We start from the raw sequence: 112,739 nt of genomic DNA on the forward strand, positions 1-112,739 counted from the left end.
CATTGCGGTCTTTACGCCGGGGAGGGCGCGGACCTTGGTGAGCAGGTCGGGGGTCACTGCTTCGTCGACCGAGAGGAGAAGCACCGCCTCGCCACCCGCAGACCGGCGCCCGAGATGGAACGTCCCGATATTCACCCCAGCCTCGCCCAGCGCAGTCCCGAGACGACCGATGAACCCCGGCGCATCCTCGTTGACGACATACAGCATCGGCCCCGCCAGATCGGCCTCGATCTTGATCCCCAGCAGTTCCACCAACCGCGGGGCCGAATCGCCGAACAGCGTGCCGGCAACAGACCGCTCGCCATCCTCGGTCTTCACCGCGACGCGCAGCAGCGTGTGGTAATCCGCCTCACGCTCGGTACGCACTTCGCGAACCTCAAGACCACGCTCGCGCGCCAGCACCGGCGCGTTGACCATGTTGACCGTCGCGGTCTGCGTCTGGAGATAGCCCGCGAGCACCGCGCTCACGATCGGCTTCGCGTTCAGGTCGGCCGCTGCGCCTTCGGTATGCACCGAAATCCGCGACACCGCGCCCGTCGTCAACTGGCCGACCAGCGACCCCAGCTTCTCCGCCAGCGCCATATACGGCTTCAGCTTCGGCGCCTCCTCGGCAGACAGCGACGGCATGTTGAGCGCGTTGGTGACGCCGCCCGACATCAGGAAATCGGCCATCTGCTCGGCAACCTGGATCGCGACGTTGACCTGAGCCTCCGTCGTCGACGCGCCGAGATGCGGCGTGCTGACGAAGTTCGGCGTGTTGAACAAGGGCGACGCCTTGGCGGGCTCCTCGACGAACACGTCGAGCGCGGCGCCACCGACCTGTCCCGAATCGAGCGCCGCCTTCAGCGCAACCTCGTCGATCAGGCCGCCGCGGGCGCAGTTGATGATCCGCACGCCCTTCTTGGTCTTGGCGAGCGCCTCGGCCGAGAGGATGTTGCGCGTCTGGTCGGTCAGCGGCGTGTGCAGCGTGATGAAGTCGGCGCGCGCGAGCAGCTCGTCGAGCGTGACCTTCTCGACGCCGATCTCGATCGCCCGCTCGGGCGTCAGGAACGGATCGAATGCGACGACCTTCATCTTCAAACCGCGCGCACGGTCGGCGACGATCGAGCCGATGTTGCCCGCACCGATTAGCCCGAGCGTCTTCGACGTCAGCTCGACGCCCATGAAGCGGTTCTTCTCCCACTTGCCGGCCTGCGTGGAAGCGTCGGCCTCGGGCAGCTGGCGAGCGAGCGCGAACATCAGCGCGATCGCGTGCTCGGCGGTGGTGATCGAGTTGCCGAACGGTGTGTTCATCACGACCACGCCCTTGGCCGACGCAGCAGGGATATCGACGTTGTCGACGCCGATCCCGGCGCGGCCGACGACCTTCAGGTTGGTGGCGTGCTCGAGGATTTCCTTGGTAACCTTGGTCGAGCTGCGGATCGCGAGGCCGTCATACTCGCCGATGATCGCGATCAGTTCGGCGGGCGTCTTGCCAGTGATCTCGTCGACCTCGACGCCGCGCTCGCGGAAGATCTGCGCTGCACGAGGGTCCATTTTGTCGGAGATAAGGACTTTTGGCATGGGATTTCTTTCTTCTCCCTCTCCCCTCCGGGGAGAGGGTCGGGGTGAGGGGTGGTACGGGGAGGTGGCGTGCGTGGCAGCCCCTCACACCAGCCCTCTCCCCGGAGGGGAGAGGGAGCGAGAATATTAAGCGGCCTTGGTGGTCGCGTAGGCCCAGTCGAGCCAGGGGCCGAGCGCCTCGATATCGGCAGTGTCGACGGTCGCGCCGCACCAGATCCGCAAGCCCGGAGGCGCATCGCGGTAACCCGCCACGTCGTACGCCGCGCCAGCCATCTCAAGCGCAGAAGCCATCGCCTTGATCAACGCCTCGTCCGCACCCTCGACCGTGAGGCACACGCTGGTCTTCGACCGCGTCGCCGGATCGGCGGCGAGATTGCCGAGCCAGTCGCGCTCCTCGACGATCTTGTCCAACGCCGCAGCATTCGCATCCGAGCGCTTGATCAGACCGTCTTCGCCGAGCGACTTCGCCCATTCGAGGCTGAAGATCGCATCCTCGACCGCCAGCATCGAGGGCGTATTGATCGTCTCGCCCTTGAACACACCCTCGGTAAGCTTGCCCTTCGAGACGAGGCGGAACACCTTCGGCAACGGCCATGCCGGCGTGTAGCTCTCCAAACGTTCGACCGCGCGCGGCCCGAGGATCAGCACGCCGTGCGCGCCCTCGCCGCCGAGCACCTTCTGCCACGAGAAGGTGGCCACATCGATCTTGGTCCAGTCGATATCGTACGCGAACACGCCCGACGTCGCATCGGCGAACGAGAGACCCTCGCGGTCGTCCGGGATCCAGTCCGCATTCGGCACGCGCACGCCGCTGGTGGTGCCGTTCCAGGTGAACAGCACGTCGTTCGACCAATCGACGGCGTTCAGATCGGGCAGCTGACCGTAATCGGCACGCACGACGGTCGGGTCGATCTTGAGCTGCTTGACCGCATCGGTGACCCAGCCTTCGCCGAAGCTTTCCCACGCCAGCGCAGTGACGGGCTTGGCGCCGAGCATCGTCCACATCGCCATCTCGTACGCGCCGGTGTCGGAGCCGGGGACGATGCCGATGCGGTGCGTGGTCGGAAGCTTGAGCAGTTCGCGCATCAGGTCGATGCTGTACTGGAGGCGGGTCTTGCCGATCTTCGAGCGATGCGAGCGACCGAGAGAATCGGTGGCGAGCTTGTCCGCGGACCAACCCGGAGGTTTCGCGCAGGGACCGGAGCTGAAAAAGGGACGTGCCGGCTTCGTAGCGGGCAGTGCAGGCGCATTTGTAGCGGGTGCGTAGGTCGTATCAGTCATGTATCTCTCCTCACAGAGAGCACGCGCGGCGTTGGGACCGCGTGGCCCGTCGCCGGCCCTAACGGCGTTCGCGGGGGTGTCAACTGCATCGAGCGCAGTTGTTTCGTTTCGCCACCGTCACTAACCTCAGTGTTTTAGGGGTAATGCCATGCGCAAGTCTGCCAAAGTCTCTGGCACAGCGAGCGCACGATTATTACGCAATATAGCAGCAACGCTGTCGTGACCGATTCCGCCTATATCCCCACGGCCAACGGTCCCGAGCTACTGGTCGACACTGCGCGGCTCACGCGCATCGCCACGATGCTGATCTGGACGTGGCTCGCGACCAACGCAACGCTCGGCCTGTCCGCACTTTACACGATCGGCATGCTGGGCGGTTTCGGCGGCACGATCGCATCGGCGGAGTCGTTCGAAGGTCTGGAGCAGGTTCTCGCCGCGACAGGCGTGACCAATGTTGTGGCGGTCGTCGTCGCCGGCGGCGCGGTGCTGCGCTGGATCTATCGCGCCAGCCGCAACGCGCAGGCCATAGGTCCGGCGATGACGGTCACGCCAGGCTGGGCGGTCGGCTGGTTCTTCGTGCCCGTCGCCAATCTCTGGAAACCGTTGCAGGCGGTCAGCGAGACATGGCAGGTCTCCGCCGATCCGCACGCACCCGACGCCGTGCCCATTCCCGCCGTGCTGCGGATCTGGTGGGGCTGCTGGATCGCATCGTCGATCATCTCCAACATAGATTTCCGCCTGTCCATGCACGCCGAGACCGCCGAGCAGTTGATCGCGGCCTCTTGGTTCACGGTCGCCGCGGTGCCGGTCGACATCGCGTTGACGATCGCCCTGACGACGATCATGCGCCGCCTGTCGCAGATGCAGCGCGATAGGGCTGGCGACATCCGCCAAGCTCCGCCAGAGATCGCCGAGGATGCGACGGTCGTATAATCTCTGGTGTCGCACGATAGTGGCGGTCGCACTCGTCGCGCTCGCCGGATGCGGACGCGCCGATCGGCCCAGCGCTCCGCAACAGACCCGCCCGAACCTCTCCGTCCCGAGCAACCGCGAGACCGCGCAGTGTCTCGCCGACCTGCGCGAGTTGCACGTCTCGTTCCAGGTCCTCCCCGACCGCGAAACGGGGCCGGGCTGCGGGCTCAACGGCACGGTGAAGCTGGTCGATATCGGCGTACCTGTCGCCAACCTCACCGCGGTACGATGCAACGAAGCGCGGGCGTTCATCGGCTGGACGCGCAACGCGGTTGCGCCAGCCGCGTACCAGATGCTCGGCAGCGAACTGGCGCGGGTCGACAGCATGGGAAGCTACGCGTGCCGCAACGTCGTCGGCTCTACGCGGGGTCCGGTCCGCCGCTCGGGCCACGCGATCGCCAACGCGATCGATATCGGCGGATTCGTGCTGAAGGACGGGCGGCGAATCACGGTGCTCAACGACTGGAACTCGTCAGACCCGCAGGTCCGGCAATTCCTCCAGACGATCCGCGCCTCGGCCTGCAAGCGGTTCGGCACGGTGCTCAGCCCCGACTACAATGCCGCGCACCGCAACCACCTCCATCTCGAAGACGATCACGCCAATTTCTGCCGCTAGCGCACCGCTCTAGCCCTCCCCCCCCGTTTCCTCTAATCGCGCCTGAATGACCGATACACGAGTACCATCGCGCGTTTTTCCGAACGCCAGCCAGGATGCCGAGTCCGCCCGCGACTCCGTTTCCACACCTCAGACGCAGCACCCGCATTACCGGCTCGCCTTCCAGGACATGGATTTCCTGTTGCGGGAAGACCTGCGACCGGTGCGGTTCCAGCTCGAACTGCTGAAGACCGAACTCGTCCTCGACGAGGCGAAGATCGGCTCGACCTTCGTATTCTACGGCTCCGCGCGCATTCCCGAGCCGTCGAAGGCGCAGGCGCTGCTTAAGCTGGCCACGGACGAGAAGTCGAAGAAGATCGCCGAGCGGCTGGTCGAGAAGTCGAAATATTACGACGTCGCGCGCGAGTTGGCCGCCAAGGTCAGCGTGCTGCCGCGCGACGAACGCGGTTGGCGGCAGTTCGTGGTGTGCTCAGGGGGCGGTCCGTCGATCATGGAGGCCGCCAACCGCGGCGCGGACGACGTCGGCGCCGAATCGATCGGGCTCAACATCGTCCTGCCGCACGAGCAGGCGCCGAACCCGTACGTCACGCCGTCGCTGTCGGTGCAGTTCCACTATTTCGCGCTTAGGAAGATGCACTTCCTGCTCCACGCCCGCGCGCTCGCTGCGTTTCCGGGTGGGTTCGGGACGTTCGACGAGCTGTTCGAGCTGCTGACGCTGATCCAGACGGGCAAGATCCAGCCGATCCCGGTGCTGCTGTTTGGCCGCCAGTTCTGGGAGCGGGTCGTGAACTTCGACGCGCTGGTCGAGGAGGGCGTCGTCAGCGAGAAGGACCTCGGGATCTTCCACTACGTCGAGACCGCGGACGAGGCCTGGGACGCGGTGCAGTCGTTTTATCGCGAGCGGGCCGAGAAGGACGCGGCCGAGGGCTGAGCTTTCTCGCGGCTCCAACTACCACCCACTCCGTCATCCCGGCGAACGCCGGGACCCATGGACCCGGAGCGTCCGCTTATGACGCTGACCGCAACCGTGGGTCCCGGCTTCCGCCGGGATGACGGAGTGGAGCGGGATCGGACCGCAAATGGCGCCGCTAATCTTGGAACCACCCTCCCCCGCTGGCGGGAGGACGAATCCAGGCCGATCATACCGGCCTGGAACCATTACTTCTCGGAGCGGGCGCCCTTGCGCGCTGCTTCGGGATCGACCGACGGGGCACCCGACGCTGGCGTTCCGGTGTTGGCGATATCGGCAGTCGGTGCGCCCTCGGTAGCCGCAGCCTCCGCCGCATTCGCCGTCGCCGGCTGATCCTTAGCCGCCGCATCCTTCGCCGCCGGAGCAGCGCCGGCCGCAGGTGCCGCCGGCAGCGGCAGGTTCGAACCCTGCTGGTTCAGATACAGGATCACGTTAGCCCGGTCCTGCGCATTACCGAGACCTGCGAACGTCATCTTCGTCCCCGGCGCGAACTTGCGCGGCGAGGTCAGCCACGCGTTCAGCTTATCGAAGTCCCACTTGCCACCGACCCCGGCCAGCGCCGACGAGAAGGCGTACCCGGCCTTGCCCTTGGCGATTTCCTCGCCGACGGTGCCGTACAGGTTCGGGCCGACGCCGTTCGCGCCGCCCTGGTTGATGGTGTGGCAGGCGGCGCATTTCTTGAACACTTCGGCGCCCTTGGCGGCGTCGGCGGTCGGCAACAGCGAAGCGATCGGCACTTCGGCGGCGGCTCCGCCCGCGCCTTCTTCGACCACGCCCTCGATCGCATAGCCCATCTTCTCGGGGCGCTCGCCGTGGAACATCATCCCGCCGACGATCGACAGCCCGAGCGCCGCACCACAGCCTGCGAGCACCCAGCCGGCGATCGTATTGGTCCGATTGTCCATCTTGTGCATCCGCCCTGTTCTGTTTGGGATAGCCATAGAAAACGCGGGCGCGCACCGCAAGCCGCGCTTGAACATGCGCCACGGCCTCATTACCCGCCCGGGAGATGGAAAACTTTGCCGCACCAGCCCGCCCGATCGTCGCGCGGATGACCGAGGCCGCCGCCGCCGAGTCCGCGCGCGCCGTCGCGTTCCAGGGTGCGCCGGGCGCGAACAGCCATGTCGCCGCGGTCGAGGCGTTCCCCGACGGCCTGCCACTGCCCTGTTTCGATTTTTCCGACGCGATCGACGCGGTGAAGGACGGCCGCGCCGATTGCGCGATCATCCCGATCGAGAATTCGCTGCACGGCCGCGTCGCCGACATTCATTTCCTGCTCCCCGAATCGGGGCTGGTGATCACCGGGGAGCATTTCCTGCCGATCCGCCACGCGCTGATGGCATGCGGCCCGCGCGACGGCATCCGCCAGGCGATGAGCCATCCGCAGGCGTTGGGGCAGTGCCGCCATTGGCTGAAGGCGCACGGGATCGAGCCGGTGAGCTATCCCGACACGGCGGGCGCGGCGGCGGTAGTAGCCGAGTTGGGCGACCCCGCGATCGCCGCACTCGCACCGCCCGCTGCGGCAGCGCTGTATGGTCTCGAACTGCTCGCGACGGACATCGCCGATGCGGACCACAACACGACGCGGTTCGTCGTACTGGCGCGCGGCGGCAAGCCTCCCGCGGCACAGGAGCCGGTCGGTGGCGAATGGATGACGACGCTGATCTTCGAGGTGCGGAACGTCCCCGCCGCGCTCTACAAGGCGGTCGGCGGGTTCGCCACCAACGGCGTGAACATCACCAAGCTGGAGAGCTACCAGCGCAACGGCAGCTTCTCCGCGACGGAATTCTATGCGGATGTCGTCGGCAAGCCGGGCGACGCGAACCTCGACCATGCGCTGGAGGAACTGGGGTTCCATTCGAAGTGGCTGCGCGTGCTGGGGACGTATCGCCAGGCGAGGTCTCGGGGGTAGCCACCAGCTACCGTCACCGTCACCGTCACCGTCACCGTCATCCTGACGAAGGTCAGGATCCAGAGCCGTATAGCGCCGCGTTTGTTACCCTGGATCCTGACTTTCGTCAGGATGACGGACGGTTGGTAAGCGTCGGTTTTAGTACCGCTTAGTTTGCCGCGGGCAACCTCAACCGCACCAGCAACCCACCAAGGTCTTCGCTCTCCTCAAGAGCCACGGTCCCTTCGTAGATCTCCGCCACGTCGCGCACGATCGCCAGCCCCAGCCCCGTCCCCGGCTTTCCCGTATCCAGCCGCACGCCGCGATCGAAGATGCGCACCCGCTCCTCCTCCGGGATGCCAACCCCGTCGTCCTCGACCAGGAACTCTACGAAACCCGACTGCGCGCCGACCGTCACGAACACGCTGCCACCGCCATATTTCGCGGCGTTCTCGATCAGGTTACCGAGCATCTCGTCGAGATCCTGCCGCTCGACATGGACCTGCAACCCGCGAGGCCCGGTCACGTCGATCCGGACATGCCGGTACAGCCGCCCGACCGCCCGCTCGACCGACTCCAGGCTCGGCCAAACATCCGCACGACTATGCGCAGACCCACGCCGCCCGACAGCCCGCGCCCGCGCGAGGTGATGGTCGACCTGCCGCCGCATCGTCCGCGCCTCGCGGATCACCGTGTCGGCCAGATCGTCCGACTGCGCCGTCGCCGCGTTCATGATGACCGTCAGCGGCGTCTTCAGCGCATGCGCGAGATTGCCGGCATGCCGCCGCGCCTCCTCCGCCTGCCGCTCGTTATGCTCGATCAGCGCATTGAGCTCCTCGACCATCGGCGCAACCTCGACCGGCATCGCGCTCGACACGCGGTTCGACTGGCCCGCCCGCATCCGGGCGATCTCCTCGCGCACGCGCCGCAGCGGCCAGAGCCCGTAGAACGTCTGCAGCGCGGCCATCACGATCAGCCCGAGCGCGAGCAGCGCGAAGCTGCGCACCAGCGTCCGGCGTAGCGTCGTGATCTGCGCGTCGAGCCCATCGCGGCTCTGCGCGACCTGAAACCGCCAATGCACCTTCGAGCCGGGGATTACCGCGTCACGCTCGACGATCCGCAGCTTCTCGTCGGGGAACTGATTGCTGTCGTAGAAATGCGCGTTACGATCGTCGTGCGTTCCGCCGAAGGCAAGCTTGCGATCCCAGAGCGAGCGCGACGGGAAATCCTCCCGGCCCTTGCCCGACACCTGCCAGTAGAGCCCGGAATAGGGCTCGACAAAGCGCTGGTCGGCGGCGGCATCGCGCGAGAAGATCACTTCGCCCTCAGGCCCGATCTCGGCGGAGTTCAGCAGCGAGCGCAGAACGTATTCGAGCTGGTCGTCGAAATTGCGCGTCACCGCCTGGCTCAGCACACGGTCGAGCGCGAACCCGCCGCCGCTGAGCAGCACGCCGATCCATACCGCCGCGATGAGGATCATCCGCCGCGACAGCGATCCCTTCACCGCCGCGGGTACGCGGATCGGCGTGTCTATGACAGGCGCGCTATCCATCGTGCGCCAATCAGGCGTCCGGATCTTCGAGGCTGTAGCCAAGCCCGCGGATCGTCGTGATCACGTCCTGGCCGAGCTTCTTGCGGATGCGCGTCACAAACACTTCGATCGTGTTCGAATCACGATCGAAATCCTGGTCGTAGATATGTTCGATCAGCTCGGTGCGGCTGACGACCTTGCCCTTGTGATGCAGCAGGTAGCTCAGCAGCTTGTATTCCTGCGCGGTCAGCTTCACCGGCTCGCCGGCGCGCGTCACCTTGCCGCTGCGCGTGTCGAGGCGGATATCGCCCGCGGTCAGCTCGGACGAGGCATTGCCCGACGCACGGCGGATCAGCGCCCGCAGGCGCGCGATCAATTCCTCGCTCTGGAACGGTTTCGCCACATAGTCGTCCGCGCCGGCATCGAGTCCGGCGACCTTGTCCGACCAGCTGTCGCGCGCGGTCAGCACCAGCACGGGCATCGTCTTGCCCTCCTTGCGCCAGCGATCGAGCACGGTCAGTCCGTCGATCTCCGGCAGCCCGAGATCGAGCACGACTGCGTCGTAATTCTCGGTCGAGCCTAGGAAATGCCCTTCCTCGCCATCGACCGCGAGGTCGATCGCATAGCCGGCTCCTTCGAGGGTATTCTTCAGTTGCTGGCCGAGATTCGGCTCGTCCTCGACGATCAGAACGCGCATGATAATCCTCTCGATTACAGTGTTCAGCGACCCGTGCGGCCGACGATCTGGCCGTTACGGCCATCGACGTCGACCCAGATGACGGTTCCATCGCGCAGGAATTTCAGCGTGTAAATGGCGCTGCCCGAATCATAGTCCGAGCCGAGATACTGCGCGCCCCGCATCGTCGGGATCACGCGCGACTCGATCTCGCGCAAAGACGGCGCTCCGGTCTTGCGCGCCTGCAACGCCGACATCTGGTCGCTGCGGCGCTGCGGAGGCTCGCCCGCCAGCATGGGGGCGGCACCCATCAGAAACGGCGCAGCGGCCAGGGTTGCAAGGAAAAGCAGCATCTTCATGGCGGTGGCATAGGCCTCCCGCATTGAACAGCCTGTGAATGATCGCGACAGGCCGCCGACAGCACGAAGCCCGCGCAGTGTAACTTGCCTGCATCACTTCGCACCCCTACGTGGCGCGAACATGGCAGCACCAATCTTAGCATTCGAAGGCCTCGGACTCGTCCAGGGCTCGGGATGGCTCTTTCGCAATCTCGACATCCATATCGGACCGCGCGACCGGCTCGCGCTGATCGGCCGCAACGGCGCCGGCAAGACGACCTTGCTCAAACTGCTCGGCGGCAGCGTCCAGGCGGACGAGGGACGCAGGACGATCGTCCCCGGCACCCGCGTCGTCATCCTGGAGCAGGAGCCCGATCTGCGCGGCTTCGCGACGTTGCGCGACTATGTGATGGCGGGCGACGATGCGCCGGTGAACTACGAGGCGGATTCGATCGCCGACCAGCTCGGCATCGACCTGTCGCGCGAGGCAGCTTCGGCGTCGGGCGGCGAGCGGCGTCGCGCGGCGATCGTCCGGGCGCTGTCGCAGGACCCCGACGTGCTGCTGCTCGACGAGCCGACCAACCATCTCGACATCGGCGCGATCGAATGGATCGAGGACTGGCTAAAGCGCTTCCGTGGCGCGTTCGTCGTCATCAGCCATGACCGTACCTTCCTGACGCGACTCACGAAGCAGACCTTGTGGCTCGATCGCGGCGCGATCCGGCGTGCGGAGATCGGTTTCGGCGGGTTCGAGGCTTGGACCGAGCAGGTCTATGCCGAGGAACAGCGCCAAGCCGAGAAGCTCGATGCGCGCCTCAAGCTGGAGGAGCATTGGCTGCTCCGCGGCGTCACCGGGCGGCGCAAGCGCAACCAGGGCCGTCTCACGAAGCTGCACGAGATGCGCGCCGAACGCGCCTCGATGATCGGGCCGCAAGGCTCGGCGAACCTGACGACCGCGAGCGACGACACCAAGTCTAAGGTCGTGATCGACGCGAAGAACGTCACTAAGGTGTACGGCGACCGCACGATCATCGGCGACTTGACGTTGCGCGTCACCAGAGGCGACCGCATAGGCATCGTCGGCCGCAACGGCGCGGGCAAGTCGACGCTGTTGAAGCTGCTGACCGGCGAGATCCAGCCCGACAGCGGCTCGATCAAGCTCGCCCAGACGCTGGACGCAGTGGTGATCGACCAGCAACGCAGCCTGATGGCGCCCGAGAAGACGGTCCGCGAAGTCGTCGTCGACGGCGGCGAATGGATCGACGTGCTCGGCGTGCGCAAGCATATCCACGGCTATCTGAAGGACTTCCTGTTCGACCCGAACATGGTCGACGCGAAGATCGGTTCGCTGTCTGGTGGCGAGCGGTCGCGACTGCTGCTCGCGCGCGAGTTCGCCAAGCCGTCGAACCTGCTCGTGCTCGACGAGCCGACCAACGATCTCGATCTCGAGACGCTCGACCTGTTGCAGGAGGTGATTGGCGATTACGACGGCACCGTGCTGATCGTCAGCCACGATCGCGACTTCCTCGACCGGACCGTGACGATCACGCTCGGGCTCGACGGATCTGGTACGGTCGACGTGGTCGCAGGCGGGTACGAGGATTGGGAAAAGCGTCGCGTCTCGACGACGACCGGCAAGCGTGCGTCAAAGAAGGTCGCCGCGACCGCTCCGGCCGTGGCCGTCCCGCGCGCAAAACTGACGTACAAGGACCAGCGCGACTATGAGCTGCTGCCCAAGCGGATCGAGGAACTCGACGCGCAAATGGCAGCCGATGCGGTCAAGCTCGCCAAGCCCGACTTGTACATGCGCGACCATGCGACGTTCGCAAAACTGACCGCGCAGATCGAGGCCGCACGCGCTGCAAAGGACGCTGCGGAACTGCGATGGCTCGAGCTTGCAGAAATGGTCGAAGGCGCCGCGTAATCTAAATTCGGCTGGACTTTCGCAACTTTGATAAATACGGGAACCACCGTGCAATTGCTGCGTTGCGGCAGTTCGGTTCGTTTATTCTGGAGATGTTTATGAAGCTCAAGGCCCTTACCGGCAGCGCTCTTGCTGTCGCAATGATGACCACCTCGGTTGCAGCGTCGGCTGCTCCTGCATCGACGGTTCGCGCCGGTTCGGTGACGTCGGACAAGAGCGAAGCAGCTAGCGGCGGCGTGATCGCTGCTCTGATCGCTGCCGGTGTGGTCGCAATCGGCGTCGTCGCGATCGTCAAGGACGACAACGACGATTCGGACAGCAACTAAGCGTTTCGGGCCGACGCGTGATGCGTCGGCCCATTCGTCTCGCAGCTGCAGCTAAAGCGGCTTGCCCGCCCGGCCTGCGATATCGACGATAAATTGCCATGCGACGCGGCCCGAGCGGCTGCCACGGCGTGTTGCCCAGCCAATTGCATCGCTCGGCTCGAACGACAGGTCGTTCGCCTTCGCGTAAGCGGCAACGATCGCGACATATCCATCCTGATCTAACGCATGGAACCCGAGGCTGAGACCGAATCGGTCCGCCAAGGCAAGATGATCGTCTGCTGAGTCGCGAGGATTGATCGCGCTGTCCTGTTCCGCAATGTCACGCGGAGCGAGATGGCGTCGGTTCGCGGTCACCGCCAAGCGGATATTCGCCGGCCTTGGTTCGGCGCCGCCCTCCAGCATCGATCGCAACGCCCGCGCGTCGGCGGGAACGTCGAACCCTAGATCGTCGACGAATACTACGAACGACCGGTCGACCTGCGCCAGCGCGGCGAACAGAGTTGGCAGTGCGCCCAGATCCGACACCTCTACCAGGGCGATACTGCCACCAAGCGCGCCCGCGTCCCGATCTTCCGCCTGGACCGCCGCGACTGCGGACTTGACCAGCGCAGACTTCCCGGTTCCGCGCGCGCCCCACAGCAGCACGTCCTGCGCAGCATAGCCCGACGCCAGATGACGCAGATTGGCGATCAGCGCGGCCTTCTGTCGGTCGATGCCGATCAGCATGGCAAGCGGAAGCGGCGCGAAGCGGTGGACCGGTGCCAATGCGCCGTTGCGCCAGACATAGGCCGGATGCGCGCGGGGATCGGCGGCAGGCGGCGGTGGCGGCGACAGGCGCTCAAGCGCGGCGGCAATACGTTCCAGAGGATCGATCATGATGCTGCTATTGGCGAGAGCATCCGGTCGAAACAAGCAATCAGCGGAGGGCAGTCAAATGGCCGGCGATCGTGACGTCGTCCGGCGCAAGACGCGATGCCTTCACCAGCAACTGCCGCGCGCCTTCGATATTGCCGTTCGCAGCAAGCGCAACGCCGTACGCATCCGCCGCGGCCGCGTTCATCGGCGACATCGCATACGCCGCGCGGCCATAGCGGACCGCGATCGCGCCGTCGTCGCTACCGGCATAGGCTTGGGCCAGATCGGTCAGCACGCCGAAATCGCGATTGCCAATGCGGCGGCGCACGCCTTCGAGCGTCTCGATCGCGGCATCCCACGCGCCCGACTGGACCTGCCAGTGGCCCAGTAGTCGCAAACCTGCCAGACTCTGTGGGTTCTGCGACAGGTACAGCGCGAGCGCAGTTGCCGCGTCCTCGGTCCGCCCGCTCCGTTCCAGCGCATCGACGAGCCGGAGCATCGTCGGCTCGTCGAACGACAGATCCGCGGCGCGAGCATAGGTGGCAGCCGCCTCCGGATATCGCGCCGCCGCAACCAGCGTATCGCCCAGCGCCAACTGTGCGGCAGGCGATCCGGGACCGGCCTGCACCAATGCACGCGCGCGGGCGATCGCGCCGGCCGTATCGCCGCTCGCGACCTGCGCGCGAATGACGCCCAGTACATAGGTTGGATCGTCGGCCGAGGCGTCGGCGCCGGCCATGAGTGCGGCGATCGGGTCGTCGGTAGCGAAGACGGACGCCGGTACGACTGGCCCCGCCGCGACTGCACGGTCGAGGAATTGCGCTGCCATCGTCTGGTCTCCCACAGCCTCGAACGCACGTGCGATCAGAGTCAGCGAATAGCTGTCGGCATCGGGCCGCAACCCGATCGGCCGCAGCGTATCGAGCGCACCGCGCCGATCGCCAAGCCGAAGCAACGCCGCGCCGAGCAGGCGCCGGGCAGCAACGTTCATCGGTTGGACCGCGACCAGTTGACGCCAGGCGGTCGCGGCCTGTTCGAACTTGCCCTGCGTATAATCGAGGCTTCCGGACAGCAGCAGCGTCCCCGGCAAGCCGCCGATCCCACCGCCGGTGCGACGCAGCAGCGACCGCGCAAGATCGGTCCGTCCGGCCCGCGCGGCGAGCACCGCCTGCAGATACAGCGCCTGCGGACTCCCCGGCCGCGCCAACAGCGCGCTCCGCGTGGCTGCCAGCATCTCGGCGTTGCGCCCCGCATCGCCAAGCGTCGCGGCATATTCGATCAGCGCCGGATGGTAATAGGCATCGCGCCGCAACGCCGCCTCGAACCAGGGGAGAGCGGCGATCAAGCCATAGCGGCTGCGGATCACCTCGCCTTGCAACGTCAGCGCTGCCGGCTCGCGCGGTGCCAGGGTGGCCGCCTGCGTCGCCGCGAGCGATGCGCCGCCGACATCGCCCGCAGTCAGACGAATACGCCCCAAGTCGGTCCACGCCGCCGCATCGCGAGGCGAGCGCTCCAGCATGGCCTGGAGAATCGCCCGCGCCCCGACGCCATCACCCTGCGATGCAAGCGCCCGCGCGTGGATACGCTCCGCATAGTCGGCATAACGCGGTCGCGTCACTGCCGCCTCGTCGATCGCGCCATCGAGATCGCCCTGCAACAAACGCGCATGTGCCTTCAACTGATGCAGCCGGGCAGCAGGCAATCCCGCATCGACCGCCCGCGCCAACTCGCCCTCCGCCGCCACACCGTCGCCGAGTTCGAGATAGGCGCGCGCCAGCACGGCATGGGCGGTCGCCCATTTGGGTTCAGCGTTGATCGCAGCCTGCGCATTGCTCCTCGCGGCACTGTAGTTACCGTCGTTAAGCGTGGTCAGGCTCACGGCGAGTAGGTGGCGCGCATCCGGCCGCGGCGGCCGCATCGCCAGAGCCACGCCGATCCCGACGATGACCATGCACAGCACGCAGATTGCCAGCAGCCGCACGCGCTCCCGCGACAGCGCCGCGGGCAATACGAGCCTCCGTGGCAAAAGCCGCCGTCGCTTGCGCCGTCGCAGCATGGGATAGCGCGGGTCAGGCATGGAGATCGTAGCTTTTCAGCAAATCGTACAACGTCGGCCGGCTGATCCCGAGCAAGCGCGAGGCGCCCGAAATATTGCCATCCGCCCGTGCCAGCGCTTGGCGGATCGCTTTCCGGTCGGCGAGTTCACGGGCGGCGCGCAGGTTCAGCGCCGAGGCTTCCTCGGCCTTGCCGTCGAGGTCGAGATCGGTCGCGGTCACCAGCTTACCATCGGCCATGATCACGGCGCGCTTGATCCGGTTTTCCAGCTCGCGGACGTTGCCCGGCCACCCCCAGCCATCGATCGCAGCGCGCGCGTCGGGAGCAAGGCCGGTGACGACGGGGTTCATCGACGCAGCGTAGCGCGTGACGAAGTGGCGCGCGAGCAATACCGCGTCGCCGGTCCGGTCGGACAGCGCAGGGATCCGCACGACGATCTCGGCGAGGCGGTAATACAGGTCCTCCCGGAATCGCCCGTCGGCGACCATCGCGTCGACATTCTGGTGCGTCGCACACACGATCCGCGTGTCGACCGGGATCGCTTTGCGCCCGCCGATGCGTTCGATCACGCGTTCCTGGAGGAAGCGGAGCAGCTTCACCTGGAGCGCGAGCGGTACGTCGCCGATCTCGTCAAGGAACAGCGTGCCGCCGGCGGCCTGTTCGATCTTGCCCTCGGTGGTCTTCACGGCGCCCGTGAACGCGCCCTTCTCATGGCCGAACAGTTCGCTTTCGAGCAGGGTTTCGGGAATTGCAGCGCAGTTGATCGCGACAAAATTCCCGCGCGATCGCGGTGAGGCGTCGTGCAGGCCACGGGCGAGCAGTTCCTTGCCGGTGCCGCTCGCACCCAGCAGCATCACTGAGACGTTGGCGGGCGCGACCCGCTCCAGTGTGCGGGTGACTGCGGCCATCTCCGGTGAGGCGCTGATAAGTCCACCGAACCCACCCGCTTCGATGCGCGCTGCGAGACGGCGGTTCTCCGCCTCCAGCGCGTGAACATGAAACGCGCGGCTGACGATCAGGCCGAGCGCATCGATGTCGATCGGCTTGGCGTAGAAATCCCAGGCGCCGTCGCCGATCGCCTGCAAAGCACTTTCGCGTGCATCGTGACCCGACGCGACGATCACCTTGGTATCGGGCTTGATCGCCAGGATATTGCGCAGGGTGGCAAACCCTTCGGTGACGCCGTCCGGGTCGGGCGGCAGGCCGAGATCGAGCGTGACGACCGACGGCTCGTGCGCGCGGACCGCATCGAGCGCCTGCGTCCGATCGCTGGCGACGACGATCTCGTACCCCTCATACGCCCAACGGAGTTGACGCTGCAGCCCGAGATCATCCTCGACGATCAAAAGGACGGGGCGATCCTGGTTCGTCATGCTGCAACCCTCAGCGAGGCGGTAGCGACTGCGGGAAGCAGGATACGAAAGCGTGTGCCTTCGCCTTCCCGGCTTACGACCTCGAGCGAGCCGCCCATCGCGTGCACCAACTGGCGCGCTTCGAACGCGCCAATGCCGAACCCGGCAGGCTTCGACGACACGAACGGACGGAAAAGCTGATCGCGGACGAAGCCGGGCGCCATCCCGCAACCGTGATCGATGACGTCGATCGCGACACGGTCGCCGGCCGCCTCGACCGACAAGAAGATCGGATCGTCCGCACTGCTTGCCTCGACGGCGTTCTGGATGAGCTGGCCGAGCACTTGCTCGAGTCGTGCGGCATGGCCGAGCGCACTGGCCGAACCGCCCTGCGTGACGATCGGATGCTGAATCTGGCGGGCGATCGCTACGCGTTCGACGATCGCCATCACGTCGAGCGGTTGCAGCGGCTCTCCGCGGACCGGCCCATGCTGCGAAAGGCGCGCAAGCAGCGCATTCATGCGATCGGATGAGTCCCGAAGAGTGGCGACCATGTCGACCCGAAAATCAGGGTTGTCGGCGTGACGTTCGGCGTTGCGGGCGACCAGCGTCAATTGGCTCACCAGGTTCTTGATGTCGTGCAGGATGAACGCGAAGCGCCGATTGAACTCGTCGAACCTCGCCGCATCCGCCAGCGCCGCATGCGCGCGATCCTCGGCAAGATAACTTGCGGCTTGTCGCCCCGCGACCCGGAGCAGGTCGAAGTCCTCCCAATCGAGCGCGCGGTCGATCGGCGGGCGGGCGAGCACGATCGCCCCGACCAGCGCGCCGCCATGCATCAGCGGGACGATCGCCCAGGCTTCGGAGCATTCGCGAAGCCACGCGGGGACGCTTGCACATTCCTCGGCAGGCGCGGTACCGGCGCGGACAGGGTCGAGTTCGACGATCCGGGCGTCACGCGCGAGGTAGGTCGCAAGCGCATCGTGGCGAAGTCCTTCGGCCGCGCCGATCCAGTTCCATGCCGCGCCCAGCCCCAGCGATGCGCCATCGGGCACCAGCAGCAGCCCGCCAGGGGAGTCGGTCAGATCGGCGATCGACTGCACCACGCGGGTGTCGAGCGTCTCGGCACCCCCGCCCGGCTTACCGAGCGTATCGGTAAAGCGCTGCCACTCGGCGCGGTAATCATAGCGGTGGCGGAAGAGGTGCTTGGCGATCTTGACCTTGGTCCACGCGCGCAACCACGGCGTCGACAGCAGCGCCAACATGGTCGCGGTCGCGCCGAACACGATCGCGGCCTGTACGGCGCGCGCGTGAGAGCCCGCATACCCGCCCGCAATATGGGTCGCGAGCGCGGTTATACCGGCGTAGAGGATCAGCGCGACCGCCGACAGCGCGCGAACCGCGATCGGCCGCGACAGCGCCAGCGTCCAATCGCCACTGCGATGCACGCCGACCACCAGCAGCGTTGCCACGCCCATCATCACCGCACCATTGGCGACGATCATCATCGGCGCCCAGCGTGCGTCGAAATAGACCGCTCCAGAGACGACGAGGTCGGCGCTCCACATTCCTGCAAGAGCGAGCAACACGAGGCGGATGCCGCCGCGCGTGGCTGGCGCCGCTTGATAGAGGTGATGAACCAGCACGAGGCCGCTAACGGCGCCCATCATCCGCAACACGGTCCGCGCGGATTCAATCGCGGCGAGCGCGTCGGCATCCAACCCCATTTGCTCGACGATCGCCAGCAGTGCGGCGGTTCCGGCGAGCGCCATGACGACGAAATAGACGGCCCCGAGGGCATAATTGCCTGCCCGATCGCGTCGGACCAACGCGAGCATGAAGCCGAGCCACGCGATGTCACGCACGCTCGCGACGATACGGGTCGCGACATCGCGCGAGTCGATCCCGGCGACCGCAAGCGCCCACAGGCTGGTCGTCACCAGCGCGATCACGAACGCGATGTGCGGCCAATGCCCGCTGGGCCGCCGCAACCGTGTCGACGCGAGCGCACCGAACAGCAGCGCCGCAAGCGCGTGGCTCCACAGAACGAGCGTCGTGATCATGCCGCGACCATGCGAGCGGTCATCGCGCGCCCGCCGGCCACAGCACGACGCGTATCGTCTGCAACAGGATCAACATGTCGAGGAATGGCGAGTAGTTCTTCGCATAATACAGGTCGTATTCGAGCTTGTGCCTGGCGTCCTCGATCGACGCGCCATACGGATAATTGATCTGCGCCCAGCCGGTAATGCCTGGCTTCACCATGTGGCGCTCAGCATAGAACGGTAGCTGTTGTTCGAGCTGTTCGACGAACTGCGGGCGCTCGGGACGCGGACCGACGAAGCTCATCTCGCCCTTCAGGACGGTCCAGGTCTGCGGCAGTTCGTCGATCCGTACCTTGCGGATGAACCGGCCGACCCGGGTGATCCGCGGATCGTCCTCCGCCGCCCACACCGCCGTCCCTGCGACCTCGGCATCTTGCCGCATCGAGCGCAGCTTCAGGATATGGAAATTCTCGTGATACAGCCCGACGCGACGCTGGCGATAAAAGACCGGGCCTTTGGATTCGAGCTTGATCGCGATGGCGGTCAACAGGATGATTGGCAAAGTCAGGATCATCAGCAAACCGCTCGCGAGGATGTCGAACGCGCGTTTGAATACGCTCGACAGCATCCGGCTGGACGCGAAGCCATCCGAGAAGATCAACCAGGACGGATTGACGCTCTTCAGGTCGATGCGTCCGGTCTCGCGCTCGAGAAAGCTCGATATCTCGCTGACCTGGACACCGGTGGTACGGACGCGAAGGAGATCCTTCATCGGCAACGCATTGCGGCGTTCGTCGAGCGCGAGGATGACCTCGCTCGCATTCTGGTCGACGATGTGCGCGGCAAGGTTCGGGATATCCGCCCGTGGCATCGCATCGGGTACGACCGGATTGGCTTCCCCCATCCACACGAAGCCGGCCACGATGAAATTGATGCCAGGCTGTCGCGACAGGTCCAGGATCTGCGCGGCACGCTTGCCCGCCCCCAGGACGATGATGCGGCGCTTGAACGTCTCACCGCCGAGCGTCTTGCCAAGGAGCGCGCGCACCGTGACCAGCAACACGGTCGCGATGACTGTGGAATAGAGCAGGTTCGAACGCCAGAAGGTCAGCGCCGGCACCAGGAAGAAGATCAGCGACAGGAACATCACGCCGAGGGCGAGCGCCACCGCAAGACGCGCGGCCGCAAAGCGCAGCGACAGGAACGACGCCACGCCATAGGCACCGACCGCGACCAGCGACACCTGCAACGCGATCGCAAACGTCAGCAGCTGCGCGATGCGCGTCCCGATCGGCTCGACGATCATGCCGATCTGATGCGCACGCACGACCCATCCGACCTCTGCCGAGACGATCAGCAGAATCAGGTCGACCAGCCCCAGCAACAGGACGGTATGCGGCACATAGTGTTTGAAGAGGCGTATCATGATCCGCTATCCCGACACATCGGTGTAAATGCTACCGACACCCGAATGCCACGTCTCGCAGCAAAACCCCAAAAAAGGCTGAAGATGACGCATCCAATCGGATCATTCGACGATTGGCACGCGTGACCGCATCGCTATAGCTCGGCGCCACCTGGAGGATTCATGACCGCACGTAAGATCGTTCCCGTTATTCTGTCCGGCGGCTCCGGCACGCGTCTTTGGCCGATGTCCCGGCCCGAGATGCCCAAGCAGATGCTGGCGCTGACGGCGAACGAAACGATGTTGCAGTTGACCGCGGGTCGGGCGCAAGGCGAGCGCTATGCCGCACCGATCGTCGTCGCCAATGCGCGCCACGCCGATCTGGTCGAGCAGCAATTGGCGGACGCCGGCGCGACCCCGCAGGCGCTGATCCTCGAGCCGGCCGGGCGCAACACCGCCCCTGCCATAGCGCTGGCCGCCATTGCCGCAGGCGGCGGCGGCGACGCGTTGCTGGTAATGCCGTCCGACCATGTCATTGGCGACATCGCCGCATTTCATGCGGCGATCGAGGCGGCAATGCCGCTGGTCGCGCAGGGCTGGCTGGTCACCTTCGGGATTGCACCGGACTCGCCCGAGATCGGCTATGGCTGGATACAGATCGGCGACGAACTCAAACCGGGCGTCAACCGGGTCGCGCGGTTCGTCGAGAAGCCTCCGCTCGACAAGGCCCAGTCGATGCTCGCCAGCGGCGACCACGCCTGGAACGGCGGGATCTTCCTGTTCCTCGCCGACGCCTATCTCGAAGCGCTGGCGCAGTTCGATCCGGGCATCCTGACCGCCACGCAGGAGGCGATGGACAAGGCGCGTACCGAAGGGACCCGCATCTACCCCGACGCGGTGGCCTTCGCCGCTTCGCCCGACGATTCGATCGATTACGCGGTCATGGAAAAGGCCGACCGCGTCGCGGTGGTGCCGGTCGACATGGGCTGGAACGACGTCGGCAGCTGGGATGCGCTCCACGCCATCAGCGACACGGACAGCGACGGTAACGCTCATCGCAGCCACGGCGACGGCACCGTGCTGGCCATCGATACCAGGAATTGCTTCGTCCGCAGCGACGGCGTCCGCGTATCGCTGGTCGGGGTCGAAGATCTGATCGTGGTCGCGAGCGGCAACGACGTCCTGATCATGCCGCGCGGTCGCAGCCAGGAGGTCAAGAAGCTGATCGAGGCGATGAAGAAGACCGCGTCGGCAAGCTAGGCACACCGGAAATCGGTCCGGCCGCGCGCCGGACCGGTCGACCTATGGTTTCTTGCGGGTCTTCGGCACCTGCGACAGGCGTGTCAGCAACGTTGGAATATCCTCGGTGATCATTGTGTCGGTTGGCGTTTGCCACGACGACCGGAGCGTTTCGCCGACGTCTTGCAGTCGTGCGCCGGCTTCACGCCTGGATGTCTCGTTTCGCACGTCTACCTCACCTACGCATACACCCGGCGGCATCCTTCGGGGGGTAAGGACACCGCCGGGCTCTCGGGTCAAACCGACGATATCCGCGCTTGTTCCGGCGGTTTCGTGACGTGCGCCGGTTCCGGTCGCCGATGCGCCGAAATTCGCAGAATCCGGGTCTGGCGGTCCGCGCGGCGATCGGCTTAGATGCGCGAAAGTTCACGGGAGAGTTCGTCATGAATCGTCGCCAGTTCCTCGCATCGGGAGGCGTCGCCGCGCTTGCCACCACGCTGTTGCCGTCGTCGGCGTTCGCACAGTCGGGCAGCGACACCGCGCTCAACGCCGATTTCGAGCGGATCTTTCAGGCGAGCGTCGCACGCTCACCCGAACTCGCGACATCGCTGGGTCTCGACAAGGGGCCGCTCGCGGGCCTGAAGAGCCAGCTCTCGCCGCGTACTCCCGACAAGCGCGCGCGCGACGTGAGCGAGACCAAGGCAGCGCTCGCCAGCCTGGCCCGCTACGACGGCGCAGGCCTGTCGCCCGCTGCCAAACTCAACCTCGAAGTCGTGCGCTATTCGCTGAACACACAGATCGCGGCGCCCGAGAAGTTCGGCATGGACAGCCCGATCCGCCCCTACCGGATCTTTCAGCAGGGCGGCGCCTATTTCCAGGTGCCCGACTTCCTCAACACCGCACACACGATCGCGGCGACCCCCGATGCCGAGGCGTATCTGTCACGGCTCGACCAGTTCGGCACGGTGCTCGACCAGGAAAGCGCGATGCAGCAGGCCGAGGCGGCACGCGGCCTGCTGGCGCCCGGTTGGTCGCTCGACCTGACGCTTGGCCAGATGCGGAAACTGCGCGGCCAGCCCGCAGCAACATCGAGCATCGTCCAGTCGCTCGTCAAGCGTGCGGCCGCCAAGGGGCTTACCGGCGACTGGCAGGCACGCGCTGCCAAGATCGTCGACGAGAAGGTCTATCCCGCGCTAGACCGCCAGATCGCGCTGATCGAACGACTAAAGCCGACCACCAAGCCCGGCGACGGCATCTGGCGCGTACCGAACGGCGACGCGATCTACGCATTGGCGCTCAACCAGGCGACGACCACGACGATGAGCCCCGACGAGGTCCACCGCATCGGCCTCGCGCAGGTCGCCGAGATCACCGCGCAACTCGACACGATCCTCAAATCACAAGGTTTCACGACCGGCAGCGTCGGCGAGCGGTTGGCGAAGCTGAACGTCACGCCTGACCAGCTCTACGCAAATACCGCGGGGGGCCGAACCGAGCTGATCGCCGGCCTCAACGACGGCATCAGGGCGATGTACGCCAAGCTTCCCCAAGCGTTCTCCGAGGTGCCGACGCAGCCGCTCGAAATCCGCGCGGTACCGGTTGAGATCCAGGACGGCGCGTCGAACGGCTATTATAATCGCGCCTCGCTCGATGGCAGCCGCCCGGCGATCTACTTCGTCAATTTGAAGGACGTCGGCGACTGGCCGAAATACACGCTGCCGTCGCTGACCTATCACGAGGGCGTGCCGGGGCATCACCTCCAGATCAGCCTCGCGCAGGAATCGAAGGACATTCCGACGCTGCGCAAGATCGGCTTCTTCTCGGCCTATTCGGAAGGCTGGGCGCTGTACGCCGAACAGTTGGCGGACGAACTTGGCGCCTATGCGTCGCCGCTCGAGCGTGCCGGCTATCTCCAGTCGTTCCTGTTCCGCGCGACGCGACTGGTGGTCGATACCGGTATCCATGCCAAGCGCTGGAGTCGTGAGAAGGCGACCGACTATATGGTCGCGACCACTGGCTTTGCGCGGCCGCGGACGCAGCGTGAGGTCGAGCGCTATTGCACGCAGGCCGGGCAAGCGTGCAGCTACAAGGTCGGCCACATGGCATGGACGCGCGCGCGGCTGAAGGCGAAGGCGGCGCTGGGCGACAAGTTCGACCTGAAACAGTTCCACGACATCCTGAAGGAAGGCGCCATGCCGCTGACGATCCTGGAACGGCGTGTGGACGAGCGGATCGCGGCGATCCGCGGGCGCGTGTAAATCTGTATGAAGGCGGCGATCATGGGACTGGCAGCACTGTTGGCGGGGGCTGGCGCTCTCGACTATGCCGCGCGACCAGCCGCATCGGATGCCATTCTCAAGGCCGAACTGATCGACGCGCAAGCGCCCTATCCGCAGGCGCATGCGTCGACGATCGTGCAACTCTCTGACGGCAGCCTGATGGCGGCCTGGTTCGCTGGATCGGGCGAAGGCAATGCCGATGTGCGGATCTGGACGTCGCGCAACGGTGGCGGAAAAGGTGACGGGTGAACCATGCCCAAGCCGGTGGCGAGCGGGATCGGCGTCAATGGTCGCCGCTTTCCCACCTGGAACCCGGTGCTCTTCCAGCCCGCCCCCGGTGACCTCCGCCTGTTCTACAAGGTCGGGCCGAACCCGCGTGACTGGTGGGGCATGATGCTCAGCTCGACCGACAATGGTCGCAGCTGGAGCAAGCCGGACCGCCTGCCCGATGGGGTACTCGGCCCGATCAAGAACAAGCCCGTCGTGCTCCCCGACGGCAGCTGGCTTGCACCATCGAACCGCGAAGAGGGTACTGCGGAGGCCAATCGCTGGTCGCTCCGCATGGAACGTAGCACCGATCGCGGCGCGCATTGGACGGTCGAGCCACCGATCCCCTCGCCGATGCATATCGAGGCGATCCAGCCCAGCGTTCTGTCCTACCCCGACGGGCGGCTCGAAGTGATCGCCCGAACGCGCCAGGGTGCGTTGGCGATGAGCTGGTCGAAGGATATCGGCCGGACCTGGTCGCCGCTCGCCGCGATCGACCTTCCCAATCCGAACGCGGGCACCGATGCGGTGACGCTGCGCGATGGGCGACAGCTGATCGTGTACAACCACGCCGGTCATTGGCCCGACCGTCCGGGCGACGGACCGCGCTGGCCGCTCAACCTCGCGCTGTCGGACGATGGCATGCGCTGGCATCCGGTGCTGACGCTGGAAAGCAAGCCGCTTCCCGACGGCTATGCCTATCCCGCGGTGATCCAGACGCGCGACGGGCTGGTCCGGATCACCTACACCTATGATCGCAAGCACATCAAATACGTCGTGGTCGACCCGCGGAGACTGCGCTGATCTGGACTAGAGCGATGCCCACGCCGTCTCGAAGTTCAGTTGGACATCATAATCGTACGGCACCCTGCCCTTGTTCTCCCGCGAAGGCGGGGAGCCCAGTCTGGATCCCCGCCTTCGCGGGGAAACATGTCTTTCGTCCCGGGGGTTCGCGGCGAGCCGCACGCCCCCCGAGCCCGCTCACCGTCCCCGGGCATCTAGCGTCTGCGCAGCCACGCGGACCGTTACGATCTGGACGATGTCCGCAGCGGAGGTGGCGAGCATGACCTTGTAGTCGCCGCCCGCGATCTTCCAGCCGCCACTGGAGACGTCGAACGTCGCAAGCAGGCGCGGGTCGATCGTCACCGACACCGTCTGGCTCTTGCCCGGTGCGAGATCGACCTTGCGGAACGCGCCGAGCCGCTTCGGCGCTTCCCAGCCGGTGCCAGACACATAGACCTGCGCGACCGCCTTGCCCTGCGCGGCGCCGGTGTTCTGGACGGTGAAGTCCGCCTTGACGCCCTTGCCGGCAGGCGCCGCGGTCAGGCCGCTCATCGCGAAGTTCGTGTAGGACAGGCCGTAGCCGAACGGGAACAGCGGTTTGGCGCCGGTCTTGTCGAACCACTTGTAGCCGACCGCCGCGCCCTCGATGTCGTAATTGCCCATCGGATGAGAATCGCGGTCGAGCTTGGGATCGCCCTCGAGCTTGGGCCGCGGGGTCTGCGCGAGCGACGCTGGGAACGTCGCCGGCAAGTGGCCCGAAGGATTGACCTCACCGGTCAGCACGCGCGCGATCGCCTCGCCGCCCGCCGTACCAGGGTACCACGCCTCCAGCACCGCGCCGACCTTGCCGAGCCACGGCATCACCACCGGACCGCCGGTCTCTAGCACCACTACCGTCTTCGCGTTTGCACGCGCAACCGCATCGATCAGCGCGTTCTGGCCAGCCGGCAGGTTCAAGTCGGGGACGTCGAACGACTCGCCGGTCCACTGCTCGCCAAATACGATGACGACATCCGCTTTCCGCGCCGCCGCGGCGGCCGCCTTCACGTCCTTGCCGTCGAGGTAGGTGACGGTCGCGCCGGTCCGCGCTTGCAACGCCTTCATCGGTGACGACGCGTGATAGGTCTTGGGACCGGGGAAGCCGCTCGGGAACTCGTCGGGCACGACCAGGCCGTTGGTCGGCGCGTTGTGCGAATAGACCTGGCTCGATCCACCACCCGACAGCACGCCGACATCGGCATGCGCGCCGATCAGCAGGATCGACTTGGCCGACTTGGCGATCGGCAGCAGACCCGCGGTATTCTTGAGGAGGACGATGCCCTCTTCCGCATCGGCGCGCGTCACCGCGGCGTGCGCAGTATAGTCGATCTTGGTCGCCTGATCGCCGTTCACGACGGTGTCAAACGCGCCGACCGAGACCATGCCCCACAGCACGCGCCGCGCCATGTCGGTCGCGCGCGCTTCGCTGACATGGCCGTTGTTGACCGCCTCGCGCAGGGCGTCGGCGAAATACGCCGAGCGATCGAACGCCCAGCCCGACTGCTGGTCGAGCCCGGCGTTGGCGGCCTCGCTGGTCGAATGCGTCGCGCCCCAGTCGGACATGACATAGCCCTTGAAGCCCCAGTCGCGCTTGAGCACCTTGTTCAAGAGCCAGTCGTTCTCGCACGCGTAATGCCCGTTGACGCGGTTGTACGAGCACATCACCGAGCCGGGCTGGCCGACCTCGTTGGCGATCTCGAACGCGAGCAGATCGGACTGGCGTGCCGCCTGTTCGCCGATCTTGTGATCGATGTTGTTGCGGTTCGTCTCCTGGCCGTTGAAGGCGTAGTGCTTCATCGTCGAGACGACGTGCTGCGACTGGATGCCCTTGATCTCGTGCCCGGTGATGACGCCAGCCAGCAACGGATCCTCTCCGCCATATTCGAAGTTGCGCCCGTTGCGCGGCTCGCGCGTCAGGTTCATCCCGCCCGCAAGTTGCACGTTGAAGCCCGACAGGAATGCCTCCCGGCCGATCATCGCGCCGCCCGCCTGCGCCACCTCTGGGTTCCAGGTCGCCGCGGTCGCGATCCCCGACGGCAGCGAGGTGCGGAGGCGCGGCGTCGGCCCGCGCTGGCTGGCGACGCCGACGCCGGCATCGGTCTCCCACTGGTTGGGGATGCCGAGCCGCGGGATACCGGGGACGATCCCGGCGGACGCGGGTAGACCGTCCTTTGGATAGACCCAGTTCTTGACCGGCGTCTTTAGCCAGTCGGCGTTGGTCGCGAAATAGCCGAAAGTGAGCTGCAGCTTCTCGTCGAGCGTCATCTCCTTGAGCAGCAGGTCGACGCGCGCATCCGCGCTCAGCGCGGTGTTCATCCAAGGCCGCGCCCTGGGGGCCGCGGTCTTCGCCGCCGCGGCGCCAGGCGCGTTGTTGGTTGTCTGCGCGGCAACCGGCGCCGCAATTGCGAGAACCGATCCCGCGAGCAATCGGACGAACAGGGCGCGGGAACGGAATGCGGTCATGGGCTCTCTTCCACGTGATCTTGTGCGGACCGTGTGTGACGCGTCCATCCCGTTGCCGCAACCGGTCGTCGTATCGGGCGGCGGATCAAATGGGTCCGAAACCACCGCCACCGGGTGTTTCGATCACGAACACATCGCCCGGCCGCATGTCGACCTTGGCGGTGGAGCCGAGGTGCTCGATGCCGCCATCCGCGCGCTCGATGGTCGCCGAGCCCAGTCCGCCGGCCTCACCGCCCGCCATCCCGAACGGCGCCACGCGGCGGCGGTTGGCGAGGATGCAGGCAGTCATGTCTTTGAGGAAGCGCACGCGCCGCGTCGCCCCGTCGCCGCCGTTATGCGCGCCTGCCCCACCCGAGCCGCGGCGGATCGAGAATTCCTCGAGCAACACGGGGAACCGCGTTTCGAAGATTTCCGGGTCGGTCAGCCGGCTGTTGGTCATGTGCGTCTGGATCACCGACGCGCCGTCGAAGCCGGGGCCCGCACCTGCACCGCCAGCGATCGTCTCGTAATATTGATGCGTGTCGTTGCCGAAGGTGAAGTTGTTCATCGTCCCCTGGCTCGCCGCCATCGCGCCGAGTGCGCCGAACAGCGCGTCGGTGACGACCTGGCTCGTCTCGACGTTGCCGGCGACGACCGCGGCCGGATAGCGCGGGTTGAGCATCGAGCCCTCGGGCACGCGGATCGTCACGCCGCGCAGGCAGCCGTCGTTGAGCGGCACCGCCTCGTCGATCAGCGCGCGGACGACGTAGAGAACGGCGGCGCGGACGATCGAGACGGGGGCGTTGAAGTTGGTCGGGCGCTGGTCGCTGGTGCCGGCGAAGTCGACCTCGATCGTCGCGGCCTCGCGATCGACGCGGACTGCCACGCGGACGACCGCGCCGTCGTCCATCTCATAGGCGAACTCACCGTCGTCGAGCGTTGCGATCAGGCGGCGGACTGCGGCGTCGGCATTGGCCTGAACGTGCTCCATGTAGGCCGCGACGACGTCGGCGCCGTACTCGTTCGCGAGTCGTGTGAGACCGGTCGCGCCGCGCGTACAGGCGGCCAACTGCGCGGCGAGATCGGCGATGTTCTGGTCGATGTTGCGCGCGGGATAGGGGCCGCTGGCGAACACTGCGCGCAGTTCGGGTTCGAGGAAGCGGCCTTCATCGACAACCAGAAGGTCGTCGAGCAGCACGCCCTCTTCCTCGACCGACCGGCTCTCGGGGGGCATGGATCCGGGGGTGATCCCGCCGACGTCCGCGTGATGCCCGCGGGCCGCTACGAAGAACGCGGGCGCATCGCCGGCATCCGCGAAAACCGGCATGATGACGGTGATGTCGGGCAGGTGCGTGCCGCCACGATACGGCGCGTTGAGCGCGTAGGCGTCGCCGCGGCGGATACTGCGGCCGTCTGCGCCGCCGCCTCGCGCGTCGATGATCGTGCGGATGCTTTCGCCCATCGAGCCCAGATGCACGGGGATGTGCGGCGCGTTGGCGACGAGGTTGCCGTGCGCGTCGAACAGCGCGCAGCTGAAGTCGAGGCGTTCGCGGATGTTGACCGACGCGGCAGAGCGCTGGAGCGCGGCGCCCATTTCCTCGGCGATGCTCATGAACAGACCGGCGAAGATCGCCAGCCGGACCGGATCGGACTCGGTGCCGATGCTCGCGCCGATACGGGGGGCGATGCGATCGAGGATCAGATTGCCGATCGGATCGACGCGCGCGCGCCAGCCGGGCTCGACGATGGTGGTCGAGACGCTGTCGAGAATCAGTGCCGGGCCATCGATGGCGTGGCCGGCGGGGAGGCCTTCGCGAGCCAGGACGGGCGTGTCGTGCCATGCGCCGGCCATGTAGACGGGGGCAACGGACAGGGGCGGGGCTGGCTCTTCGGGAAACGCGACGAGCGCTGCGTCGAGCGGCGGACTCTCGGCGATGGCTTCCGCGACGATCCGGTCGGCGATCAGCGGTGCTTCGCTGGCGAACCCGAACTGGGCGATGTGTGCGGCGTCGAACGCGGCGATCATCGCTGGCGGTTCGTAGAGATCGAGCTCGATGGTGTGGTCGGTCTGGCCTCGGCGGAGATGCACGCGGCGTTCGATCCGTACGTCATCCGCCGTGACGCCCTGCGCCACCAACGCGTCGCGCGCTGCTTCCGCCAGACCGTCCAGCGCCTGCGTGATCGCGGCATAGTCCGCGAACGCAGCACCCGAGGTCGCCTCACGGAGCACGCGGCGATCGGCTAGCCCCATGCCGTACGCCGACAGCACGCCGGCCAGCGGGTGGATCATCACCCGGTCCATCGCCAGCGCATCGGCGACGAGGCACGCATGCTGCCCCCCTGCCCCACCAAAGCAGGCGAGCGTGTAGCGCGTCACGTCATGCCCGCGCGCGACGGATATCGTCCGGATCGCATTCGCCATGTTCGCCACCGCCACCGCCACGAACCCTTCCGCCGCGACCTGCGGATCGAGCGGCAATTCCGCGAACCGGGCGGTCACCGCCTCGGCATCGAGCGGCTGGTCGCCTGCCGGTCCAAACAGCGCCGGGAAGAATTCGGGGCGAACCTTGCCGAGCATCACGTTGCAGTCGGTCACGGTCAGCGGCCCGCCTCGACGATAACATGCCGGCCCCGGCACCGCGCCCGCGCTCTCCGGGCCGACGATCAACCGCTCGCCGTCGAACCGACAGATCGAGCCACCACCCGCTGCCACCGTGTGGATCCGCAGCATCGGCGCGCGGATGCGGGCGCCGGCGATCAGCGTCTCGGTGTCGCGTTCATATGTCCCGGCGTAGTGCGATACGTCGGTCGAGGTGCCGCCCATGTCGAAGCCGATGATGTGCTCGAACCCGGCCTCACGCGCGGTCGCGGCCATGCCGACGATGCCGCCCGCCGGCCCCGACAGGATCGCATCCTTGCCGCGAAAGCCTGCGCCGTCGACCAGTCCGCCCGACGACTGCATGAACAGCGCGCCCTGCCCCAGCGCGTCGCTCAAGCCCGCGACGTAGCGATCGACGACCGGCGACAGATACGCGTCGACGACGGTCGTATCGCCGCGCCCGATCAGCTTGATCAGCGGCGCGACGCGGTGGCTAACCGAGGTTTGCGTGAAGCCGATGTCGGCAGCGATCTTCTCCAGCGCCTGCTCGTGCGCGGTGAAGCGATAGCCGTGCATTAGAACGATCGCGACCGCGCGCAAACCGCTATCGAACGCAGCCTGCAATCCTGCACGGGCCGCGTCGACGTCGAGCGGACGGAGCACGTCGCCTTCCGCCCCGACCCGCTCGTCGATCTCCACGACATGCGCGAACAGCGGCGGCGGGCGGTTCACGTCGCGCGCGAAAATGTCGGAGCGTTCCTGGTGACCGATCAGCAGCGCATCGCCAAACCCGCGGGTGATCGCGAGGGCCGTCGGCTCGCCCTTGCGCTCGAGCAGCGCGTTGGTCGCGACCGTCGTGCCGATGCGCAGTTCTAGCGACACATCCGCCCCGTCGGTCAGCCGCCGGATCGCCTCGACTGCCGCGTCGTCATAGCGTTCGGGATCTTCCGACAGCAGCTTGGCGGTGACGATCCGCCCGTCGGGCTGCCGCGCGACGACATCGGTGAACGTGCCGCCGCGGTCGATCCAGAACTGCCATGTGGTCATCGGTTACTCAGCCCAGAAATTGCGTCATCCGCGCCGCGGGATCGGTCCACGCGACCCCGCGATCGTCGAGCCATACGTCGTCGTAATAGGTGCAGCCATAACGGTCGCCGCCATCGCACAACAAGGTGACGATGCTCCCGGTCTCACCCGCCGCCGCCATCTCCTCGACGATCTGCGCGCACGCCCAGAGGTTGGTCCCGGTCGAGCCGCCGACCCGCCGCCCGAGCCGGTCGGACAGCGCGCGCATCGCACCGATGCTGTCGGCGTCCTCGATCGCGATCATCCGGTCGATGACGCTCGGCACGAAACTCGGTTCGACACGCGGCCGCCCGATCCCCTCGATCCGCGACGCGCATCCTTCGGGTAACGCCACCACCGAGCGGTCCTCGAAATGCCGGTGGAACACCAAGTGCACCGGGTCCGCGACGCACAATTTCGTGTCGTGCCGGCAATAGCGGATGAACCGCCCGATCGTCGCCGACGTGCCGCCGGTCCCCGCGCCGCAGACGATCCAGGACGGGCACGGATGCTCCTCCTCGGCCATCTGCGCGAAGATGCTTTCGGCGATGTTGTTGTTGCCGCGCCAGTCGGTCGCGCGCTCGGCGTAGGTGAACTGGTCGAGATAATGCCCGCCGGTTTCGGCTGCGAGCCGGTGCGAGACCGCGTAGACGGTGCGCGGATCGTCGACCACGTGGATCTCGCCGCCGTGGAAGCGGATCGCGTCGAGTTTCGGCTTGGCGGTCGTCGCGGGCACCACCGCGATGAAGCGCAGGCCCAGCATCCGGGCGAAATACGCCTCCGATACCGCAGTCGATCCCGACGAGGATTCGATCACCGTCGTCTCGGGCCCGATCCATTCGTTGCACAGCGCGTACAGGAACAGCGACCGCGCGAGCCGGTGCTTGAGGCTGCCGGTCGGGTGCGAACTCTCGTCCTTCAGGTACAGCACGATGCCGGGGTAGCGCGGCAAGTCGACCCGAATCAGATGCGTGTCGGCGGACCGGTTATAGTCCGCCTCGATCCGCCGCACCGCCTCCGACAACCAGCGCCGGTCGACGCGCTTCGTCACCCTTGCAGGCCGTGACGGACCAGCATCGCGGTCGGCTCGGGATCACGCCCGCGGAACGCACGGAAGCTGTCTGCCGCGGGCCGCGTGGCCCCGCGCGCAAGCACTTCCTCGCGGAACCGGTCGCCGGTCTTGCGATCGACGAGGCCGGCTTCCGCGAACGCCTCGAAGCCATCCGCCGCGAGCAGTTCGGCATAGAGATAGCTGTAATAGCCCGACGCATAGCCACCCGCGAAAATGTGGCTGAACGCATGCGGGAAGCGGTGCCATTCGGGGGGGCGGATCACCGCCACCTCGTCGCGCACCGCCTCGATCACCTCGATCGGATCGCTGCCCATCGTGCCGAGATGCAAGAGCAGATCGAACAGCGCGAACTCGACCTGCCGCAGGATGAACATCCCCGCCTGGAAATGCCGCGCCTTCACCATCCGCTCGAACAGGTCGGCGGGGAGCTTCTCGCCGGTCTTGTAGTGGCCGGACATGCCGGTCAGCACGTCCTTGTCCCAGGCGAAATCCTCCATCAGCTGGCTCGGAAGCTCGATCGCGTCCCACTCAAACCCGTTGGTGCCGGCGATGCTCGGCCGGTTCACCTTGGTGAAGAGCAGGTGGATGCAATGCCCGGTCTCGTGCAGCAGCGTCGTCACGTCGTTGTGCGACAGCAAAGACGGCGTCTCGCCGCCATCCGGCGCGAAGTTGCAGACGAGATACGCGACCGGCACCGTCACGGTATTGCCGTCATGCAGCCGAGGCCGCGCCTGCGCCATCCACGCGCCACCACGCTTGCCGGTACGCGCGTGGAGATCGAGATAGAGGCCGGCGAACACCGTCCCGCTCTCGTCCACCACGTCGAAGAACCGCGCATCGTCGTGATACAGCGACACGTCGTCCCGCTCGACCAGCCTGATCCCGAACAGCCGCTGCATCAGCGTCTGCCAGCCCTCCATCACCCGCTCGACCGGGAAATACGCCTTCACCACCTGCGCATCGACCGCATAGCGATCCTGCCGCAACCGGTTCGAGACGAAGCCCGCATCCCACGGCTCGAAATCGGCGATCCCGAGTTGCTCGGCGGCAAACGTCTTCAGCTCGGCCAAGTCACACTCCGCCGCCGGCTTTGCACGGCGCGCCAGATCGCGGAGGAACGCGATCACCTCAGCACCATTCGGCGCCATCTTGGTCTCCAGCGACCACGCGACCGGATCGGTGAAGCCGAGCAACTTGGCGCCCTCGTGACGCAGCTCGAGGATCCGCGCGATCCGCGCACTGTTGTCGAACTCGCCCGCGTTCGGCCCCTGGTCCGACGCGCGTGTCGCGAACGCGCGGTACATGCGCGCGCGCAGGTCGCGGTTCTCGGCAAACGTCAGCACCGCGTTGACGCTCGGCTGTTGCAGCGTGACCAGCCAGCCGGCCTGCCCCTTCGCCTTGGCGGCATCCGCGAACATCGCCTTGTCCGCGTCCGAGATCCCGGCGAGATCGGCCTCGTCCGTCACCAGTTCCGACCACGCATCGGTCGCATCTAGCACCGCGCTGCCGAACTCGTTCGACAACCCCGACAGCTCGACCGAAATCTCGCTGAACCGGTCACGCGCCTCGGGCTCCAGCGCCACGCCCGACAGCGTGAAGTCGCGGATCGCCTGCTCGACCGCGACCCGGTCCTCGACGGGCAAGTCGGCAAACTCCGGCGACACGCTCAGCGCCACGAACACCTCGTACAAATCGCGGTTCTGCCCGACCTTCATGTCGTTCTCGACGAGCCGCTTCTGCCCCTCCGAATACGCCGCGCGCAGCTCGGGCGTGTCCGCCACGCCGTGCAGATGCGACACCGCCGACCAGATCGCGCCGATCTCGGTATTCGCCCGCTCGTACGGCAGCCACGCGCCCGCGAAATCGGTCGGCCGCGTGGTCGTCAGCGCCTCGACCATCGCCTCATGCCGCGCGATCGCCTCGTCGAGCGCAGGCGCGATCTGGTCGGGCGACAGTTCGGCGAAACGGGGCAGCGACAGCGTATCGAGAAGTGGGTTCGTCGGGGCAGTCATGGGAAATCCTTCAGCATTCGACGACGTTGACGGCCAGGCCCCCAAGCGACGTCTCCTTATATTGCGAGCGCATGTCCTCACCGGTCTGGCGCATCGTCTCGATCACCGCATCGAGGCTGACGATATGGCGACCGTCCCCCCGCAGCGCCAGATACGCGGCGTTGATTGCCTTGATCGCACCCATCGTGTTGCGCTCGATGCAGGGGATCTGGACCAGCCCGCCGATCGGATCGCAGGTGAGCCCGAGGTTGTGCTCCATGCCGATCTCGGCTGCATTCTCGATCTGCGCATTGGTGCCGCCGAGCGCCGCGACCAGCGCGCCCGCCGCCATCGAACACGCGACGCCGACCTCGCCTTGACAGCCCATTTCGGCGGCCGAAATCGACGCGCGCTTCTTGTAGAGAAACCCGATCGCCGCCGCCGTCAGCAGGAAATCATGCGCGCCCTTCGCCGTGGGGTCCTTGGTGAACGTCTCGTAGAAGCGCAGCACCGCGGGCAATACGCCCGCCGCGCCGTTGGTCGGCGCGGTGACGACACGGCCCCCCGCGGCATTCTCCTCGTTCACCGCGAGCGCATACAGGCTGACCCACTCGAACACCGCGGAGGGATCGGCCGCAGTATCGCGCGCTTGCAACCCCTCGAACAACGCCTTCGCCCGCCGCGGCACCTTCAGCCCACCCGGCAGGATACCGCCCTGCCGACACCCACGATCGATCGACGCGAACATCGCGTCACGGACGGCGTCGAGAAACGCATCGGTCTCACTCTCCGGCCGCCAGGCGATCTCGTTCTCGCGGACGATATCGGCGATCGTCATCCCCGTCACGTCACCCGTCGCGAGCAACTCCGCCCCCGACGAGAACGGCCGCGGCAACAGGATGTTCGCCTTCACCGGCCCCGAGCCCGCCTCGACAATCGCCCCGCCGCCGATCGAGAAATAGGTCCGCTCGACGCTGCGCCCGTCACCGAACGAGGCGGTGAACGTCACCGCATTGGGATGCCCCGGCAGGAAAGTCTGCGCGTGGAACAGCAGATGTTGGCTCTCCTCGAACCCGATCTCGACCCGCTCCGCCAGCATCAGTCGCCCGCTCGACCGGATCGCCGCCAGCCGCACCGGTATCAGGTCCGGATCGATCGTCTCGGGCTGCGCGCCACTCAGCCCCAGCATCACGGCGCTATCGGTCGCATGCCCGCGCCCGGTCAGCGCCAGCGACCCATACAGATCGACGCGCACCGCAACCGGCGCGTCGTCCGCGACCAGATCGGCGAACAACCACGCCGCGCGCATCGGCCCGACGGTGTGCGAACTCGACGGCCCGATCCCGATCGTGAACAGGTCGAGGATAGAAATCGCCTGGTGGCAATCGGGGCGGGCACGCGTCTGCTCGTCGGGACGATCGAAGGTCAGGGGGGTCATCGCGCTTAGACCGCTAAGGATGGGGCGGGCGTCGATCGGCCGATGTCACGGCCGCCGCGGGTCGTCGAAACAGGGTTTGCACTAGCGATCACCAACACACTGCATCCTTCAAACCGCCATCCCCACCAGCCCTGTACGATCCATCGCTGTCGCTGGCGACAGCGGCGAGACAGACCATTCGCCCCGTCGCCATGCACGGAATTCGGATCGGCGTCACGGTGCGACGCCGCGCGTCGGGAACCGACAGTCGAATAAACCCTTGGCAAAAACCGGCGCCGATGACAGCGATACCGAGCGCCGTAGCGATGAACTATTATTCACGATGCTGCCTGTTGATCACGCGCCCGGGACATTGATACAAAACAATCAGAATGAACGCATCTCGTCATCTTGAGGCTTTTAATATCGATTTTTCCGAATTATTAGTCCGCAAGGTTCTTTCCGTGGTTGAACTCGATGTCGCACATTGTTACGGCGTCCGCAAATCATGGAGTGCAATATGCCCGAAGATGCCACCGACCTGAATGCCGTCGAACTCGCCACCGAGCTGACGATTGCTTGGCTCGGCAACCCCAATACGCGCAGCTCCGCCGAAGACGTACCCGCCTTTCTCGGCAAGATGCACGAGACCGTGTCCGCGTTGCTCGGTAGTTCCACCGAAGCGCCGGTTGCAGAGGCCCCGATCGAATATACGCCAGCGGTCACGGCACGAAAGTCGCTCGCGTCAAAGGATCACATCATCTCGATGATCGACGGCAAGTCCTACAAGACGTTGCGCCGTCATCTCGCGACGCATGGCATGACGCCCGCCGAATATCGCGAACGCTATGGCCTGAAGCCCGACTATCCCATGGTTGCCGAGAATTACTCGGAAAGCCGTCGCGCGATGGCGAAGAAGATCGGCCTCGGTCGCAAGCCTGGTTCGCGCAAGACCGACACCGCGTCCGCGCCCGCGCCGGCTGCAACGACGCGCAAGCGCAAGACCGAAACTGCCGCCGCCGAGTAAATCCCGACAGGGTATCCACGGTAACGAGACCGGCGTCTTGCGGCGCCGGTCTTTTTTTTTGGCCACGTCATGGCTGGAGCCGGTCGGTTACTTCCCGAACGAACCGCGGCGGTACAACAAAGTGATGGCGACTCGGCGATTGCGCGGATCATGCGGATCCTTGACGATCAGGGGTTCACGATCGGCCACGCCTTCGATCCGTTCGAACCGTGCTTCCGGTGTGCCACCCGAAAGTAGTCGTCGACGCGTCGCCTCCGCACGACCCGATGCCAACATCCAGTTGTTCATCGCCCGTGGATCGCCATAGGGCACGCTGTCGGTATGCCCGCGGATCATGATCGGGTTCTGCATGCCCGAGATCGAGCCCGCGATCATGCCGATCAGCTCGCCGGCCTGTGGATCGAGCGCGGTCGTGCCCAGTGCAAACATCGAATAATCGGCATCGTCGACCAGATCGATCCGCATGCCGTCGTGGGTTGGCACGAACCTGACATGGCTCGCCAGCCGCGAGAGCTTGGCCGATCCCTGGATCTGGCTGAGCACGCGCTTGCGCATCGCCTCGAAATTCTTGCGGTCTTCGCTGGCAAGCGCATCGCGGACCTTGGTCGATCCCGTCTCGCCAGTCCCGATCGACGCGCCGCCTTGGCCGGCATCGGGGATCGCGATCTGTGGCAAGCTCGACTGCCCTGGCTTGGGTCCGATCTTGTTCTTGTCGAGGATCGATTCACCGCCGAACAGCGCGCCGCCGCCGATCCCAAGCGAGCGTGTGTCGAGCAAAGTCGGCGCGAAGTAATCGGCGATCCCCTTGCGCTGCTTCTCGGTGGTCGCGCCAAGAATCCACAACAAAAGGAAGAACGCCATCATCGCGGTCACGAAATCGGCATAGGCGACCTTCCACGCCCCGCCATGATGGCCGCCATGCCCCTCGATATAGATCTTCTTGACGATGATCTTGGGCGGTTGAATGTTACCGTGCGGTGCGCGGGCCATGCTATCTGCCGCCCCTTCTACTTACCACGAAGCCCGTCGAAGACTTCGGCGAAGCCCGGCTGGTTCTTGTGCGCGATCCCCGAGCGCGCGGCCTCGATCACCAGCGGCTGCGGATGACCATGCAGCGAGGCGATGATGATCTGCTTGACCACGCCGTAAATCGCCGCATCGGCATCGAGCACCTGACGCAGCCGGTTGGCGAGCGGCGCGACCATGCCGTAGGCTAGCAGCACACCCATGAACGTGCCGACCAGTGCCGAGCCGATCATCGAACCGAGGATCGACGGCGGCTTGTCGATCGACCCCATTGTCTTCACCACGCCCAGCACCGCTGCGACGATACCCAAAGCCGGTAAAGCATCGGCGAGGCTGGTCAGCGTGCCGTGCGCGCTTTCCTCCTCATGGTGATGCGTCTTGATCGACTGATCCATCACCTCCTCGACCGCGTGCACGTCGAGCGTTCCCGACGATACCACCACCAGGCGCAACGTATCGGCGATCAGGTTGATCAGTGCGTGGTTTTTCAGGAGCTTCGGATATTCCGCGAAGATCGCCGAGGATTGCGGGTCCTCGACATGCGGCTCCAGCGCGATCGGACCGTCCATCCGGAGCATCTTCATCAGCTTGCTGACCAGGAATATGACGTCCAGGAAATCCTGTTTCTTGTATTTGGGTCCCTTGAAGACCTTGCCGAGCCCAGCCCCGAGCGCCTTGAGCTCTTTTCCCGAGTTGCCGATTATCAGCGCACCGGCAGCGGCACCGCCGATGATCAGCATCTCGTGTGGGATCGCCTCGAGCACGGGACCGAGCGCACCACCCGTAAAGGCGAACCCTCCGAACACCATGACGAGAAGGACGACGATGCCGATGACCGGAAACATGGTGCTGGAAATTCCCTATGCGCCGACCCTGGGGACCGACAATGGCAAGTACGTAGCCACGGAATTAACCGGATTTAGTAGCCAACCGGTTACCAGAGGGACCGCTTCACCGAAAAAATATCGGCCGCGCAAACGGTCAGCGAAGATAGTCGAACAGCGACAGCGCCGAGAGCTTGGAAAAGCTCGCCTGAGTCGCCGACAGGATCGTCATCGTCTTCTGCAACTCGACCACCGCCGTCGGAATATCGGTGTCCTCCAGCGCCGAGCGAGTCTCTTCGCGGTCCACGCCGGTATCCTTCAACCGCGCTGCCTCCAGATCGACCCGGGCAGCCCGCGCGCCGAGCGACGACTGGACCATCGACACCTGATCCGATGCCGCACTGATGTCTTTTAGCGAGGTATCGAGCGAGCCCGGCGTAAAATCGTCCGATTGCAGCGCGGTCGCGATGGCGGACAGCATCTCCAGCGTATTGGAGCCGCCCTGGATGCTACCGTCCGGCGCAGCCTTGCCGCCGACGGTGAAGATGCGTGCGGCGGTTTCGTTCGCCTGGATGGTCTGGCCGTCGCCGATCGGGATACCCGATACCGGCTTCCCCGCGAGCGCGTAGCTGCCATCGGTGGCGACCGCGGCTGCGCCATCGCCGCCGCCGAACAACGCCTGGCCACGGGCGTCCTTCGCGTTGGCGAGATTGGCCAGCGTCGCGACGATGCCGGCGAGCTGGACGCCGATCGCCTTGCGGTTGGCCGGGTTGAGCGTCCCGTTCAACGCCTGCGTCGTAAGCTCCGCCGCACTCTGCAACTGATCGCTGACCGCGGTCAGGCTGGTATCCGCCTGCGTCAGTACCGATGCGGCGGTACCGAGGTTCGCGGCATAAGCCTTGTCGTTTGCAGTATCGCGCGCGAGCCCGGCGAGCCGCTGATACGCGACGCTGTCCTGCGACGGCGCGGAGAACCGCTTGGTGCTCGCGATCTGCGTCTGGAGCGCATCCGCCTTGCCGGTAAGCGACGCCATCGTGCCCGCGGCACGATCGTAGAAGAGGCTGGTGGCGATCTGCATGAGCGTTACCGTAGATCGAGGATGGTCTGGAACGTGTCGCGCGCGGTCTGGATCACGCGGCTCGACGCCTGATAGGCCTGCTGGAAGCGCAGCAGGTCGACCGCCTCGCTATCGAGGTCGACGCCAGACGAGGATGCGAGCGACGCGACCGCGCCATCGCGGATCGCCCCTTGTGCATCGGCCACCGTCCTTCGCTGTTCGAGCGCGGCGGCGTTGCCGGCGATCAGCGTCGTGGTCCGCGTTTCGAAGCCGCCGCTGGTCCGGAGCGACTGCAAGGCGGCAAGGTTGGACGCATCGCGGACGCCACCAGTCGCGCCCGCCGCAGCGATCCCGCGCGGATCGGTCAGCGATACCGAGATGTCGGTGGGACTGGCGCCGGTCTCGAAGAGCGCAGCGCCGGGGTTACCGCTGAGATCGCGGCCTTGTGCCTGGACCACGTTGACCTGCGTCGTGAAGTCGCTGGCAATGCCGTTGAGCGACTCGCGCGCCGCAGCGATACGCTGCGCGCCCTCGGCCATTCCGGCGAGCGCGCCGCCGGTCGGCGACAACCCGGTCGCGACACCATCGCGCGTCACCGCGAACTGCACCGCGCCTTCGTCGTTACGCGCGAACGACGCCTGTCCGCTTTCGTTGCCGACGACGAACACCGTACCGGTCGTACCGCCGAGCCGCACGGTCGCTCGCCCAAGATCGTCGAACGCGGTATTGACGTCGGTCAGCGTACTCATCTGGTCGAGCAGCTGGTCGCGCTGGTCGGCAAGCTGCGCGGCGCTGGACGAACCAGGCTGCGTCCGCGCAAGCCCATCATTGACCTTGGCAAGCGCGGTGCCGAGAGAATTGAGCGACTGGACCGCCTGCGACGCGGACGAATCGAGTTCGGTCGCCGCAGTATCGAGCGCCTTGCCGGTTGCGGCAAAGGCCTGGGCGGCGGTCTTGGCCGCCTCGAGCATCGTCGCCCGAGCCGGTACCGAGGTCGGGTCCGCCGACAAGGTCTGCGCCGAACTGAAGAAACTGGTGAGCCGGTCGCCGAGCTTGTTGTCGCCGAGCGACGATTCGATCCGGCTCATCCAGGCAACGCTGGTCTCGGTCTTGCCGAGATCGGTGCCCGCCGAGCGAACCGCTTGCGATCGATATGCGTTGGCGCTGCGACCGACGCCGACGACGATCACGCCGCTCCCGGTCGCCGAGTTGCGCGCGTTGATCCCGCCATTGACCGATGAGATCTCGGCCAGCGTCGTCGTGCGCCGGGTATAGCCGACCGTTCCGGTGTTCGCGATGTTCTCAGACACCGTCGACAACGCGGTCTGGTAGGCGCGAACGCCCGAGGCGCCGATCGAGAGGAGATCGCTCATGGCGGCGAGTCTGTCGCGGTCGAGTTAAGATCGGATTGAGATTTGCTCAGAAAATCGGTCATCGCCTTGCCGATGCCGAGCGGCGTGTGCTCGGCCATCGACTTGGCGACCAGCCCGTCCTGCATGTCGGTGAAGGTATCGATCGCCTTCGAATCGAACAGCGGGTCAGCAAGTTTCGCCTGGCGCATGCTCTTCAGCATCATGCCGGTGAAGACCGCCTCGAACTGCTTGCCGGCCTTGTCGAGATTGTCCTTCGACTTGAGGCGGCTGGTGTCGGTCGAGATGCCGGTCGTCGGTGCGGCCGTCGGCGAGAGGGGTGCGTTGAGCGGGCTCACAGGACGATCAACTCGGCCTTGAGTGCGCCGGCTTCCTTCAGCGCCTCTAGGATCGCAACCAGATCGGCCGGCGATGCCCCGATCGCGTTTACCGCCTTGACGATGTCGGCAAGCTTGGGGCCGGGCGCGAGCAGGAACATCGGGCGACGCTCCTCCTCGACCGCGACGCGGCTGTTCGGGGTGATCGCGGTCTGACCCTGGCTGAACGGGGCTGGCTGGCTGACCTGTGGCTTCTCGTCGATCCGGACCGTCATCTTGCCGTGCGTGATCGCCGCAGGCCCTACCCGGACCGCCGAGTTGATGACCACGGTGCCGGTGCGCGCGTTGACGATCACCTTGGCGGAGGGCTCGGCGGAGACGACGTCGAGATTCTCGATCGTCGACATCAGCGTCGCGCGGATATCGGCACCGATCGGCGCGCGGACCGCGACGGAGACCGCGTCGATCGCCTGCGCGCTGCCGAAGCCCAATTTCGAGTTGATCGCACCGGCGACATTCTGCGCGGTCGTGAAATCGGCACGTGCGAGGTTGAAGGTGAGCATCGGTGCGCTGTCGAACCCGGTCGCGACCGCACGTTCGACCGTGGCACCCTCGGGGATGCGGCCGGTCGAGGGCACGTTGACGACGATCTTCGACCCGTCCGCACCTTCTGCACCAAGGCCGCCGACCGCGAGGTTGCCCTGCGCCATCGCGTAGATCTGGTTATCGGCGCCGAGCAGCGGGGTCATGATAAGGCTGCCGCCGCGGAGCGACTTGGCCTTACCCATCGACGCGACGGTGATGTCGAGCCGTTGGCCGGGCTTGGCGAACGGCGGCAGTTCGGCGGTGATCATCACGACTGCCGCGTTCTTCATGCCGGGGTTCGCGGACGGTGGCAGCTGGAGACCGAAGCGCGATGCGACCGCCTTCAACGACTGCACGGTGTATTCGAGATTGTCGTCGCCCGTGCCTGGCAGGCCGACGACGATGCCGTAGCCGGTCAGCTGGTTCGAACGGATACCCTGGAACCCGCCTAGGTCCTTGATCCGGTCGGCCGAGGCCGGCGCGGCGATCAGGAGCGATGCGAGGAGGGCGAGCAGGAAGCGCATGGTCACGGCCTTAGAAAGGGCTGACGACGGAGAAGAAGCGGCCGAGCCACCCCTGGCGGCCGGCGCGGGCGACGTCACCCTTGCCGGTGTACGAGATCTGCGCATCCGCGACCCGCGTCGACAGCACGCGGTTGTTCGCGTCGACGTCGGCGGTACGGACGAGGCCCTTGATCTTGAGGAACTCGTCGCCGCGGTTGAGCGTGACGCGCTTCTGCCCCTGCACCAGCATCGTGCCGTTGGGATAGACCTGCGCGACGGTGACGCTGACTTCGCCCGACAGCGAGTTCGCCTGGTCGGCGGCGCCGGTGCCGTTGAAATTGCGCCCGCCGCTGATGGTCGCATCGCTCTTGCTGAACAGGTTGAGCGCGCCGGTGGTCGGCGGCGTGATGCTCGCCCCGCCGTTGCTGTCGAGCTTCGAACCCGACGACTTCGACGCGGCGGTGCGTTCGACCAGCACGATCGTCAGCGGATCGCCGACCTTCCGCGCGCGCCAGCCCTCATAGAGGGCCGCGTAGCCGTCCTGGGCCTGGAAGATCGAGCCGGTCGCGACGACCGGCACTGGCTGGACCGGCAAGGGCCGCGCGACCGAAAAATCCTCGGGCGGTGCCTTCTTGCCGAACAAGTTGGCGTCCGCCGACGACGTGCCAAGTCCGGCGATGGCGAGCGTGCCGACGATCGCGGCGATAGGGGAGCGCATCACGATCACAGGTTCTGGTTGACGTATTTGAGCATGTCGTCGGTCGCCGAGATCATCTTCGAATTGACCTCGTACGCGCGCTGCGTCTCGATCATGTCAACGAGTTCCTCGACGACGTTGACGTTCGACGCCTCGAGCATGCCCTGCTTGATATTGCCGCGACCGTCCTGCCCGGCGACGCCGACATTGGCGGCGCCACTGGCGGCGGTCTCGACGAGATAGTTGTCGCCGGTCGCCTGGAGCCCTGCGCCGTTCGGGAAGTTCGCGACCTGGATCTGGCCGATCTGCGTCGCCTCGGTCTGGCCGGGAACGGTTGCGGACACAGTGCCGTCGGAGCCGACCGTGATCGCGGTCGTACCTTCGGGCACGGTGATGCCGGGCTGCACCTGATAGCCTTCGCTGGTGACCAGCAGGCCCTCGGCCGAGCGCGAGAAATTACCGGCGCGAGTATAGCCGAGCGTGCCGCCGGGCATCTGGACCTGGAAATAGCCGTCGCCGTCGAGCGCGAGATCGAGGCTGTTGCCGGTCGTCTGCATCGCACCCTGCGTGTCGATCCGCGCCGTACCCTGGAGCCGGACGCCGGTGCCGAGGTTGAGCCCGGTCGCGTATTTCGTGTCCGCGGTGCTCTGCGCGCCGGGGGTCGTTACGGTCTGGTAGGCAAGCGCCTCGAACGCCGCACGGTCCTTCTTGAAGCCCGTGGTGTTCACGTTGGCGAGGTTGTTCGAGATGACGCGCATGCGGGTATCCTGGGCGTCGAGCCCGGTACGCGCGATATGCATGGCTGCGGATGACATTCGTCGGTTCCTTCTAGCTCGGCAGGCGCATCACGGATGCGCCGCTTTCATCCATGTCCTTGGCGGACTTCAACATGTTGGCCTGGACTTCGTAACTGCGCTGGTTCTCGATCATGTCGACCAGCGCCTGCGTCATGTTGACGTTCGATCCCTCGATTGCCCCGCCCTGCACCTTCGCATCGAGATCCTCGGGCAGCGTCCCCCCGCCCTTGACCCGCAGCAGGTTGTCGAGCCCCTTGACGGTGTCCGACCCCTTGGTGTCGGCGAGCTTGAGTTTGTCGATGACCTGCGGGTTCTTCGCGTCGCCACCCTGCGGGATGATCGAGATCGTCCCATCGGCCGAGATCGACAGCGACTGGTAGGGCGGCAAGGTGATCGGCCCCCCCGAGCCGATCACCGGATGCCCGTCACCGGTCTGCAGCACGCCCGACGGCGCAACCTCCAGGTCGCCGCGGCGGGTATACGCCTCGGAGCCGTCAGACGCCTGCACCGCCAGCCACGCGGTGGTGCCGGTGATCGCGACGTCGAGCGGACGACCGGTCATCTGGATCGCGCCAGGTGCGCGGTCCGCGTCGGTGACTTCTTCCGAGGTCGGCGCTCGTGCCTCCAGCGCGGTGCCGTCGCCCTTCAGGTTCAGCCGGTCGAACACCACGCGATCGGCGCGAAAGCCGGTCGTCGACGCGTTCGCCATGTTGTTGGCGATCGCCGCCTGCGCCGCCATGTGCGCGCGCAGGCCCGTCGCCGCGGTGTAGACCAGCTTGTCCATTCAGGGTCCCCCGTCCGCTGTCGATTAGCTGCGGATGTTGAAGATGGTCTGCGAAATCTGGCTGGCGGTATCCAGAGCCTTCGAATTCGCCTGGAAATTGCGCTGCGCCGCGATCAGGCTGACCAGTTCCTCGGTGATGTCGACGTTCGAGCGCTCGATCGTCCCCGACATCAGGTTGCCGAAGCCGTTCGAGCCCGCCTCGCCGAGCTTTGCCGTGCCCGACACGCCGGTCGACGACCAATAGCTGTTGCCGAGCTGGCGCAGACCCTCGGGGTTCGAGAAATTGGCGAGCATCACCTGGCCGAGTGCCTGCGTGTCCCCGTTCGAGAAGCTCGCCTTGACGATGCCCTTCTCGTCGATCGTCACGCCCTGGATCTGGCCCACCGCCTTGCCGTCCTGCGTCCGCGAGTTGACCGCGAACGCGCTCGCCTTCTGCGTGGTCGCGTCGCCGAAGCTGAACGCGATCTGCTGCGGGGTGGCCGAACCGGCGGTGGTGAACTCGTCATACGCGATCGGTGCGGTTGGATCGGTCAGCTTGCCGGTCCCGTCGAACGTCATCTTCGATCCTGCAACGCCGCCCGACGTCAGTTCCTTGTCGCCGACGAAGCTGTGCACTTCCCACGTGCTCGGCGTGTTCGCATCGGTCGATACCGAGGTGCGCTTGAAGTAGTTGGTCAGCGTCATCGCGTTGCCCGACGCGTCGTAGACGGTGGTCTGCGCCGACTGGTTGTAGCTCGACGGATCGAAGCGATCGAAGGTGGCGGTCGTCGGGAGCTTCGAGCTCGCGTTGAGGTTGACGCCCAGCGTGACCGCCTTGGTCGGTGCCGCGGTGCCGCTCGTCTCGGGCAGCTGCAGGCTGATCGCGGACTGGAGCCCGGTGGCGACGACGCTGCCCGATCCGTCGACCGGATAGACCTGGAGGTGGCTGCCGTTCGAATCGACCACGAAGCGGTCGGCATCGACCAGGAAGCCACCGTTGCGCGTGAAGTTGACCTGCGACGAGCCGGTCTCGGGCTTCACTACGAAGAAGCCGTCACCCGACACCGCGAGGTCGAGCGCGTTCGACGACTGGATCAGATTGCCTTGCGCGAACTGCTGGCGGTTGCCCTTGACCATGACGCCCGAGCCGACCTGCTGCGACGGCGCGACCGATACGCTGGATGCGATCACGTCGGCGAAATCGGTGCGGCTCTTCTTGAAGCCGTTGGTCGAGACGTTCGCCAGATTGTGCGAGATCGTCGACATCTCGGTCTGCGATGCCTGGAGGCCGGAAAGCGAAGTGTAGAAGGACATGCGTTTAACTCCTTGAAATCGAGGGTGCGATCAGCCGATCTGGCGGACTGCGCTGACCGGCACTTCGCCGATCCCGGGAAGGGTGAGGATGGTGGAACCGGTGGTGATCGAAACCGACTGGACGGGCGCCCAGACCAGCCCGGTCGCGGCGACCGTGGTGCCGTTGTTCTGCGCGTTGATGCTGACGGTGAACGGGCCGCTGCCGGCATCCGCGCCGGCCGCGTCCTTGCCGTCCCAGTCGTAGCCGACGGTACCCTTGGCCTGCGGCCCGAGCGCCAGCGTCCGAAGCGCGGCGCCGTTCGCATCGCTGATCGTGACGTTGACGCCGCTCGCCGCCCCCGCCAGCTCGACCGAGCCCGCGATCCCGCCGCCGGTGCGACCATAAGCGGTATTGCCCTCGGTCAGGACGGTCTTGCCGACATAGCCCATCGCATCGCTCGCGCTGGTCGCGCCGAGCTTGTCGGAGATCGCCTTCATCGTCGTGTTCATCTCGGAGATGCCGGCGAGCGAAGAGAACTGCGCCATCTGCGCGACCATCTGGGTGTTGTCGACCGGGTTGAACGGGTCCTGGTTCTGCATCTGCGCGGTCATCAGCTTCAGGAAGTCGTTCTGATTAAGCGAGCCCGCTGCGGCGGCCGTCGTCGTCTTCGGCGCGGTTGCGGTGGACGAGCGGGTGATGCCGATATTGGACAGCGTTGTATCGAAGGAAGTTGCCATGATCAGCGGCCTAGCTTGAGGGTATCGATGATGAGCGACTTGGCCGTGTTCATCACTTCGATGTTGTTCTGGTAGCTGCGGGCGGTCTCCATCATGTCGACCATCTCGCGGGTTTCATCGACCGCCGCCTCGAAGATGTTGCCATCCTTGTCGGCCATCGGATTGTCGGGGTCGTAGCGCTTGGTCGGCGCTTCACCGGCGGTCACGACGCGCTCGACGTCGACCGTCGACATGCCGCTCGCCGCATCGAAGCTGGTGCGGAACACCGGCTTCATCGTCTTGTAGGCGGTCTCGGCAGAGCCAGTCGTACCGCCGGCATTGGCAAGGTTCGACGCCGTGGTGTTCATCCGGACGAGCTGCGCCGACATCGCGCGGCCGGCGACCTGGAAGATCGTCATGGGCTGGTTGGACACGTCTTATTCCCCCTTCAGCGCGCGGGTAATCTGGCCGATCCGCCCGTTCAGGAACGACAGCGTCGTCTGATACTGGACGGCATTCTCGGCGAACGCGGTCTGCTCCTGGCTCAGCTCGACGGTGTTGCCATCCATCGAGGTCTGCGTCGGGATGCGGAACTTGGTTGCGGCATTGGTGCCGCCGTCATTCTCGACCGACGCGAGCGCGGCCTGGAAATCGATGTCGCGCGCCTTGAAGCCGGGCGTCGAGGCGTTGGCGATGTTCGACGCCAGCACACCCATGCGCTGCGAGCGCACCTCAAGTGCCGCCCCATGAACCCCGAAAAGCGTGTCGCCTGACACAAGCCCGTCTCCTGGCGCAACCATTGCGCAACCGGACATAAGCAATGGCCGTGCCAGTTTTGGCGATCAGGGGGGGGGATGACGGTTTGCCGGGCGGCGGCAGGTAGGCGGCAAGGCGAACGGCAAGAGATTGCCGGTGTTGCAGGGGCGGGCGGCAAGGCGGTTGCCGGTTGCCGCGTTGGAGCGGCAAACCGAACGCTTGCCCCGCGCGGCGATGTTTCCCCGCGAAGGTGGGGACCCAGCCTAGGCTCCCGCCTTCGTGGGAGAACAAGGAAGCGGGCGCTGTCGCTCACCCACTTCCACCACCCCGGCGAAGGCCGGGGCCCAGTTGGAGAGGTGGCAATAACGATGGATGCGCCTAGTTAGCGACGTCCCCCAACTGGGCCCCGGCCTTCGCCGGGGTGGTGCTCATGGGAAGCGAACACGACCACGGCGCCCGCCCCACCCACCCCGTCATCCCGGACCTGTTCCAGGGTCCACCGCTCTGCACACTCGAGGCCACCGAGTATGCGGAACGGTGGATGCCGAAACGGGTCCGCCATGACGCCCGCCAATCTGGCCCGTCCCTTGCATCACCCCGCACACATGATCACGCTCGCACAACTGCTCGACCCCGCAGCGCTCGCCATCGTCGGTGGCGGCACCGCTGTCGCCGTCGTTCTTCGCACGCCCTTCCGCGACCTCGGCCGTGCGCTGGTTGCGATCACGACGCTTGGCCGCGGCCGGTTCGACGCCGATCCGCTGCTGCTCCAGATCACCGCGCTATCGCGGATCGCCAAGCGTCACGGGGTGATGGCGCTGGATCGTTCGGTTATCACCGACAATGACGTCGCCGCCGGCATCGCCGCGATCGTCGACGGCAGTTCCGCGACCGACGTCGCGACGTTGGTCCAGCATCGCCGTCGCGCCCGTATAGAGCGCCACGTCGCCGCCGCCGACGTCTGGGCCGGAGCTGCCGAGGTCGCCCCCGCAATGGGCATGGTCGGCACGCTGATCGGCCTCGCGCAGATGTTCGCGACGATGAGCGATCCCGGCGCGATCGGTGGCGCGATGGCGGTGGCGCTGCTCGCCACGCTGTACGGCGCGCTGTTCGCCAACCTGCTGTTCATGCCGATCGCCAACCGCCTGCGCGCGCAGGGGCGCAACGAGGCGTTCGAGCGCGCGCGTATCGAAGCGCCGCTCGTAGCGCTTGCCGAACGCGAGACGCCGCGCGGTTATATCGCGCCTGTTCTGGCCACCGTCGCGTGAACGCGAGCGAGTATCCCGATACGCCGAACGGCAAACCGCTCTGGCTGATCACGCTCGCCGACCTCGCGCTGTTGCTGGTCGGCTTCCTCGTGCTCCTGCAAGCCACGCAGCATATCGGCGGCAAGGATTTGGCGAAGGGTATCCGCGAAGGCTTCGGCGCCAACGATACCGAGCCGACGCCGATGCCCGTCGCCGCCGCCGGGATCCTCGATTTCGCGCCCGGCTCGGCGATCCTGCCGACCACGCCGGGCGCGCTCGTCGCCTGGGCGCGGGAAGCGGCGCGCGACCCTCGCGTCATGCTTACCGTCACCGGCTCCACCGACGGCACGGCCGCCGATATCGACCGCGTGACGGGCAGCGCCGCGATCCTCGCCGCCGACCGCGCGCGCACCGTTGCCGCTGCGCTGGCCGCGGTCGCGCCGTCCCGCGTCGCGATCGTCACCGCTACCAAGCCCGGCCGCCGCGCCGCCATCGTCTCCGTCGCCTTTGTCGGCGAACCCCCACGGGGTAACGTTCAAAGGACCGCTCAATGATAATCCCGTTCCTGCTCATGGCCGCGAGCTTCCAGGATACCGCCGCACTCGATCGCTCGGTCGCTGCGTTCACCGGTCGGCCGACGGGCGCCGAGGGTGGCGCACGCACGCCGATCGACGCGCGGTTGCGGCTCGCGACCTGCCCTACGGTGTCGCTGTCGTGGCGCTCCGAACAGCATGACGCGGTGGTCGTATCCTGCGCGGGACCGGCTTGGCGGATCTTCGTACAGGTGGTCCGCCCGGCCAATGCGCCCGCCGCGGTCGCCGCCTCGTTCGCGCCAGCCGTGAAGGTCGCGCCAGTCATCAAGCGCGGCGATCCGATCGTGATCGAGGCGGGGACCGAAGGGTTCTCGATCAGCCGAGAAGGCGTCGCGATGGGCGACGCCGCCCCCGGCGGCCGCTTCATGGTCAAGGTCGACGACACCCGCACGCCGGTCCAGGCGATCGCCGTCGACGCGGGTCGCGCCACCCTTCCCGGGTGGTCCAACTAAAATTCAGGCAACAGATTAATTTTACTAAAGGTTTTCTACGTGCGGTCGTTCCTCCTGATGTCATCGCAAACCAGAGGATGCGGACATGGTGGACTCGATCGGTGCAAAGCCGTCAGTAGCAGGAGATCGCTCCGTCGCGCGCATTGCTGCCACGACGCCGGCAACCCCCGTTCAGACAAATGCGGTTCAGACGCCGGTACAGCAGCCGGCGCAGCAGGCTACCGTCCTGTCGGAATCGATCGCGCTCGCCAAGACGATGGCATCGTCGCCACCGATCAACGCGACGCGCGTCGCCGAGATCAAGAAGGCGATCGCCAGCGGTACCTTCCCCATCCTTCCCGCAACCATCGCCGACCGGCTGATGGCGCTCAGTCTCGCCTGGAATTCCAATGAAACGGCGTGATGCCCTGATCCGCGTGATCGACGCGCTGCACGCCGAGATCGCCGCGTTGAAGTCGAACGACGTCGCCAGCCTGGAGCGCGCGACCGCGGACAAGCTCGCCGGGATCGAACAGGTCGCGTTGCTGGGCACCGGGCCTGCGGGCACCGAGATCCGCGAGCTGGCCGACGAGGCGAACCGGCTCAACGAAACCTGCCGGATCTACACCAACTTGATGGCGGCAAATGTTCGCCGCCGCCTGCAAACCCTGACCGGCGACGGTGCCGTTGCCGGGTATCGGCCGGGTCTGCGCGCCGCGTACGCGTAAGTAGCGCGCTTACCCTTCCCCACTCCGTCATCCTGACGAAAGTCAGGACCCAGAGCCACGGCGGGCGGCCCTCCGCCATCCTGGATCCTGACTTTCGTCAGGATGACGGTAGTATGAGCAGCGCACACCAAAACTGGCACGGCCCTTGCTGAGCATCCCCTGAACCAGGGGCACCGCACACGGGCATGACCGTCAATCCTATCACTACCGGCCGGATCCAGTCCGCGATCGCGCTTGCGAGCAGCAAGACGGGCGTGGATTTCGACTATCTGCTGGGCCAGGCGAAGCTCGAGAGCGGGCTCAACGCCAACGCCAAGGCCGGCACGTCGAGCGCCTCCGGCCTCTATCAGTTTATCGAACAGAGCTGGCTCTCCGTCGTCAAGAAGCATGGCGCAGAGCACGGCATGGCGTGGGCCGCGAACAGCATCGGCCAGTCGTCGAGCGGCCGCCTCTCGGTCGGCGATGCCGGCACCAAAGCGGCGATCCTTGCACTGCGCAACGATCCCAATGCCGCGTCGCTGATGGCCGCCGAATATGCGTCGGACAACAAGGCGTCGCTCGAAGGCACGCTGAACCGCCCGGCCTCGGGCACCGACCTGTATATGGCGCACTTCATGGGTCTCGGCGGCGCGACCAAGTTCCTCAAGACGATGCAGGCCAACCCGCAAGCCAGCGGCGCCGCGCTATTCCCCGCCGCGGCACGCGCGAACCACAACGTCTTCTACGATTCGAATAACCAGCCGCGCACGTTGTCGGCGATCTACGACCGGTTCGCCGACAAGCTCGGCGGTGCCGCCGCCGGGGCAAGCGCGACCGCGACACCCGCCAACTATGCTGCGCAGGCGCTCGACATGAACGGCAGCACGGTCATCACCGGCAGCAACGAAAGCGCGGACGACGCGCTCGCCTGGGCAACCACCGCGATGGGCAGGTTCGCCGGCAAGACGACGCAGGCCGCCGCGAGCATCCTACGTCCGACACCGGATACTGCGCGGCTCGCGTACATGATGCTCGCACGGTTGGGCGGCTAAGCCATGAACCGCATTCTCTCCAACGCGAGGGCGTCCGTCCTGCCGCTCGCGATCCTGCTGCTCGTGCTCGTCATGGTCGTGCCGATCCCGGCGTTCATGCTCGACATCTTCTTCGTGGCGAACATCGCGATCAGCCTCGCGGTGCTGATGGTCGCGCTCAACGCGCAGAAGCCGCTCGATTTCTCCGCCTTCCCGACCGTCCTCCTGTTCGCGACCCTCTTCCGCCTCGGCCTCAACGTCGCCTCGACCCGCATCGTGCTGGTCCACGGCCACGAGGGCGAGAGCGCGGCGGGTCATGTGATCGAGGCGTTCGGCACGTTCCTGATCGGCGGCGATTACGTCGTCGGCATCTTCGTCTTCGCGATCCTGATGATCATCAACATGATCGTCGTCACCAAGGGCGCCGGCCGCGTCTCCGAAGTCAGCGCGCGCTTCACGCTCGACGCGTTGCCCGGCAAGCAGATGGCGATCGACGCCGACCTCAACGCCGGCCTCATCACCCCCGACGAAGCGAAAGCACGCCGCGTCGAAGTCTCCACCGAAGCCGATTTCTACGGCTCGATGGACGGCTCGTCGAAGTTCGTGAAGGGCGATGCGGTCGCGGCAATGCTGATCCTCGCCGCCAACATCATCGGCGGCCTAATCCTCGGCCCCGTCAGCCACGGCATGACGATCGCGGATGCGGCGCACAATTACATCCTGCTCGCGATTGGCGACGCGCTGGTCGCGCAGCTGCCGAGCCTGATGCTCTCGATCGCCGCCGCCTCGATCGTCACGCGCGTCACGTCGGACAAGGATCTCGCCGGCCAGATCGGTGGCCAGTTCGGGTCGCCCCGCACCTGGACACCGGTCGCGGTGATCCTCGCGCTGCTCGGTATCCTGCCCGGCATGCCGCACATGGTCATCCTGCCGGCTGCGGCGATTGCCGGGTTCGCCGCGTGGAAGCTGCGCCAGATCGAGCGCCGCCCTGCCCCCGTCGTGGTTGTCCCCGTCGAGACGATCGACCAGTCGAAGATCGGCTGGGAGGAAGTCACCGACGGCATGCAGGTCAATCTCGACATCGGCTACGGCCTGGTGCCGCTCGCCGACGAGCGGCGCGGGTCGCCGCTGATGGGGCGGATCACCGGTGTCCGCCGCCAGCTGTCGAAGGAACTGGGCTTCGTCGTGCCGCAGGTCCGCGTCCGCGACGACATCAACCTCGCGCCGTACGTCTACCGCATCCTCGTCAACGGCGTCGTCGTCGGCGAGGACACCGTGTCGCCTGACGAGATGCTCGCGCTCGACACGGGGCAAGCGTTCGGCGACCTGTTCGGCAAGAAGGTCAAGGACCCGACCTTCGGGCTCGACGCGACCTGGGTCGATGCGGGCGATGCCGATGCCGCGACCGGTGCGGGCTATCTCGTGGTCGATCCCGGCACGGTGATGGCCACGCATCTCAATCACCTGCTTGGCCAGAACGCGGCCGAGCTGCTCGGCCAGGACGAGGTGCAGGCGCTGCTCGACGGCCTCAAGGAGCGCGCCGCGCAGCTGGTCGCAGCCCTCGCGCCGCTGCCGATCACGACGCTGACGCAGGTGCTGAAAGGCCTGCTCGCGGAGAACGTGCCGCTCAAGGAATTCCGCCGCATCGCCGGCGCGATCGCGGTCGCGGCGCAGCGCACGCAGGACGCCGAGGAGATCATCGAGACGATCCGTCCCGAGCTCGGCGCGCTCATCATCCAGAAACTGTGCGGCGTACGCGAACCGCTGCGCGTCATGACGTTGGAGGGTCAATTGGAAGGTCTGCTCGGCCAGGCGATGCGCGCCGATCAATCGCGCCGCCACGTCATCGAACCCGATCTCGGCCGCCGCATCGTCGAGGCGCTGCAACGCGCCGCCGAACCGCTGATCGCCGAGGCGAAACCGTTCGCGCTGGTCGTCCAGCCGACCATCCGCATCGCCATCCGCAAGCTCGTGCGGACGTGCCTGCCCGATACGCCGGTGATGTCGTTCTTCGAAGTGCCCGAGGAGAAGGCGGTCGAAGTCGTCGCCGTCATCGGCGCTTCCCAACAGGCGCTCGCAGCATGAGCGCCCTCCCGATGCGCGGCGCCTTCGCCGATGCCCAACCGCTGACCTACCGCCCGCACCAACGCCCCGGCGGCGACGCGGACCAGCTCGTCAAACAGCACCTCCCACTCGTCCGCCGGATAGCCTGGCACGTCCACGGCAGCATGAGCAGCAGCGTCGAGGTCGAGGATTTGATCCAGGTCGGGCTCGTCGCACTGGTCGAAGCCGCCGCGAATTTCGACGAGCGCGGCATGCCGTTCAAGACCTATCTGATCACGCGCCTGCGCGGCAGCATGATCGACGAACTCCGCCGCCAGGCGACGTCGACGCGCGGCGCGATGCGTCGCCGCCGCCAGTACGCAGACGCCATCTCGACGCTAACCGCCCGGACGGGCAAGGCTCCCGGAGAAGACATGATCGCAGAGCATATCGGCGTGACGATCGAGAAACTCCGCACCGACTACGTCACTGCCGACGCGATCCGCTTCGACTCGATCGACGAGATGTATGCCGACGACCTCCCCTGGTTCGCCGACGACACGCCCGACGCGTTCGAGCAGCTCGCGGACAGCGACATGCGCGAGGCCTTGATCGCCGCGATCACCGCCTTGCCGGAACGCGAAGCGCAGGTGATCCAGCTCTATTACGTCGAGGAACTCAACCTCGAGGAGATCGGCGAAGTCTTCGGCGTCGGCTCGGCGCGCGTGTGCCAGATCAAGGCGTCCGCCCACGCGAAGCTGAAGAAGGCGCTCGCCCGCACGGTATAGAGTGACTGACGGGCAACGCTGCCCCTTCAAGCGCTCCAACCGCCGTCGATATTATACGCCGCGCCGGTGATGAACCCCGCTTCGTCCGACGCGAGATAGGCGACCAGCCCGGCCACCTCGTCGGGCGTGCCGTGCCGGCGGATGGCCAGCGGCGCCCTGTTCGCCTCCGCATTGGGACCGTCGGCAGGGTTGCGTTCCGTGTCGACCGGTCCCGGCTGCACCAGGTTCGCGGTGATACCGCGTGGTCCGAGATCGCGTGCGAGACCCCGGGTCATTCCCGCGAGCGCGGATTTGCTAGCGGCATAGAGCGTCGCGCCCGCGCCGGGCGCGCGATCGGCGACGATGCTGCCGATCGTTATGATGCGTCCGCCGGTGGTCATTGCCGCCGCCACCCGCTGCGCGGCAATGAACGGCGCACGGACGTTGACCGCGAACACCCGGTCGAACGCGTCGTCGGCATAGCTTGCGAGACTGCCGTTTTCCGACATGCCGGCGACGTTCACCAGGATATCCACCGTGCCGAAGTGGGCGATCACCGTGTCGATCGCAGCGCGCAACGCGGCGGCGTCGCTCACATCGGCCTGAACTGCGAGGACCGCGCGTCCACCGTCCTCGATCCCGCGAACGAACTGTCGCGCATCGTCCGCACGCGATCGATAGATCACCGCCAGCGATGCGCCATCGGCCGCCAGCCGGCGCGTGATCGCAGCGCCGATGCCGCGCGTGCCGCCGATCACCAGCGCGATCTTGCCGAGCAATGCCGTCATGAAGCGTCCCCCTTATCGGCGTGTGTCGCGGTGCCGTATCTGCAGTCGCGAGCGTCGGCGGATCGCCAGCCCCCGCCCTGCATACCCACCGACCACGCCGTATCCGCCCATGATAGCGCGTTCCGGCGATCGACCACAAACACGTAAAAACCCCGGCAGCTTTCGCCACCGGGGTTTTCTCCGCCCCCCGCTTCTGGGAAGCAAGGCGGGTCCGATCGGCACCGACACCCTTGGGGGGGCGGTGCCGGTGCCGGTCCGGATTACTGAAGCAGCTTCAGGACGCTCTGCTGGCTCTGGTTCGCCTGGCTGAGCATCGCGGTCGATGCCTGGCTCAGGATCTGCGCCTTGGCGAGTGCCGTCGTTTCCGCCGAGAAGTCGGTGTCTTCGATACGGCTCTTGGCGTCCGACAGGTTGGTCACGTTGGTCGTCAGGTTATTGACCACCGATTGGATACGGTTCTGAGTTGCACCCAGCCCAGCGCGTACCGAGTTTACCTTATCGAGAAGATTATCGACATTGGTGAGAGTGGTTGCTCCGGCGTTCGTCGCGGAGGTATCGGCGGCAGTCTGCGCAGCGCTTACCGTGAGATTGGCTGCAGCGAGCAGAGCTTGCGAACCAGCCTTAATTGCAGCATCGTTACTTGCCGGATCGCCGTTTATCGCCAACCCTGCGTTGTCGACCGCAGTTTGCTCTGCTGACGTATCGGTCTGACCCTTTGCCTTTGCGATGGCGAGCGCGGTTTGCTTATCGTTAAGCGTCTGGACATTTGCATCATTCGTCGTCTGCGCCGTCACCTGTCCGGCTTTCGCGGTGGACAGTGCGTTCGTCGTTGCGACGGTGCCCGTAACATTAAGTCCCGTGCTGTTTAGTTTGCTACCGTCAATCGAGTCGATCTTGAGCGCAACGGTATCGCCAGCGTTTGCGCCGACCTGGATCGTCAGGCTTTTGCTATTCGCGGCTACACCGGTCTTGTCGAACAGCTTGACGCCGTTGAACTCAGTCTTGTCGAGAACGTCGTTGATCTGGCCGGTCAACGCCGTGATTTCAGTCTGAATATTTGCACGATCATCGCTACCATACGTTCCGCTTTTGGCCTGCACGGTCAGTTCGCGGACACGCTGCAACATGTTAGTAACTTCGCCGAGCGAGCCATCCGCAGTCTGCGCCAGCGCGATGCCGTCATTGGCGTTGCGGATGCCTTGGTTCATGCCACGAACCTGCGACGCCATCGAGGTCGCGATTGCCATCCCCGCAGCGTCGTCCTTTGCTGAATTGATGCGCTTACCAGTCGAAAGGCGCTCCATCGCTGTCGACAGCGCCATCGAAGCACCCGCCGAGGCATTGGCGGAGCGAAGAGCTGAGATGTTGGTACCGATGACAGTCATGTCGAAATCTCCGTAAAGTGTCAGACGATCCGCGCCGCCCCCTTGGCGAAGTCCCGTGCCGTCGAGATGAGTAACGGCCGCCCGCCGCGGAGATTTAGGGAAAAAATTCGGTCTCGCGCGCGGGCTGGCACGCAAAGGCGAGCGCTTCCGCGCGCGCGAACGTGCCCGGTATATGTCCACGTGTGCCCGCGTGGACGCGCCCGGAAATAATCTGCCGGTGCCGGCAGCGTTTAACCACGAATTTACCAATAGTGGTGCATTCCCCGATTCGTTCAGGGGGCCCTTTTCATGCGTTCAATTTTTCCATCAGCTGCCGTCACTTCGCGGAAATACGCGCTCGTCTCGTCGCTGCGTGCGCAGGGGTTCGGCGTTGGCTCGTTCGAGACCGCGCAGCCGGGACCGACCGACCTGCTGCTGGTCGCGGACGGCGAGGGCATCACCGCCCCTGCCCGCACCGTCGTGATTGGGTGCGAAGGTCGTGAAGTGACCCCGTCACGCAGTGGTTCGCCGGCGCGGATCAGCTTTGCCGCAGAGGACACCGCAGTCGGCAACGGCTTTGCGCGCGCGCTGATCGGCGGGCCGGAAATGCCGACCGCCGCCGACCCCGAATCCCTCGCGCTGCTCGCCCTCGCGGAGCGCGTTGCCGCCGCCGACATCACCGTGCTGATCAACGGCCCGACCGGCACCGGCAAGGAAGTGCTCGCCCGCGCCATCCACAACGGTTCGGCGCGCAAAGACAAGCCGTTCATCGCGATCAACTGCGCCGCGCTCCCCGAATCGATGCTCGAGGCGCTGCTGTTCGGTCACCAGAAGGGCGCATTCACCGGCGCGTCGAGCGGCGGCGACGGGTTCTTCCGCGCAGCCAATGGCGGCACGATCCTGCTGGACGAGATCGCCGAGATGCCGCTCCAGTTGCAGGCCAAGTTGCTCCGCGTGTTGCAGGAGCGCGAGGTCGTGCCGCTCGGCGCGTCGGTGCCGCAGCCGATCGACGTCCGCGTCATCGCCTGCGCCAACCGCGATCTCCATGCCGAAGTCGCCGCCGGCCGGTTCCGCGCCGATCTCTATTACCGCCTCGCCGTGTTCCCGCTGGCGACCAAGTCGCTGGCCGAGCGCCCGCAGGACATTCCCGCGCTCGCCGCGACGCTGATCCTGCGTCATGCCGGCAACCGCAACGTCATTCCCTGGCCGAGCCATGCGGCGATCGAACAGCTGATGCTGCACGATTGGCCGGGCAACGTCCGCGAGCTGGAGAACGTGATCCAGCGCGCGCTGCTGTTCTGCGGTGGCGATACGATCGAGGCGGACCACATCGTGTTCGACCGTCCGGTGACGATGACGTTTCAGCGCACGGCTTCGGTGACGCCGATCACGCCCAACGCAACGCCTGCGGAGGCAGAGACGCCCCCCGGAACCTTGGGCAACATCGTCCAGATGAGCGAATTCGCGGCCATCCGCGAGACGCTCAAGGCGTGCAACGGCAGCCGGATCGAGACCGCCAAGCGGCTCGGCATCTCCGAACGCACGCTGCGCTATCGCCTCGCCAAGGCGCGCGAGCAGGGTGACGACATCGGCAGCGCACAGAATTGGGCAGCCTCGGCATGAGCGGCGTCTCAGGAATCGGCGGCGGCGCGATGAGCGTCGACCGCGTCATGGCGCTGCGCTCGCAGATCCTCGAACGCAACCAGGCGCTCTCGCGCGCTGGGGCCGCCGGGAACGTCGCGCCGACCGAGACGGTCAAGCCCACGAGCTTCGCCGATTCGATGGAAACCGCGCTGAAGAGCGTCAACGACGGCCAGACCCAGGCCGCCAAGCTCAGCGAAAGCTATGAGCGCGGCGAGACGGTCGACATCGCGAAAGTGATGCTCGCCCGCCAGCAGGCGTCGGTCGGTTTCGAGGCGACGTTGCAGGTCCGCAACAAGCTGCTGTCCGCCTACAAGGATATCATGAGCATGCCGGTCTGATATGAGCACCGCACTCATCCCCACCTCCGGCGCGACCGAACGGTTCGCCAATCCCCTCCAGCAGATCAAGGGCGCGTTCGCGCAGCCGGCCGTGCGCCGCTCGCTGCCGATGGCGCTGATGGTTGGTCTGATCGCCGCCGCCGCGCTTGCGTGGATGAGCCTGTCGACGCCGACGCAGAAGACGCTGTTCAGCGGCCTGCCCGATGCCGACAAGGCCGCAGTCACCTCCGCGCTGACCACCGCCAACATCAAGAGCCATATCGACGAGGGCACCGGCGCGCTGACCGTCGGCGAGGAGGATTACAGCCGCGCGAAGATGCTGCTCGCGGGCCAGGGCCTGCCCAAGGCGGCGCCCGGCGGGTACGCGATCCTCGACCAGTTGCCGATGGGCGTCTCGCGCGCGGTCGAAGGCGAACGCCTCCGCCAGGCCCGCGAGTCCGAGATGGCGAAGTCGATCGAGGAGATCGACGCGGTCGCCGAGGCGCGCGTGCATCTCGCGATGCCCGAAGCCTCCGTGTTCGTCCGCGACAACGCCTCGCCCTCGGCCTCGGTCATCCTGAAGTTGCAGGGCGGCCGTTCGCTGAGCGACGCGCAGGTCAGCTCGATCATCAACCTCGTCGCCTCGTCGGTGCCGGGGATGAAGCCCGAGGCGGTGACGATCGTCGACCAGATGGGCGCGCTGCTCACCAAGGCCGGCGGCAAGGATGGCGCGGGTGCGGCCAGCGACGCGAGGATCGATATCCAGCGTCGCGTCGAGGACAAGTATCGCACGCAGCTGATCGCGCTGCTGACGCCGCTGGTCGGCGCAGGCAATTTCACCGCAGAGGTGCAGGCCGACGTCAATCTCGACGAGAGTCAGGCGACGCGCGAAAGCTATGAAAAGCAGGGCGTGCTGCGCGCCGAGACGGGCAACTGGACCGGCAACCAGAAGGACGGCGCGGGCGCTGCTCCGGGCGGTATTCCGGGTGCGCTGAGCAACACGCCGCCCGCCGCGAGCACCTTGTCGGCACCACAGGCCGCAACGGGCAATCCGGGTGCCGCGCAGCCGGTCGCCGGTGGTCCCGCGCCGGATGCCATGAAACAGTCCGACCAGTATCAGCGCGCCTATGATCTTGGCCGCGAAGTGTCGGTGACGCGCGCCACGCCGGGCGGGGTCAAGCGTCTCTCGGTCGCCGTGCTCCTGCGCGATCCCGACAAGGGCCGCCGCACCGCGATGGAGATCAACCAGATCAGCGATCTCGTGAAGAGCGCGGTCGGCTTCGACCAGGCGCGCAACGACAACGTGACGGTGATCAGCCGCAAGTTCGCCGGCGCCGATGCGACCGCGACGAGCGGCCCGGCCTGGTACGACAATGCGTGGCTGCCGGTGCTCGCGCGCAACGGCACCGCGATCGTCATCGCGCTGCTGGTGCTGCTGCTCGGTGTCCGCCCGATCGCCAAGGCGCTGATGAAGAAGCGCGAGGACGCGACCACGCGTCCCGCCTTCGGCCAGCCGATCGGCGAGCTCGACGGCGAAGGTGCGCCCGCCGGGATCGGTGTCACCGCCCCCGTCAGCCTCGACCAGCTCGAGAACACGCGTGGCTATGACGACCGGATCGGCGCGGTCCGCGGCTTTACGCGCGACAATCCGACGCGCGCCGCGCTCGCCGTGCGCGACATGATCAAGGCGGACGCGAAGTGAGCGACGTCGCCATCCGAACCTACACCGGCGTCGAACGCGCCGCAGTGCTGATGATGCTCGTCGGCGAGGAGGAGGCCGCGGCCATCCTCCAGAAGCTGGAGCCGGAGGAAGTTCGCCAGCTCGGCGCGGCGATGTTCAAGGTCGCCGATGTATCGGAGCAGGAAGTCGAGGACGTGCTCGACGATTTCGTCGACCGCGCACGTGAGCGGACCGCGATCGGTTTCGACCCGCGGCCCAAGATCGAGGCGGTGATGAACCGCGCGCTCGGTCGCGAAAAGGCCGAGAGCGTGCTTGCGCGGATCACGCCGGCCGAGGCCGCATGCGAACTCGAGTTGCTCGACTGGCTCGACGCGCCGGAGATCGCGGCGATGATCGAGAAGGAGCACCCGCAGATCGCCGCGGTGCTTATCGCCAATCTGGATGCGTCGATCGGCGGCCAGGTGCTCGAACTGCTGCCCGACGCGGTCCAGCCCGATATCCTCCACCGCATCGCGCGGCTTGGGCCGATCACGCCCGAGGCGGTCGATACGCTGCGCACGTTGCTCGCCAACCGCACCAGCACGTCGTCGGCCGGTGCCGGCGTGACGCTTGGCGGCACGCGCGAGGCGGCCAAGATCCTGTCGGGTGCGCGCAAGGCTACCGAGCAGCGGGTGATGCCGAAGCTGTTCAAGATCGACCGCGACGTCGCCAAGGCGATCGAGGAGGCGATGTTCGTCTTCGACAACCTGCTTGAACTCGACGACAAGAACCTGGGGACGCTGATCCGCAACGTCGACAGCGAGATCCTGACCAAGTCGCTCAAGGGCGTCGACGAGACGATCCGCAACCGCTTCCTCGGCTGCATGTCGGCGCGCGCCGCCGATGGCATCCGCGACGAAATGGAAGCGCGCGGGCCGATGAAGCTCGCCGAGGTGCTCGAAGCGCAGAAGGCGATGATCGCGATCGCGCGCGGCCTCGCGAAGGACGGCACGATCCAGATGGGCGGGGGCGAGGACGATTATGTCTAACGGGTTCACCGCGGGTTTCGCGTCTCGCCACACGACGACGGCCAACATTCTGGCGAGCGCGTTCGCGCCACCCTCGGGGTTCGCCGCCGCGGATATTCGCGAGCGTGTGACGGCGCGACCGGCGAACAATTTCGGTTCGCCGTTCACCTCGCAGTCCGTAGCCGAGCCGAGTGCGCCGAAGCATTTCAGCCCGGCCGACAAGGACGTGAACCCGACCGCCGGCTGGGATCCGCTCGATCCGGTGAGCGAGTCCTCGTTCATCGATCCGCTCGCCGACGCGCATGCCGCCGGGTACGCGGAGGGGCTCGCCGCTGCGGCCGCGGCCACGCAGGAGACCGCCGCACGTAACGGCGCGATGCTCGGCGACCTTGCGGCGGCGATCGGCGGCGATCGAATCGATCGTGAACGCGTCGCAGCCCAGCTTCGCCAGACGGTGTTGTTCCTCGTCTCGAAGCTGGTCGGCGAAGTCGGCATCGCGCCCGACGTGCTGGCGGGCCGGATCGAGACCGCCGCCGAGCTTCTGTCCGATTCCGCCGAGTCTGCTCTGCTCCGCGTTCATCCGGACGATGTATCGCTGCTCGAAGGCCGCCTGCCCAAAACGATCTTCGCAGCGGGCGATCCGGGCGTCGCGCGCGGCAGCTTCGTGCTCGAAAGCGCATCGACGATCGTCGAGGATGGCCCCGAACTTTGGCTCGATCAACTCGCGCAGGCGATCGACCGCGTGCCGGTGCCCAAATGCTGAACCGCTTTACCGCCGACTATCTCGAAACGCTCTCCAACGCCGATTTCGTCGCCAAGCCAAAGGTCTCGGGCCGCCTCGCCTCGTTCGATGGGCTCCTCATGGAAGCGGTCGGCCTCACGCTGCCCGTCGGTACCGTCTGCCAGGTGGGCGAAGGTGGGGCGAGCGTCGAGGCGGAAGTCATCGGTTTCCGCAACGGCCGCACGTTGATGATGAACCTCGGCGGCGCCGCCGCCCTCCTCCCGCGCGCACCGGTCAAGCCGATCGGCGCGCCGGGGGAAGCCGAAGTCGGGGCGGCCATGCTCGGTCGCGTCGTCGATGGCGCCGGCAAGCCGATCGACGGTCTCGGCCCGATCCGCGGCGCCGGGCGCTGGCCGCTTGCGGGGAAACTTCAGTCGCCGCTCGATCGTGGCCGCGTGCTCGAACCGCTCGACGTCGGCGTGCGCGCGATCAACGGCCTGCTGACGATCGGCCAGGGCCAGCGCGTCGGCATCATGGCGGGCTCGGGCGTCGGCAAGTCGGTGCTGCTCGGCATGATCGTCCGCGCCGCCCAGGCCGACGTGATCGTGATCGGCCTGATCGGCGAGCGTAGCCGCGAAGTCGCCGACTTTCTCGAGACCAAGGTTGCTGGGGAAGCGCGCAAGCGGTCGGTGGTCGTCGCCGTCCCCGCCAACCATTCACCCGTCCTCCGCATCCGCGGCGCGCTGCGGGCGCACGCGATCGCCGAATCCTTCCGCGACGAGGGTAAGAAGGTCCTGCTCATCATGGATTCGCTGACCCGCGTCGCGCATGCCGGTCGTGAGATCGGTCTCGCGCTCGGTGAGCCCGCATCGGCGCGCGGCTATCCGCCCTCCGCCATCGCGATGCTGCCGAACCTGATCGAGCGCGCGGGTGTCGATGTTCACACCGGCGGCTCGATCACCGCGATCTACACGGTGCTGGCGGACGGCGACGACGGCAACGATCCGGTGGTCGATTCGGCGCGCTCGATCCTCGACGGCCACATCGTCCTCAATCGGCACCTCGCCGAACGCGGCGTGTATCCGGCGATCGACATCGGCCCCTCGGTCAGCCGCGTCATGACCGATATCGTCGACGCCCCGCACGCCAAGGCGGCACGAACGCTCCGCCGCCACCTCGCCACCTACGAGGAAAACCGCGATCTCGTCCTGATGGGTGCGTATCGCCACGGCGCCGATCCCGCGATCGACGCGGCGATCGCCTGCCACCCGGCAGTCATGGAATATATCCGCCAGGACGCCGACGAGAACGTTTCGCTGAACGACGCGGTCGCCGAGCTGACCGGCGTGTTCGGCGGCTGAGATGACGCGTGGCAAGACCCTCGCGCGTATCCACCGCGTCCGCACACTCCAGCTCGGCCTGACCCGCGCAGACGAAGCGCGCGCGCACGACAAGTTCGCCAGCGAACAGACGTTGTCGGGCCGTATCGCGTTGCTCGCCGAAGCGGTCGCGCCGGTCCACGAGACGCGCGCCGCCGTTTCACTGGGCGCGTCGGCACATTACCGCGAGCGGCTGCACCAGTCCGCCACCGCCGCGGTCGAACGAGTCCGCGCCGCCGAGCACCATGTCGAACGCGCCGCCGAAGCGACGCGCGCCGCCAAGCGCGACCAAAGCGCTGTCGAGAAGCTTCTCGCGCGCGCAGACGCCGATGCGGTGCTCAAGGCGATCCGCGCGATGGAGGAATCACCAGTGTTCCGAAAGGTTCGGCACGATCCTTGCTGAGTAGTGGCCAGACGCCCGAACTCGAGTAACCGCATGACCCTTACCGCGACCCTTGCTACCGTGATGACGACGCCGCGCTGCATGATGCAGCCATCGGGCAGCGCGCAGGCGGGCGACTTCGCGGGCTCGTTCGCGAAGGCAAGCGAGGAAACCCCGCCCGGCGCGCCTCCAGGCACACCCCCGTCGTCCCCCACGCTCGATACGCTCGCGGATGCGCTGCTACAGGCTCCCGCGCTGAGCGAAGTCCGGCAGGACTGGGCCGCGACCGGCAAGGGCTTGCCGACCCCGCTCGTTGCCGGTGCGACCGCGGTCGCGTGGTCGTCGGGACTCGTGGCGCAGCCGTCCGAAGCGAAGCCCGCGACATCACCGGAGGTCCCAGCCGAGGCCATCCTTGCCGTAACGATGCCAGCGATGGCCACGGCACGTCCGGTCGCGACGCCGGCCGCGTCGATGGTCCGGCAGCCCCATGCCCCGCGCCCATCTCGCTCGCCTGCCGGCCCGGACCAGCAGGTCGAGACAGGGGATGACGACGATCCGAGTGCGCGGGCGCCAGACACGCCCCCCGATATCGGCGCTTCGCAGGATATCGTGGCGGCGGCGACCTTGTCCCCAGCGCTACAGGTGCAGACCGCGACCCCCGCGTTGGATACCGGGAGTCTCGACAACGTAGCCGCCACTGGTGTGCTGCTGGAGGGTGTCAGCGCCGACCCTGTGCCGACCTACGCACCGAGCGGTCCGCGGGACAAGCGCGCGGCCCTGCCCGCATCACCGGTCCAGCCGACCTTGCAGGCCGGTGCCGCGCTCGCGACGTCGACGGCCGGGACGCGCGCGTCATCCACCTCGGCAGCCCCGCCATCTACTGCGGATAACGGAACGATCGCGTCCGACAGCGTCCAATCGGCACCCGCGCCGCGCACGACCGACCGGGTTGTTTCGGAGCGTGTCCTGGTCTTGCCGGACCAGTCGGACTTGATCCAGCGCGCATCGAGCGGCGCCCCCCTGGCCCCCGCGGATCTCCGTAACGGCCTGACACCGATGGTGCGCGCGGGCGACGCCGCCGCGACGCCGGTGCGAACCGCGACATTGCCGCTTCGGTTGGAGCCGGGTGATCGCGCGCCTTTCCAGCTCGACGCCGGTTCGCCCGCATCGGCTGCACGCATGCCGTCGTTGCCCTTCACCGTGCCTTCGACGCAGCCGACGGCGCTCGCGTCCACACCCCGCCTTTCATCGCGTTCGGCGGTGCTCGCCGTCGCTGCGGAGATGCTGCCGCTCGCGACCGGGACCGATGCTACGCCGCCCGGCGTGCTTGCACCGCTACAGCCGCCATCGGCAGCGAGTATTGCGCCGCTCGCGTCCGTCGGACTGGTGCCGCCATCCGGTGCGCAGGGCAATGCGCTGCCCGCGGTCACCGGCGCGACGGAGGCCATGGCGACGCCGGCCGACACCCCGGCAACCGGCACGCCGCGCTGGACTGCGACCGGCACGACCACGCCCGTCGCGCTTGCGATGGCGCAGCCCGAGGCGGTCCAGCCGCAGCCGGGCATGGTCGCGTCCGCGGCGCAAGTGTTCGGCGCAGCGATCCAGGCGGCGACCAAGACGCGCGATGCCGAGAAGACGGGCGCGCTCGATACGGCTGTACTATCGGCTACGGTCGCCCCGGCGCCGTCGATTGCGATCGCGACTGCGCAACAGGCGCCGCTCGACATGCGTCAGGATCGCTGGCCGCATGCGATGATCGAGCGGATCGAGATGATCCGCGATGCCGCCGATGCGGGCGACACACGGATCCGGCTGATCCCCGATGCGCTCGGCGCGATCGACGTGTCGGTCAAATCCGTCGGCGACACCGTGCACGTTCATTTCAACGCCGAACAGGCTGCGACGCGGACGCTGCTGGCCGACGCGCAGCCGCGGCTCGCCGAACTGGCCGAGGCACGCGGGCTGAAGCTTGGCCAAGGCGCGCCCGGCGACAGCAACGCCAGCAATGGTCAGCAGCGCGCACCGACCTCGCCGCACATCCCGAATCGCCCGACGACCGCGACCACCACGGTCGCCGCCGACGTACCCGAAGACACCCGAATCGCTTGACCCGAAGGACCCTGACATGAGCGACAAAAAAGAAACTGCCGACGCCGCCCCGAAGAAAAAGGGCAAGATGAAGACGATCCTGATCGGCGGCGTCGCGCTGTTGGTGCTGGTCGGCGGCGGCGTCGGCGCGGGCGTGTACGCGTCGAACGCCGGCCTGCTGGGTGGCGGTCATGCCGCAGCCGCGGACGACGGCAAGCCCAAGCTTGTCCCCAAAAGCGAGCAGAAGCACCCGACCGAAGGTGGCGAAGGCGGCGGTCATGGCAGCGACGAGCCCGCGCCCGAAAACCACGGGATGAAGCCCCCCGCAGGAGAGGGCGGCGACAAATACGCGTCGACCTATTACCCGATGGAGAAGGAATTCACCTCGAATCTCCAGGACTCGGCGCACTTCGTCCAGGTCGGGATCGCGGTCGCCACGCCGTACGACGACACCGTCATAACCAACCTCAAGACCAACGACATCGCGGTCCGTTCGGCGATCCTGATGGCGCTCGGCGACACCACCGAGGAGCAGGTGATGAGCAGCGACGGCAAGCGTCAGTTGCAGGTCAGATTGGCGAAAGCGATCAACGATACGCTGAAGCAGAAGGAAGGCTTTGGCGGCATCGGTAACGTTTACTTTACCAGTTTCGTTGTTCAGTGAGGCATGGTTAACGAGGCCTCAGCAAAGACACGCGAGCGACGCGACCGGGATCGCTCCAGCGCGCCCAAGGACGGCGTGCTGCATCAGGGCGTGCTCGGCGGGGCCAAGCTCAATCCGTTCGGCGACCTGCATTCGTTGCAGCATCTGTCGGCCCGGTTCGCGCGCGGTTTGCGCGGCGTGTTCGAGCCGTTGTTGCGTCAGGAGGTCCGTTGCTGGGCCGAGCCTCTCGTGGTCCAGCGCTTCACCGATTACCGGGCGGAACGCAGCGATGCGCTGACCGCGTGGCTGCCGCTGATCATGACGCCGGGGATGGCGCAGGCGCTGTGTATCATGGACGGCAAGTTCGTGCTCGAGATGCTCGACATGTTCTTCGGGGGTACCGGTGCCGCGCCGCACACGCTGCCGACCGAGTTCTCGCCCGCCGCCGAAGCGATGGTTGCGCGGATCGGCCAGATGATCGCGGCGCCGCTCAAAACCGCGTGGGAGCCGATGGCGCGGTTCGACTTTCTGCCGACGCGCGTCGAGGTGAACCCGGCGATGATCGCCGATCTCGACGGCGAGGACGCGATGATCGTCACGCGCTTCGGGATCGCCGCGGGACCTGCAAAACCGGTGTTCCTCGATCTCGTCTATCCCGTCTCCGCGCTGAAGCCGCATGCGCCGTCGCTGACCGCGAAGGTCGTCGGCAAGTCGGCCGAGCCTGATCCGGCGTGGCGCAACGAGCTGACGCGCGCGGCGATGAACGTGCGCTTCCCGATCCGCTCGGTACTCGCCGAGCCGGTCGTCAAGCTGACGATGCTGATGGACCTGAAGCCCGGCGACGTGATCCCGATCACCATCTCGGGCGACGTGCCGGTGATGGTCGGCAACAACCGGCTGGGCTGCGGCACGGTCGGCACGTCCAATGGCTTCGCGGCCATCCAGCTCACCTCGATTACCCGTTTCGACGAAGGATTTGCAGCATGAACGACATGACCGGAGGCTTCCCCGTAGATGCTGCCGTCGCCGCCAACTTCCGGCTGCTGCAGGATGTCGACGTCAAGCTGACCGTCGAGATCGGCTCGACCAGCCTGACGCTTCGCGAGCTGCTCGCGCTCGGCGAATCCAGCGTGATCGAACTCGATCGCCAGGCCAACGAACTTCTCGACGTATTCGTCAACGGCACGCTGATCGGGCGCGGCGAAGTCGTCACGGTCGGCGAACGCTTCGGCGTGCGGATGACCGAACTCGTGTCGCCAGACAAGCGCGGCTGAACCCAATGCTCTGGACCTATATCCTCAAGCTCGTCATCCTGCTGCCGCTGGTGTGCGGACTGATGTTCGGCTGCCTGTACCTGTGGCGCAAGTTCGAGAGCCGGATCCCGGGCAAGCCCTCGACGCGGCTGATCGGCGTCAAGGAAACGATGATGATCTCGCCGGGCCTGCGCCTCGCGGTGATCGACTTCGAGGGGCGCCGGCTGCTGGTTTCGGTCGGCCGCGGCGGCGTGCACCTGATCGACAAGGTCGACGCATGAGCACGGTCGCTCGTCCGACGGTGACGCGGAAGGGCTCGGGCCCTGCCCTGTTCGCCGCTCCGTCTGCCAAGCCGTTTTCCCGCGTACGCGGGAATCCAGGAGCCAAGCGCGCGAACGCGTGGCTGTGGATAGGCCTCGCCGTTCTACTAGCCCTCTTCCTCGCGATGCCCGCCTTCGCGCAAGGCGTCCCCGCTCCGACCAATCCCGCCGTCGGCGACGCGGTCGATCGCGCGCTCGGCCAACTCGGCGGCCAGGCTGCGGGCAATACCGGCCAGAGCGGTTCGCTGTCGCTGTCGCTGCAAGTCCTCATCATCATGGGGCTGCTGACGATCCTGCCGGGCATCCTCCTGATGATGACCAGCTTCACACGGATCATCATCGTGCTCGCGATCCTGCGCCAGGCGCTCGGCCTTCAGCAGACCCCGCCGAACCAGGTGCTGCTTGGGCTGTCGCTGTTCCTGAGCTTCTTCATCATGGCGCCGACGATCAGCCAGATCAACACGACCGCGATCCAGCCCTATGCCGCCGGGCAACTCGCCGGCACGCAGATGATCACGACCGCGGGCGTCCCGCTGCACGCGTTCATGGTGAAGCAGACGCGGATCAAGGACGTCACGATGTTTGCGCAGATCGCAAAGTCCGGGCCCTATGCGACGCCGACCGACATTCCATTCTCGGTGCTGCTCCCCGCGTTCGTCACGTCCGAGCTGAAGACCGCGTTCCAGATCGGCTTCCTGATCTTCCTGCCTTTCATCGTCATCGACCTCGTCGTCGCGACTGTGCTGATGTCGCTCGGCATGGCGATGCTGAGCCCGACGATCATCTCGATGCCGTTCAAGCTGCTGCTGTTCGTGCTGGTCGATGGGTGGGCGCTGACGATGGGCAGCCTCGCCAACTCGTTCGCGACCTGACCAATGGACGCGCAATATTTCCTGACCGTCGCCAATCAGACGATGTGGGTACTGGCGCTGGCCAGCGCGCCGATCCTGATCCCGGCGCTGCTCGCGGGCCTGATCCTGGGGATGATCCAGGCGGCGACGTCGATCAACGAGCAGACCTTGTCGTTTGTGCCGAAGCTGGTGGTGGTCGCGGTGTCGATCCTGATCTTCGGGAGCCTGATCCTGGGGTTGCTGAGCGATTTCACGATCGGGATCTTCGAGCGCATTCCGGATCTGGTTAAGTGAGCCAAGATTTCCGTTCGTCCCGAGTAGACTTCGAGCTCGTCGAGAAGGCGTATCGAGGGACAGGTACCTCGATACGGGCCCTCGACTTCGCTCGGTCCCTACTCGGCACGAACGGCAACTGAGATGTTGGGGTTTGGGCTCAGCATCGAGCCGCAGCTTTGGGCGCTCGTGTTCGTGATGATCCGCATCGGTGCGACGTTCATTGCTGCACCCGTGTTCGGCTCCGTGTCGGTACCGCTGACCGTGCGCGTCACGCTGTCGGGCGCGATCGGGTTCCTCGTGCTCGCGGCCCATCCGATCGTGCCCCCGCAGAACATCTTCGCGGTCTCGACCGTCCTCTCCGCCGCCGCCGAAGCCCTTGTCGGGCTGGCGCTCGGCTTCGTCCTCCAGATCGCATTCGCTGCGCCCGTCATCGCCGCCGAGATCATCGGCGGCGCGATGGGGCTCGGTTTCGCGTCCTCGATCGATCCGCAGAACGGCAAGTCCTCCCCCGCGCTCGGCCAGTTCTTCTCGATCATGCTGACGCTGTTGTTCCTGTCGGTCGACGGCCACCTGATCCTGATCGACCTGCTCGTGAAGAGCTACGACATCCTACCGCCCGGTGCCGCGTGGATCGGCGTCGAGCGGCTGAAGGCGATCGCGTTTTTTGGGGGTTATGCGTTCCTCGCCGGGCTGTTGCTCGCGCTCCCGGTCGGGTTCCTGCTGCTCTGCCTCAACATCGTCGTCGGCATGCTGAGCCGCGCCGCGCCCTCGCTCAACCTGTTCGCGGTCGGCCTCCCCGCCAGCCTCGCGGTCGGCGTCATCACGCTCGCGATCGCGTTCCCGACGATGGGCGATTACATGCTCGTCATCGTCCGCGAAGGCCTCGCCGCAACCGAAAACCTGGTGCTCGGCTGATGTCTGAGGATTCGGGCGAAAAGACAGAAGCACCAACCGCAAAGCGCAAGAAGGATGCGGTCGATAAAGGCGACATCCTCAAGTCGCGCGACTTCGCCACCGCCTTGAGCATGGTCGCCGGCGTTGCCTGGCTGATCTACGCAGGCCCCACGCTGATCGCCGCGTGCAAGGCGATCATGAGCTCAAGCTTCCAGTTCACGCATGCCGACGTCGAGGATTTCTCGCCGTGGCGTCCGTTGATGGAAGCGGGGGGCAAACTCGCGCCATCGCTGGTCACGCTGTTCATCGTCACGATCGGCGCCGCGATCCTGAGCCAAGGCGCGCTCGGCTCGCTGGGCTTTAACGGCGGCCTGCTCGCGCCCAAATACAGCCGCGTCGATCCGGCCGCGGGACTCAAACGAATCTTCGGGGCGAACGGCTGGATCGAGCTCGGCAAATCGTTGCTGAAGGTGATCCTGCTCGGAACGATCGGCGGCTGGATGCTGTGGAACGCCGCGCATTCCACGATGGGGCTCGCCTCGTCCGCCGATCTCAACCAGGCGCTGTCGACGCTTGGCGGGATCTTCAAGGGGATCCTGATCGCGATGGCGTTCGGGTTGTGCGCGATCGCCGGCATCGACCTGCCGATCCAGATCATCCGGCGCCTCGGCAAGATGCGGATGTCGAAGCAGGAGGTGAAGGACGAACACAAGTCGACCGAGGGTAACGGCGAGGCGAAGGGCCAGATGCGCGCGAAGATGCGCGCGATGGCGAGCGGGGGCTTACGCAAATCGGTAGCGGAGGCGCATGTCGTGCTGACCAACCCGACGCATTTCGCGGTGGCGCTGCGCTACGATCGCGGCAAGGATCAGGTGCCGGTGGTGGTCGCCAAGGGGCGCGGCGCAACCGCGCTGGCGATCCGCGAACTCGCCGGCGAAGGCCGCGTGCCGATCCTCGAATATCCGATGCTCGCGCGTGCCGTCTATTACACGAGCAAGGAGGGCCAGGAGGTTCGCGACGACCTCTACACCGCGATCGCGACCGTCCTAGCGTTCGTGTTCGGGCTGAACGCGGCCGCCGGGGGTACGGCCGGTGGGATCCAGCCGTTCGTGACCGTGCCGAAGGATGCGCGGTTCGACGAAAACGGCATGAAACAGGCCTAAACATTCGCGCCGCGTGGCCGTTCTTGTGAAAGAGCGCGCACGTGCAGGGACTTTGCCATGGTAACATCGACCACCAGCACGACGGCCACGCCGACGCCCACACCCGCAGCGACCCCCGCCAACGCTCAGAGCGTGGTGAATGCGGCAACGCAATCGCTGCTGACGTCGCTCAATGCCGGCTCGGGCATCGATACCGGCACGCTCGTCCCCGCGCTCGTCACCGCGCAATTCGCGACCAAGACGGCTGCGCTCACGGCGAAGTCGACCGCGCTTACGTCGCAGATCTCGGGGATCAGTTCGCTCAAAAGCGCGATCACCGCCTTCTCGACCGCGCTCGACAGCTTGGTGAAGGGCGGCACGCTGCAAACGCAGCCGACCAGTTCCGACACGAGCTCGATCTCGGCCACTGCGATCAGCGGCGCAAAGGTATCGGCGCTGGCGTCTACGATATCGGTGACCCGGCTCGCTACCGCACAGGTCGCAGGGACCAAGACAGCGATGGTTCGCACCGAGCCGCTGGGATCCGGCAACCTGACACTCACGATCGGTACTACGATCTATAAAAACGCGAGCGGTGATAGCGTCCCGGCCGGGACGGCTGGTGCAGTATGGGCCGGCATCGACCCCGATCCGACCAAGCCCGCCACCGTCTTCAAGATCACCGTCGGTGACGGCGACAATATGGATACGGTCGCCGCTGCGATAAATGCAACGAAGAGCGGCGTCACTGCCTCGGTGGTGTCGGACGGCAAGGGGGGCGCGTTTCTGTCGGTCAAGGGTGCGACTGGAGATGCGCAAGCGTTCACGTTGAAGGGCGCAACCGATGTGATCGATATCGGCCCCCCGAGCGACAAAACCAGCAACACGCAGATCACGAGCAGTGCGCTGAATGCGCAGCTGACCGTCGATGGCATCCCGGTCGAGCGGTCGAGCAACACGATCAGCGATCTGGTCGACGGCGTGAAGCTCCAGCTCAGCTCGGTGTCCAAGGCGCCCGTCACGCTGTCGAGTACGGCGCCGACCGATGGCCTGACGCAGGCAGTCAACGACGTGGTCGAGACCTACAACCAGATCCTCGCAATCATCAACGAGCAGACCGATCCGGTGACCGGCGTGCTGCGTGCCGATCCCGCTGCCGCGTCCTTGCTGCGGTCGCTCAAGGGATTGACGCTCAAGCCGCTGGTGACCGGGGCGGCATCAGGCGTGCCGACCACGCTTGCCGAGATCGGTGTGGCGACCAACCGCGATGGTACGCTCCGCCTGGATGCCGCACAGCTCGCCAAGCAGATCAGCGCCAACCCGGCAGCGATCGAGGCGATGTTCGCGCCCTCTACCAGCAATGCATCGGGGTTGTCCGTGGTGCTGGCGACGTTGGCAAAGAGCGCGACGAGCACGACCACCGGTCTCGGTGCATCGACCGCGCGCTACACCGCGGCGCAGAGCGATATCGCCAAGGAGCAGGCCAAAATCACGACGCAGGCCGATCAGATGACGACGCGGCTGACCCAGCAATATGCCAGCATGAACGCGCGTGTGTCGGCGTATAAATCGACGCAGACCTTCCTCACCAACCAGATCGCAGCGTGGAACAAGAGCGACTGATGACCTACGCTTCCACTCTCGCGCGCGACCCGTTCGCCACCTATCGCCAGATCGATGCCGTCGGCCGCACCGCGACCGCGGATGGCCCGGCACTGGTACAGCTGCTCTACAAGGAACTCGTCGCGGCCCTGCGCGCGGCGGGCTGGGCCTGCGAAAACCGCAAATTCTCGATCAAGAGCGAGCGCATCACCCGGGCGACCGCGATCCTGTTCGCGCTGGAGGCCGGACTCGATTTCGAGAATGGCGGCCAGGTGTCGGAAACGCTGTCGCGGCTTTATGCCGGCGCGCGGAAGACGATCGTCAACGCCTCGATCGGCCATGACCCGAGACCGTTCCGCGACTCCGCCGACATGCTCGACGAGATCGCGCAGGCCTGGCGGACCGCGAGCGCTGCGTAGACTCTACCGCCTGAACCAGTGTCGCATCGAGAAATACGCGACGACGCCGACCGCGATCACCACGCAGGCCGCGGCAATCGCGTCGAACGCCCACGGCTCCTCGGCAAAGGGCAGGCCCTTGACGTTCATCCCGTACAGCCCGGTCAGGAACGTCAGCGGCAGGAACACCATCGCCGCGATCGAGATGATCAGCGAGCGATTGTCGATCTGTTCGGCGCGCAGGTCGGTCAGCGTCTCGTGGACCAGCGCCGAGCGCTCGCGGATCGACTCCAGCTCCTCCGCCATCCGTGCCGCGCGGTCCGCTGCCGCCGCCAGATGCAACCGGTCGTCGTCGGCCAGCCAGTCGCCGGGCAACGCCGCAAGCTTCTCCAGTGCCGCGCGCTGCGGGCTGAGGAAGCGCTTGTAGCCGATCGCCGCGACGCGCACCTTGCTGACCGTGCGGCGCAGTTCGAACACGCGGTTGGCGTCGAGCTGTTCCTCGCAATCGTCGAGTTCGTCGCCGAGCGTCGCCACGTCGGGATCGAGATCGGCGGTAATCGCGGTCGCGAACGCGGCGATCAGGTCGCCGGGATCGCGGATCTCGCTGCGCTCGACCATCTTCTCGACCTCTGCGACCGCGATCAAGGGTTTGCGCGTGACCGAGAATACCCGGCCCTTCACCGCCCATATCCGCACCGAGGCTAGCATGTCGGAGGTGTCGAGCTCCTCTTTCGATCGCCCGCGCAAATTGAGGAACGCGCCGTCGCCGACCGCTTCGCAGCGCGGACGCGTCTCGGTCGCGGTCAGCGCATCGACGACATAGTCGAGCAGCTTGGCCTCGTCGCGAAGCCAGGTCTGCGCATGTTCGGCGGTGGTCGACAGATGTACCCAGACCAGGTCTGCGGTGGAGCCGAGCGCTTCCTTCACATCGACGCGCGTTGCCTCGCCATCGACGATCCGGAACGCGAAACCGCTCACAGGGCCATCTCGACGTCGACGGACAGGCCGGTGCCGGGATCGGCGGGCATCGCCTGGCACAGCCGCGCCGCATCGGCACGGGCACGGTCGAGGATTGCCGCGGGGACGTCGGGGCGGTGATAGATCCGGTCGGCGCTGGCCAGTGCGCGCGCTTGGCGCAACGTCAGGTCCTCGGGATCGTCGGACAGCAGCACGAGCGTTATCGCCACGTCGCGCTTTGCCGCGGGCGTACCCGTCGGGGCCAGCCACGCGTCGACGTCGTGCGTCGGCGACAGCGGATCGAGCATTCCCCCCGCCCCCATCGCGGTCGCCAGCGCGCGACGACGTTCGCTCATGTCGGGCCAGCGCTTCCGCAATGCCCCGCGTGCCGCTTGCAGGGCGAGCGCGAGCTTGCCGAGATCGGCGGGGACGAGGGCCTCCAGCCGCTGGCGCACCGCTGCGGCCAAGCCGGCCGACACGCCGCTCGTGCCGATCGCGATCAGCACCGGTGCGCGGTCGACGATCGCCGGCAGCGTGAAATCGCACAGCGCCGAGCGATCGACCGCGTTGACCAGGATTCCCCGCGCCTTCAACCGCGCGACCGCCGCCAGCGCCTCGTCGTCGTCGTCGATCGCGACGATCGCAAGCGACGCCGCGGCATCCTCGCCGACCACGTTTGCGCCCGCACGATCGAGCAGCCGCCGCTTTGCATCTGCCGCCTCGCCTTCGCCCAGCAAGATCACCGGGCGCCCCGCCAGCCTTACAAACAGCGGCAGGCTTTGTAGCGGGGCTGGAAGGCTCACCGCTTGAGCCATTCAGGCACGCGCTCGGCGGCCAGGATCGTCTCGGGATGGATGCGATCGGCGACCACTGCGAACCGGTCGCCGTCGACCAGCACTTCGGGCACCAGCGCGCGGCTGTTGTAGGTCGACGCCATCGTCGCGCCGTACGCGCCCGCAGTGCGGAAGATGCCGAGATCGCCCGACTTCACCGCGTCGATATCGCGCCCCATCGCGAAGGTGTCGCCGGTCTCGCACACCGGCCCGGCGATGTTGGCGGTCATCCGCTCGCCGGTCGGCTCGACAGCGACAAAATCGTGATACGCGTCGTACATCGCGACGCGTGCCAGGTCGTTCATCGCCGCATCGACGATGACGTACGGATTCACGACGCCGGGCTTCACCCAGATCACCTCGGTCAGCAGCACGCCGGCGTTGCCCGCGATCACGCGCCCGGGCTCGAACATCAGTTCGACATCCCAGTCCGCGGTCGCGCGGGCGACCATTGCGCCGTAGTCCGCCGGGCTCGGCAGCACGTCGTCGGGCTTGTACGGCACGCCGAGCCCACCGCCGAGATCGACACGGCTGATCGTGTGACCCGCCGCACGCAGCTCCGCGACCAGTTCGCCGATCCGCGCATAGGCGGCCTCCAGCGGCGCGAGGTCGGCGAGCTGGCTGCCGATGTGGATCGCGACGCCGCGCAGATCGAGGCCGTCATGCTTCGACAGGCGGTCGAACATCGCCACCGCTTGGTCGATCGCGACACCGAACTTGTTCTCCTTGCGCCCGGTCGAGATTTTCGCATGCGTGCCGGCATCGACGTCGGGGTTCACGCGCAGCACCGCCGGCGCGCGTTCGCCGCGCGCATGGGCCAGCGCAGCGAGGACTTCGCCCTCCTCCTCCAGCTCGAGATTGAACTGACCGATCCCGGCATCGAGCGCCTGCGCCAATTCGCGCCGCGTCTTGCCGACGCCCGAGAAGACGATGTCCGACGCCGGTATCCCCGCAGCCAGAGCGCGCTGCATCTCGCCCGCCGAAACGACGTCGGCGCCGTATCCCTCGTCGGCCAGCACGCGCAGTACCGCGACGTTGGGGTTGGCCTTGATCGCATAGGCCAGGTGAACGCGGCCCGCATCCTTCAGCGCGTCGCGAAATACCTGCGCGTGCCGACGGAACGTAGCGGTCGAATAGACATAGACGGGCGTGCCGACGGCCTCGGCGATCGCCGGCAGGGCAACGTCCTCGGCGTGCATCACACCGTCACGATAATCGAAATGGTTCATGGATCAGGTCTTCAATTTGGCGGCGGCAGGTCGAATTCGTCGCTGCGCCGCTCGTCGGATTTGGTCAGCAGCTCGTCGCTGCGCTGCGGGCGTTGCTGCGTAGTGGGCTCGAGCAGTTGCGCGGCGGTCGGCTGCGTCTTCGCACCATAGGGCGCGACCGGAAGCGTCTTGCCCTCGGCCGGCACGAGACCGTCCGCCGCACCGCAGCCCGACAGCGCCAGCACCAATCCCGCCAATCCCAGAAGCCGTTTCATGCTATCTCCCCCCGCGCTGCGCGGATCGCGGCGCGCACATTGTCGGGCGCGGTACCGCCGAAGCTGGTCCGGCTGGCGACCGACGCGTCGACCGAGAGTACGCCGTACACGCGTTCGTCGATCCGCGCATCGATTGCCTTCAGGTCCTCGATCGGCAGCGCATCGAGCGCAACCTTGCGCTCCTCGGCCAGCTTGACCGCGCGGCCCGTCACATGATGCGCCTCGCGGAACGGGAGCCCCGCCTCTCGCACCAGCCAGTCCGCGAGATCGGTCGCGGTCGCAAAGCCGCTCTCGGCCAGCCCGCGCATCCGATCGGTCCGGAACGTCGCGCTCTCGACCATCCCGGTCATCGCCGCGATCGACAGCGCGAGCAGGTCGTGCGCCTCGAACACCGGCGGCTTGTCGTCCTGCATGTCCTTCGAATAGGCGAGCGGCAGGCCCTTCATCGTCACCATCAGCGCAGTCATGCAGCCAAGAATCCGCCCGGCATGCCCGCGCACCAGCTCGGCCGCATCGGGATTGCGCTTCTGCGGCATGATCGAGCTGCCCGTCGACCATTGGTCGCTCAGTGCGACGAATCCGAACGGTTGCGACGCCCAGAGCACGAACTCCTCGGCGAGCCGCGAGAGGTGGAGCGACGTCTGCGTCGCGGCGGTGAGATACTCGATCGCGAAGTCGCGGTCGCTGACGCCATCGAGCGAGTTCGTCATCGGCCCGTCGAAGCCGAGCGCCTCGGCGGTCATCGCGCGGTCGATCGGGAAACCTGTGCCAGCCAGCGCAGCCGAGCCGAGAGGCGATCGGTTCATCCTTGCGCGCGCATCGGCGAACCGCCCGACGTCGCGCGAGATCATCGCGTGATACGCCATCAGGTGATGGCCTAGCGTCACCGGCTGTGCGGATTGCAAATGCGTGAAGCCCGGCATCACGCTAGCCGCATGCTCTTCCGCCCGCGCGAGAAGCGCAGCCTGGAAGCCAGCAAGCGCCGCAAGCGCCTGGTCGATCGCATCGCGCACCCATAGGCGAAAATCGGTCGCGACCTGGTCGTTGCGCGAGCGCGCGGTATGCAGTCGCCCCGCAACCGGGCCGATCGCATCGGCAAGCCGCGCTTCGGTCTGCATATGGATATCCTCGAGGACCAGATCCTCCTCGACGCCGTGCTCGGCATAATACGCCGCCACCGTGTCGAGGCCTGCCGAGATCGTCGCGGCATCCTCGGCCGAGACGATGCCCTGCTTGCCGAGCATCGCGACATGCGCCTTCGATCCGGCAATATCCTGCTGCCAGAGGCGCTTGTCGAAGGGAATGGAGGCGTTTATCTCGCGCATGACCGCTGCCGGCCCTTCGGCGAACCGCCCACCCCACATCGAATTGGAACCGTCCATGGTCTTGCGTCCTGTGTTCACTTCGCGCCCAATCGTCTGTCTGGTGGGAATGGGCCTGCTGGTCGCCGGCTGCGATAGGAAATCGTCCGCGCCGGAGCAAGCAAACGTCGTCGCCGCAAACACGGTCTCCGCCGACGAAGTCGCGTCTGGCCCCGCCCCCGACGAGGCGACCGGTGCGACGGCCCCCGTCGAAAAGCTCGACCGCAGCCACAAGGGCGAGACCGGCCCGACGGTCGCCTTCACCGCGCCTGATGGCAAGTCGGTCACCCTCGCCTCGTTCAAGGGCAAGCCGCTGTTGCTCAACCTGTGGGCGACCTGGTGTGCGCCGTGCGTCGCCGAAATGCCGACGCTCGACGCTGCGGCGAAGTCGATGGTCGGCAAGGTGCAGGTGATCGCGGTCAGTCAGGACATGCAGGGCGCGGAGAAGGTGACGCCGTTCTTCGCCGAGAAGAAGTTCTCGACGCTGAAGCCGTATCTCGATCCGAAGCTCGGCCTCAGCCTCGCCTATCAGGCGAACCTGCCGACGACGATCCTGTACGATTCGGCCGGCAAGGAAGTCTGGCGGATGACGGGCGGCTATGAATGGAACACGCCCGCTGCCGCAAAGTTGATCGCCGAGGCCTCGTAATCCTCGAAGCGATGTGCCGGCCCGCCTTGGTGACGAGCCAAAGGTTGATGGCGGACCGGCACCGTAGCTTAGGGCCGATCGACGCCCGGCGCATCCGCTCACACGGTCGTTTCTAACGCCCGATCCGATTCGCGAGCCACGTCGCCGCGGCTTCGGGCGTCTGCTTGTCCGTATCCCGGTCGACGCGGTAGTTCGCATCGCGCATCGCCTCGACCGGGATTCGACCAATCAACGGCCTCAGCGCGGCGATGAACTTCGCGTCCCCTGCCCGCTTCGGCGCCACCATCAGGATCGCATCGTAGCCGGGTATCGCGCGCCGCGGGTCGGTCAGCACGGTGAGGCCGTCGGCGGCGATCCGGCCATCGGACGAGAAGGCCGAGATCACGTCGACATTACCGCTCTCCAGCGCGCGGTACATGAAGGTCGGGCTGTACGGCGTGGTCTTGGCAAACCGCAGCGGATAGGCGCGCTTTACCGCGGCCCATTCGGGGCGTTCGAGGAATTCGAGATCGCTGCCGAGCGTCATGCCGGGCGCGGCCTTCACCAGATCGTCGAGGCTGGCGATACCCTTGGCCTTGGCCTCAGCCCCCTTCATCGCGAAGGCGTAGGCGTTCTCGAACCCGAGCGATCCGATCAGCTCGACATTGTGCTCGCGCTTCGCCCAGTCGACGATCGCCGCGACCATCGCACCGTGCTCGGGCACGTCGCGCCGCTTCATCTCGTTCGCCCAGATCGTCCCGGCGTAATCGACATACACGTCGATATCTCCGCTGGAGAGCGCGCCGAAGACCACAGCCGAGCCGAGGCCGTCGCGATATTCGACGGTGTAGCCGGCATGTTCGAGCCGGTCGCCGATCAGCCGCGCGAGGATATATTGCTCGGAGAAGTTCTTCGCGCCGACCACGACGGTGCGGTCTGCGCCACCCTTGGGCCAGAGCGGGGCGGTCGCTGCCGCGGTGCCCACGACCAGCACCACCGCGCTCGCGATCCACAGCCAGCGGCGGCGCGCGCGGATGCCGTATTCGATACCACCGATCAGCGCGTCGACCGCCAGCGCGAGCGCGGCCGCCGACACGCAACCGGCGAGCACCAGTGCCCAGTTCTGCGTCTGCAGACCGGCGAAGATCATGTCGCCGAGGCTCGGCTGGCCGACCGTCGTGGATAGCGTCGCGGCGCCGATCGTCCAGACCGCCGCGGTGCGGATGCCGGCGATCAGCACGGGTGCGACCAGAGGCGCTTCGACCAGCCGCAGTTTCTGCGCCGGCGTCATGCCGACCGCATCCGCCGCCTGGATCACCGCAGGATCGATACCGTGCAGCCCGGTGATCGCATTCCGCAGGATCGGCAGCAGCGCGTATAGCGTCAACGCGATCAGCGACGGGAGGAAGCCAAGCGCGGGTATGCCGCCGCCGACCAACGCGGAGAGGCTGAGCAGCAGCGGATAGAACAGCGCGAGGAGTGCGAGGCTGGGGATCGTCTGTACGAGGCTGGCGAACCCGAGCGAGACGCGCGCCACGGCCGCGTTGCGCGCGGACCAGATGCCGAGCGGCAGGCTGATCGCGATGCCGAGCAGCAGCGCCGCCGCTGAAAGCAGGACGTGGTTGGCGAGCAGCGGCGGCACGCGGCCGAGCGCGTCGAGGAACGCGCTCATGCGACTAGTGTCTGCAAGCGTTCGGCCTGCGCGCGCGGCACTTGGACCAGCGCCTGCGCGTCGTCGCCACCCTTGCCCGCCACCAGTTGTGCCGGCGTGGCATCGGCGACGATCCGCCCCGACTTCATTACCAGCACGCGGTCGGCGAGCAGCAGCGCCTCAGCCATGTCGTGCGTGACGAGGATCGTGGTCAGCCCGAGCCGGTCGTGGAGTTCGCGGATCCGCGTGCCGAGCGCATCGCGCGTCACCGGGTCGAGCGCGCCGAACGCCTCGTCGAGCAGCAGCAGTTTCGCGCCGGGTGCGAGTGCACGCGCGATGCCGACGCGCTGGCGCTGGCCGCCCGAGAGCGCGTCGGGCATGCGGCTCGCGATGTCGCGGGGCAGGTCAACGAGGTCGAGCAATTCGCCGACCTTCGCCTCGTCCATGCGGCCGGCGATGCGCAGGCCGATCGCGATGTTCTCGGCAATCGTCATGTGCGGGAACAGGCCGATGTTCTGGAAGACGTAGCCGATCCGACGGCGGAGTTCGGGCGCGGGTTCGGCAGCGACGTCGGCACCTTCGATCGTCACGCGGCCTTCGCTCGGCTCGACCAGCCGGTTGATCGTTTTCAATAACGTCGACTTGCCCGATCCCGAGGTCCCGACCAGCGCGACGAAAGCGCCGCGCGCAATCTCCAGCGAGACCGCGTCGACGGCGATCGTCGACCCGTATGTCTTGGTGACGCGTTCGAAAGCGAGCGCTGGCAAATTGTCTGGCATCTGCGCGCAGGATGCGGGAAACATACCGGAAAATCAAATAGTCAGAATATAATGGAGAGCGGTGTCATGAGCGAGCAGAGCATTTTCATCACCGGCGGCGGATCGGGGATCGGCCGCGCGACGGCGCAACTGTTTGCAAGCAAGGGCTGGCGCGTGGGCCTTGCCGACGTCAACGTCGCGGGGCTTGCCGAAACCTCCGCGCTTCTCCCCGCTGGCATGGCAAGCACATACCAGATGGACGTGCGCGACCGCGAGGCATGGGTGACCTGCCTCGACGCGTTCGTCGCCACCACCGGCGGCCGACTCGACGTGCTGTTCAACAATGCCGGGATCGGCTCGGGCGGGCCGCTCGCGGAGACCGACTTCGCCGAGATCGACCGGGTGGTCGCGATCAATCTGGTCGGTGCGCTGAACGGCGCGCGGATCGGCTATGCGTATCTGAAGCACACGCCGGGATCGTGCCTGCTCAACACCGCATCGGCGTCGGCGATCTACGGTTCGTCGGGCCTCGCGCCCTATTCGGCGACCAAGTTCGGCATCCGCGCGATCACCGAGGCGCTCGACGGCGAATGGGCAGCGGACGGCGTCAAGGTACGCTCCATCGTTCCGAGCTTCATCGACACGCCGCTGCTCGATTCCGCCGCGGGGAACACCAACCACTCGATCCGCGAGACGGTGACGGGTGCGGGGCTGGAGCTGACCGGGGTGGACAAGGTCGCGGAGGCGGCCTGGGCCGCGGTGCACGGCGACAAGATCCACACGTACGTGGGCAAGACCGCGCACCGCATGGCCTTCGCCGCCCGGTGGATGCCGGGTGCGCTTCGCAAGCGGATGCGGCGGGATATGCGGAAGGGCTGACCACTTGATCCTCCCCCGCAAGGGGGAGGTGGATCGCGCAGCGAGACGGAGGGGGAGGCATGCGGAAACTGCTGTTCCGTGTCCTCCCCCTCCGTCACCTTCGGTGCCACCTCCCCCTGGCGGGGGAGGATCGAGAGAGAAAACTCAGGCGTCGCCGACGATCGCGTCGATCGCTTCGGCCATCTCGATATCCCGTGACGACAGCCCCCCCGCGTCGTGCGTCGTCAGCAAGATCTCCACCCGGTTCCACACGTTCTTCCACTCCGGATGGTGGTTCGCACGCTCGGCGATCAGCGCGACCTGCGTCATGAAGCCGAACGCCTCGACGAAATCGGCGAACACGATCGTCCGCGTGATCGCATCGCGTGCGTCGTCGAAATCCCACTCGTCCAGCCCATCGAGCGCCTCGGCCCGCTCGGTCTCGTTCAGCGCTTCGATCATCGGGCTCTCCCTTGCCGCCACAGTTCGCCACCGACTATGGCTGACGACATGAGCGGGCAAGCAGCAATACACGATGGGCGCCGCGGGGAAGCCCCCGATGCCGACATGATCGAGGCGATCTGCCGCGCGACGATCGCCAGGCTCCCCGCGCAGTTCGCCCAGCATCTCGGCGACATCGTCTTCGCGGTCGAAGAGTTTGCGGACGACGAAACGCTCGCCACGCTCGGCCTCGAGCATCCGCTGGACCTGTCCGGCCTGTACCATGGCCGCCCGCTCGGCGAGAAATCGTCGATGGACGTCGCACCGATGCCCGACCGCATCGTTCTGTACCGCCGCGCGATCCTGGAGGAATGGATCGAGAGCGGAGTCCGCCTCGACGATCTCGTCGCGCACGTCACCATCCACGAGATCGGCCATCATTTCGGCCTCAGCGACGACGACATGCACGCGCTCGAAGATAGCGTGGAAGACACGGGCACGTGAGCCTCGCGTTTCGCGACGTCGCGTGCGTGCGGGGCGGGCGAATGCTGTTCTCGGGCGTGTCGTTCGATCTCGGTCCCGGCGACGCAGCGGTCGTCACCGGCCCCAACGGTATCGGCAAGTCGAGCCTGATCCGCATTGCCGCCGGGCTGCTTGCGCCGTTCGAGGGCGCCGTGACCTGCGACGCGGACACGGCGCTACTCACCGAAGCCAGCGCGCTCGACACCGACCGCACGCTACTCGCCGCACTCCGCTTCTGGGCCAGCCTCGATCGCGCCCCCGATCCCGAAGCGCGCGTCGCCCATGCGGTGCAGGCGCTCGATCTCGAGGCGCTGGCTGATATCCCCGTCCGCCTGCTCTCGACCGGGCAACGCCGCCGCGCGGCGATCGCCCGGATCGCCGCCAGTCATGCCCCGGTGTGGCTGCTCGACGAACCCGCCAATGGTCTCGACACCGCCTCGGTCACGCGACTGGAGGCGTTGCTCGACCGACACCGGGACGGCGGCGGTATCGCGCTCGTCGCCACGCACCTGCCAATGTCGATGCCGGGCGTGCAGGAGATCGGCCTGTGATCGCCCTCATCCGCCGCGATCTGCGCCGCAGCGTATCGAGTGGTGGCGCCACGCTGGTCGTCGCGTTCTTCCTGCTGGTCGCCACGTTGTTCCCGTTCGCGATCGGACCCGATGCAGCGCTGCTCGCACGGATCGGGGGTGGCGTGATCTGGACCGCGGCGCTGCTGGCGGCCCTGCTCCCGGTCGAACGGCTGATCGGCCCCGATCTGGAGGCCGGCGTCTTCGATCAGTTCGCGGTGCGCGGCCTGTCGATGACCTCGGTCGCGGTGGCCAAGACGATCGCGCACTGGCTTGGCTTCGGCCCGCCGCTGATGCTCGCCGCGGTGATCGCTGCCGGCCTGCTCAACCTGTCGGCGGACACCTTGCTGCGAGTCGAGGTCGGTCTGCTCATCGGCACGCCCGGCCTGGCGGCGCTCGCGGTCGTCACCAGCGCGTTGGTTGCGGGCGTTCGCGGCGGCGGTGCGGTGACGGGGCTGGTGATGCTTCCCCTCGCCGTTCCCGTGCTGATCTTCGGTGCAGGCTCGCTGGATCCCGCGAGCGGTGCCGGCGCGGTCAAGCTCCTCGCCGCGGTCAGTCTCGTGCTGGTTGCCGGCGCACCGTTCATCGCCGCTGCAGCGGTCCGCGCGGCCCTCGATTAGGTAGCAACCGCCGGGCGGATCGTGGAGCGATGCCCCGCCGATCACTCACCCGACAAACCGCAGTCCGCTCAGCGCGCGATATCGCGCTTGGCGAGCTGCTTGTTCAGACCCAGCGCGATCAGCGTGAACACCGCACCCGAGAACAGGTAGGCGCCGCTTGCTGCCAGCCCCAGCTTGCTCGTCAGCAACAGCGCCGCCAGCGGAGCAAAGCCCGCACCGAACAGCCAGGCGAGATCGGTCGTCAGCGCCGAACCCGTATAGCGGTGCTGGGGCGACAGGCTCGACGCGATCGCGCCCGACGACTGGCCGAACGACAGTCCGAACAACAGGAAGCCGATGCCCATGAACAGGCGCTCGCCGACATCGCCGCCATCGAGGAGCGACGGTGCGGCGATCGCGAACAGGGCGATAAGCACTGCGATCGTGCCGAGCATCGTGCGACGTCCGAACCGGTCTGCGAGCAGCCCCGACACCAGCATCGCGCCGATCCCGATGATCGCACCGATCACCTCGACCACGAGGAAGCGACCCGCCGATTCACGCGTGAACAGCACGACCCACGACAGCGGGAACACCGTGACCATGTGGAACAGCGCGAAGCTCGCGAGCGGCACGAACGAGCCGAGCCAGATCGCCTTCCACTGCGACTGCACGGTCTCGACGACCGGCGCCGGCTCCAGTTCGCGCTTCGAATACATTTCTTCGAACTCGGGCGTCACCACCAGGCGAAGGCGCGCGAACAGCGCGACGACGTTGATCGCGAACGCCACGAAGAACGGATAGCGCCAGCCCCAGGCGAAGAAGTCCTCGGTCGGCAGCGCGGCCACGAAGAACGCGAACAGGCCGCTGGCGACCAGCAGACCGATCGGCGCACCCAGCTGCGGCAGCATCGCGTACCAGCCGCGGTGTTTTTCCGGAGAATTGAGCGACAGCAGCGAGGCAAGACCGTCCCATGCACCGCCAAGCGCGACGCCCTGGCCAATGCGGAGAAGCGCAAGGATCGCGACCGACCAGTTGCCGACCTGGTCATAGCCCGGAATGAACCCCATCGCGACCGTCGACGTGCCGAGCAGGAACAGCGAGATCGTCAGCTTGACGCTGCGGCCGTACGCACGATCGACCGCGATGAAGATGATTGAACCGATCGGGCGGGCGATGAACGCCAGCGCGAACACCGCGAACGAATAGAGCGTGCCCTGCAACCGGTCGACATACGGGAAGACCAGCGTCGGGAACACGAGCACCGAGGCTATCGCGTACACGAAGAAGTCGAAGAATTCCGAGGTGCGGCCGATCACCACGCCGATCGCGATCACGCCCGGCGTGACGTGCTCGCCGTCGCTGTGGATACTGCGAGCATCGGCTTCGAAGCTCGTCTCGGGGACTGTGTTTGCACTCATTCTTCAACTCGCTCTTCAGGGCGCGAACCCGATGATACGCTGTTCCGGCGGATGCGGGCAGATATATTCCGCGCCGATCTTCCACGCCCAATGCAGGCGGGGGTGATCTATGCTACTTCCGGTGACGATAAAGCCATGCCGATGTTGCAGTGCAGCGCCCATTGGACAAATTGTCCACTGTAGCGCGGCGAAAGCGAGGCGTAGGGGATCCGCATGATCGTTGAGAAAACCGTTTCCCGCGCGAAAAAATGGCTGGTCGTGCTGCCGCTTGCGCTGCTCACCAGCGGCTGCGACTGGGTCGTGATGTCGCCTTCGGGCGATATCGCAGTGCAGCAGCGCGACCTGGTGCTGATCTCGACCGGGCTGATGCTGCTGATCATCGTTCCGGTGATCTGCCTGACGCTGTTCTTCGCGTTCCGGTATCGCCAGTCGAACAAGGCGGCCAAGTACGAGCCCAACTGGGATCACTCGGTCGGCCTCGAGCTGTTGATCTGGGGCATCCCGCTGCTGATCATCATCGCGCTCGGCGCGCTGACCTGGACCAGCACGCATCTGCTCGATCCGTATCGCCCGCTCGGCCGAATCAAGCCCGACACGCCGACGCTCGCGAACAACGTGCCGGTCGGCAACCTGGTCGACAAGCAGCAGGCCGGCAACGGCGCCAATGGCGCCGGCAAGCCGCTCGAGGTCCAGGTCGTCGCGCTCGATTGGAAGTGGCTCTTCATATATCCGGAATACGGCATCGCCACGGTCAACGAACTGGCTGCGCCGGTCGATCGTCCGATCCGCTTCTCGATGACCTCGTCGTCGGTAATGAACGCATTCTACATCCCGGCGCTCGCCGGCATGATCTACACGATGCCCGGCATGCAGACGACGCTGAACGCGGTGATCAACAAGCCCGGCAACTACGAGGGCTTCTCGTCCAACTATAGCGGCGCGGGCTTCTCGGGGATGCGCTTTCGCTTCCACGGCGTCAGCGACGCGGGCTTTGATGCCTGGGTCAACCAGGTCAAGCAGCGGGGGGGCGGCCTCAATCGCGCGAGCTATCTCCAGCTGGAGAAGCCGAGCGAGAAGGTCCCGGTCCGCTATTACAATGCGGTCGAGGCGAACATGTTCAAGCTGGTCGTCGAACAGTGCGTCCAGCCCGGCAAGGTCTGCATGTCGCAGATGATGCACGGCGGCAAAGGCGGGGGGGACTCGCACGCTGGCATGGCGATGCCTGGGGTCAATGGCGGCAAGGGCCCGCAGGACTCAGGGCATCCCGAAGGTGCGTTGATGAAGGACGCGAACGAAAAGGGTAGCGGCAACCACTGGACCGCGCCGGCCGACATCAAGATGGACGGCGCCAACAGCGCCCCCGGCTCGCAGTCCAACCGCAACCACACGATGCTGACCCCCTCCACCATGCCGGGCACGCGCCCCGTCGCGAACGGCTAGAGAAACCATCATGAACGACACCCTGTTGAAGACTATCTTCGGCCGCCTGACCCTGGAGTCGCTGCCGCTGCACGAACCGATCGTCGTCGCCACCTTCGCGATGGTGGCGATCGGTGGGCTCGGGCTCGTCGCCGCGCTGACCTATTTCAAGGTCTGGGGCTATCTCTGGAACGAGTGGTTCACGAGCGTGGATCACAAGAAGATCGGGATCATGTACATGATCCTGGCGATCGTCATGCTGCTGCGCGGGTTCTCTGACGCCATCATGATGCGCGCGCAGCAGGCGATGGCGTTCAACGGGTCCGAAGGATACCTGACCGCGCATCACTACGACCAGGTCTTCACGGCACACGGCGTGATCATGATCTTCTTCGTGGCGATGCCGATGGTCACGGGCCTGATGAACTATGTCGTCCCGCTCCAGATCGGTGCGCGCGACGTGTCGTTCCCGTTCCTCAACAATTTCAGCTTCTGGATGACCACGGCCGGTGCCGTGATCGTCATGATGTCGCTGTTCATCGGTGAGTTCGCGCGGACCGGCTGGCTCGCGATGCCGCCCCTCTCGGGACTGGCCTATTCGCCCGACGTCGGTGTCGATTACTATATCTGGGCACTGCAGATCGCGGGCATCGGGACGTTGTTGTCCGGCGTCAATCTGGTCGCGACCATCGTCAAGATGCGCGCACCCGGCATGACCATGATGAAGATGCCGATCTTCACCTGGACGTCGCTTTGCACCAACATCCTGATCGTCGCCGCCTTCCCAGTGCTGACCGCGGTTCTCGCGATGCTGTCGCTCGATCGCTACATCGGCACGGCGTTCTTCACGAACGACTCGGGCGGTAACCCGATGATGTACGTCAACCTGATCTGGATCTGGGGTCACCCCGAGGTCTACATCCTGGTCCTGCCGGCATTCGGCATCTTCTCGGAAGTCACCTCGACCTTCTCGGGTAAGCGCCTCTTCGGCTACAGCTCGATGGTCTATGCGACGCTCGTCATCACGATCCTCGCCTATCTCGTCTGGCTGCACCACTTCTTCACGATGGGCTCGGGCGCGAGCGTGAACTCGTTCTTCGGCATCACCACGATGATCATCTCGATCCCGACCGGGGCCAAGATCTTCAACTGGCTGTTCACGATGTACAAGGGCCGGATCCGGTTCGAACTGCCGATGATGTGGACGATCGCCTTCATGGTGACCTTCACGATCGGCGGCATGACCGGCGTGCTGCTCGCCGTGCCACCCGCCGACTTCGTCCTGCACAACTCGCTGTTCCTGGTCGCGCATTTCCATAACGTGATCATTGGCGGCACGCTGTTCGGCATGTTCGCCGGCATCAACTACTGGTTCCCGAAGGCGTTCGGCTTCAAGCTGGACAAAAAGTGGGGCACGGTATCGTTCTGGTGCTGGGTGGTCGGCTTCTACTTCGCGTTCATGCCGCTCTACGTGCTCGGCCTGATGGGCGTGACCCGCCGGATGCGCTATTTCGACGATCCGAACCTGCAGATCTGGTTCGTCATCGCCGCCTTCGGTGCAGCCTTGATCGCCGCCGGCATCGGTGCCTTCCTGCTCCAGATCTTCGTCAGCATCCGCAACCGCGAGGCGCTGGCCGATCACAGCGGCGACCCGTGGAACGGTCGCACGCTGGAGTGGGCCACCTCGTCGCCGCCGCCGGAGTACAACTTCGCGTTCACGCCGATCGTCCACGACCTGGACGCCTGGTACGACATGAAGGATCGCAAGCACGAGCGGCCTGTGACCGGCTTCAAGTCGATCCACATGCCGAGCGGCACCGGCACGGGCGTCGTGCTCGCCGGCCTCAGCGTGGCGTTCGGGTTCGCGATGATCTGGTACATCTGGTGGCTCGCCGGGCTCACGCTGGTCGGCATCTTCGCGACGACGATCTTCCACACTTTCAACTACAAGCGCGACTTCCACATCCCGGTCGAGGACGTGATCGCCACCGAGAACGCGCGCACCCGCCAGCTCGCGACCCAGGGAGCCTGACGCGATGTCCGCAATACCCATGAAGGATGGTCTGAACGAGACCGAGAAGGTCTCGTTCTACGACATCGACGAGCACGAACATCCCGACGGCGGCAGCACGATGCTGGGCTTCTGGATGTACCTGATGAGCGATTGCCTCATCTTCGCGGTGCTGTTCGCGGCCTATGCCGTGCTCGGCAACAGCTATGCCGGCGGGCCCAGCCCGAAGGAGATCTTCGAGCTGCCGCTGGTAGCGGTGAATACCGCGATGCTGCTGTTCTCGTCGATCACCTACGGCTTCGCGATGCTGTCGATGGAGGAAGGTCGCCAGCGCATCATGCAGATGTGGCTGGTCTTCACCGGCCTGTTCGGCCTCGCGTTTCTGTCGATCGAAATGTACGAGTTCGCCAACCTCATCCATGAGGGCGCGGGGCCGACCCGCAGCGCGTTCCTGTCGTCGTTCTTCACGCTGGTTGGCACCCACGGTCTTCACGTCACGATGGGCTTGATCTGGCTCGTCACGCTGATGGTGCAGGTTCAGAAGCACGGCCTGATCGCTGCCAACAAGCGCCGCCTGATGTGCCTCAGCATGTTCTGGCATTTCCTCGACGTCATCTGGATCGGCGTCTTCACCTTCGTCTATCTGATGGGCACCCTGCGATGAGCGACCCCCAAGCACCGGCGAACAATCCGCACGCCGATCACGATCATGACAACGGTGCCGCACACGGCACGCGTGGCAGCTACCTCAAGGGGTTCTTCCTCTCGGTCATCCTGACCGCGATCCCGTTCTGGGCAGTGATGACCGGCGCGTTCAAGGATCCGTCGACTGCCGCGCTCGTCGTGATGGTCTTCGCTGTCGCGCAGATCGTCGTCCACATGATCTACTTCCTGCACATGAGCGGCAAGTCGGAGGGCGGCTGGACGATGATGGCGCTGATCTTCACGATAATTCTCGTCGTCATCACGCTCAGCGGATCGATCTGGGTGATGTACCACATGAACACGAACATGATGCCGATGCAGGCCGCGGCGGACATGTGATGAAGACGCGACCGGGCCCTGCCGTCTACGTCGCAGGCCTGGTCGCGCTGCTGCTGTTCGCCGGGTTCATGGCGCTCGGCATCTGGCAGGTCGAGCGCCGCGCCTGGAAGCTAAACCTGATCGAACAGGTCGCGGCGCGCTCTCACGCCGCGCCGGTCGCCCCGCCCGGACCCGGCTCCTGGGGCAGGATTACCGCCACCACCGACGCCTATCGCCGTATCCGGCTCGACGGCACCCTCGATAATTCGCGCGAGACCCTGGTCCGTGCAGCAACCGCACTCGGCAGCGGCTATTGGGTCATGACCCCCTTGCGGACCGCCCAAGGCTTCACCGTCCTCGTCAACCGCGGCTACGTCTCGCCCGAACAGCGCGTCGCGCATACCAAGCCCGACGGCCCGGTCACGATCACCGGCTATCTCCGCATCACCGAGCCCGGTGGCGGCTTCCTGCGCCACAACGACCCCGCCACCGGCAACTGGTATTCGCGCGACGTCGCCGCGATCGCCAGGGCGCGCGGCCTGTCGAACGCCGCCCCCTATTTCGTTGACACGGACAAGTCCGGCACCGCCGCCCCCGTCGGCGGCCTGACGATCATCGCCTTCCCCAACAACCACCTCGTCTACATGCTGACCTGGTTCGCGCTCGCCGCGATGACGATCGGCGCGTTCGTCGTCTTCGTCCGCCAGGATACGCGCAAGCGGCAAGAGGCGGCATGACCTCGGAGGCGGCACGCCAAGGCTGGCAACGCTGGCTCGCGCTCGCCACCGCGCGCACCGATGCGACCGGCAACGCCAACATGCGCCAGCTGGTGACGCTGCGCTGGATCGCGGTCGCTGGCCAGTTCGTCACCATCTTGTTCGCGCGCTTCGGCCTCGGCTTCGACCTCCCGCTCGTGCCCATGATGGCCGCGCTCGCCGCCGCGGTGGGCCTCAACCTCGCGAGCATGCCGCTCTACGGTTGGCGCAAGGGCGCGAACATCCAGCTCCTGCTCGCGCTGCTGTTCGATGTCGGCCTGCTCACCACGCAGCTCTATCTCGCGGGCGGCGCGACCAACCCGTTCATCTCGCTCTACCTACTCCACGTCGTGCTCGGCGCCGTGCTGCTCGATCGCTGGTCGAGCTGGGCGATCGTCGCGGTCACCGCCGCCTGTTTCGGCGTGCTCACGCTCTATTATCGCCCGCTGATCCTGCCCCCCGATTACAGCGGCGAGTATTTCCTGCTCTACACGATCGGCTCGCTGCTCTGCTTCATGCTGATCGCGACGCTGCTGATGCTGTTCATGACCCGCATCACCGGAAACCTACGCGCCCGCGACACGCGCCTCGCCGACCTTCGCCAGCAGGCTGCGGAGGAGGATCACATCGTCCGCATGGGCCTCCTGGCGTCCGGCGCCGCGCACGAACTCGGCACGCCGCTCGCATCGATAGCCGTGATCCTAGCCGACTGGCGCCGCATGCCGACGCTCGCGCAGGACGCCGACCTCCAGGCCGAGATCGTCGAGATGCAGTCCGAGGTCCAGCGCTGCAAGGCGATCGTCACCGGCATATTGCTGTCCGCCGGCGAAGCGCGCGGCGAAGCGCCCGAGATCATGCCGCTCCACCAACTCCTCGACGGAATCGTCGACGAATGGCGCGCGGTGCACCCGTCGGTCGATTTCGACTATACCACGCGAGTCGGCGACGATCCGCAGGTCGTCTCTGACCCCGCATTGAAACAGGTGATCGCCAACGTGCTCGACAACGCCGCCGAAGCCTCGCCGCACTGGGTCGCATTCCGCGGCGAACGCACCGACGGCGACCTCGCGCTGATCGTCCGCGACCGCGGCCCCGGCTTCAGCGACGAACGCCTCGCCAGCTTCGGCAAACCCTACCAGTCGAGCAAGCGCGAACCCGGCCACGGCCTCGGCCTGTTCCTCGCGGTCAACGTCATGCGCAAGCTCGGCGGCGGCGTGTCGGTGGTGAACTGCGAAGGCGGTGGCGCCGAAGTCACGATCCGCATGCCGCTCTCCGCGATCGCCCTGTCATGACGGACACCAAACTTCTGGCGATCGTCGAGGACGACGAGACCTTCGCCCGCACGCTCCGCCGCTCGTTCGAACGTCGCGGCTACGAAGTGATGCAAGCCGCCAGCCACGAGGAACTCGTCGAGCAACTGGCCGAGCGCACCCCGCGCTACGCGGTCGTCGACCTCAAGCTGGGCGGCGCGTCCGGCTTGGTCTGCGTCCAGACGCTCCACGCACACGACCCCGAGATCCTCGTCGTCGTCCTCACCGGCTTCGCCAGCATCGCCACCGCGGTCGAGGCGATCAAGCTCGGCGCGTCGCACTACCTCGTCAAACCCTCGAACACCGACGACATCGAAGCCGCGTTCGACCGCACCGAGGGCAGCGTCGACACCGAATTGTCCGAACGCCCGACCTCGATCAAGACACTCGAATGGGAGCGTATCCACACCACGCTCGCCGAAACCGACTTCAACATTTCGGAAACCGCACGTCGCCTCGGCATGCACCGCCGCACGCTCGCGCGAAAGCTCGAGAAACGCCCGGTAAAATAGCCGCAACGCTTGGGCAGAGGCGCGCGTTGTCCTTCGATGCCAGCGCCAAAACCCTCACGACTCTGGCAGCCGAAGCGACTGCTCGCGACCCCGTCCGCGCTGACCTGGGAGCACGGTGTCGAGATTGCCGCGCGTGCAACCGCGCTGGGTGTGCCGGTCACCACGTTGCCGAGCGACCGCCTCAAGCTAGACTTCCCCGAAGACTCGCGCCGTGCCTATGCCGAAGCCAAGGCGACACTCGCGCTCGTCGTCGCACCACCCTCGAAGCGCAAGCTCCAGCCGATCGCCCCCAGCGCGGACTGGCGGATCGACCTCGCCGAGGGTTGCCCCGCGCATTGCGGCTATTGCTACCTCGCCGGCTCGCTGAAAGGGCCGCCGATCACGCGCGTCTACGCGAACCTGCCCGAGATCCTCGCCGAACTCCCCGCGCACCTTGGCCAAGGCACGGTTACGTCGCGCTCGACCGCTCGCGCGCATGAAGGCACGACGTTCGAGGCATCCTGCTACACCGACCCACTCGGCATCGAGCACGTCACCGGATCGCTGTCCGCACTGATCGCGCATTTCGGCGCATGGGAGGCGGACGTGCAACTGCGCTTCACCACCAAGTTCGACGCGGTCGAGCCGTTGCTGGCTCTAGACCACCGCGGCCGCACCCGCATGCGCGCCTCGATCAACCCCGCCGCCTACGCACGCTTCGAGGGCGGCACCAGCCCGGTCGCAGCCCGCCTTCTCGCGCTGCGGAAAATGGCGGACGCAGGCTACAAGATCGGCCTGACGGTCGCCCCGATCATCGCCGCTGAAGGCTGGCGCGAGGCCTATGGCGAGTTGCTCGCGGAGGCGGGCAGGGTGCTCGCCGACGTGCCCGACGTGACGATAGAACTGATCACCCACCGCTACACGCCGGGATCGAAGGCGGTGCTCGAAACCTGGTACCCCGGCTCGTCGCTCGATCTCAGCATGGCCAACCGCACCGAGAAGCGCACCAAGTTCGGCTCGGTCAAATACGTCTACGACGCCGACACGATGCGCGCGCTCCGCGGCTTCTTCCAGGATGAGATCGCCGCCAAGCTCCCGCAGGCGCGCATCCTCTACTGGACGTGATCGCCGCGCCAACCGGCAACGCAGCGTTGCCATTCGCGGCCTTCCGGTCACCGCCACCGCCGCCTACCTCGGAGCCATGACAAACACCCGCCAGCCGACGCTCTTCATCCCGCACGGTGGCGGGCCCTGTTTCTTCATGGACGACCCTGCCGGGAACTGGACCGGCATGGCCGCGTACCTCCGGTCGATCGCCGCCTCGCTACCCGAAAAGCCCAAGGCGATCCTCGTCGTCTCCGGCCACTGGGAAACGCGCGGCTTCGCGTTCACCGGCGCCCCAACGCCGCCGCTGATCTACGATTACGGCGGCTTCCCCGCGCATACCTACGAGTTGCGCTACGACGCGCCCGGCGATCCCGCCTTGGCGGCCCGCGCCGCCGACCTGCTCCGTGGTGCCGGCCTGACCGCCAATGTCGACCCGACCCGCGGCCTCGATCACGGCGTCTTCATCCCGATGAAGGTCGCGTTCCCCGACGCGGACATCCCGGTCGTCGAGATGTCGGTCGACCGCGATCTCGACCCTACGTTGCACGCCGCCGCCGGCCGCGCACTCGCCCCCTTACGCGACGAAGGCGTCCTGGTCGTCGGCTCGGGCATGAGCTTCCACAACATGCGCGGCTACGGCGACCCGCGTTTCACCGCACCGTCCGAAGCCTTCGACCAATGGCTGACCGCCGCAGTCGAGTCCGAACCGACCGCCCGAGCGGCAGCGCTAGCCGGCTGGGCCGAAGCCCCCGCCGGCCGCCTCTCGCACCCCCGAGAGGAGCATCTTCTCCCGCTGATGGTCGCCGCCGGTGCCTCCGATCAGCCCGGTGCGCAGGTCTACAACGAGCGCGTGCTGCAAACCGCAATCTCCGGCTACCGCTTCAATTAAAGGAAACTCCATGGCCCTTCCCGTCCTGCTCGCGATCTCCGGCAGCCTGCGCCGCGGCTCGTACAATACCGCGATCCTGACCACGCTTGGCGAAGCGATCACAGACAAGGCCGCGCTGACGGTCTTCGCGCTGAACGACGTCCCGCTTTACGATCAGGACGCCGACACCGACACGCCCCCCGCCGCCGTCGCAGCCCTGCGCGTGGCAATCGGCGCCGCCGACGGGATCGTCATCGCCTCCCCCGAATACAATCACGGCATGTCCGGTGTCCTGAAGAACGCGCTCGACTGGGCCTCACGTCCGCACGGCAAAGCGACGCTCACGGGCAAGCCGGTCTTCACGCTCACCTCATCGCCCGGCGCGGTCGGCGGCGCACGCGCCCACGCGCAACTGAACGAGACGCTGGCCTCGATCGGCGCCCGCACTGTCCTGCGCCCACAAGCCGTCGTCGGCGCAGTGCACGATAAGATCGCCGACGGTCGCCTGACCGACCAGCGCACGCTCGACTTCCTCGTGGCGGGCATCGACGACCTGCTTGCCGACATCGCCCGCCCGACCGCCGCCGACCGCGAGGCCTCCTGACATGCGCCACGTCCTCAACCAGTATCCCGCCCAGCGCGATGACATCGCCGATCTTGTTACCCGCCGCCCGCTACCGGGTCCCGGCCTGCCGCAGGTCGATCCGTTCCTGTTCCTCAACCATCACGGTCCGCAGACCTATCGCCCCGGCAACAGCGGCCTCCCGTTCGGCCCGCATCCGCACCGCGGGTTCGAAACGGTCAGCTTCATCCTCGAGGGCGAGATGGCGCATCTCGACAGCGGCGGCCACGAGAGCGTCATCCGCGCAGGCGGCGTCCAGTGGATGACCGCCGGCTCGGGCCTGATCCATGCAGAAATCTCACCAGCGTCGTTCAAGCGCGACGGCGGCCCGCTGGAGATCCTGCAACTCTGGGTCAATCTCCCCGGCCGCCTCAAGATGACCGAGCCCGCCTATACCGGCCTCCAGCGCGAGGACATTCCCGCGATCCCGGTCGAGGGTGGCACCGTGAACTTGATCTCCGGCACGTTTGCCGGGCGACAGGGCCCGTTCGAATCCCTCACCGACGTCGCGATGATGACCGTCGAACTCGAAGCCGGCGCCAAGGTCGACCTGCCAGCCCCAACCGGCCGCGCGGTCTTCTTCTACGTCGTCGCCGGCGCCCCCACCGCCAACGGCACACAGATCAAGCCGCACCACCTCGCCACATTCGGCAACGAGGGCGACACGATCACCGTCACGACCGAAGCCCCCGCAACGATTCTCTACGGCCACGCCGACCCGATCGGCGAACCTGTCGTCTCCCACGGTCCCTTCGTCATGAACACGCGCGAAGAGATCGTCCGCGCGATCGAGGACTATAACGCCGGCCTGTTCGGCAAGCCGCCCGTCATTCGCTAGGGCGCTTTACGCACCGGGGGCAGCGCGGCACAGATGTCGGCGCCCCCGGCAGGCACGGTAAAGAACGGCCCCGCCCGGTTCTCCCGCGACGCGATCCACGCCACGAACCGCGGATTGTCCGCTGCGCGATATTCGAAATGCGGTCGCTCGCCGGCGGGCAGTTCGCTCGCGAGGCGTGCGGACACGATCGGGCTACGCTCCGCCTCGGTCTTGTAGAACCCCAGATCCCCCGTCCCGCGCGGTAATGACGACAGCCACTCGACGCCGTCGATCACCCGCCCGACCACCGCGATGTTCCGGTCGAGCGCACGCGGCGAATGCCCGATCACCGTATAAAGCTCCGCGCCGCTCCCCGTGCTCGGCGCCAGATCGCGCGCGACGCCGACCATGCCGTAGCAATGCGGCACCCACTCGGTCGCGCCATTGCCCGCGAGCGGCCACCCGTCGCGACTATACCCCGCCCATTCGGCATAAGGGTCGCGCTGCGACAGCCGCGCCACCGTCGTCGACCCGGTATGCGAATATTCCGCCGGCGGGTTGGCAACAACGCCAGCGCCAAGCGGCTTCTTCTCCGTCACATCGCCCCATTGCGCGACGTAATTGTCCTGAACGCGGTACACGCTCGTCCCCGCATCCCACCAATGCGCCCGCGCCAACTTGCGTATGTTCGCGACGTGCACCGGCGCATAGCGAGGCGCTAGTCGGACGGTAAACCGGTGCCCATTGGCCAGCGTGAACACCATGAGTTCGTCGTCCGGCACTGCGACCCAGTCCGCCGGCACCGGATCGGACGGGAGCGTTACGGCGGCCGGAACGGCTTGCGCAAGCATGACAGCGAGAAGGATATTCAGCATCCCCGCAGACTGCCCCAGCCGATCACCGCACGCAATCGCTTGCGCGCGCGCGCAACCCGCACTAGCAGACGCCCTTCCAGAGCAATGCGGAGCGGTGGCCGAGTGGTCGAAGGCGCTCGCCTGGAAAGTGAGTATACGTCAAAAGCGTATCGTGGGTTCGAATCCCACCCGCTCCGCCACTGACCTGCTCCCTAGAAATGATGCCATTGGTAAGTCAGCTCGTCAGATGGAGACGAGTGCGGCGAGGCCGATTCATCGAGAAGCAGATCATTGGGGTGCTGCGCGAGCAGGAGGCTGGCGTGAAGACCGCCGAGCTGTGCCGCAAGCACGGGATCGGCGACGCGACGTTCTGCAACTGGAAGTCGAAGTATGGCGGGATGACCGTGTCCGAGGCGGCGCGTTAGCGGAATGGCCGGAATGGGAAGGAAACCTGCCATTGGCATATGCTCCTGACTGTGCCACTTTTACGGATGTTGATCGCCCGTTTTGCAGTATTCGCCGTCGTGGCTGCCGTTCCATTAGGGGCCGAGGCTAAGCAACTCGCGCGCTCAGAAAATGTCATGCCCTTCGAGTTGCGCGACGGAGAGACAGAAGCCCGTGGCGAACTAGCGGCACGTAAGCCGCTCAAGCTTTACATTCATATTTGGAACACCCGCGCTCCGGGTTTTCGGACGCCAGGACTAATTGATTGTGATCCGCGTACTGCGGACAGGGAGAAAACAGGTTCGGTATTCGTCGAGATACCTGAAGCCGGGTGGTCGGAGCAAATGCCATTTCCACCGCACTTCGATGCAGCAGTGTCCTTCGCTTCGCACTTCAACAAAACCGTATTCTCCAAGCGGCGAAACGAAGTGCTCCTGATCTGCCCAAAAGCCCGCCTCGATGCCTTAGGCAATGTCCGCTGATGGGCGATAGCGGACATTCTAGCTGCGGGTACGAGGAGGGTACCGCGGGCTGAATTCACCAACTCCCCCCGGGCCGTGAGCCTGTATGAAGGGAAGGGGTTTCTGCCCCGCTCGATCTGTTCGGCAAAAGTTCCAGCTTCTTGCTCTCGCTATGGGACGCAGCCATGGTGTCTAAGCTGGTTGCTAGTTGATCACCGGGGGATCGTATGAAGCTAAAGCAAGTTACCGCCGCGCTCGTGTTGGTTGTGAATGGATCTGTCGCACAGGGGCAGGTGCGGCCGCCTGCGGCGCCGCGACCCTCCGCGTCGACCGTCCTTCGTGCACCCAATCGGCCAGCGAACCCGCAGACCGACTGTGGTCTTGACGCTCGCGATCATGTCGTGGTGCAATCCACGTATAATGAACTTGAAGGCGCCATCGTTTTCTACACCGAATACCATGTCACATGTGAGTATTCTGGCCATCCCAACTTCTTGCAAGTGCAACCAGGGTTAGAGCTAAGTGCTCTGGAAGTCGCGGTCGCAGGTGCGGCGGGCGGCGACTCGCCGATCGGAGCTTGCTGCAACAGCAATGGAACTTTGAAGCCGGGAGGCCATGGCAAGGGCGCGGTTGTGAATACGCGGATCAGTGTATCGTCCGGCGCTAAGCTGCTGGTATTTGTCGGTGGCCAGGGGGTCGGCGTCTTCGATGGGTCTGGTGGAGGATTCAACGGTGGCGGAGCCGCTGACGCGGAGAAGTCTAGGGGTAACGCAATCGATATTGGCTCTGGTGGGGGAGGTGCAAGTGACATTCGTGCCGCCCCTTACGGCGTTGAAGATCGCTTAGTGGTAGCCGGGGGAGGCGGTGGCGCCAGTAGCGTGGGTGCCGGGCGGGAGCCGGCCTGCTCTGGAGATGGGGGAGATGGTGGTTTCAACGGCCACAACGGGCACAGCGGCTGCCCGCACTCGGAGGATGGCTCGAGAAACATCAACCTCTCCACTGGCGGGCGTGGCGGCAACCAGACCGGCGGCGGTGCAGGTGGAAATCAGGACCCTTACTTTAACGGCTCATCAGCCGGCCTTGCGGGCGCTGGCCCATCGGGCGGAACCGCAAAAGCAGGCGGCGGCGGCGGCGGCGGTGGCTGGTTCGGCGGCGGCTCGGGCGGATCCGTCGCCGGCGGCGGAGGAGGCGGAGGCTCCAGCCGCACCGCAGCGGAAGATCCCAATCCACAGGTTGTGGACGGTGCCCGAGACGGCAACGGACAAGTCGTCGTGACCTATCGGGTTTTTACCAAGCGAGTGCGGTGTTTCAACATATCACCCAAAGCCCAGATCCGGGATTATCCCAAGCAATTGTGTAGCGGTGTTTCAGTCTACTGAGGCTGGCAAACGCGGCGAGGCGTCCTGGCAAGGAGAAGGCGTCGTTATCAAAACCCCGCTTGCGACGTCGCTTCACGACAATTTCGCGTCGCGCTCCATTCGGAGCATCGGCTTGGGCGAGCATACGGTGGGTATCGCTGCCAAATATTGGGTATCAATCCTCCGTGGAACGCTAGGCAGCCGAAGAAAAATATGTCCGCAGATGACCATCGCGGAGGGCGTTCTCCGCCGCGGCCGGCGTGCGAATTTCCGATGTTGGTGGTTAGATGTCGTCCCCCGGACAGTCATCTGGGTGATCGACGTTGAACGGCGGGAAGTTGCGGCCGCCGGTCCACGAAATGGAGCGGCAAGCTTTCCGATCGTATTTACCCCCCGCCCGCCCCGCCCCCGCGACGCCGGTTTGGCCCGCACCGACGGGCGACGCGCTGGCCGGCATGTCCGAAATCTTCGTCTACGTCTGAAAGCCACCACCGCAGAAGGGATACCCCAATGGCGACCGCCACCAGTTCCTACCTTAAGCGCAGCACCCCGGGCGTCTACGTTACCGAAATAGAGGCGTTTGGCAGCTCGATCGTCGGCGTGGCGACAGCGGTGCCGGTGTTCGTCGGCTATACGCAGTGCGCCGGCAACCCGACCACAGGCGAGCCGCTCTACAACATCCCCTACCAGATCTCTTCGATGACCGAGTTCACCACCTATTTCGGTGGCCCCGCCTCGCAGGCCTATGCGGTCACGGTGATGCCGCCGCCCGCCACGCCGTCGAGCGGGGCCGCACCCGCCGGATCAGGCGCGGCGGCGGCGGCTACCAACATCCCGTCGTTCCACGCCGATTATTCCACCGCGGGCGCCAGCGGCAGCGGCAGTGCCGGCCCGGGCTTCATCGTCGCCTCGACGCCGTTTCTGGTCGCGCCAACCGCGCTGCCGGGCGAGCCCAACCAGTTCAATCTCTACTGGCAGATGATGCTGTTTTTCGCGAACGGCGGCGGCACGTGCTACATCGTCTCGGTCGGCAGCTACTGGGCGAACGAATTCCCGATCGCGCCGCCCAATCCGGTGCCCGATACCTGGTTCGCCGGGCAAATCGAGGTCGGCAACACGTCGACCACGCCGCCCAACGCGGGGCTGCTCGTCGGCCTCGCCGCCGCGGGCTGTGCGGTCGGCCCGACGATGACCGTGATTCCGGAAGCGTGCCAGCTCGATCTCGATGCTTACGGCAGCGTCGTGCAGGCGATGCTCGCCCAGGCGGCGGCGCTTCAGGACCGCGTCGCGATCTTCGACCTGCCCGGCGCGATGACCGCACGCACGTTCGATGCGCTCACTCAGGCCCAGACCAACTTCGCGAACCAGATCGCGCCGCAGATGGCCAACCTCAGTTACGGTGTCGCCTATGCCCCCGCACTCAACACCTCCGTGGTGACGTCGAACGACATCCTCTACACCAACCTGGACGCGGGCAGCACCGGCGACAATTCGGTGGTCAACAACATCCTGACAACGCAGGCAGCGCAGCTCTATGGCGGCGCGCAACTCGCTACCCTCCAGGGTGCGATCGCTTCCGCCTTCCCGCTCGCCGCCGCATTCGGCACCGCAAACACCGCGCAATATTCGGTCGATGCCAGCGGCTACACCGCCTACAACGCGGACAACCCGGACAATTCGACGATCGGCCAGTGGCAGTTGAGCCTCGACAACCTGCTGGTCAACGCCCTGCCGGTGTTCGCGCAGATCGAGGCGCAGATAGCAAAGGCCATGAACGTCGCACCCGCCAGCGGCATGATCGCCGGCCTCTGGGCAAAGAGCGACGGGCAATCGGGGGTATGGAACGCGCCCGCGAACATCGCGCTCGCCTCGGTCAATGCGCCGCTCTACAGTATGAGCGATAGCGAGCAGGCCGGCTTCAACCTGCCAACCAACGGCCAGGCGATCGATATTCTGCGCGCGCAGCCGGGGCGCGGAACCGTCGTCTGGGGCGCACGCACGCTCGACGGCAACAGCAACGATTACCGCTACCTCCAGGTCCGCCGCACGCTGATCTACGTCGAGCAGTCGATCAAGACCGCGCTGCAGAACTACGTCTTTTCCGCCAACGATGCCACCACCTGGGCCACCGTAACCGCTTCGGTCGGGGCTTTTCTTACCGACCTGTGGCAGCAGGGCGGGCTGATGGGGGCGAAGGCGAGCGATGCGTTCACCGTTACCTGCGGCCTGGGCTCGACGATGACCTCGCAGGACGTGCTCAACGGTTACATGCTCGTCGCGGTCACGCTGCAGATGATCCACCCGGGCGAGTTCATCGAACTTACCTTCGCCCAGACGATGGGCAGCTGATCGCCCGATGCCATGCTGCCCTCGGTCGGAGAGGGTTCGAACCACGATTTTTTTGACAGGAGATCTCGATGTCCGCAGCAAACACGACCTGGCCGCTTCCCAAATTCTATTTCTCGGTCACCGGTATTCCCGGCAACCCGGTGTTCCAGGAGGTCTCCGGGCTCGAAACCGAGAACCAGGTGATCGAATACCGCGCCGGCAAAAGCGCGATCTCCGCGCCAATCAAGATGCCCGGGCTGCAAAAGCTCGGCAACGTGACGATGAAGAAGGGCATCTTCGTCACCGACCAGGCCTTGTGGACGTGGTTCAACTCGATCGCGATGAACACGATCACGCGCTCGACGGTGGTGGTGAACCTGCTCGACGAGATCGGCGCGCCGCGCATGATCTGGACGCTGAACAACGCCTTCCCGACTAAGCTGACCGGCACCGATGTGAAGTCTGACGGCAACGAAGTCGCGGTGGAAAGCATTGAGGTCGCGTTCGAGACAATGGCGATCTCGATCCCCTGATGGTCGTGAGCGATCCCAATTACTATCCCCCTCCCGCCTCTGGCCTCTCGCCTGCGCCTTGTCGGTCGCGCTCGCCGGGCAGGCGGCGATCGATGCCGCCTTCAAGTAAGTCTCCGGCCTCGATCCGAAGGTGGAAACCGAGGACGTGCCCGAAGGCGGTGTGAACGGCTTCGACCACCGGCTGCCCGGCGTCACCAAACATTCGAACCTGGTGCTCAAGCGCGGCAAGCAACAGGCGCGTGGAATGTATGCTCTGCGCGCTCGGCGATTTTGTCGAGTTGCGGCCGGAACAGAGGAACCCGTTCGACGAGAACGCTGGCGCCATATGGTCCGTCCGCGGCACATAGCTCGGCTATGTTAGCGCCGAGCGTGCGCCCCTGATCGGCAAGCGCAGCAAGGAAGACGAAGTCGTCGCGGTCTTCCAAGCGATGCACGGGACGGGTGCTATCCGGATCCGGTTCGGCGGCGGGTTACCTACCCTGCCCGACCCGGTTCCTGATGTTCCGAAGCCAGCCCCTCGTCGTCAGATACGGTCAAGGCCTCGACCCGTGTACGATCCGCACGCATTCTATCGTGACGAAGAGGGACCGGAGTTCGGGGCCTAGCAGCCGTAATAGGTTTCTTCTTCGAACAGCGTTGGCGTTCCGTTCCTGAAGCTAGTGCCATCGCAAAAAGTGATGCGTTGACCAGAGATCGTCGTGTAACTTTCGTCTGTGTACCAGACGATCCGAGACTCCTGCTTCTTTCCCTGTGCTTGAACGGGCGCGGTAACCCCAACGGCACAGAACGCTGCAAGGGCGGCTGCCGTCAGAACTTTCTTGAACATGACTATCTCCCGAGTCGTGAGGCCCACAGAAGAACTTTCTTACAATGCCATGTCAACCGCTCCAACTCGACCAGTGGACGATGCCCACGCATTCTATCGTAATGAAGACGGTCCAGATTGGGCGCCTAGTAGGAGAACTGACGTGAAGCTACGGCGGCAAAGGGCGTTAAGCACGCTAATGATACTGCTCTTTCCGCTTGCGGCCTGTGCGTCTCGCGGCCCGGGCTACGTGACGCCCGGCATGCCCGCGCCTAATTGCGACGGGTATGAACATCCCGAGGAAAACCCGGCCTGCCCTGAGTGGGTCGCTCCTTGGCAGAAACTGATGCCCCCTACTCCGGCAACCCCGACGCCCAAATAGTGTGCGGAGATACATCTTGATGAGGAAGGGCCGAGACCCGCAAGTCGCAGAGGGCGAGCGCACGATTACGCACAACAATTCGAATGCCTCCCGCTCCGCCACCCTGCCCTTTAATGGCCTCTCGCACCTGTCGTAACCGATTGCGGGAAAGAGATGCTGTTCGTTCTGGCAGCTATCCGGAGGTAGGCTTGGCGGTTGCTCGCGAGCGCCGCGATGCGGGAAGCCGCGTGTTGGTTCCCGACTGCCACGAAACCGCGCAGTCACGTCACCACGTACGCCCCGCTGAATACAGTGGCTCTTCTCACGGCTTGACTGGGTGGCGTGCGGAGCCGACTTTATCCGCATGACCGATCCACGGGCCGCGACGCTGACCCTGCTCGCGCGCCGTGCGCCCGACGCGACGATCTGCCCAAGCGAGGTGGCGCGCGCGATCGCGCCGGACTGGCGCAACGCGATGCCCGTTGTTCACGCTGCGATCGACGGGCTGGTCCGCGACGGGCTGGTGCGGCTCAGCTGGAAAGGACAGCCACTGACAATGCGATCGGGACCGTACAGGATCGGCCGTCTCGCCGAAGATTGACGCCAGCCCCCTCCCCCGCGCGTCGCCCCTGCGCTATCGCGCAGCGATGGCGAGGAAGAAACGTTACCTGACCGCGACGATGGCCGACGGCTACACGAAGACGATCGGCCCTACCGCCGCGCCGTTCACGCATTACTGGCGCATCGTCGCCCATCTGCAGGACGGCAAAACCGAGGTATTCTGGGGTCACGCCACATCTGCGAAAGAGGCGGCAGCCAAGGAGGTGCTGACAAAACAGGCGGCGAAGCGGCACGGGTGGAAGCGGTTCGATTTCGAGATCGTCGCGCTCACCGAGCACTGACGCCCGCCCCGGCTTGTCACGACCGTTGCTCGGCAAATGTCGGCTAGATACCATTCTCACGACGGGCAAACAGATCTCCGATCGACGCGACGAAATGCGTGTCCATTGCTGCGATCGCCGCTTTCGAGTCACGGTCGGCGATCGCGCGCGCCAATTCATGATGATGCGCAAGCACGGCGGTACGCTGTCGCGCGGTGGTTCGCGTTGCCCAGGCGGCCGGCACCGCGTGAACCATCATCGGTGCGAACGAGCGGATGATCTGCAGGAACAGCATGTTGCGTCCGGCCTGCGCGATCGCCTGGTGGAACGCGATATCATGGCGGGTCAGCGCGTCGACGTCGGTACCGGCCGCTTCCATCGCTTCGGCGAGAGCGACGATCGTCCGCGCCTCGTCATCGCTGCGTTCGATCGCGGCGAGTTCGGCAGTGCGAAGTTCCAGCGTGCGGCGCACGTCCCAGATCTGCACCATCGAGATCTGCGCGGTCGCTACGGCATGATCGAGCGAGGTCGCCATTACCGATCCGTCGATCGCCGCTACGCGCGCGCGCCTGCCGTTGCCGACGTCGATCAGCCGCAGTGCCGCCAGCGCGCCGAACGCCTCGCGCAGGACCGGGCGGCTGACGCCCAACTCGGTCGCAAAATGCCCTTCGGACGGCAGAGTGTCGCCGACCTTCATGTCGTTGGCGCGGATATGCGTGCGGACCGCGTGGACCGCCTGATCGACGAGCGAGCCGCCCTCGACCAGTCGCAGACTCGCCCCACTCATGCCGCGAGCCGTGGTGCGCGCAGCGACGAGGGGGTGGTGCCGAACTGCCGCGAGAAGGCGCGCGTAAAGCTGGCGTTGTTGAGATAGCCGCACTGGTATCCGATCGACGACACCGGCAGATCGGTCGCGATCAACAGCTGGCGGGCCGCCCCGAGCCGCCGGTCGAGCAGCGCGTCGGCGACGGTGCATGCGAACATGTCGCGGAAGCCGCGCGTGAGCTTAGCCCGGTTCAGCCCACAGGCGCGCGCGATGGAATCGAGCGTCATTTTCTCGCCCCAGCGCTCGTCGATCATCCGCTTCGCCGCGACGATCCGCTGGCTGTCGCGAGCGGACAATTGCCCGGCGCCTGCGAGTGGTACGAGGTCGTCCTCGACGATCCGCTGGAACGTGCTGGACAGGAGCTCGATGCATTTTGCCGAACGATGCGTGCTGCGCCAGGGTTCGGGCAGCGTGCAATCGAGGATCGCGGCGACCATCATCCGCAACTCGCTCGGCAGATGGCACGCGATGTTCGCGTCGGGCGCATAATCGAAGACCCGCAGGCAGGCGCCACGTTCGACCGCAAGGACGAGGATCGCGCGCTCTTCCGAAGGCACCGTGCCGGTGGTGACGGTGACGTGCGCCGGCGCGTCCTCACCCACCGTGAAGCAGAGGACCACCGCGTCGGCGGAAACGGCCGCCGGGTCGACCAGGCCCTCGCCGATGAAGGCCGCCATCTCGGGCGACACCGTGACCCGTTCCTTCTGCATGCTACCCTCGCCCAACACCGATCTCCTGTTCCCGATTGCCGGGATTGGGTCGATCATGCAGCTATCGGATAGCTCGCGCAAGAGCTATCTTACAGGTCAGGCCGTTGCCGATACCGGTGCGCGCCGCATTGCCATCGTGAAGGCGATGACGGAGATCGCGCTGGTCACCACGCCGACGATCGCGAGACCCTGCGCGAGATGCGCCTCGCCGCCCAGCATGCCGCTTGCCGCCGCGACCAGCGTCGGTGCGAGGCCGTAGCCGATCAGCCCGGCGATCGCGATGAACGCGCCGATGCACAACCCGCGCAGTTCGTTGGGAATGAGCACGGTCAACGCCACCGAGGTCACGACGCCCGTCACCGCGCCGCACGTCACGAGCAAGCCGACGGCGAGCCCGAACAGCGGAACCGAGGGCATGATCGGGAACAACGCCGCGGGCACGCCGACCGCCGCGGCGACGATCGCACCGATCAACAGGCCACCGCGCCGCCCGCTCTTCTGCCCGCGGTCGGCGGACAGCCCACCGACGATCGCACCCACGACGCCCGAGCCAAACAGCAGCGTGCCCATCCAGCCGGCGAACTGGTCGGGCTGCAGATGAAAATTGCGCGACAGGACCGGCGAGACCCAGATCCCGGCGGCGGCATCGGCCATCACCACGCTGATCTGTCCGATGAACAAAGGGATCAGGAACACGCGTCGTGCCCAGAGTTCGCCAGCGACGACCTTGAACGGCGCATGCGTGCCCGCCGCGACCTCCTGGCGCGCCGGCTCGCGCAACAGGAACAGCGGCAGAATGGCAATCACGCTGATGACCGCGAGGCCCAGATGGACGCTCCGCCACGGCATCATGCCTGCGAACCATGCCGACGCGCCGCCATGCGCGAACAGGCCGAACAGCGCGCCCGACAAGCCCAGGGCGAGCGCGACGCCGAGCGACTTGCCGAGGTTGACGACCAGCATGGCCCTGCCCCGCTGCGTTGGGACGCAGAAGTCGGCGCACAGCGACAGCGCCGCGGTCAGCGCGCCGGTCGTGCCGATCCCCGTCAGCATGCGCGCGACGAACAGCACCGGCACGCCCTGCGCAAAGCCGGTGAGTACCGTGCCCAGCGTCCACACGAGCGCGAGCGCGATCATCATCCGCACGCGGTTGTAGCGATCGACCAGGATACCGATCGGGATCGAGAACACCGCGAGCGGCAGTGCCGCCGACAGGCCCTGGATCAAGCTGAGCGTATAGTCGCTGAGGTGGAGTTCGGCCTTTGCGCCCTCCTGCACCGTCCCGAACGAGCCCATCATCGTGAAGCCGACCGCCATCGCCAGCGCGAGCGCTAGCAACGGCAGCAGCGTCCTCGCGAACGGCGGTGAGGCCGCCTCGATCGGTCGGGCGAAATCGGTCATACAGGGTCCTTATGCAAGCGCACGGCGCAGTGCCTCGTGGCTGTCGCGGCGCGCCTGTTGCGAGACCGGACCGTCGGCGAAGACATCGAAGGCGTGATAGCCGCCGGGATAGACGTGAAGCTCGACCGGCACGCCCGCGCGGATCAGTCGTGTCGCGTAGTCGATGTCCTCGTCTACGAAGAGATCGAGCGCGCCGGTCGCGATGTAGGTACGCGGCAGGTTGCCGAGGTCGGTCGCGCGGGCGGGTGCCGCGTAGGGCGAGACGTCGTCTCCACCGGGGGCGTGGCCGAGCAACGAGGTCCAGCCGAAGCGGTTGCTCTGCGCAGTCCAGATAAACTCGCCGGCGTGCGGGTGCGGCGATGCCGTGCAGGTACGATCGTCGAGCATCGGGTAGATCAGGTGCTGGAACGCGAGCGCATACTCTCCACGGTCGCGCACCATCAGCGCCAGCGCCGCGGCATACCCGCCGCCTGCGCTCTGCCCCATCACGCCGAGCCGGGTCGGATCGATTCCGAGGTCCTTGGCATGGGCGATCGTCCAGGCGAGCCCGGCATAGCAATCCTCGATCGGCCCCGGAAAGTTCGTCTCGGGCGCGAGGCGATACTCGACCGACACCATCATACATTGCAGGTCCGCGATCAGCGGGCGGACCAACGGATCGTAATCGCTGACCGTGCCCATCACATAGCCGCCGCCGTGGATGTGATAGATGCAGGGCAACGTGCCGGTGACGCCCGCCGGGCGGTACACGTGGAGGTCGATATCGGGTGCGCCCGCAGGTCCCGGAACGGTGTGGATCTCGAGCGTCGCCAGCGACTCGTCGGCCGGCGGCAGCATCGACGGCCGGTCGCGCATCGCCGGCAGGATATCCGCGGTGAGCGAAATCTGCGGCATCATTTCCAGCAACGGGCGGAGCGTGGGATCGACGAGGTGTAGGCTGTCCATATCAAGTCCTTCTTCCCCCCTCCCTGGAAGGGAGGGGTCGGGGGTGGGTCGGCTCGGGGCGCACTCTAGCGCCTGCCAATAAGCCGACCTACCCCCAGCCCCTCCCTTCCAGGGAGGGGAGCAGTTTCAGAACGCGAAGATCTTGCCCGGGTTGAACAGGTTGTCAGGATCGAGCGCATGCTTCAGCGTCCGCATCAGATCGACTGCATCGCCGAGTTCGGCGACCAGCCAATCCTGCTTGCCGATACCGATCCCGTGCTCCCCGGTGCACGTGCCATCCATCGCGAGCGCACGCTCGACCATCCTTGCGTTGATCGCAGACACCTCGGCCAGTTCCGCCTCGGACTCCGGATCGATCGAGAAGACGACGTGGAAATTGCCGTCGCCGACATGGCCGAGAATGGTCGCCGGGACCGACGAGGCCTGGAGGTCGGCCTTGGTCTCGCCGATGCATTGCGCCAGCCGGCTGATCGGCACGCAAACGTCGGTCGCCCAACCGACCGCGCCGGGACGCAGGTTGACCGCCGCGTAATACGCCTCGTGTCGCGCCTTCCACAGCTTCGAGCGTTCCTCGGGAAGGTTCGACCAGCGGAAATCGCCGCCGCCGTTCGCCGCCGCGAGTTCACGCACCGTCTCGGCCTGTTCGTCGACATAGCGCGGCGAGCCGTGGAATTCGAAGAACAGCGTCGTCAGTTCGGGATAGTCGAGCTTCGACCAGGCGTTGACCGCCTTCATCTGCATGTCGTCGAGGATCTCGACGCGAGCGAGCGGCACGCCGATCTGGATCGCCTGCACCACCGTATCGACCGCGCCGTTCAGCGTGTCGAAGCTGCACACCGCGGACGAGATCGCCTCGGGAATGCCGTGCAGCCGCAGCGTCACCTCGGTGATGATGCCGAGCGTCCCCTCGGAACCGACGAACAGCCTGGTCAGGTCATACCCCGCCGCCGACTTGCGCGCGCGGCGGCTGGTGCGGATCTCGCGCCCGTCGGGCGTCACCACGCGGAGGCTCAGCACCGCCTCGCGCATCGTGCCGTACCGCACCGCGTTGGTCCCGCTTGCGCGCGTCGCGGCCATCCCGCCGATCGTCGCATTGGCGCCGGGATCGATCGGAAAGAACAGCCCCAGGTCGCGGATATGCTCGTTCAACTGCTCGCGGCGGACGCCCGCCTGCACCGTGCAGTCGAAATCTTCGGCGTTGACCGAGACGATCCGCGTCATCTCGGACAGGTCGACCGAGACGCCGCCGTGCACCGCCAGCGTGTTGCCCTCGATCGAGGTTCCTGCCCCGAACGCCACGATCGGCACCTTGGCGGCGGTACACAGCTTGACCAGATCGACCACCTCCTCGGTCGACCGGCAAAAGACGACCGCGTCGGGCAGCATCGGTGCGAAATGCGCCTCGCTGCTGCCGTGGTGGAGCCGCATCGCGTCGCTCATCTGGAGCGCATCGCCGAACCGCTGCTTGAGCGCCGCGACGAACGCGGGGTCGAGCGGCGCGCGCTCTATGGGGTCGAAGTGCATGGTCATCCTAGAACCGGAAGCTCGCGCGCACGCCGTAGCGGCGACGGTCGCCCTGGATCGCGAGGTTCGACGCCAGCGGCGCGAGCCCGGCGCGGACCAGCGCCGACTTGTCGATATAGCTCTCGATAAACTTGGTGTTGAACAGGTTGGTGCCGAATGCGGTGACCGTAAGCCCGCTCGAAAAACGGAAGCCGAGCGAGGCGTTGGTGATCGCATACGCCGACAGCCGTGGCGCGACATTGGGATCGAGCGACGAGCCGATCCGGCTACCCTTCCCGAAGATGCCAGCGTCGAGCAGCACGGCATTGGCGCCGACCGGCACGGTGTAGGTCGTGTTCACGTTGAAGTTGTAATCGGGCGTGAAGATGATCCGGTCGCTCGATACGTGGACGCCGGTGGTCGCGAAATACTGGCTGTCGTCGGTGATGCGGGCATGGAGATAGGACGCGCCGGCATCGATCCGCCACTGGTTCGTCACGCGTAGATGCGCCTCCACTTCGGCGCCGTAGCTTTCGACGGTGCCGGTGTTGAGGTTGATCGCGACGAATCCGCCGCTGGTATTGGGTGCCAGCGAGTTTTGGCCGATGAAGTCCTTATAGTCGTTATAGAACACGTCGGCGTTGATCGTCAGGCGACGGTCGAACGCGTCGAACTTGGTGCCGAGTTCGTAGGTCCAGACATTGTCGCCCTTGTAGGTCGCATCCTCCGGCCGCGTACCCGGACCGTTCTGGCCACCGCCGCGGATACCCTTGGCGACCGAGGCGTAGCTCATCACCGCGGGCGTCCAGTGCTGCGTCAGCGTGATGCGCGGCTGGAACTGGTCCTTCTTGTACTCGGGCGCGGTATAGGGCGTGATGCCGTTGACCTGGCTCGCGACCAGCTTCTGGTGATCGTAACGGCCGCCTACGGCGAGATCGAGCGTGCCGACTTTGAGGAACGCGGTGGCGAAGATCGCGCGCGTGTCGTTGCGGACATAGGTCGACGACGGCGTGGTCGAGGCCGGCGCCGGGAAGGTCGGCCCCAGCAGCGCGCGGAAATCGATCGTCGTCAGCTGGTCGCTCGTCTGCGTGTAGCGGTTGCCGTACAGCCCGATCAACGTCGAGAACGCGTCGCTCCACTGCGTGTCGAAGCGCAGTTCGGCGGTCTTGGTCTTCAAGGTCGAACCACCGCGGGTGCGGAGCAGGTCGACGGGGCCAAAATCGCCGTCGTTGATCCCGGCGACATTCTTCTGGTTGTAGGCGCCGATCGCAGTGATCTTGGTTTTCAGCGAGGCGGCGTCGAACTCGCCCTTCACGCTCGCGCCGTAATAGTCGATCACCGCACGGTTGAGGACGTTGGTCGCGCCGTCGAGGCGGTAATCGGTCGGCCCGGCAACATGGATGTAGGACGTGCTGCCGCCCGCGGTCTGGTCGTAATTGCCGTTGACGGTGAACACCGCCCAGTCGGCCGGCGTAAAGCGCAGCGTGCCGCCGACGCTCTGCTGTTTCAGTGGGTTCATGTCGCCGATCGTCAGCGTGTTGCGCATGAAGCCGTCCTGCTCGTGATAGGACGCACCCAGGCGGAACTGGAGCAGGTCGCGCACGATCGGCCCGCTGACCGAGCCCGAGACCGAGGCGTAATTGTCCGTGCCGGCGACCGCAGCGTCGAACCGCCCTTCCCAGTCATTGCCCGGCTGACGCGTGATGACGTTGATCGCGCCGCCCAGCGTGTTGTTGCCGAACAGCGTGCCTTGCGGTCCGCGAAGAACCTCGATCCGCGCGACGTCGACGATCGGAGAGTTGAGGTAGGACGTGTTCGGCTGATAGACCCCGTCGATGAAGATCCCGACGCCCGGCTGCACCGTGTCGATCAGCGTCGTGCCGATCCCGCGGATCGAGACGAACGCACGACCGACGCTGTCCGAATTGATGTTGAGGCCCGGCGTGTAGGACGCGATGTCCTTTACCGTGTTGACCTGCAGTTCCTTCAGCCGATCACCGGTGATCGCAGTGACGGCGATGGGCACGTCCTTCAGCGATTCCTGACGCTGGCGCGCGGTGATGATGATGTCGTCGGAGCCTACCGGCTGCGTGGTCTTGGCCGTGTCGGCGGCGTCCTGCGCGAGCGCTGGCACGGTCGTGAAGGCGGCGGCGGCGCATCCTGCGGCGAGCAATGTCTTGAAGCGCATTGGATCCTCATCCCTTTAGAGCGCCGATCCATCGCCGGCTACTTCTAGGATCAGAGCTATCCGATAGCTTACCTGTATGAAAGGTCCAGTGCTATGCCGTCCGGCTCGCGCGCTTCGCCGATCGGTGCGCTACCAGCAGCTATAGCCGCCGTCGGCGAGGACGATGCTGCCGGTCATCAGGCTCGCCGCATCCGAGGCGAGAAACGCGACGATCGCGGCGACTTCTTCGGGTTCGCCCAGGCGGCCCTGTGGCGTGCCGTCGATCCAGCGCTTGTACATTTCACCCTCGCGATCCGCGAAGCTGTTGAGAACGGTGTTGATGTAGGTCGGCGCAACCGCGTTGACGCGGACGCCGCGTGGCGCCCATTCGGCTGCGAGGCTCCTGGTAAGCTGATGCACCGCGGCCTTCGATGCGTTGTAGTAGCTCTGCGGCTGTGGCCGGTTGACGATGAACCCGCTCATCGACCCGACATTGACGATCGCGCCCTTCCCCGCCGCCAGCATGTGCCGGCCAAAGGCGCGCGCGCACCAGAAGGTGCCATTGAGATTGACGTCGAGCACGTTCAGCCAATGCTCGTCGGCGACGTCTTCGGCTGGGGTTTCACTACGCGCGATGCCGGCATTGTTGACGAGGATGTCGATGGCCCCGAGCTGGTCGGCGACGGCCGTCACGCGGGCGGAGTCGGTGACGTCCATCGCAATACCGTCGACCGCATAGCCCTTGCCCGAGAGCGCCGCCTTTCCGGCCGCGATCGCCGTCTCGTCTCGGTCGGCAATCGTTACGTGCGCGCCCATCTCCGCCAGCGCTTCGGCACACGCCAGGCCGATCCCGGCGGCGCCACCTGTCACGAGCGCACGGCGGCCGGTCAGCTTCAATCGTTCGAGATACATGGTCGGTCCTCAGGGCAGGAAGGGTGCGGCCGGCATGACGGGCTCATGTCGCGCCTCCTGCCGGACAAGCGAATAGACCTGCCGCGTTTCGGCATCGAATTCGACCCAGGGCAGGCGGCCGTCGGTCGCGAACCGGATCCATAGCGCGTGCATCCGTTCGGCGAGATCCTGTGGTGGATTGGGTCCGCACAGACCCTGCTCGCCGGTTACGCACGCCAAGGCATCGAACACGAACGGCAGCTCCATGCCGTGCGACGCGCCGAGCTCGCCGCCGAACATCGGTGAGCGCCAGTCGAACTCGTACATATGCGTGCGTCCCTTGTGCGCTTCCGCAAACCGTCGCGCGGGCCAGCGAAAGACGAGATCGTTCATCGCATCGGTCAGCACCTGCCCCGGCTTCTTGCCCTTCGTGCCGATCCCGTAGGCCTTCAGCACTTTGCGCGCCTGCGGTTGCGACTTGTGGAGGACATAGGTCGCCAGCAACCGGCCGATCTTGTCGCGTACGCCGGTGGGGACGAGATACAGGTTCATCTCCTCCGCATTGGTGCCGATCAACAGATCGACGTCCGCGCCCGCGCCGTTCGCCAGCGCATCGAGCGGACGCTGCGGCAACACGTCGTCGCCGTGGACGGGAACGAAGCGGCTGATCCCGAACACGGGTTCGCGGCCAGCATCATCGCGCAGATCGATCCGCGCGGTTGGTGCGGATACCGCCTCGACCGCGTCGATCAGCGCATCGTACGGCACGCTGCCGAAGCCGGTCGCGTCGGGCGTGATCTTCAGGATCTTGGCTAGCTTCTTCACCAGTCGCTGCATCACCGGGACCGACCGCGTCATTCCGCCGTGTCCGCTCTGAACGATCGCCCGCCGGAACAATCCCCTGGCGAGCGGCGAGGCGATCAGGTCCGCGATTGCCATGGCACCCGCGGACTCACCGAACACCGTGACGTTACCCGGATCGCCGCCGAACGCCGTTATCTCGTCCCGTACCCATGTCAGCGCCGCGATCATGTCGCGCAGGCCGAGGTTGGTCGGCACGCCAGAGATCGGCAGGAAGCCGTCCACCCCCATCCGGTAGTTGATCGCGACGCAGATCACGCCGTCTCGCGCGAACGTGCTGCCGTCCTGTACCGGCGCATCCTTGCTGCCGATCACGAACCCGCCGCCGTGAATGAACACCATCACCGGCAGGCCAGTCCAATCGTCGTCGGGCCGCCAGATATTCGCCGTCAGATACTCGTCGCCCGGCGCCCAGCCCTCGCCGATCAGTGGTACGGTATCGAGGCCGGGGAACGCCTTGGTCCGCTGCGGTGCGTTCGGTCCGGCCAAGGTCGCGTCGCGTACGCCGTGCCACGGCACGACCGGTTGCGGCGGCGCGAACCGGTTCGCCCCCACCGGCGCCGCGGCGTAGGGCACGCCGAGGAACCGCCGCAGGTCGCCTCCGGCGCTCCC

Annotated in this window: 110 protein-coding genes, 1 tRNA gene and 1 pseudogene (2 of these 112 cut by a window edge); 62 read left to right on the plus strand and 50 right to left on the minus strand. The window is 66.1% G+C overall.

Features of this window, described 5'->3' with window-relative positions; translation table 11 throughout:
* Together serA and O6W96_RS09225 are read right to left on the minus strand one after the other, a co-directional pair.
* On the minus strand, positions 1-1,563 hold the 5' portion of the coding sequence (gene serA, locus O6W96_RS09220) for a phosphoglycerate dehydrogenase (protein WP_056061130.1). 15 nt of this gene lie to the left of the window's left edge; 1,563 of the gene's 1,578 nt are visible here — the first part of the coding sequence; the start codon lies at positions 1,561-1,563; its stop codon lies beyond the left edge, outside the window.
* A 126-nt stretch (positions 1,564-1,689) separates the two neighbouring features.
* The gene (locus O6W96_RS09225) at positions 1,690-2,844 is read right to left on the minus strand and encodes a phosphoserine transaminase (protein ID WP_353469240.1); all 1,155 of its coding nucleotides are present in this window, start codon (positions 2,842-2,844) and stop codon (positions 1,690-1,692) included.
* Positions 2,845-3,063: 219 nt separating this feature from the next.
* On the opposite strand from O6W96_RS09225, the gene O6W96_RS09230 reads away from it, so the two are divergent.
* The 3 genes from O6W96_RS09230 to O6W96_RS09240 are packed head-to-tail and all read left to right on the plus strand — an operon-like array spanning position 3,064 to position 5,363.
* The gene (locus O6W96_RS09230) at positions 3,064-3,777 is read left to right on the plus strand and encodes a DUF4328 domain-containing protein (RefSeq protein WP_353469241.1); all 714 of its coding nucleotides are present in this window, start codon (positions 3,064-3,066) and stop codon (positions 3,775-3,777) included.
* Complete coding sequence (locus tag O6W96_RS09235; RefSeq protein WP_353469242.1) at positions 3,761-4,432, plus strand: extensin-like domain-containing protein; 672 nt, start codon at positions 3,761-3,763, stop codon at positions 4,430-4,432. The genes O6W96_RS09230 and O6W96_RS09235 overlap by 17 nt, the downstream gene beginning before the upstream one ends.
* 46 nt (positions 4,433-4,478) lie before the next feature.
* Positions 4,479-5,363 carry a TIGR00730 family Rossman fold protein gene (locus tag O6W96_RS09240; RefSeq protein ID WP_353469243.1) on the plus strand — a complete coding sequence of 295 codons (885 nt, stop codon included), beginning with the start codon at positions 4,479-4,481 and terminating at the stop codon, positions 5,361-5,363.
* A 227-nt stretch (positions 5,364-5,590) separates the two neighbouring features.
* Here the strand turns inward: O6W96_RS09240 and O6W96_RS09245 are convergent, their stop codons facing one another.
* A complete protein-coding gene (locus O6W96_RS09245; protein WP_353469244.1) occupies positions 5,591-6,307 on the minus strand; it encodes a c-type cytochrome in 717 nt (238 codons plus the stop codon).
* 104 nt (positions 6,308-6,411) lie between these two features.
* Here O6W96_RS09245 and O6W96_RS09250 point away from each other — a divergent pair, with 104 nt between their 5' ends.
* A complete protein-coding gene (locus O6W96_RS09250) occupies positions 6,412-7,314 on the plus strand; it encodes a prephenate dehydratase (RefSeq protein ID WP_353469245.1) in 903 nt (300 codons plus the stop codon).
* A 148-nt stretch (positions 7,315-7,462) separates the two neighbouring features.
* Here O6W96_RS09250 and O6W96_RS09255 read toward each other — a convergent pair whose 3' ends face one another.
* Genes O6W96_RS09255 through O6W96_RS09265 form a run of 3 tightly spaced genes read right to left on the minus strand, consistent with a single transcriptional unit; the run spans position 7,463 to position 9,859 of the window.
* Positions 7,463-8,845, minus strand: a complete 1,383-nt coding sequence (locus O6W96_RS09255) for a sensor histidine kinase (RefSeq protein WP_353469246.1) — start codon at positions 8,843-8,845, stop codon at positions 7,463-7,465.
* A 10-nt stretch (positions 8,846-8,855) separates the two neighbouring features.
* Complete coding sequence (locus tag O6W96_RS09260; RefSeq protein WP_056061146.1) at positions 8,856-9,521, minus strand: response regulator transcription factor; 666 nt, start codon at positions 9,519-9,521, stop codon at positions 8,856-8,858.
* A gap of 23 nt (positions 9,522-9,544) precedes the next feature.
* The gene (locus tag O6W96_RS09265) at positions 9,545-9,859 is read right to left on the minus strand and encodes a hypothetical protein (protein ID WP_056061812.1); all 315 of its coding nucleotides are present in this window, start codon (positions 9,857-9,859) and stop codon (positions 9,545-9,547) included.
* A gap of 121 nt (positions 9,860-9,980) precedes the next feature.
* Here O6W96_RS09265 and O6W96_RS09270 point away from each other — a divergent pair, with 121 nt between their 5' ends.
* Both O6W96_RS09270 and O6W96_RS09275 read left to right on the plus strand, forming a co-directional pair.
* Positions 9,981-11,762, plus strand: coding sequence for an ABC-F family ATP-binding cassette domain-containing protein (locus O6W96_RS09270; RefSeq protein ID WP_353469247.1), 1,782 nt, complete (start codon positions 9,981-9,983; stop codon positions 11,760-11,762).
* Between the two features lie 98 nt (positions 11,763-11,860).
* Positions 11,861-12,088: a hypothetical protein gene (locus O6W96_RS09275; protein WP_353469248.1), complete on the plus strand. Its 228-nt coding sequence runs from the start codon at positions 11,861-11,863 to the stop codon at positions 12,086-12,088.
* Between the two features lie 51 nt (positions 12,089-12,139).
* Here the strand turns inward: O6W96_RS09275 and O6W96_RS09280 are convergent, their stop codons facing one another.
* From O6W96_RS09280 to O6W96_RS09300, 5 genes are all read right to left on the minus strand, one after another.
* Positions 12,140-12,964: a DUF815 domain-containing protein gene (locus tag O6W96_RS09280; RefSeq protein ID WP_353469249.1), complete on the minus strand. Its 825-nt coding sequence runs from the start codon at positions 12,962-12,964 to the stop codon at positions 12,140-12,142.
* 40 nt (positions 12,965-13,004) lie between these two features.
* Positions 13,005-14,951 (minus strand): tetratricopeptide repeat protein, encoded by a 1,947-nt coding sequence (locus tag O6W96_RS09285; RefSeq protein ID WP_353469250.1) that lies wholly within the window; start codon positions 14,949-14,951, stop codon positions 13,005-13,007.
* A gap of 61 nt (positions 14,952-15,012) precedes the next feature.
* Positions 15,013-16,371, minus strand: coding sequence for a PEP-CTERM-box response regulator transcription factor (prsR, locus tag O6W96_RS09290; RefSeq protein ID WP_353469251.1), 1,359 nt, complete (start codon positions 16,369-16,371; stop codon positions 15,013-15,015).
* Positions 16,368-18,413: an XrtA/PEP-CTERM system histidine kinase PrsK gene (gene prsK, locus O6W96_RS09295; protein WP_353469252.1), complete on the minus strand. Its 2,046-nt coding sequence runs from the start codon at positions 18,411-18,413 to the stop codon at positions 16,368-16,370. Before prsK ends, prsR begins: the two co-directional genes overlap by 4 nt.
* Before the next feature lie 19 nt (positions 18,414-18,432).
* The gene (locus O6W96_RS09300; protein WP_353469253.1) at positions 18,433-19,821 is read right to left on the minus strand and encodes a TIGR03013 family XrtA/PEP-CTERM system glycosyltransferase; all 1,389 of its coding nucleotides are present in this window, start codon (positions 19,819-19,821) and stop codon (positions 18,433-18,435) included.
* 162 nt (positions 19,822-19,983) lie between these two features.
* Between O6W96_RS09300 and O6W96_RS09305 the strand changes: the two genes are divergently transcribed.
* From O6W96_RS09305 to O6W96_RS09320, 4 genes are all read left to right on the plus strand, one after another.
* A complete protein-coding gene (locus O6W96_RS09305) occupies positions 19,984-21,060 on the plus strand; it encodes a mannose-1-phosphate guanylyltransferase/mannose-6-phosphate isomerase (RefSeq protein ID WP_353469254.1) in 1,077 nt (358 codons plus the stop codon).
* A 422-nt stretch (positions 21,061-21,482) separates the two neighbouring features.
* Positions 21,483-23,297 carry a DUF885 domain-containing protein gene (locus O6W96_RS09310; protein ID WP_353469255.1) on the plus strand — a complete coding sequence of 605 codons (1,815 nt, stop codon included), beginning with the start codon at positions 21,483-21,485 and terminating at the stop codon, positions 23,295-23,297.
* Positions 23,298-23,303: 6 nt separating this feature from the next.
* Positions 23,304-23,567, plus strand: coding sequence for a hypothetical protein (locus O6W96_RS09315; RefSeq protein ID WP_353469256.1), 264 nt, complete (start codon positions 23,304-23,306; stop codon positions 23,565-23,567).
* Between the two features lie 3 nt (positions 23,568-23,570).
* Positions 23,571-24,389: a sialidase family protein gene (locus O6W96_RS09320; RefSeq protein WP_353469257.1), complete on the plus strand. Its 819-nt coding sequence runs from the start codon at positions 23,571-23,573 to the stop codon at positions 24,387-24,389.
* 177 nt (positions 24,390-24,566) lie between these two features.
* Here O6W96_RS09320 and O6W96_RS09325 read toward each other — a convergent pair whose 3' ends face one another.
* The 5 genes from O6W96_RS09325 to O6W96_RS09345 all read right to left on the minus strand — a co-directional run bounded on the left by O6W96_RS09325 (position 24,567) and on the right by O6W96_RS09345 (position 35,014).
* Positions 24,567-26,870 (minus strand): glycoside hydrolase family 3 C-terminal domain-containing protein, encoded by a 2,304-nt coding sequence (locus O6W96_RS09325; protein WP_353469259.1) that lies wholly within the window; start codon positions 26,868-26,870, stop codon positions 24,567-24,569.
* A gap of 85 nt (positions 26,871-26,955) precedes the next feature.
* Positions 26,956-30,495 carry a hydantoinase B/oxoprolinase family protein gene (locus O6W96_RS09330; RefSeq protein WP_353469260.1) on the minus strand — a complete coding sequence of 1,180 codons (3,540 nt, stop codon included), beginning with the start codon at positions 30,493-30,495 and terminating at the stop codon, positions 26,956-26,958.
* Between the two features lie 7 nt (positions 30,496-30,502).
* Positions 30,503-31,564, minus strand: coding sequence for a PLP-dependent cysteine synthase family protein (locus O6W96_RS09335; RefSeq protein ID WP_353469262.1), 1,062 nt, complete (start codon positions 31,562-31,564; stop codon positions 30,503-30,505).
* Positions 31,561-33,597, minus strand: coding sequence for a M3 family metallopeptidase (locus O6W96_RS09340; protein ID WP_353469263.1), 2,037 nt, complete (start codon positions 33,595-33,597; stop codon positions 31,561-31,563). Before O6W96_RS09340 ends, O6W96_RS09335 begins: the two co-directional genes overlap by 4 nt.
* Positions 33,598-33,607: 10 nt before the next feature.
* Positions 33,608-35,014, minus strand: coding sequence for an L-serine ammonia-lyase (locus O6W96_RS09345; RefSeq protein WP_353469264.1), 1,407 nt, complete (start codon positions 35,012-35,014; stop codon positions 33,608-33,610).
* Between the two features lie 499 nt (positions 35,015-35,513).
* Here O6W96_RS09345 and O6W96_RS09350 point away from each other — a divergent pair, with 499 nt between their 5' ends.
* Positions 35,514-36,020 (plus strand): MucR family transcriptional regulator, encoded by a 507-nt coding sequence (locus O6W96_RS09350; RefSeq protein WP_353469265.1) that lies wholly within the window; start codon positions 35,514-35,516, stop codon positions 36,018-36,020.
* Between the two features lie 87 nt (positions 36,021-36,107).
* On the opposite strand, the gene O6W96_RS09355 is transcribed toward O6W96_RS09350, so the two are convergent.
* The 13 genes from O6W96_RS09355 to O6W96_RS09415 all read right to left on the minus strand — a co-directional run bounded on the left by O6W96_RS09355 (position 36,108) and on the right by O6W96_RS09415 (position 46,685).
* Positions 36,108-37,010, minus strand: coding sequence for a flagellar motor protein MotB (locus tag O6W96_RS09355; RefSeq protein ID WP_353469266.1), 903 nt, complete (start codon positions 37,008-37,010; stop codon positions 36,108-36,110).
* Positions 37,011-37,027: 17 nt separating this feature from the next.
* Positions 37,028-37,891 carry a flagellar motor stator protein MotA gene (gene motA / locus O6W96_RS09360; RefSeq protein ID WP_353469267.1) on the minus strand — a complete coding sequence of 288 codons (864 nt, stop codon included), beginning with the start codon at positions 37,889-37,891 and terminating at the stop codon, positions 37,028-37,030.
* Between the two features lie 136 nt (positions 37,892-38,027).
* The gene (locus O6W96_RS09365; RefSeq protein ID WP_353469268.1) at positions 38,028-38,948 is read right to left on the minus strand and encodes a flagellin; all 921 of its coding nucleotides are present in this window, start codon (positions 38,946-38,948) and stop codon (positions 38,028-38,030) included.
* Positions 38,949-38,953: 5 nt separating this feature from the next.
* Positions 38,954-40,300, minus strand: a complete 1,347-nt coding sequence (flgK, locus tag O6W96_RS09370; RefSeq protein WP_353469269.1) for a flagellar hook-associated protein FlgK — start codon at positions 40,298-40,300, stop codon at positions 38,954-38,956.
* The gene (locus O6W96_RS09375; protein ID WP_353469270.1) at positions 40,297-40,635 is read right to left on the minus strand and encodes a rod-binding protein; all 339 of its coding nucleotides are present in this window, start codon (positions 40,633-40,635) and stop codon (positions 40,297-40,299) included. Before O6W96_RS09375 ends, flgK begins: the two co-directional genes overlap by 4 nt.
* Entirely contained in the window at positions 40,632-41,723 is a 1,092-nt protein-coding gene (locus O6W96_RS09380) for a flagellar basal body P-ring protein FlgI (RefSeq protein WP_353469271.1), read from the minus strand. Before O6W96_RS09380 ends, O6W96_RS09375 begins: the two co-directional genes overlap by 4 nt.
* A 10-nt stretch (positions 41,724-41,733) precedes the next feature.
* Positions 41,734-42,420, minus strand: coding sequence for a flagellar basal body L-ring protein FlgH (locus tag O6W96_RS09385; protein WP_353469397.1), 687 nt, complete (start codon positions 42,418-42,420; stop codon positions 41,734-41,736).
* A gap of 5 nt (positions 42,421-42,425) precedes the next feature.
* Positions 42,426-43,214, minus strand: coding sequence for a flagellar basal-body rod protein FlgG (flgG, locus tag O6W96_RS09390; protein WP_353469272.1), 789 nt, complete (start codon positions 43,212-43,214; stop codon positions 42,426-42,428).
* Positions 43,215-43,227: 13 nt separating this feature from the next.
* On the minus strand, positions 43,228-43,980 hold the full coding sequence (gene flgF, locus O6W96_RS09395) for a flagellar basal-body rod protein FlgF (RefSeq protein WP_353469273.1): 753 nt from the start codon (positions 43,978-43,980) through the stop codon (positions 43,228-43,230).
* Positions 43,981-44,004: 24 nt separating this feature from the next.
* Positions 44,005-45,273: a flagellar hook protein FlgE gene (locus O6W96_RS09400; protein ID WP_353469274.1), complete on the minus strand. Its 1,269-nt coding sequence runs from the start codon at positions 45,271-45,273 to the stop codon at positions 44,005-44,007.
* 30 nt (positions 45,274-45,303) lie between these two features.
* Positions 45,304-45,990 carry a flagellar hook assembly protein FlgD gene (locus tag O6W96_RS09405; protein ID WP_353469275.1) on the minus strand — a complete coding sequence of 229 codons (687 nt, stop codon included), beginning with the start codon at positions 45,988-45,990 and terminating at the stop codon, positions 45,304-45,306.
* Positions 45,991-45,992: 2 nt separating this feature from the next.
* Positions 45,993-46,388: a flagellar basal body rod protein FlgC gene (gene flgC, locus O6W96_RS09410; protein WP_107952494.1), complete on the minus strand. Its 396-nt coding sequence runs from the start codon at positions 46,386-46,388 to the stop codon at positions 45,993-45,995.
* Between the two features lie 18 nt (positions 46,389-46,406).
* A complete protein-coding gene (locus O6W96_RS09415; protein ID WP_435372210.1) occupies positions 46,407-46,685 on the minus strand; it encodes a flagellar basal body rod protein FlgB in 279 nt (92 codons plus the stop codon).
* 645 nt (positions 46,686-47,330) lie between these two features.
* Here O6W96_RS09415 and O6W96_RS09420 point away from each other — a divergent pair.
* From O6W96_RS09420 to O6W96_RS09455, 8 genes are all read left to right on the plus strand, one after another.
* Entirely contained in the window at positions 47,331-47,993 is a 663-nt protein-coding gene (locus O6W96_RS09420; RefSeq protein ID WP_353469277.1) for a motility protein A, read from the plus strand.
* Complete coding sequence (locus O6W96_RS09425; RefSeq protein ID WP_353469278.1) at positions 47,990-48,526, plus strand: hypothetical protein; 537 nt, start codon at positions 47,990-47,992, stop codon at positions 48,524-48,526. The genes O6W96_RS09420 and O6W96_RS09425 overlap by 4 nt, the downstream gene beginning before the upstream one ends.
* A complete protein-coding gene (locus O6W96_RS09430) occupies positions 48,523-49,017 on the plus strand; it encodes a flagella basal body P-ring formation protein FlgA (RefSeq protein WP_056485093.1) in 495 nt (164 codons plus the stop codon). The genes O6W96_RS09425 and O6W96_RS09430 overlap by 4 nt, the downstream gene beginning before the upstream one ends.
* 85 nt (positions 49,018-49,102) lie before the next feature.
* On the plus strand, positions 49,103-49,420 hold the full coding sequence (flgM, locus tag O6W96_RS09435; RefSeq protein ID WP_056485095.1) for a flagellar biosynthesis anti-sigma factor FlgM: 318 nt from the start codon (positions 49,103-49,105) through the stop codon (positions 49,418-49,420).
* A complete protein-coding gene (locus tag O6W96_RS09440) occupies positions 49,407-49,724 on the plus strand; it encodes a hypothetical protein (RefSeq protein WP_055881695.1) in 318 nt (105 codons plus the stop codon). The genes flgM and O6W96_RS09440 overlap by 14 nt, the downstream gene beginning before the upstream one ends.
* Before the next feature lie 185 nt (positions 49,725-49,909).
* On the plus strand, positions 49,910-50,755 hold the full coding sequence (locus tag O6W96_RS09445) for a lytic transglycosylase domain-containing protein (protein WP_353469279.1): 846 nt from the start codon (positions 49,910-49,912) through the stop codon (positions 50,753-50,755).
* 3 nt (positions 50,756-50,758) lie between these two features.
* Positions 50,759-52,819: a flagellar biosynthesis protein FlhA gene (gene flhA, locus O6W96_RS09450; protein WP_121885746.1), complete on the plus strand. Its 2,061-nt coding sequence runs from the start codon at positions 50,759-50,761 to the stop codon at positions 52,817-52,819.
* Complete coding sequence (locus O6W96_RS09455) at positions 52,816-53,565, plus strand: FliA/WhiG family RNA polymerase sigma factor (RefSeq protein ID WP_353469280.1); 750 nt, start codon at positions 52,816-52,818, stop codon at positions 53,563-53,565. Before flhA ends, O6W96_RS09455 begins: the two co-directional genes overlap by 4 nt.
* Before the next feature lie 26 nt (positions 53,566-53,591).
* Here the strand turns inward: O6W96_RS09455 and O6W96_RS09460 are convergent, their stop codons facing one another.
* On the minus strand, positions 53,592-54,332 hold the full coding sequence (locus O6W96_RS09460; RefSeq protein WP_353469281.1) for an SDR family NAD(P)-dependent oxidoreductase: 741 nt from the start codon (positions 54,330-54,332) through the stop codon (positions 53,592-53,594).
* A 260-nt stretch (positions 54,333-54,592) separates the two neighbouring features.
* The gene (locus O6W96_RS09465) at positions 54,593-55,717 is read right to left on the minus strand and encodes a flagellin (RefSeq protein ID WP_353469282.1); all 1,125 of its coding nucleotides are present in this window, start codon (positions 55,715-55,717) and stop codon (positions 54,593-54,595) included.
* Positions 55,718-56,005: 288 nt separating this feature from the next.
* On the opposite strand from O6W96_RS09465, the gene O6W96_RS09470 reads away from it, so the two are divergent.
* The 18 genes from O6W96_RS09470 to O6W96_RS09555 all read left to right on the plus strand — a co-directional run bounded on the left by O6W96_RS09470 (position 56,006) and on the right by O6W96_RS09555 (position 72,315).
* A complete protein-coding gene (locus O6W96_RS09470) occupies positions 56,006-57,319 on the plus strand; it encodes a sigma-54 interaction domain-containing protein (protein WP_353469283.1) in 1,314 nt (437 codons plus the stop codon).
* Positions 57,316-57,678, plus strand: coding sequence for a flagellar hook-basal body complex protein FliE (fliE, locus tag O6W96_RS09475; protein ID WP_120299622.1), 363 nt, complete (start codon positions 57,316-57,318; stop codon positions 57,676-57,678). The genes O6W96_RS09470 and fliE overlap by 4 nt, the downstream gene beginning before the upstream one ends.
* A gap of 1 nt (position 57,679) precedes the next feature.
* Entirely contained in the window at positions 57,680-59,359 is a 1,680-nt protein-coding gene (gene fliF / locus O6W96_RS09480; protein WP_353469284.1) for a flagellar basal-body MS-ring/collar protein FliF, read from the plus strand.
* Complete coding sequence (gene fliG, locus O6W96_RS09485; protein ID WP_435372201.1) at positions 59,356-60,366, plus strand: flagellar motor switch protein FliG; 1,011 nt, start codon at positions 59,356-59,358, stop codon at positions 60,364-60,366. Before fliF ends, fliG begins: the two co-directional genes overlap by 4 nt.
* Entirely contained in the window at positions 60,359-61,108 is a 750-nt protein-coding gene (locus O6W96_RS09490) for a FliH/SctL family protein (RefSeq protein ID WP_353469285.1), read from the plus strand. The genes fliG and O6W96_RS09490 overlap by 8 nt, the downstream gene beginning before the upstream one ends.
* A complete protein-coding gene (locus tag O6W96_RS09495; RefSeq protein WP_353469286.1) occupies positions 61,102-62,427 on the plus strand; it encodes a FliI/YscN family ATPase in 1,326 nt (441 codons plus the stop codon). Before O6W96_RS09490 ends, O6W96_RS09495 begins: the two co-directional genes overlap by 7 nt.
* Before the next feature lies 1 nt (position 62,428).
* A complete protein-coding gene (locus tag O6W96_RS09500; protein WP_353469287.1) occupies positions 62,429-62,848 on the plus strand; it encodes a hypothetical protein in 420 nt (139 codons plus the stop codon).
* Positions 62,849-62,881: 33 nt separating this feature from the next.
* Positions 62,882-64,936, plus strand: coding sequence for a flagellar hook-length control protein FliK (locus O6W96_RS09505; RefSeq protein WP_353469288.1), 2,055 nt, complete (start codon positions 62,882-62,884; stop codon positions 64,934-64,936).
* Positions 64,937-64,952: 16 nt separating this feature from the next.
* The gene (locus O6W96_RS09510) at positions 64,953-65,579 is read left to right on the plus strand and encodes a flagellar basal body-associated FliL family protein (protein WP_353469289.1); all 627 of its coding nucleotides are present in this window, start codon (positions 64,953-64,955) and stop codon (positions 65,577-65,579) included.
* A 3-nt stretch (positions 65,580-65,582) separates the two neighbouring features.
* Complete coding sequence (locus O6W96_RS09515; RefSeq protein ID WP_353469290.1) at positions 65,583-66,545, plus strand: flagellar motor switch protein FliM; 963 nt, start codon at positions 65,583-65,585, stop codon at positions 66,543-66,545.
* Positions 66,542-66,832, plus strand: coding sequence for a flagellar motor switch protein FliN (gene fliN / locus O6W96_RS09520; protein ID WP_056054132.1), 291 nt, complete (start codon positions 66,542-66,544; stop codon positions 66,830-66,832). Before O6W96_RS09515 ends, fliN begins: the two co-directional genes overlap by 4 nt.
* Before the next feature lie 5 nt (positions 66,833-66,837).
* On the plus strand, positions 66,838-67,092 hold the full coding sequence (locus O6W96_RS09525) for a flagellar biosynthetic protein FliO (RefSeq protein ID WP_056054129.1): 255 nt from the start codon (positions 66,838-66,840) through the stop codon (positions 67,090-67,092).
* On the plus strand, positions 67,089-68,003 hold the full coding sequence (fliP, locus tag O6W96_RS09530; RefSeq protein WP_353469291.1) for a flagellar type III secretion system pore protein FliP: 915 nt from the start codon (positions 67,089-67,091) through the stop codon (positions 68,001-68,003). Before O6W96_RS09525 ends, fliP begins: the two co-directional genes overlap by 4 nt.
* A 3-nt stretch (positions 68,004-68,006) precedes the next feature.
* Positions 68,007-68,276, plus strand: coding sequence for a flagellar biosynthesis protein FliQ (gene fliQ / locus O6W96_RS09535; protein ID WP_055874447.1), 270 nt, complete (start codon positions 68,007-68,009; stop codon positions 68,274-68,276).
* Between the two features lie 123 nt (positions 68,277-68,399).
* Entirely contained in the window at positions 68,400-69,173 is a 774-nt protein-coding gene (fliR, locus tag O6W96_RS09540; protein WP_353469292.1) for a flagellar biosynthetic protein FliR, read from the plus strand.
* The gene (gene flhB / locus O6W96_RS09545; protein WP_353469293.1) at positions 69,173-70,315 is read left to right on the plus strand and encodes a flagellar type III secretion system protein FlhB; all 1,143 of its coding nucleotides are present in this window, start codon (positions 69,173-69,175) and stop codon (positions 70,313-70,315) included. Before fliR ends, flhB begins: the two co-directional genes overlap by 1 nt.
* A 57-nt stretch (positions 70,316-70,372) precedes the next feature.
* On the plus strand, positions 70,373-71,917 hold the full coding sequence (fliD, locus tag O6W96_RS09550) for a flagellar filament capping protein FliD (protein ID WP_353469294.1): 1,545 nt from the start codon (positions 70,373-70,375) through the stop codon (positions 71,915-71,917).
* Complete coding sequence (locus O6W96_RS09555; RefSeq protein ID WP_353469295.1) at positions 71,917-72,315, plus strand: flagellar protein FliS; 399 nt, start codon at positions 71,917-71,919, stop codon at positions 72,313-72,315. The genes fliD and O6W96_RS09555 overlap by 1 nt, the downstream gene beginning before the upstream one ends.
* Positions 72,316-72,318: 3 nt before the next feature.
* Here O6W96_RS09555 and O6W96_RS09560 read toward each other — a convergent pair whose 3' ends face one another.
* From O6W96_RS09560 to argH, 5 genes are read right to left on the minus strand one after another with little or no spacing between them, the layout of a single operon-like run.
* Complete coding sequence (locus O6W96_RS09560) at positions 72,319-73,272, minus strand: CorA family divalent cation transporter (protein ID WP_353469296.1); 954 nt, start codon at positions 73,270-73,272, stop codon at positions 72,319-72,321.
* Positions 73,269-74,066, minus strand: coding sequence for a precorrin-2 dehydrogenase/sirohydrochlorin ferrochelatase family protein (locus tag O6W96_RS09565; protein WP_353469297.1), 798 nt, complete (start codon positions 74,064-74,066; stop codon positions 73,269-73,271). Before O6W96_RS09565 ends, O6W96_RS09560 begins: the two co-directional genes overlap by 4 nt.
* The gene (gene lysA, locus O6W96_RS09570; RefSeq protein WP_353469298.1) at positions 74,051-75,313 is read right to left on the minus strand and encodes a diaminopimelate decarboxylase; all 1,263 of its coding nucleotides are present in this window, start codon (positions 75,311-75,313) and stop codon (positions 74,051-74,053) included. The genes O6W96_RS09565 and lysA overlap by 16 nt, the downstream gene beginning before the upstream one ends.
* 11 nt (positions 75,314-75,324) lie before the next feature.
* Positions 75,325-75,567 (minus strand): hypothetical protein, encoded by a 243-nt coding sequence (locus O6W96_RS09575; protein ID WP_187503666.1) that lies wholly within the window; start codon positions 75,565-75,567, stop codon positions 75,325-75,327.
* Positions 75,564-76,931, minus strand: a complete 1,368-nt coding sequence (argH, locus tag O6W96_RS09580; protein WP_435372211.1) for an argininosuccinate lyase — start codon at positions 76,929-76,931, stop codon at positions 75,564-75,566. Before argH ends, O6W96_RS09575 begins: the two co-directional genes overlap by 4 nt.
* 67 nt (positions 76,932-76,998) lie before the next feature.
* Between argH and O6W96_RS09585 the strand changes: the two genes are divergently transcribed.
* Positions 76,999-77,577: a TlpA family protein disulfide reductase gene (locus tag O6W96_RS09585; RefSeq protein WP_353469300.1), complete on the plus strand. Its 579-nt coding sequence runs from the start codon at positions 76,999-77,001 to the stop codon at positions 77,575-77,577.
* 112 nt (positions 77,578-77,689) lie between these two features.
* Here the strand turns inward: O6W96_RS09585 and O6W96_RS09590 are convergent, their stop codons facing one another.
* Both O6W96_RS09590 and O6W96_RS09595 read right to left on the minus strand, forming a co-directional pair.
* The gene (locus O6W96_RS09590; RefSeq protein ID WP_353469301.1) at positions 77,690-79,228 is read right to left on the minus strand and encodes an ABC transporter permease/substrate-binding protein; all 1,539 of its coding nucleotides are present in this window, start codon (positions 79,226-79,228) and stop codon (positions 77,690-77,692) included.
* Entirely contained in the window at positions 79,225-79,986 is a 762-nt protein-coding gene (locus O6W96_RS09595; protein WP_353469302.1) for an ATP-binding cassette domain-containing protein, read from the minus strand. The genes O6W96_RS09590 and O6W96_RS09595 overlap by 4 nt, the downstream gene beginning before the upstream one ends.
* A gap of 66 nt (positions 79,987-80,052) precedes the next feature.
* Between O6W96_RS09595 and O6W96_RS09600 the strand changes: the two genes are divergently transcribed.
* The gene (locus tag O6W96_RS09600; RefSeq protein WP_353469303.1) at positions 80,053-80,844 is read left to right on the plus strand and encodes an SDR family oxidoreductase; all 792 of its coding nucleotides are present in this window, start codon (positions 80,053-80,055) and stop codon (positions 80,842-80,844) included.
* A 144-nt stretch (positions 80,845-80,988) separates the two neighbouring features.
* On the opposite strand, the gene O6W96_RS09605 is transcribed toward O6W96_RS09600, so the two are convergent.
* Positions 80,989-81,285 carry a 4a-hydroxytetrahydrobiopterin dehydratase gene (locus tag O6W96_RS09605; protein ID WP_353469304.1) on the minus strand — a complete coding sequence of 99 codons (297 nt, stop codon included), beginning with the start codon at positions 81,283-81,285 and terminating at the stop codon, positions 80,989-80,991.
* Between the two features lie 48 nt (positions 81,286-81,333).
* Here O6W96_RS09605 and O6W96_RS09610 point away from each other — a divergent pair, with 48 nt between their 5' ends.
* From O6W96_RS09610 to O6W96_RS09620, 3 genes are read left to right on the plus strand one after another with little or no spacing between them, the layout of a single operon-like run.
* Positions 81,334-81,768 (plus strand): metallopeptidase family protein, encoded by a 435-nt coding sequence (locus O6W96_RS09610; protein WP_353469305.1) that lies wholly within the window; start codon positions 81,334-81,336, stop codon positions 81,766-81,768.
* Positions 81,765-82,337 carry a heme ABC exporter ATP-binding protein CcmA gene (gene ccmA / locus O6W96_RS09615; protein ID WP_353469306.1) on the plus strand — a complete coding sequence of 191 codons (573 nt, stop codon included), beginning with the start codon at positions 81,765-81,767 and terminating at the stop codon, positions 82,335-82,337. Before O6W96_RS09610 ends, ccmA begins: the two co-directional genes overlap by 4 nt.
* The gene (locus tag O6W96_RS09620; protein WP_353469307.1) at positions 82,334-82,975 is read left to right on the plus strand and encodes a heme exporter protein CcmB; all 642 of its coding nucleotides are present in this window, start codon (positions 82,334-82,336) and stop codon (positions 82,973-82,975) included. Before ccmA ends, O6W96_RS09620 begins: the two co-directional genes overlap by 4 nt.
* Before the next feature lie 68 nt (positions 82,976-83,043).
* Here the strand turns inward: O6W96_RS09620 and O6W96_RS09625 are convergent, their stop codons facing one another.
* The gene (locus O6W96_RS09625; protein ID WP_353469308.1) at positions 83,044-84,375 is read right to left on the minus strand and encodes an MFS transporter; all 1,332 of its coding nucleotides are present in this window, start codon (positions 84,373-84,375) and stop codon (positions 83,044-83,046) included.
* Positions 84,376-84,588: 213 nt separating this feature from the next.
* Between O6W96_RS09625 and O6W96_RS09630 the strand changes: the two genes are divergently transcribed.
* The 11 genes from O6W96_RS09630 (at position 84,589) to O6W96_RS09680 (ending at position 94,819) form a co-directional block, all read left to right on the plus strand.
* Positions 84,589-85,815 carry a ubiquinol oxidase subunit II gene (locus tag O6W96_RS09630; RefSeq protein ID WP_353469309.1) on the plus strand — a complete coding sequence of 409 codons (1,227 nt, stop codon included), beginning with the start codon at positions 84,589-84,591 and terminating at the stop codon, positions 85,813-85,815.
* 10 nt (positions 85,816-85,825) lie between these two features.
* Complete coding sequence (gene cyoB, locus O6W96_RS09635) at positions 85,826-87,826, plus strand: cytochrome o ubiquinol oxidase subunit I (protein WP_353469310.1); 2,001 nt, start codon at positions 85,826-85,828, stop codon at positions 87,824-87,826.
* A gap of 4 nt (positions 87,827-87,830) precedes the next feature.
* The gene (cyoC, locus tag O6W96_RS09640) at positions 87,831-88,469 is read left to right on the plus strand and encodes a cytochrome o ubiquinol oxidase subunit III (protein WP_353469311.1); all 639 of its coding nucleotides are present in this window, start codon (positions 87,831-87,833) and stop codon (positions 88,467-88,469) included.
* Positions 88,466-88,849: a cytochrome o ubiquinol oxidase subunit IV gene (gene cyoD, locus O6W96_RS09645; RefSeq protein WP_056063531.1), complete on the plus strand. Its 384-nt coding sequence runs from the start codon at positions 88,466-88,468 to the stop codon at positions 88,847-88,849. The genes cyoC and cyoD overlap by 4 nt, the downstream gene beginning before the upstream one ends.
* On the plus strand, positions 88,849-89,565 hold the full coding sequence (locus tag O6W96_RS09650; RefSeq protein ID WP_353469312.1) for an SURF1 family protein: 717 nt from the start codon (positions 88,849-88,851) through the stop codon (positions 89,563-89,565). Before cyoD ends, O6W96_RS09650 begins: the two co-directional genes overlap by 1 nt.
* Positions 89,562-90,875, plus strand: a complete 1,314-nt coding sequence (locus O6W96_RS09655; protein WP_056063525.1) for an ATP-binding protein — start codon at positions 89,562-89,564, stop codon at positions 90,873-90,875. Before O6W96_RS09650 ends, O6W96_RS09655 begins: the two co-directional genes overlap by 4 nt.
* On the plus strand, positions 90,872-91,405 hold the full coding sequence (locus O6W96_RS09660) for a response regulator transcription factor (RefSeq protein ID WP_133029569.1): 534 nt from the start codon (positions 90,872-90,874) through the stop codon (positions 91,403-91,405). Before O6W96_RS09655 ends, O6W96_RS09660 begins: the two co-directional genes overlap by 4 nt.
* A 36-nt stretch (positions 91,406-91,441) precedes the next feature.
* A complete protein-coding gene (locus O6W96_RS09665; RefSeq protein WP_353469313.1) occupies positions 91,442-92,509 on the plus strand; it encodes a spore photoproduct lyase family protein in 1,068 nt (355 codons plus the stop codon).
* Positions 92,510-92,585: 76 nt separating this feature from the next.
* Complete coding sequence (locus O6W96_RS09670) at positions 92,586-93,380, plus strand: DODA-type extradiol aromatic ring-opening family dioxygenase (RefSeq protein ID WP_353469314.1); 795 nt, start codon at positions 92,586-92,588, stop codon at positions 93,378-93,380.
* Positions 93,381-93,390: 10 nt separating this feature from the next.
* Entirely contained in the window at positions 93,391-93,963 is a 573-nt protein-coding gene (locus O6W96_RS09675) for an NADPH-dependent FMN reductase (RefSeq protein ID WP_353469315.1), read from the plus strand.
* 1 nt (position 93,964) lies between these two features.
* On the plus strand, positions 93,965-94,819 hold the full coding sequence (locus O6W96_RS09680; protein ID WP_353469316.1) for a pirin family protein: 855 nt from the start codon (positions 93,965-93,967) through the stop codon (positions 94,817-94,819).
* On the opposite strand, the gene O6W96_RS09685 is transcribed toward O6W96_RS09680, so the two are convergent.
* Positions 94,816-95,673: a peptidylprolyl isomerase gene (locus O6W96_RS09685; protein WP_353469317.1), complete on the minus strand. Its 858-nt coding sequence runs from the start codon at positions 95,671-95,673 to the stop codon at positions 94,816-94,818. The genes O6W96_RS09680 and O6W96_RS09685 overlap by 4 nt on opposite strands.
* Before the next feature lie 88 nt (positions 95,674-95,761).
* Here O6W96_RS09685 and O6W96_RS09690 point away from each other — a divergent pair.
* The 7 genes and pseudogenes from O6W96_RS09690 to O6W96_RS09720 all read left to right on the plus strand — a co-directional run bounded on the left by O6W96_RS09690 (position 95,762) and on the right by O6W96_RS09720 (position 101,137).
* A tRNA-Ser gene (locus tag O6W96_RS09690) sits at positions 95,762-95,852 on the plus strand.
* Positions 95,853-95,909: 57 nt separating this feature from the next.
* Positions 95,910-96,074 (plus strand): annotated as a pseudogene (locus O6W96_RS09695) (transposase); the annotation flags it as partial.
* A 42-nt stretch (positions 96,075-96,116) separates the two neighbouring features.
* On the plus strand, positions 96,117-96,578 hold the full coding sequence (locus O6W96_RS09700; RefSeq protein ID WP_353469318.1) for a hypothetical protein: 462 nt from the start codon (positions 96,117-96,119) through the stop codon (positions 96,576-96,578).
* Between the two features lie 383 nt (positions 96,579-96,961).
* A complete protein-coding gene (locus tag O6W96_RS09705; RefSeq protein ID WP_353469319.1) occupies positions 96,962-97,936 on the plus strand; it encodes a glycine-rich protein in 975 nt (324 codons plus the stop codon).
* A 489-nt stretch (positions 97,937-98,425) separates the two neighbouring features.
* Complete coding sequence (locus O6W96_RS09710) at positions 98,426-100,264, plus strand: phage tail sheath family protein (protein WP_353469320.1); 1,839 nt, start codon at positions 98,426-98,428, stop codon at positions 100,262-100,264.
* Positions 100,265-100,332: 68 nt separating this feature from the next.
* Entirely contained in the window at positions 100,333-100,776 is a 444-nt protein-coding gene (locus O6W96_RS09715; RefSeq protein ID WP_353469321.1) for a phage tail protein, read from the plus strand.
* 160 nt (positions 100,777-100,936) lie between these two features.
* Positions 100,937-101,137 carry a hypothetical protein gene (locus tag O6W96_RS09720; protein ID WP_353469400.1) on the plus strand — a complete coding sequence of 67 codons (201 nt, stop codon included), beginning with the start codon at positions 100,937-100,939 and terminating at the stop codon, positions 101,135-101,137.
* Positions 101,138-101,377: 240 nt separating this feature from the next.
* Here the strand turns inward: O6W96_RS09720 and O6W96_RS09725 are convergent, their stop codons facing one another.
* Positions 101,378-101,602 (minus strand): hypothetical protein, encoded by a 225-nt coding sequence (locus O6W96_RS09725; protein WP_353469322.1) that lies wholly within the window; start codon positions 101,600-101,602, stop codon positions 101,378-101,380.
* Between the two features lie 704 nt (positions 101,603-102,306).
* Here O6W96_RS09725 and O6W96_RS09730 point away from each other — a divergent pair.
* Both O6W96_RS09730 and O6W96_RS09735 read left to right on the plus strand, forming a co-directional pair.
* Positions 102,307-102,543: a DUF3253 domain-containing protein gene (locus tag O6W96_RS09730; RefSeq protein ID WP_353469323.1), complete on the plus strand. Its 237-nt coding sequence runs from the start codon at positions 102,307-102,309 to the stop codon at positions 102,541-102,543.
* A 46-nt stretch (positions 102,544-102,589) separates the two neighbouring features.
* Positions 102,590-102,844: a hypothetical protein gene (locus O6W96_RS09735; RefSeq protein ID WP_353469324.1), complete on the plus strand. Its 255-nt coding sequence runs from the start codon at positions 102,590-102,592 to the stop codon at positions 102,842-102,844.
* Positions 102,845-102,887: 43 nt separating this feature from the next.
* On the opposite strand, the gene O6W96_RS09740 is transcribed toward O6W96_RS09735, so the two are convergent.
* The 8 genes from O6W96_RS09740 to O6W96_RS09775 form a co-directional block, all read right to left on the minus strand.
* Positions 102,888-103,610 (minus strand): FadR/GntR family transcriptional regulator, encoded by a 723-nt coding sequence (locus O6W96_RS09740; RefSeq protein ID WP_353469325.1) that lies wholly within the window; start codon positions 103,608-103,610, stop codon positions 102,888-102,890.
* Positions 103,607-104,359 carry a helix-turn-helix transcriptional regulator gene (locus O6W96_RS09745; RefSeq protein ID WP_353469326.1) on the minus strand — a complete coding sequence of 251 codons (753 nt, stop codon included), beginning with the start codon at positions 104,357-104,359 and terminating at the stop codon, positions 103,607-103,609. Before O6W96_RS09745 ends, O6W96_RS09740 begins: the two co-directional genes overlap by 4 nt.
* Before the next feature lie 96 nt (positions 104,360-104,455).
* Entirely contained in the window at positions 104,456-105,760 is a 1,305-nt protein-coding gene (locus O6W96_RS09750; RefSeq protein WP_353469327.1) for an MFS transporter, read from the minus strand.
* Between the two features lie 9 nt (positions 105,761-105,769).
* Positions 105,770-106,705 (minus strand): alpha/beta hydrolase, encoded by a 936-nt coding sequence (locus tag O6W96_RS09755; protein ID WP_353469328.1) that lies wholly within the window; start codon positions 106,703-106,705, stop codon positions 105,770-105,772.
* 126 nt (positions 106,706-106,831) lie between these two features.
* The gene (locus tag O6W96_RS09760; protein ID WP_353469329.1) at positions 106,832-108,235 is read right to left on the minus strand and encodes an FAD-binding oxidoreductase; all 1,404 of its coding nucleotides are present in this window, start codon (positions 108,233-108,235) and stop codon (positions 106,832-106,834) included.
* A gap of 1 nt (position 108,236) precedes the next feature.
* Positions 108,237-110,396 (minus strand): TonB-dependent receptor, encoded by a 2,160-nt coding sequence (locus tag O6W96_RS09765; RefSeq protein ID WP_353469330.1) that lies wholly within the window; start codon positions 110,394-110,396, stop codon positions 108,237-108,239.
* A gap of 129 nt (positions 110,397-110,525) precedes the next feature.
* The gene (locus tag O6W96_RS09770) at positions 110,526-111,287 is read right to left on the minus strand and encodes an SDR family NAD(P)-dependent oxidoreductase (protein WP_353469331.1); all 762 of its coding nucleotides are present in this window, start codon (positions 111,285-111,287) and stop codon (positions 110,526-110,528) included.
* Between the two features lie 9 nt (positions 111,288-111,296).
* On the minus strand, positions 111,297-112,739 hold the 3' portion of the coding sequence (locus O6W96_RS09775) for a carboxylesterase/lipase family protein (RefSeq protein WP_353469332.1). Its footprint extends 42 nt past the window's final position; 1,443 of the gene's 1,485 nt are visible here — the last part of the coding sequence; the start codon falls outside the window, past its right edge — the gene reads right to left on this strand; it ends in the stop codon at positions 111,297-111,299.

The organism is Sphingomonas faeni (assembly GCF_040407495.1).
Lineage (GTDB): Bacteria > Pseudomonadota > Alphaproteobacteria > Sphingomonadales > Sphingomonadaceae > Sphingomonas > Sphingomonas faeni_D.

Excerpts from the sequence above, each read along its gene's own strand:
- O6W96_RS09225 (WP_353469240.1), bottom strand. The coding sequence starts at position 2,844 with ATGACTGATACGACCTACGCACCCGCTACAAATGCGCCTGCACTGCCC.
- O6W96_RS09235 (WP_353469242.1), top strand. The coding sequence starts at position 3,761 with ATGCGACGGTCGTATAATCTCTGGTGTCGCACGATAGTGGCGGTCGCA.
- O6W96_RS09240 (WP_353469243.1), top strand. The coding sequence starts at position 4,479 with ATGACCGATACACGAGTACCATCGCGCGTTTTTCCGAACGCCAGCCAG.
- O6W96_RS09245 (WP_353469244.1), bottom strand. The coding sequence starts at position 6,307 with ATGGACAATCGGACCAATACGATCGCCGGCTGGGTGCTCGCAGGCTGT.
- O6W96_RS09250 (WP_353469245.1), top strand. The coding sequence starts at position 6,412 with ATGGAAAACTTTGCCGCACCAGCCCGCCCGATCGTCGCGCGGATGACC.
- O6W96_RS09255 (WP_353469246.1), bottom strand. The coding sequence starts at position 8,845 with ATGGATAGCGCGCCTGTCATAGACACGCCGATCCGCGTACCCGCGGCG.
- O6W96_RS09260 (WP_056061146.1), bottom strand. The coding sequence starts at position 9,521 with ATGCGCGTTCTGATCGTCGAGGACGAGCCGAATCTCGGCCAGCAACTG.
- O6W96_RS09265 (WP_056061812.1), bottom strand. The coding sequence starts at position 9,859 with ATGAAGATGCTGCTTTTCCTTGCAACCCTGGCCGCTGCGCCGTTTCTG.
- O6W96_RS09270 (WP_353469247.1), top strand. The coding sequence starts at position 9,981 with ATGGCAGCACCAATCTTAGCATTCGAAGGCCTCGGACTCGTCCAGGGC.
- O6W96_RS09275 (WP_353469248.1), top strand. The coding sequence starts at position 11,861 with ATGAAGCTCAAGGCCCTTACCGGCAGCGCTCTTGCTGTCGCAATGATG.
- O6W96_RS09280 (WP_353469249.1), bottom strand. The coding sequence starts at position 12,964 with ATGATCGATCCTCTGGAACGTATTGCCGCCGCGCTTGAGCGCCTGTCG.
- prsR (WP_353469251.1), bottom strand. The coding sequence starts at position 16,371 with ATGACGAACCAGGATCGCCCCGTCCTTTTGATCGTCGAGGATGATCTC.
- prsK (WP_353469252.1), bottom strand. The coding sequence starts at position 18,413 with ATGATCACGACGCTCGTTCTGTGGAGCCACGCGCTTGCGGCGCTGCTG.
- O6W96_RS09300 (WP_353469253.1), bottom strand. The coding sequence starts at position 19,821 with ATGATACGCCTCTTCAAACACTATGTGCCGCATACCGTCCTGTTGCTG.
- O6W96_RS09305 (WP_353469254.1), top strand. The coding sequence starts at position 19,984 with ATGACCGCACGTAAGATCGTTCCCGTTATTCTGTCCGGCGGCTCCGGC.
- O6W96_RS09310 (WP_353469255.1), top strand. The coding sequence starts at position 21,483 with ATGAATCGTCGCCAGTTCCTCGCATCGGGAGGCGTCGCCGCGCTTGCC.
- O6W96_RS09315 (WP_353469256.1), top strand. The coding sequence starts at position 23,304 with ATGAAGGCGGCGATCATGGGACTGGCAGCACTGTTGGCGGGGGCTGGC.
- O6W96_RS09320 (WP_353469257.1), top strand. The coding sequence starts at position 23,571 with ATGCCCAAGCCGGTGGCGAGCGGGATCGGCGTCAATGGTCGCCGCTTT.
- O6W96_RS09325 (WP_353469259.1), bottom strand. The coding sequence starts at position 26,870 with ATGACCGCATTCCGTTCCCGCGCCCTGTTCGTCCGATTGCTCGCGGGA.
- O6W96_RS09330 (WP_353469260.1), bottom strand. The coding sequence starts at position 30,495 with ATGACCACATGGCAGTTCTGGATCGACCGCGGCGGCACGTTCACCGAT.
- O6W96_RS09340 (WP_353469263.1), bottom strand. The coding sequence starts at position 33,597 with ATGACTGCCCCGACGAACCCACTTCTCGATACGCTGTCGCTGCCCCGT.
- O6W96_RS09345 (WP_353469264.1), bottom strand. The coding sequence starts at position 35,014 with ATGACCCCCCTGACCTTCGATCGTCCCGACGAGCAGACGCGTGCCCGC.
- O6W96_RS09350 (WP_353469265.1), top strand. The coding sequence starts at position 35,514 with ATGCCCGAAGATGCCACCGACCTGAATGCCGTCGAACTCGCCACCGAG.
- O6W96_RS09355 (WP_353469266.1), bottom strand. The coding sequence starts at position 37,010 with ATGGCCCGCGCACCGCACGGTAACATTCAACCGCCCAAGATCATCGTC.
- motA (WP_353469267.1), bottom strand. The coding sequence starts at position 37,891 with ATGTTTCCGGTCATCGGCATCGTCGTCCTTCTCGTCATGGTGTTCGGA.
- O6W96_RS09365 (WP_353469268.1), bottom strand. The coding sequence starts at position 38,948 with ATGCAGATCGCCACCAGCCTCTTCTACGATCGTGCCGCGGGCACGATG.
- flgK (WP_353469269.1), bottom strand. The coding sequence starts at position 40,300 with ATGAGCGATCTCCTCTCGATCGGCGCCTCGGGCGTTCGCGCCTACCAG.
- O6W96_RS09380 (WP_353469271.1), bottom strand. The coding sequence starts at position 41,723 with ATGCGCTTCCTGCTCGCCCTCCTCGCATCGCTCCTGATCGCCGCGCCG.
- O6W96_RS09385 (WP_353469397.1), bottom strand. The coding sequence starts at position 42,420 with ATGCGCTCCCCTATCGCCGCGATCGTCGGCACGCTCGCCATCGCCGGA.
- flgG (WP_353469272.1), bottom strand. The coding sequence starts at position 43,214 with ATGTCATCCGCAGCCATGCATATCGCGCGTACCGGGCTCGACGCCCAG.
- flgF (WP_353469273.1), bottom strand. The coding sequence starts at position 43,980 with ATGGACAAGCTGGTCTACACCGCGGCGACGGGCCTGCGCGCGCACATG.
- O6W96_RS09400 (WP_353469274.1), bottom strand. The coding sequence starts at position 45,273 with ATGTCCTTCTACACTTCGCTTTCCGGCCTCCAGGCATCGCAGACCGAG.
- O6W96_RS09405 (WP_353469275.1), bottom strand. The coding sequence starts at position 45,990 with ATGGCAACTTCCTTCGATACAACGCTGTCCAATATCGGCATCACCCGC.
- flgC (WP_107952494.1), bottom strand. The coding sequence starts at position 46,388 with ATGACGATCTTCCAGGTCGCCGGCCGCGCGATGTCGGCGCAGCTCGTC.
- O6W96_RS09415 (WP_435372210.1), bottom strand. The coding sequence starts at position 46,685 with ATGGGTGTGCTGGCGTCGAACATCGCCAACGCCTCGACGCCCGGCTTC.
- O6W96_RS09420 (WP_353469277.1), top strand. The coding sequence starts at position 47,331 with ATGATCACGCTCGCACAACTGCTCGACCCCGCAGCGCTCGCCATCGTC.
- O6W96_RS09430 (WP_056485093.1), top strand. The coding sequence starts at position 48,523 with ATGATAATCCCGTTCCTGCTCATGGCCGCGAGCTTCCAGGATACCGCC.
- flgM (WP_056485095.1), top strand. The coding sequence starts at position 49,103 with ATGGTGGACTCGATCGGTGCAAAGCCGTCAGTAGCAGGAGATCGCTCC.
- O6W96_RS09440 (WP_055881695.1), top strand. The coding sequence starts at position 49,407 with ATGAAACGGCGTGATGCCCTGATCCGCGTGATCGACGCGCTGCACGCC.
- O6W96_RS09445 (WP_353469279.1), top strand. The coding sequence starts at position 49,910 with ATGACCGTCAATCCTATCACTACCGGCCGGATCCAGTCCGCGATCGCG.
- flhA (WP_121885746.1), top strand. The coding sequence starts at position 50,759 with ATGAACCGCATTCTCTCCAACGCGAGGGCGTCCGTCCTGCCGCTCGCG.
- O6W96_RS09455 (WP_353469280.1), top strand. The coding sequence starts at position 52,816 with ATGAGCGCCCTCCCGATGCGCGGCGCCTTCGCCGATGCCCAACCGCTG.
- O6W96_RS09460 (WP_353469281.1), bottom strand. The coding sequence starts at position 54,332 with ATGACGGCATTGCTCGGCAAGATCGCGCTGGTGATCGGCGGCACGCGC.
- O6W96_RS09465 (WP_353469282.1), bottom strand. The coding sequence starts at position 55,717 with ATGACTGTCATCGGTACCAACATCTCAGCTCTTCGCTCCGCCAATGCC.
- O6W96_RS09470 (WP_353469283.1), top strand. The coding sequence starts at position 56,006 with ATGCGTTCAATTTTTCCATCAGCTGCCGTCACTTCGCGGAAATACGCG.
- fliE (WP_120299622.1), top strand. The coding sequence starts at position 57,316 with ATGAGCGGCGTCTCAGGAATCGGCGGCGGCGCGATGAGCGTCGACCGC.
- fliF (WP_353469284.1), top strand. The coding sequence starts at position 57,680 with ATGAGCACCGCACTCATCCCCACCTCCGGCGCGACCGAACGGTTCGCC.
- O6W96_RS09490 (WP_353469285.1), top strand. The coding sequence starts at position 60,359 with ATGTCTAACGGGTTCACCGCGGGTTTCGCGTCTCGCCACACGACGACG.
- O6W96_RS09495 (WP_353469286.1), top strand. The coding sequence starts at position 61,102 with ATGCTGAACCGCTTTACCGCCGACTATCTCGAAACGCTCTCCAACGCC.
- O6W96_RS09500 (WP_353469287.1), top strand. The coding sequence starts at position 62,429 with ATGACGCGTGGCAAGACCCTCGCGCGTATCCACCGCGTCCGCACACTC.
- O6W96_RS09505 (WP_353469288.1), top strand. The coding sequence starts at position 62,882 with ATGACCCTTACCGCGACCCTTGCTACCGTGATGACGACGCCGCGCTGC.
- O6W96_RS09510 (WP_353469289.1), top strand. The coding sequence starts at position 64,953 with ATGAGCGACAAAAAAGAAACTGCCGACGCCGCCCCGAAGAAAAAGGGC.
- O6W96_RS09515 (WP_353469290.1), top strand. The coding sequence starts at position 65,583 with ATGGTTAACGAGGCCTCAGCAAAGACACGCGAGCGACGCGACCGGGAT.
- fliN (WP_056054132.1), top strand. The coding sequence starts at position 66,542 with ATGAACGACATGACCGGAGGCTTCCCCGTAGATGCTGCCGTCGCCGCC.
- O6W96_RS09525 (WP_056054129.1), top strand. The coding sequence starts at position 66,838 with ATGCTCTGGACCTATATCCTCAAGCTCGTCATCCTGCTGCCGCTGGTG.
- fliP (WP_353469291.1), top strand. The coding sequence starts at position 67,089 with ATGAGCACGGTCGCTCGTCCGACGGTGACGCGGAAGGGCTCGGGCCCT.
- fliQ (WP_055874447.1), top strand. The coding sequence starts at position 68,007 with ATGGACGCGCAATATTTCCTGACCGTCGCCAATCAGACGATGTGGGTA.
- fliR (WP_353469292.1), top strand. The coding sequence starts at position 68,400 with ATGTTGGGGTTTGGGCTCAGCATCGAGCCGCAGCTTTGGGCGCTCGTG.
- flhB (WP_353469293.1), top strand. The coding sequence starts at position 69,173 with ATGTCTGAGGATTCGGGCGAAAAGACAGAAGCACCAACCGCAAAGCGC.
- fliD (WP_353469294.1), top strand. The coding sequence starts at position 70,373 with ATGGTAACATCGACCACCAGCACGACGGCCACGCCGACGCCCACACCC.
- O6W96_RS09555 (WP_353469295.1), top strand. The coding sequence starts at position 71,917 with ATGACCTACGCTTCCACTCTCGCGCGCGACCCGTTCGCCACCTATCGC.
- O6W96_RS09565 (WP_353469297.1), bottom strand. The coding sequence starts at position 74,066 with ATGGCTCAAGCGGTGAGCCTTCCAGCCCCGCTACAAAGCCTGCCGCTG.
- lysA (WP_353469298.1), bottom strand. The coding sequence starts at position 75,313 with ATGAACCATTTCGATTATCGTGACGGTGTGATGCACGCCGAGGACGTT.
- O6W96_RS09575 (WP_187503666.1), bottom strand. The coding sequence starts at position 75,567 with ATGAAACGGCTTCTGGGATTGGCGGGATTGGTGCTGGCGCTGTCGGGC.
- argH (WP_435372211.1), bottom strand. The coding sequence starts at position 76,931 with ATGTGGGGTGGGCGGTTCGCCGAAGGGCCGGCAGCGGTCATGCGCGAG.
- O6W96_RS09585 (WP_353469300.1), top strand. The coding sequence starts at position 76,999 with ATGGGCCTGCTGGTCGCCGGCTGCGATAGGAAATCGTCCGCGCCGGAG.
- O6W96_RS09590 (WP_353469301.1), bottom strand. The coding sequence starts at position 79,228 with ATGAGCGCGTTCCTCGACGCGCTCGGCCGCGTGCCGCCGCTGCTCGCC.
- O6W96_RS09595 (WP_353469302.1), bottom strand. The coding sequence starts at position 79,986 with ATGCCAGACAATTTGCCAGCGCTCGCTTTCGAACGCGTCACCAAGACA.
- O6W96_RS09600 (WP_353469303.1), top strand. The coding sequence starts at position 80,053 with ATGAGCGAGCAGAGCATTTTCATCACCGGCGGCGGATCGGGGATCGGC.
- O6W96_RS09605 (WP_353469304.1), bottom strand. The coding sequence starts at position 81,285 with ATGATCGAAGCGCTGAACGAGACCGAGCGGGCCGAGGCGCTCGATGGG.
- O6W96_RS09610 (WP_353469305.1), top strand. The coding sequence starts at position 81,334 with ATGAGCGGGCAAGCAGCAATACACGATGGGCGCCGCGGGGAAGCCCCC.
- O6W96_RS09625 (WP_353469308.1), bottom strand. The coding sequence starts at position 84,375 with ATGAGTGCAAACACAGTCCCCGAGACGAGCTTCGAAGCCGATGCTCGC.
- O6W96_RS09630 (WP_353469309.1), top strand. The coding sequence starts at position 84,589 with ATGATCGTTGAGAAAACCGTTTCCCGCGCGAAAAAATGGCTGGTCGTG.
- cyoB (WP_353469310.1), top strand. The coding sequence starts at position 85,826 with ATGAACGACACCCTGTTGAAGACTATCTTCGGCCGCCTGACCCTGGAG.
- cyoC (WP_353469311.1), top strand. The coding sequence starts at position 87,831 with ATGTCCGCAATACCCATGAAGGATGGTCTGAACGAGACCGAGAAGGTC.
- cyoD (WP_056063531.1), top strand. The coding sequence starts at position 88,466 with ATGAGCGACCCCCAAGCACCGGCGAACAATCCGCACGCCGATCACGAT.
- O6W96_RS09650 (WP_353469312.1), top strand. The coding sequence starts at position 88,849 with ATGAAGACGCGACCGGGCCCTGCCGTCTACGTCGCAGGCCTGGTCGCG.
- O6W96_RS09655 (WP_056063525.1), top strand. The coding sequence starts at position 89,562 with ATGACCTCGGAGGCGGCACGCCAAGGCTGGCAACGCTGGCTCGCGCTC.
- O6W96_RS09660 (WP_133029569.1), top strand. The coding sequence starts at position 90,872 with ATGACGGACACCAAACTTCTGGCGATCGTCGAGGACGACGAGACCTTC.
- O6W96_RS09665 (WP_353469313.1), top strand. The coding sequence starts at position 91,442 with ATGCCAGCGCCAAAACCCTCACGACTCTGGCAGCCGAAGCGACTGCTC.
- O6W96_RS09670 (WP_353469314.1), top strand. The coding sequence starts at position 92,586 with ATGACAAACACCCGCCAGCCGACGCTCTTCATCCCGCACGGTGGCGGG.
- O6W96_RS09675 (WP_353469315.1), top strand. The coding sequence starts at position 93,391 with ATGGCCCTTCCCGTCCTGCTCGCGATCTCCGGCAGCCTGCGCCGCGGC.
- O6W96_RS09680 (WP_353469316.1), top strand. The coding sequence starts at position 93,965 with ATGCGCCACGTCCTCAACCAGTATCCCGCCCAGCGCGATGACATCGCC.
- O6W96_RS09685 (WP_353469317.1), bottom strand. The coding sequence starts at position 95,673 with ATGCTGAATATCCTTCTCGCTGTCATGCTTGCGCAAGCCGTTCCGGCC.
- O6W96_RS09700 (WP_353469318.1), top strand. The coding sequence starts at position 96,117 with ATGCTCCTGACTGTGCCACTTTTACGGATGTTGATCGCCCGTTTTGCA.
- O6W96_RS09710 (WP_353469320.1), top strand. The coding sequence starts at position 98,426 with ATGGCGACCGCCACCAGTTCCTACCTTAAGCGCAGCACCCCGGGCGTC.
- O6W96_RS09715 (WP_353469321.1), top strand. The coding sequence starts at position 100,333 with ATGTCCGCAGCAAACACGACCTGGCCGCTTCCCAAATTCTATTTCTCG.
- O6W96_RS09725 (WP_353469322.1), bottom strand. The coding sequence starts at position 101,602 with ATGTTCAAGAAAGTTCTGACGGCAGCCGCCCTTGCAGCGTTCTGTGCC.
- O6W96_RS09730 (WP_353469323.1), top strand. The coding sequence starts at position 102,307 with ATGACCGATCCACGGGCCGCGACGCTGACCCTGCTCGCGCGCCGTGCG.
- O6W96_RS09735 (WP_353469324.1), top strand. The coding sequence starts at position 102,590 with ATGGCGAGGAAGAAACGTTACCTGACCGCGACGATGGCCGACGGCTAC.
- O6W96_RS09740 (WP_353469325.1), bottom strand. The coding sequence starts at position 103,610 with ATGAGTGGGGCGAGTCTGCGACTGGTCGAGGGCGGCTCGCTCGTCGAT.
- O6W96_RS09745 (WP_353469326.1), bottom strand. The coding sequence starts at position 104,359 with ATGCAGAAGGAACGGGTCACGGTGTCGCCCGAGATGGCGGCCTTCATC.
- O6W96_RS09750 (WP_353469327.1), bottom strand. The coding sequence starts at position 105,760 with ATGACCGATTTCGCCCGACCGATCGAGGCGGCCTCACCGCCGTTCGCG.
- O6W96_RS09755 (WP_353469328.1), bottom strand. The coding sequence starts at position 106,705 with ATGGACAGCCTACACCTCGTCGATCCCACGCTCCGCCCGTTGCTGGAA.
- O6W96_RS09760 (WP_353469329.1), bottom strand. The coding sequence starts at position 108,235 with ATGACCATGCACTTCGACCCCATAGAGCGCGCGCCGCTCGACCCCGCG.
- O6W96_RS09765 (WP_353469330.1), bottom strand. The coding sequence starts at position 110,396 with ATGCGCTTCAAGACATTGCTCGCCGCAGGATGCGCCGCCGCCGCCTTC.
- O6W96_RS09770 (WP_353469331.1), bottom strand. The coding sequence starts at position 111,287 with ATGTATCTCGAACGATTGAAGCTGACCGGCCGCCGTGCGCTCGTGACA.